The organism is Mesorhizobium sp. DxT (genome assembly GCF_058448885.1).
On record NZ_JBZFLJ010000001.1, the window covers coordinates 450703 to 566045 of the forward strand.

The window sequence follows — 115343 nt, forward strand, 5'->3', positions numbered from 1 at the left end:
TTTTCTGAAGCCCAGAACTGCGGAGCAGAACATGACTGACCTTTGGAGTATGGAACAACGTTTATGGACCGACGGCGTCGCGGCATTTGCAGAACTCATGGCTAAGGATTGCGTCATGGTCTTTGGCCCAATGGGCATTATGAGGAGGGGTGATGTCGTTGAAAGCTTAAGACAGGCGCCTCGCTGGTCGACTGTCAGCATGTCGTCAAGGTTCGAAAAGACCTATGGTCAGGCAACAGTTGTCCTCGCCTATCAAGCCCGCGCGCAGAAGGAAGACGGCGACACTTATGAAGCTTTCTGCACCTCGACCTACATTGATGAAAATGGGCGCTGGCGAATAGCGCAACATCAGCAGACGCCAGTCTGAAGGCTCCGGCGTGTCTGCTAACACGATCAATCCGCGTTGGCCGCGTGCGAGCTGTCGGCCAAACAGTGTCTTGCTTGGCTTTTGGCCAGAACCAGATAGGCAGAAAGCAGCCCCACCCCGTTTAGAAACAGCTTGCTTATGCCGCCAGACGCCGGGAGAATAATCGGAGCCTGTAGCGTATTTCCGGCAGGTGTGGGGATCGACGGTAGCAGTCCTAAGACTCAATTGCCTAACGCTGTATCTCATACGCTGGAACGCGCCAGAGCGACATCATCCTCCTCACCCATAGATCGGCTTCACAGCCGCCTGAAAGCAAATTCTGCCCATTCATGCGTTGGGCCTTGAACTACGATCTTCGGATCGAAAGGAAATTCTAGGGTGGCGCCGCTTCAGCGGTACGACGAGAGAACCGGCGCGACAGGGCTGGAATTCATTGATGAGAGTTCGCGATTTCCAACGCGAGCTCACGCGTCTTTTGCCGGAGTTCCGGCGGAGCGACGATTTCGAAATTGGCGCCAAACCACAGGAAGAGCTCGGCGGCATTGTCGATGCTTTCGATCGGCACTTCGGCGGTCCGCCAGCCATCGTCATCGGGTTCGGCCGCCCGCACGGCATCCTCAATGGCACTGCCGAGCATGTCGAGACGGCGCATTCCGCTCGGCGCGACGCGGATCGTGGCCGAGAGCTTGTTCAGACTGCGCTCGAACGCCTCGCGATTGGCGTTCCAGAAATCGGCCAGCACGAAGCCGGCCGGCCTTTGCACCGGTTCCTCGAGAGCCATAGCCTCCGAAATGCCCGAAACACGATAGGTGCGCGAATGGCCGTTTACCCCGGCCACCAGATACCAGACGCCCGCCTTGAGAACGAGGCCGAGCGGATCGACGGTGCGTGTCACATCGCTCTTCCAGCTTTCGTAGCGGATCCGCAGCCTTTCCCCATCGAGCATGGCCTTCGCCACCGTGTCGAGGTGACGAGGCCGCGGCGGCTGCCGGTACCAGACGGTCGGATCCAGATGAATCCGGTCGGCGAGACCGTGGACCGGCTCACGCGAAGCGGCGGCTGCCTGAAGCTTCAGCTTGGCCATGGTCGCCACTTCGCCCAGGCCCGCAAGATCGGTCGCCTGCGGAAAGCCGGCCAGAAAGAGCGCCTGGGCCTCCTCGGACGTCAGCCCCGTCAGTCCGGCCCGATAGCCTTTCAAAAGCGAGAAACCGCCACCCGGCCCGCTGTCCCCGTAGATCGGAATGCCGGCGGCACTGAGTTCGTCGACATCGCGATAGATCGTGCGGACCGAAACCTCGAACTCGTCGGCCAGCGCCTGGGCGCTCAGGCGTCCGCGCACCTGCAGCAGGAGGAGAATGGAGAGGAGACGATGCGCCCGCATAAAAAGAAGGTTAGCAGAAAATCCCTGACAAAGGATGTCAGGGTGAAGCTGTTATCGAAGGCCTCTCGAAAACGATGGAGGCAATCGAAATGACGCATGATCAGGTTCGCGCCGATCCGACCGATTGGGATTGGCTTGTCGGCCGCTGGACGGTTCGCCACCGTAAGCTCAAGGAACGGCTTTCGGGCAGCACGGAGTGGCTGACTTTCGAGGGAAGCTGCGTCAACTGGCCATTGCTCGATGGGCGCGGCAATGTCGACGACAATGTTTTCCACGCTCCCGACGGCACATATCGCGGCGTCGGGCTGCGCGCGCTCGATCCCGAGACGGGCCTGTGGTCGATCTGGTGGCTGGACTCGCGGGCGCCTGATCAGCTCGATGTGCCGGTGCGCGGCGGCTTCAGGGATGGCGTCGGCATTTTCCAGTGCGAGGACCAATGGAACGGCACGTCGGTGATCGTCCGCTTTCGCTGGTCGAAGATCGAAAAGAACTCCGCGATCTGGGACCAGGCTTTCTCGACGGATGGCGGCGACACTTGGGAAAGCAACTGGGTGATGGAGTTCACCCGCGCAGAAGGCTGACGCTGCTCAGGACGGCGGACGATACAGAAAACCGGCCGGGTGTCGGATGGCGCACCGGCCAGACGTCTTGCAAGCGGAGCCTGGGAATGAACCGGCAGGAGGAAATCGCCATGGACAGACGAACGTTTCTCGCAACCACAGCCATCATGGCCGCAACACCGGCGGTGGCCGGGGCCGAGACGACCGGCCAAACGGACGGCGGCGCCAATCCGAAACCGGAGATCGGCTATCTCGAGGTCAACGGTCTGCGCATGTATTACGAAAGCCACGGCAGCGGCGGCGTGCCGCTGGTGCTGCTGCATGGGGCGTTCTCGTCGATCCACAACTCTTTCGGCTCCATCCTGCCGGCGCTCAGCGCCGGGCGGCGCGTGATCGGGTTCGACTTCCAGGCGCATGGACGAACCGCCGACATCGAGCGGCCGTTGCGCCTGGACAGTCTCGCCGACGACATCGTTGCGGCCATGGATGCGCTGGGGATCGAGGAATTCGATCTGCTCGGATATTCGACCGGTGCTGCGGTGGCGCTGCTGATCGCCGTTCATCATCCGCGGCGGGTGCGCAAACTGATCCCCATGTCGGCCACCTACCGACTCGACGGCGTGCGCGCCGGGCTTATGGAGGGGCTGGGCGAAATGCAGCCATCGATGATGTACGGCACGCCCTGGCACACCAGCTACATGGAGCTCAACCCCGCACCGGACTTCGACGCCCTGTTCCGCAAGAAGACCAAGATGGACAAGAACATCGAGGATCTGTCGGACGAGCAGATCGCCGAGCTTGGTCAACCGGTGCTGTTGATCGCGGGCGATTCCGACCTGCCGGCGCTCGAACACATGATCCGCTTCTTCCGTCTGGTCGGCGGGGACGTTTTCGGCGATCTGCCGGCCGGCCTGCCGCGCTCGCAACTGGCGATCCTGCCGGGCGCTTCCCACGTCACCACGCCGTTTCAGACCGAGGTTCTGTCCGTCATCGTGCCGGCATTTCTCGATAAGCCGATGGACAGCGCCGATTAGCCATCGATCGCCAACCTTCCCTTGTGCAGACACGATCGCCGTGCTTGCCGCCTTTCACAGGATCAGCCGATGGCCGAACGAATAAAGATCGCCGAGACACCGGCGGAGATCGCCGCCTGCTTTCCCGTCATCCAGGAACTGCGCCCGCATCTCGATGCCGAAGCATTCGAGGAGCACATCGGTCGCCTTCGTGACCGTCACGGGTTCCGGCTGGCCTATTTGGAGGATGACGGGGTCGTCTGCGTGGCCGGCCTGCGCGTCGGCGAGTGGCTTCACCAGGGGCGCTATCTGGAGATCGAGGATTTCGTCTCCAAAGGCGGGAAACGGTCGGCAGGATATGGCGGCAGGCTGTTCGACTGGATCGTCGACCATGCGCGATCGCAGGAGTGCAATCACATCCGCCTCGTCTCCGCCCTGACCAGGGACAGAGCCCACCGCTTCTACGAGCGCAAGGGCATGCAGCGCTTCGCCTACTATTTCACCATGGACCTGTAGAGGCTCGCCGGCGCATTCCGGGCGGGATCTACACTCAGAAGGGGAACAAATGAACGGGCATATCAGCGAACACGCATCACATACCGTCTCTCGGTTATCTTTAGAGAACATCGAGAAGGCTGCGGGGCAGATCGATGCGGCATTCCGCAACTCGCCGCAGTTTCTCGCCGAATCTCTTTCAAGCCGGCTCGGCTGCAAGCTCATCGTCAAAGTGGAGACCGTCAATCCGATCCGTTCCTTCAAGGCGCGCGGCGCGCAGGCATTCGTCGCGCAGCAGGCCGATGTGTCTCATTTCGCCTGTGTCACGGCAGGCAATTTCGGTCAGGGCATGGCCTATGCGGCGCGCGCGCGAGGCGTGCGGCTCACAGCCTTTGCAAGATCGGACGCCAACGCAAACAAGCTCGCCCGCATTCGCGATTTCGGGGCTGAGGTTCAGCTCATCGACGGAGATCTCGATGAGGTCCACGCGGCCGCGCGAGAGTTTGCCGCCCGGTCCGGTGCTCTGCTGGTGCAGGACGGGCGGGAACCAGCCATAGCGGAAGGTGCAGGAACGATCGGCCTTGAGCTCCTGGACTGGAAAGAACCACTCGATGCGGTGGTGGCCCCGGTGGGCGATGGCGCGTTGCTCGGCGGTGTCGCCACCTGCTTCAAGGAGCGCAGCCCCGGGACGCGCATGATCGGCGTTTGTGCGACAGGTGCGCCGGCGATGGAACGCTCCTGGCGCAGCAGCAAAGTGCAGGCTTGCCACCCCGAAACCATCGCCGACGGCATCGCGATCCAGACGCCCTTTGCCGAACCGCTCGCCGAACTTCGCCGGCTGGCCGACGATTTCCTCCTCGTCGAGGATCAGGCGATCGCGGCGGCCGTGAAGACGGCGCACCGAGAGCTCGGGCTTCTGCTCGAGCCTGCCGGCGCGGCCGGACTGGCGGCAATCTTCGCTCACAAGACAGCGTTTCAGGGCAAGACGGTCGCCACCATTCTTACGGGCGGAAACCTCTCCGAAACCCAGTTCCGGACTTTGATCGGATGAGCGGCCTCAATCGCTTGACCCTGCAAACCGACTAAGGAGCAAGAGAATGACAACCCAAATTCTGTTCGGTGTCGCCGGCGGGGTAGCCACGTTATGGCTCGTCGTGCACCTGTTTCTCGGTGGCAAGGAGGTCGAGCGTCCATTGCGTGCCGCATCGCACGGGCTCGCCCCGGTCGTCCGGGATACGCTGCACCTGTGCTGGCACTGCGTGACGGTGACGGTCGCCACCATGGCGGTGCTGTTCCTTCTCGCCGCCGTCACCTCACGGCCGGATTTCGCCACGGCCGGAACAATTCTCGCCTGGGGATACACTCTGGTCGGGATCGGCCTGGTGCCGGCCATAGGCGCCCGCTTTCGCGACCTGCCGCAGGGCTGGCTGTTTCTGCCCATCGCGTTGCTAGGCACGGCAGGGTTGGTGTTCTAGAATTGCTTCGGCCCACTCTGGATCATGTCCGGCATTTCTCGCAGTACGGCGTTCTGCCGCGCCGTCTTCGCACGTCTTTGAGCTGACACGACGCAGAAGGATGATCGATGAAGATATTCGTTCCACATGTTCTGAAGGAACAACCGTGGGTCATTCCTCGTGACATGGAAGATCACGAGCGCTTGTTTGCCCTGGAGGGTCAGCGGCAGGACAATTGGCGGCCGATCGCCATGACAGACCTCCTGTATGACGACGATGGCGTGCGGCGCGGATATTCGGACATGCCCTGGTACAACGCGCATGTGCTGATGTTGCGGCAGAAGGCGGTACACGCGCTTGGGCCGATTCTGACGCGATATGGCGAGCTTCTCCCCTTGGTCAGCGAACAGCCCCTGAGCCTATTCAACATCACATTCCCTCTCTGCGCACTCAACGAGGACGAGTCCGATATCGTCAGGTTCGACGATGGAGACGTCCTGACGATCGAGCGGCCGGTGTTTCGAGCGGACATCATCGGTTCCGCGCATATGTTCAGGCTGAGGCTGCATTCCGGCAACTGCCGGGCACCAGAGATTTATCTGCAGGAAACGATGATCGACCTCATCAGAGGTTCCGGCATCAAAGGCTTTGGATTCAAGCTGGTTTGGTCTGATGAGTCCGCGATCGACGAGGAAACGATCATCAGGTTTTAAGCGGGAGAATTGGTGATCGGCCCATGAGCAGCGCGCGTTGGCCACCAAGACCCGGACGCAGGCGCGCGAACGGTTCCGACTTTCTCTCGCTTCAATAGCCCGCAACGGCGGCGATTGCGCAAACACTGCGGAAGGACATCGTGGGAGCTTTTTTGATTTCGGTGGATGAAGGAACATGGAAGTGAACCCCAAATCGGCAGCTGCCAAAGTATGGCGGGCTTTCGCAACATCCGACCGTGATCGAATTCGCAGCGTTCTGACGGGGGACGCCGAATGGATCGCGCCCAGGGAAAACGCGACCGCCGCCGCCCTGGGCGTGACCGACCACATGGTCGGCCAGGACGCCATCGTCGACTTCCTCCTGAACGATCTGCCCAAATTGTTCTGCAACGGGATGGAGATCGAGGTGATTTCGATCACCGCCGAGGGCTCTACCGTCGTCTATGAGCAAATCCAGAAGGCGACGCTCGCCAATGGGCGCTATTACGAGAACGGCTACGTCTTCATCCTCGAGATGCGGGAGGACCGGGTTTGCCCGATACGGGAGTATATGGACACGCGGAAGGGGTACCGGATGGTGTTCGCCGATGATCCTCCCGGTAAGATCGTGCGATGAGATCTTTGCGCCGCCACAGCGTGGTTCGCAACGCCGAACCCGACCCGATCAGCGCGGACTTGTCCCTCGCCCCGTGCCGGGAGCTTTGCTTTTCGCATCTGACGCGCGAGCGCAAGACGCGTCGCGTTCGAGGGCACTTTCATAGGCTTCATTAAGTCTGCCGAACGCAGATTTTCCATCCGGCCGGGCGATGTGCTTGCCGTGCAGGTGGATCTGGCGAAGTTCCTGCATCATCTCACCCAACAGATGCGGGCCGCCCTGTTCCATCAGTTCGGCGCGCACGGAAAGCGCCTCGGTTGCCGGCAGATGACGCCTGCCCCAGGCGCCGAGTGAGGCGAGCACAGGCACCAGCTGGATCGACGCCTCAGTCAGGGAGTAGATGGCTTTCTGCTTGTGCGCGGTGTCGCCGGAGCGACTGAGCAGACCCTGGGCGACAAGCCGCTGCAGCTTGGTGTGCAAGACATTCGACGCGATCCCCTCATCCGACTGTGCGAGGATCTCGCGGAAATGCCGCGCCTTGCCGAACATGATGTCGCGCAAGATCACCAGGGTCCATTGGTCTCCGAGCACTTCCACGGCAAGATTGATCGGGCAGCCCGAGCGCGTTTTCGTATCCATGCCGGCATAGTACACGAAACCGGTTGCGATGTAAGATCGGTTATGGTAGAAAACCGATCTCATTTATGAATCAGTTTTGGAGGATTGTCATGCTGCTTTCAGGCAAGAACGCCGTCATCTACGGTGGTGGCGGAAGTATCGGTCGACGTGTCGCCCACGCCTTTGCCCGCGAAGGAGCCAAGGTCCATTTGTGCGGCCGCGGCGCGGGTCCGATCGAAGCGGTTGTGGAAGACATCAGGAGCGAAGGAGGTGTGGCGTCGGCATCCATTGTCGACGCAACGGATGCCGAAGCGGTCAAGGGCCATCTGGATCGGGTGGAGAACGAACACGGCGACATCGACATCTCGTTCAATCTGATCGGCGTCCAAGACAATCAGGGCATACCATTGATGGAAATGTCTCTGGAGGCCTACCTGGAACCCATCTCCGTCGGAACACGGACGCATTTCGTAACTGCGACGGAAAGTACCCGGCGCATGGTGCGAAACGGCACCGGCGTGATACTGTCGTTGACCGCCACCCCGTCCCGTCTGGCCCTGCCCCTGGTCGGCGGCTTCGGGACATATTGCTCGGCGATCGAAGGGTTCTATCGCACGCTCGCTGCTGAAGTCGGCGAAAAGGGCGTGCGGGTTCGTTGGCTCCGCTCGGCGGGATCTCCCGAGACGTTCGGCCCCGACGTTGCGGCAAGCGCCAGTGGCGAAGCCGCCGGCCTTGCCGACGACGGATACCTCGAAAGTCTGCGACGTGCGACTTTGCTGCAGCGGTTTCCGAAAGCAGAAGAAGTTGCCGAGGCCGCAGCGCTACTCGCGTCCGACCGCTTGAGCGCGGTGACCGCCGCCGCTCTCAATGTAACCTGTGGTCAGATTGCAGATTGAGTCAATCGATAACATTATGTGAGGCTCCCGCGCGAGAACGCCCCAATCGGGAGATAACTGCGCTGTTAGCATTGAATGCGTTTAGCGATGTTCTCTAAAGCCGGCTTGGCCACTGATCTGCACCCGCGAGATGGCCACCACCTAAAACGTGTCTCAACAGCCGGACTTTCTGCTGTAGGAACATGGTAGGTTCGGTGGGGTGCAATATACAGATACAAATGGGCAGACCGTTTCAGCACCCACCTAACGTCAGCTTCTTGCTCTTCCTGTCCTGTATCCGTCGCGAAAGCGGTCCGCTTTCCATAGATCGATTGCCAGGACTCGGCATTCGGCGGGCGGCCTCAAACTGGTCAGGCGGACAGCATGACTATGCTGCCAGACGCCGAGAGAACAATCGGAGCCTGTAGCGTATATCCGGTAGGTGTGGGGATTGGCGGTAGCGGTCCTCCGCTACCATCAATCCCCACACCCGTTTGACCCCATTGGGATAGGCTCGTCAGGCTTGGCTATCTTAACCCACGCTATGTGAAGGGCGGCCGTTTCGTCTTGTTCGATATGAGCGGCACAGCAGTCAGGATCGATGACGACGATCCGAAAACTTGCCTGATCGTTCCCGATCTAGATACCGAACGGGACAAACATCACGCCGGCCCTGCGCGGCGTCGATTTGCTCAGCAATCGTACTGCATGCATCACGCCATCGCATACGGGCCTCGAGCTGACAGCGTCAGATACGGACATCGTCAAGGTCGACACGCCGGTAGATCGCTTCGGCAAACGAGTATGCCGCGAAGGCAATGAGGCCGACACCCATCAGGGAGAGCAACAGCCAGCCCAGCGGAAGCGCCTGCACGAACTCAAGCGCAGCTTTCGAGCTCGCCTGTTCCCCACCGCGCACCGAGCGTGTTGCGAGGAGGAAGGACAGCACCAGGAAGATGATCCCCCGCGCGATCAAACCTGTCCTGGCGATCGGGTGTAGGACACGCATCGTTTCGTCATCGGCGTTTATGTATCGGGCGTAGCGCTTGCCGACCGCCTTGATGAGATGAGCCACACCCACGCCCGCTAGCGCTATGGCCAGGGCGGCAGCAACCCAGCGTGCGCCCACGAAGCCGGCAAGGGTGTCGGCCCAGCCGCCCTCACCTTCTCCGCTCCCGAGGCCTCCAACACCCGCGAGTGACAGACTGTAGGAGGCAAGGACGCCGTAGGTGATACCGCTGACCAGCAGTCCGCCACGGATTGCAAGGCCCTTGGCTCCTGTGCCGTGGTTGTCGGTGTCGAATCCAGCCTGAATGAAGCGCCAGAGGGAATAGAAGATCAAACCGGCGACCAACAGATAGGCAATGACACTCCCGCCGATGCCGGAAAAAAGCACCGACAGCGCGTCGCGTGAGCCCATGGTTCTGCCGCTCCCGACGGCAGCCAACGCGGCGAAGAAACCAATTACCGCGTAGATCAGTCCTCTAGCTGCATAACCCGCGCGAGCGAGCGGTCGGAACCAGTTCTTCACCTCATTGGCCACGACGCTCTCCTGCTGGCGCGCGTTTCAATGGGAGATGAATGCTCCAAGGGATCAGTCGTTCCGCGGCACCAGGGCTTGCCGGGGACGACACGGAATCTGCAGTGTCTTTACGGAAAACGCTGGCGGCGCTCACACCCGTGGCCGCCGATTTCGATGTTTGGGGATGCCGGTCGAATGGCTCGAGAAGTCGGCAAAGTCTGGGGAAGCCAAGAAAGAAACATCCACCCCTCGTAAACCCAGCGGGATGATTGGCTTGGATTCACCGCAAGCGCTTCGTGGCGAGCCACACGAGGTGCCTCGCACCACCAGCGCGCACGCGCACCTCCTCGACCTCCAGACCGGCTTGCCGCAGACGTTTTGCAAACCGTTGATCGGGGGCGGCGGACCAAATGGCCAGAACACCGCCGGGATTGAGCGCCGCCTGCGCGGCAGCCAGTCCCGTTGCGTCATAGAGCTGGTCGTTCTCCGAGCGGGACAGCCCATCCGGGCCATTGTCGACATCGAGCAATATGGCGTCGAACGGCCCGTTGTGGCGGATCACCGGCGCAACGTCGCCTTCGTGAAGGATGACACGCGGATACGTCAGACTTGCGCCATGAACGCCGGCGAGCGGACCCTTCGCCCAGGCAATGACGCTCGGCACCAGTTCGGCGACAATGATCTCACACTGCTCGGAAAAATGCGCGAGCGCTGCCCGTAGCGTAAAGCCCATGCCAAGACCGCCGATCAGGATCCGGGTCCCGTCACGCCTACCGATCCGCTTTGCCGCCAGGATCGCCAGCTGCTCTTCAGAGCGGCCCCGGCGGCTGTTCATCAACTCGATCGTGCCCGACATGATGGAAAACTCGTCGCCCCGTTGCATGAGCCTGAGTTCGCTCCCGCCAGGGACAGGGGCTCGATCCACTTGCTTCCACGCCAGCATGCTATGTCTTCATCTGTAAGGAAAACCAGGTTGTGCTTAAGGGCAGTCACGCTCATGTCTCCATGAACGAGGCGCGCCCATAGGCCGTTCAGCCGGGGCGCTTCGGTTTTCCCTTGTTCTTCCGGGCATTGCCGGAATCGGCACCGGCCGCCTTGCCACGGTGCGCAGGCTTCTTCCGCGTTGTTGCGTCCTTGCGGGCCTTCGGGTTGGCCTGCCACGCTCTCTCGCGCACCTCACCAGCCGGCGCGATGACGATACCGCGTTCGGTGCTACCAGGACGATTGATCTGCTCCGCAAACGCGGCAGCCTTGTCGGCGGCGATCTCGAACCGGGTTTGCGCATCCTCGATCCTGATCGCGCCGACGTCGCGTTTGGTCACGCCGCCCGCCTTGCAGATCATCGGCAGCAGCCACTTCGGGTCGGCGCGCTGCTTGCGGCCGAGCGATAGCGTGAACCAGACGCCACCCTCCATGTCTGGCCCCCGGGGCTCTCGCGCAGCGGCTGGGCCGCGCTCTTGCCCGTTCTTTTTGTCATACTTGGACTTTTTCGCGTGAAGCTCGGCCGCTGGCAGAGGGGTGAGGTCTTCCGGCACAGGGCGCGATGCGAGCTGCAGGCGCAGGAAGGCCGCGGCGATGCGCTCCGGAGCGACCTTCGCAAGCAGGTCCGCCACGAACGCGGCTTCTGCTTCGTCCGGCTCGGCAGTGGCAAGCGCGGCGTCGGTTATGTCTCTGCGATACCGCGCCTCGATTTCGGCGATACCGGGCGCGGTGCGTTCGACAGCCGTCAATTTGGCCAGCGCAAGAACGCGCTGCGCCGCGCCGCGCCTGTGTTGCGGCACGATGAGGACACACACGCCCTTGCGACCTGCACGTCCCGTCCGGCCGGAGCGGTGGAGAAGCGTTGCGGGATTGCTCGGCACGTCCGCATGGATGACGAGGTCCAGATTCGGCAGGTCGATGCCTCGGGCCGCGACGTCGGTTGCCACGCAAACATGTGCCCTGCCGTCTCGCATTGCCTGCAACGCGTTGGACCGCTCCGACTGGGCCATTTCGCCCGAAAGCGAAACCACGGAGAACCCACGGTTGGAAAGGCGTGCGGTCAGGTGGCGCACTGCCTCGCGTGTGTGGCAGAACACGAGCGCGCTCGTGCTGTCGGAGTTGAGCAACGTGTTGATGACGGCGTGTTCGCGCTCGTCACGCCGTACGAGCATCAATTGATATTCGATGTCGGCGTGTTGTTCAGTCGAGGCGGTCACCGCGACGCGTTGCGCATCCTTCTGAAAGGTTTTCGCCAGGTCCGCGATGCCACGCGGCACAGTTGCCGAGAACATCAGCGTCCGGCGTTCCACCGGCGCCGCGCCGAGGATGTATTCGAGATCTTCGCGGAAGCCGAGATCGAGCATTTCATCGGCCTCGTCGAGCACCACGACGTGCAGCCCCCCAAGGTCCAGCGCGCCTTTTGCGATGTGATCGCGCAGGCGCCCGGGCGTGCCGACGACTAGATGCGCGCCGCGCTCAAGCGCCCGGCGTTCCTTGCGCATGTCCATGCCACCGACGCAGGTCGCAGTGTGCATGTGCGCCGCCCCATAGAGCCAGTCGAGTTCCCGCTGCACCTGAAGCGCCAGCTCGCGAGTCGGCGCGATAACGAGACCCAACGGCCGCTCCGCGGGACCGAAATGGTCAGTGCTCCCCAGCAGGCTTGAGGCAATGGCGATGCCGAAGGCAACCGTCTTGCCTGAACCGGTTTGAGCCGAAACCAGCAGATCGGCTTCAATATAGCGTTGGCTCGCCATCTCCAGCTGGACCGGCGTGAGATTTTTGTAGCCCTTCGCCTCGAGCGCTGAAGCAAGGGATGGATGGATAGATGGCGGAGAGGAATGGACGTTGTGGGCTGCGGTCATCTTGGGGGAACCTCTGTGAGCGCGCCGCATACCATAGCCGGCGTGCGGACGCCTAAGGATTCCTGAAATATTCGACCTTGATGATTGCTCGCGCCAGCTTTGCATCCGGCAGGCGGCACAGTCGTGGCGCTAGTGCGAGGGCATGGCGTCGTGAAGGGATCGGCACCTAGCATAGATTCCGCCGCCGACGAGTTCTGCCACTTCACCGGTTTCCCAGATCAGCAGCGCATCGGCCGGACTGCGGTCGACGGGCGACAGGGGCTGCCCAAGGGCCTTCGCCGCGTTTTGCATGACGAGCGGCAGCCGGTCACCCAAAGGCGGCGGAAGGTGAGCGGCCAGGACGCCCATGGAGATCGTGCGTTTTGGATCGTGGATGCCCACCGGGCAGAAAGCATCCTGGACGTTGTCGGTACCGAACGCCACGTTGACGCCAGCAGCTAGAAGCTCGGAGACGGCCGTCAGCCCACGCTCGCGCGGAATCGTTCTGTCCCGATCCTGCAGATAGAGATTGCTCGACGGCAGCGCGACCACAGAAAGGCCAGCGCGCGCCGTCAGCTCGATCCGCTGCTTCCGCACATCCTGCTCGATGACGGTAAGATTGCAGGCGTGGCCGCACAGCACCGGCTCGGCATGAGCGGTCCTGACAGCTTCGCGGGCGATGAGTTCGAGTCCGTCGAGCTCCGGCGAAAGGCCTTCGTCGACATGAAAGTCGAGCGCGAGGCCATGCCTGGCCGCAACGCTGAACATGTTGTGGATACCGGCAGCTCTTTCAGGCTGATCGAAGACGAAGGCGCCCAAGGCACCTCCGGATTGAGCGATTGCCCGGCCAACGGCCTGCGAATAGCCGGCATCTGCCATTGATGCGATGGGCAGCAACGCGGCACGCTGGATAATGATCCGGTCGCGCCATTCCTCAGCAAGATCCCCGATCACACGCCACGCCAACGGCAGGCGGTCAGGGTCACGCATATCGACCTCCCAGTCGACATGGGTGCGCACCATGCGCGTACCCGCGGCAACCATCTCTCGGATACCGCGCTCCGCGCGTCCGCGCAGGTCGCCATATGTCCAGTTCGCCTTGTCCGCCGATTGCGCCGTGATGGCGTCGAGCAGGCTCCCACCGGCGAAATCGAGGCGTTCGATCGTGAAGCACTTGTCTAGATGGCAATGCGGCTCGACGAAAGGCGTTGTCACGAGACGCCCCCCGAGATCGGTATCGACCGGGCCATCCTGCGACATGCCGGCGACCGATCCACCGCGGACGACCAGATTGCCGGCGAAACAATCGCGGTCGCGCCGGCCTCCGAAACGCTGCGCGTCGGCGACAAGCGACGCCGGCACCCGCGCATTGCCCAGCACCGCATCCAGCCGCGCCGTCATCAGGCGACCCGCTGCCCCTTGGGTGCCGCCGAAGCCGCCGCTGACCACCGTTTGAACGAAGCACCCACGGTGCCGTCTGAAATCTCCTGCGTGGCCGGAGTATAGCCGGCAGCAATCATCTTGCGGCCCAGCATGTGGTCGGCGGGCTGGTTGACGCTGTCGATGGCAATCAGTCTTCCCTGTCGGAAATGGTAGACAGCGAAAGCGCCCTCGCCCGGATCGCCGGCAACCACATGATCGTCCGCGTCCATGGAGAGCCCGACCATCTGCAGCTTCATGTCGGCGATGTCGGACCAGAACCACGGCACCGCCGTGTAAGGCTCCTCATGCTTGCCCGCGATCAAGCCGGCCAAATGCCTTGCCTGGTCCGTGGCGTTCTGCACCGATTCGAGCCTCATGGACCGGCCAAGCTGCCAGTGCGGGAAACGCGCGCAATCGCCGATCGCAAAGATGCCTTCAGTCGAAGTGCGCATCTGTGGATCGACGACAATGCCGCCATCGATGGCGAGGCCGGCATCAACGGCAAGCGCGACATCCGGATCGGCACCGATGCCGACCACCACAATGTCGGCCGAAATTTCGTCGCCGGATTGCGTCCGGACGGCATTCACGGCGCCTTCGCCAAGGAATTCGGCAGCCGCAGTACCGAACCGGACATCCACCCCCGCCCCCGCCAGCCGCGCGAGAACGTGTGTCGAGATCACCGGCGAGACTGCCCGCGCAAGCAATCTCTCGCCGATTTCGAGGACGGTCACGCCTTTGCCGGCAGCCGCCATCGTGGCCGCGATCTCGAGACCGATGAAACCGCCACCGACGATGACGACATTGCGCGCCGTCGCCATGGCCGCCTTGATGCGGCGAGCGTCGGTTGCCGTGCGCAGCGCAAAGACGCCATCGAGGTCACATCCCTTCACCGCCGGGCGGCGCGGGACTGCCCCCATTGCCAGGACGAGCTTGTCGAACGCAATCGCCTCCCCATCCACGATGCAGAAGCGAGCCGCGGCGTCGATCCGCTCCACACGCCTGCCGGGGCGGTAGTCGATCGCATTGTTGACGTAGATCGCTTCGCCGCGAAGCGGCTGGAGACTGTCTTCGGTTCCCTTGAGAAACGCCTTCGAGAGCGGTGGCCGGTGATAGGGATACTCAGGCTCGTCACCGATCAGCACAATCGGATTTTCGTAGCCCTCCTGGCGCAACGAGACGGCAAGCTGCGATCCGCCATGCCCGGCCCCGACGATGACGACGCCCGCCATCACGAAGCCTTTCGCACCGGCTGGTGAGGCGGCAGAGCCTCGATCTCGTCGGGCGTCAGATGCTTAACCTCATCCCAGAAGCGCGACTTCGGCGAATTGAGCAGGCCGTGCGGGTCGAGCCGCTTCTTCCAAGCCAGATGGCGGAAGTCTGGTTTCATCGACCCGCCCTCGACATAGGGCACGTGCGGATTGGATGTCGGGCAGCCATGCTCGTCGTAAACGCGCGCGAGCTCGAACAGTCGCTCGTCGCTCGTGTAGCGCACCACTGGCAGGTCGAAGGCGACGAGCTCGCCGTTGAGCAGCGCGAACTCGTGATGCATGAGCACCTCGTCGCCGAAAATCCGCCGGAGCGGATCGATCTTCGCACTGTCGAGCGGCGCGCGGAACGTGACTTGCAGGTTAGTCACAGAGCGATCCTGCTTCAGCACCTGCAGTGTCGTATGGTTGTAGGAGAATTCGGACAGGGCCGGCAGGCCGGAGGCCTTCATCGCCGCATCGTCCAGTTCGAGTTCTTTCATCCCGCCATGCTCTTCGATCAGGCGCAGGGCGTCCGGAAGATGCTCGTCGGCGACCATCACCAGAAGGAGGTCGCGCCCACGGCTGGAGATGTCACCGAGTTGCTTGATCGACGAGGCGATACGTCCGTCGACAGTGGTCAGGAGCTTCAGGTTCAGTTCCCGCGCCGAACCCAGCGCAATGCCGGCCTCGAAAGCCTGCTTGTAGGTGTCGAACGACGCGATCACGTTGATCCAGCGCGGCGACGGCACAGTGCGCAGGACCAGATCGGTGATGATGCCGTTCAGCCCCCACGCGTGGTGGATCGCGGAGATATCCTTGCCAGAGAACACATGGCGCCGCGGCTCCTTCTCGATCGACAGGACGCCGATACTTTCCACATTGCCGCCGTCGCGCAGCATGCCGTGGCGGATCGAGCCGATGCCGCCGGAACCGCCGGCGATGAAGCCGCCAATGGTGGCAATCGCCTCGGTCGACGGGAACAGGGGCAGTTCGCGCCCATGCAAGCCGAGCGCTTCGTTGATCGCGCCGATCTTCGCGCCGGCCTCGACATGCACGGTGGTCGGTTCGATCTCAAGGACCTGGCCGACGCCGGTCATGTCGATGATAAGGCCACCCTCCATGGGCACGGCCTGCCCGTAATTGCCGGTGCCGCCGCCACGAACGACCATCGGCACATTCCATTCGACAGCCACGGCGATGCAGCGTTTGAGCTCCTCGACCGACTTCGGCACTGCGACCAGATCGCCGAAGCAGGAGGCGAGTTCCCGGTTGAGGATCGGGCTGTACCAGAAGAAGTCGCGCGAACGCTTCTTCACGATGGACGGCGTGTCGAACGTTTCCACATCGCCCAGCGCCGATGCAAAGGCGCTCCAGTCGATGTCGTTCCTGCCTGAAATGGACATGTGTTTCCTCCGGCGTTCTTCTTCAGCGGGCGCGGTTTTGCCGGCCCTGCTGATCACAGAACCGGTCGAATTCGGAGAGGAACGCAGCGAAGTTGCGCGCGGCGGTCGCAAGCAGCTCCTCGCCCAGTTCGGCAGTCGCCGCTGAGGCATCGCCGCAGGCGCCAGCTTCGCTCAGGTCCTCGATGGTCCACGCGGGCCGGGCGCGGCCGGGGATGAGCCCGATGTGGCGGAACTCCTGCTGCCAGCCTTCGGCCGCGTTGCCGAAATCGGCTGCGGCATCCATGGCGACCAGATCCGGCTTCAGCGCCAGCATGGCGCTGGTCTCGACCAGGCCGGCGTGGATGCCAAAGGAACGCTCACGGGCATCGCCATGCCGGTCGGCCTCGTTGAAGTTGTACCAGTTGCAGGTCGCGACATGCAGGCCGTGCGCGATCTTGAGGTCGCGCGCGGCGATGTCCAGCACCGGCGCGTTGCCGCCATGGGCGTTGAGCAGCACCAGCCGGCGAAAGCCGGTCCGCGCGAGGCTCGCCGCGATGTCCGACAAGAGCCGCAGCATCGTTTCGACGGAGAGGCTTATCGTCCCCGGTATCGCGCCATGCTCATTGCTTTTGCCATAGGCAAAGCCCGGCATCGCCAGCACCGGCAGCTCTGCCGGCAGATGCGCGAGCGAGCGCTCCAGCACCGCTTCGGCAAGATCGCGGTCGACCGAAACCGGCAGATGCGGGCCATGCTGCTCGATGGCGCCAACCGGCAGCACAGCAATCGTGCGGCTTCGATCGATGGCTGCGAACTGCGCGCGTGAAAGATCGGCCCATCGGGCGAGATGACGCGTCATGACGGCATGCTCCCATAGATTGATGGCAAGGTGCGGCTGAAGCGCGAGAAGCGTCGCCGATCGATTCGATGGTGGGGGATATTCATGAGGCTTTTCCGAACATCTCGCTTTTCTGCTGATCGCCATGCGACCGGTCGAATTGCGGCTCGTTCCGTAAAAGCCCTGTGCCATGGGGTAGCGCAATGTCATCGAAGGCGACGGCACTGTCAAGCGCCTGATACCCGTGCCCGCCACGGGAGAAACGGTTCCGCAACAGGCACTTCTGTCCTACAGACTTGAGCAGCATCAAAGAACCCGGCAGGGAGATTCGACATTGCCCAAATCCGTCAACGCAGGCGACATAGCTGCCCCCTTCTCCAACTACAGTCACGGCATGCTGGTGTCGGCGGAAAGCGACGTGCTGTTCTGTTCCGGCCAGCTTGGCAACGCGCCCGATGGCAGCGTTCCGGAAGGTTGTGCCGCGCAGGCGGAGCAGTGCTTCGCCAATGCCGAAGCGATCCTGCGCGCGGCCGGTATGGGGCTTTCGGATGTCGTGCGCATCAACGCCTATGTCACCGCGCGCGAGCATATGGCTCCCTATATGGAGGTCCGCAACCGGCTCTTTGCCGAGCCATATCCCGCATCCACCCTCGTGATCGTATCCGGCTTCTCGCGACCCGAATTCGTGGTCGAGGTCGAGGTGGTCGCCGCGCGCCAGCCCTGACGCCGCCTACTGGTAAGATGCGCCTGGAATGAACGGATATTTCTCGATCACCGTCTCGTCTATCTCGACCCCGAGCCCCGGCGCATCCGGCGCGAGAATGGTCCCGTCGACGATTTCGAACGGGGTGCCGAGCTCATCGCGGAACGCGTTGATGGCGGACACATCCGCCTCGTAGATAAAGGCATTGGGCGCCACCGAAAGCACATGGGTGGAAGCAGCCGTGCTCAGCACCGAAGCACTGGTGTGCGGCGCGAACTGAAGGTGCCATGCGCCTGCCAGGGCAGCAATTTTCAGGATCTCGGTGATACCGCCCGTCTTGCAGCAATCCGCCTGCACGAACTGGATGACCTCCTCGCTGATGAGCGTCCGCAACTCGTGCCGTGTGAAATGGTTCTCGCCGGCCGCCAGCGGCGTCGCCGTCAGGTCGCGCAGACGCCGGTAGCCGGGCAGGTTGTCCGGCGTAAACGGCTCCTCCAGCCAGGCAAGGCGACCTGCCTCGCAGACCTCAGCAATGCGGGCGACGTCGGCTGTGCGGTAGCGGGTGCCGGCGTCCGCCGCAAGCGTGATCTCGGGACCGAATGCCGCCCTGACTGCGCTCACGCGCTCGAGGTCCTTCTCAAGCGTATCGCCGACGCGCAGCTTCATGAAGTCGTACCCGCGCGCGATGAACCCCTCGATCTCACGCTTGAGATCGTCCACCGGCTGGAAGCCAAGGCTGATGCCGCCGGCATAGGCGCGGATCGGCCTCCTCTTGCCGCCGAGCAGCCGATAGACCGGCTGGCCGAGGTCCTTTCCCTTGATGTCCCACAGTGCAAGGTCAACCCCGCTCAGCCCGATCACCGCGGCGGCTCCCGGTCCGTGGGTCGCTATGTAATGCCTGTAGGACTTGTCCCAGATCGCTTCGGTCTCGTGCGCGTCCATGCCGATGAGCGATGGGCCGAGCGCATCGTTGATGAATGCGGCAATCGTGCTCGGCGTCTGCGCATGGTGCGCCTCGCCGTAGCCGACGATGCCGCACTCGGTCTCGATCCGCACCAGCACCATGTCGCGCTTGGCGGACCGGCCGACGGCGAAAACCGCTCCGCCCGGCGTCGGGCAGGACAATGCGAAGGCCTGGATACGCTTGATCTTTGTCATGTGCTTTAGCCCTTCACCGCGCCGCCGCCGACACCGGAAACCAGATGCTTCTGCAGGAAGAAGAAGACGAGCAAGATCGGCGCCGAGGTGATGACGCCACCGGCCATCAGCATTCCCCAGTCTGTGGTGTACTGACCGATCAGACCCGATAGGCCGAGCGGCAGCGTGCGGTTCTTGTCCGAGAGGATGAAAGTGCTGGCATACAGGAACTCGTTCCAGGTGTGGATCATCACCCAGGTCGCCACCGCCACGATGCCCGGACGGGCCATCGGCAGGATGACGCGCCAGAACGCCTGCCAGCGCGTGCAGCCGTCAAGCCTGGCCGCATCCTCCAGCGAGTGCGGGACCTGCGAGAAGAACCCGCGCATCAGCCACACGCAGAGCGGCAGCATATAGCTGAGATAGACGGGGATCAGGCCGTAGAGGCTGTCGAGCCAGCCCAGCCAGCGAAGCTGGATGTAGAACGGAATGAGCAGCAGCACCGGCGGGAACATCTGCCCGTAGAGCATGAACAGTGGCAGGGCCACCGATCCCTTGAAGCGGTGCCGCGCCATCGCGTACCCGGCCGTCACCGAGATCGCGACACTGATGATTGTGACGCTGGCCGTCAGGATAAGGCTGTTGAGGGCGAACCGCCAGAATTCGGCGCCGACAAGCAGATCGACATAGCTCTGGAACGTGAACGAATGCGGCACGAGGCTCGGCGGCCGTGCGAAAAGCTCGTCCTTTGCACGCAGCGACGTCGCGATCATCCAGTAGAACGGGAAGACGCACCAGACGAAGGCGACCCAAAGGCCGGCATAGAGGAAGCCGACACGGAGCCATTTCGGCGTCCAGCTCCGGCGCAGCGGCGGTACAGAGACGGTCGTCCCAGCTGGAGTGGCGGTGATGGCGGCGCTGCTCATGGTCACTCGCCCTCCTTTGCCTGGATAAGCTTGAGATAGAGCGTTGTGGCGATCACCAGGCCGACGAAGAGCATGGTCGCAACAGCCGAGGCCATGCCGAGGTCGTAGCGCTGGAAGCCGTATTTGTAGGCGAGCGTGAACAGGATTTCGGACGAGTTCAGCGGTCCGCCTTCGGTCATCAGCCAGATGGCATTGAAGTTGTTGACCGTCAGGATGAAGGTCAGCACCGCCGCGATCGCGAACGAGACCCGGATTTGCGGCAGGATCACATGCCACAATTTGCGCCAGCCGGACGCGCCGTCCATCGACGCGGCCTCCAGGATCGAGCGCGGAACGAGCTGCAGGGCCGCCAGCAGCAGCAGCATGACGAAGGGCGTTCCCTTCCAGATGCTCTCCACGGTGACGGCGTAGAGCGAGGTTGCCGTATCGCCAAGCCACGGATGGTAATCGTCGATGATGCCCCAGCGAACGAGAAGTTCGTTCACGATGCCGACGCTGGGGTCGTACATCCAGCGCCAGGTGAGCACGGCGACCACGCTGGGAACCACCCACGGAACCAGGATGCCCGACCGGAAGAAGCCGATCCCGGGGATTGCCCGGTGGAGCAGCAACGCCAGGCCAAGGCCGAGGGAAAGCTGCACGACGACGTTCAGTACCACCCAGACAAGGGTGTTGAACGACGCAATGCCGAAGCTCGGATCGGCAAAGACGCGCTCGAAGTTGCGCAGGCCAACGAACGCCATGTCGCCGCTGTTGAGCGTGCGCAAGGTGACGTCGTAAAAGGCCGACATAACGCCGGACACAAGGGGATAGACCACCACGCCTACCACGATGATGATGGCGGGAAGCACCATGAGATAGGGATAGATGCGCGCGCCCGTGCCCGTCTCGAAGACGGACGACCAGGTTCGCCGCAGCTGCTGGTTTCTCGGAGCGCGCGCATTCATGGCGTTACTGACCCAGTATCTGTCTGATCTGCGTTGCAGCCCGCGTCATCACCTCGTCGATGGGCTCGCCGCGCAGTGCCGAATCCCAGACCGTGCCGAACACGTCGGAATGGATCTGGCTCCATTGCGCAACCACTGGACGGGCGTGGCCGGCACTTGCCTGCATCATGAACGGCTGCAGCTCTTCAGGCAGCTTGGCGATAGCCTCGTCGGTTGCAGCCGCCGCCTGAGCGGAGAGACGATTGTACTGCGCCATGAGTTCTACGCTGCGCGGACCGGTCAGCCACTCCACCAGCTCCCAGCTCGCATCGGACACACCCGAGTTGGCGTTGATCGCGAGGTTGTAGCCACCGATTACCGTCGCGGCCTCCTTGCCGGCAGGCAGCGGCACGATCGAATAATCGAGATCGGGATTGCCGTTGTTCAGCGCACCGATCGCCCAGTCGCCGCTGATCAGCATGCCAGCGCGTTCCTGGATGAAAGGCGCGTTGACCTCGTCCCACGAATTGGCGGTCAACACCGATGCGGGCATGGCTTGATGCTCGGTATAGAGACCCGAGATGAACTCCACCGCCTCGATGGCTTCCGGAGAATCGACGCCGACCGTGCCGTCGTCAGCAATGATCTCGGCGCCGCTCTGCCAGATGAACGGGTAGAGCTGGAACGCGCCGACGCGGCTTCCGCCGAACGTAAGGCCGAACGTGCCTGCGTCCTTGTCGGTCATGGCGATGGCGGCTGCCTGGAATTCGTCCCAGGTCTTCGGCGCCGCGTCGATGCCCGCTTCCGCCAGCATCTTGTTGTTGACGTAGAGCGCGACGTTATTGGTGTAGAGCGGCATCGCATACTGGCGCTGCTTGAACCGGCCGGCCGACAGAGGTCCGGGCTGATATTGATCGGCGATCGGGTCGCTTTTGTCGGTCACATCGGTAAGCAGGCCGGCATCTGCCAGACCCGCAACCCAGGCGATGTCGAGCGCCATGACGTCCGGTCCAGCACCGCCAGACATGGCGACGAAGAGGTTGCGCTCCATCTCCATGTGCGGAACTGCCTGGATTTCGACCGTGTGGCCGGTCTCGGCCTCAAAGGCCTTCAATTCGGCATAGATCGGCGCATCCGGCGCCGAGGCGAGCGGTGCGTTCACCCACAGCACGACGTTGTCGGCAAAGGCCGGCGTCGCGCCGAGCGTGGCGGCGAGTGCTGCCGCGGCTGTGCTGTATTTCAGAAAATGTCGCATAGGTATTCTCCTCCACTGTGCGCCCTTCGGCGCTGCTGCTGTTATCAAGTTGAGCTGCCTGCCTTGTCTGTTGAGCGTGTCCAGGCAAACCCGGTTCCAAACCAGGCCTCCAGGTCCTCGACCATCGGTAGCGCCGCCGGGCCTCCGGTCGAACTGCCGGCGACGCCGATGGCATCGATCGACCAGCCACCCTCCGGTTCAGGCTGAACCGAATCTCCCGCATCGCCGAAGACAAGCTGAACCGCGCGGCGAGCATCTATGTCGCTGGCCAGCGTCAGCCGCGCGCCCTTGCGTATGAAGATCGGCATTCTATCGAGCGGCACGTCGTGGATGCGCCACGCCAGGCCGGACACGTACTCGCCCGTCAGCACGTCGAACCATTCGCCCTGCGGCAGATAGATCGCGCGCGTATTGCCGTAGAAGGCGACCGGTGCGACCAGAATGTCGTCGCCGAGCATGTACTGCTGATCCCAGTCATTGACGGCCGACCAGTCGATCTCGGGGAAGGCGAGCGGCATCATCCGCATCATCGGCGCCCCGCCCTGCGCAGCTTCCTGTCCGTAGCGCTCGAAGATCGGCCTGAGCGCCAGATGCAGCTTGCCATAGGTCTGATAGACGGCGGCGGATTGCTCATCCATGTCCCAGGGCTCGCGGCAGCCGAGGCCGTGCAGCATCATAAGCGGCGTGAAGCAGGAGAACTGCGTCCAGCGCGCAAAGACCTGCGGCGTCGGCGTGCCGAAATAGCCGCCGAGGTCGCTGCCCACAAAGGACCAGCCGCCGAATGCAGCGCTCTGAACCGCACGCACGGAAGACGGCAGACCGGTCTTGGGGCAGAAATCCGACGTCTGGTCACCCGTCCAGATCGGCGCGCGCACGCGCGGCGAACCGGACCGGCTGATGATGGCGGGCACCTTTCCGTCAAAGGCGGCGATCGTCGCCTCGAGATAATAGCGCACGAAGGCGTTGTGCGCCTTGCCACCTGTCTCCCCGGAATGGAGCACGGCATGTTCGGGCAACTGTTCGCCGAAGTCGGCCTTGAAGCCCTTGATGCCCTGCCGCAGCAGGCCGCGCAGACTGTCCGACCACCATGCGGCAGCTTCCGGGTTCGAGTAGTCTATTAGCGCCGCCACGATGTTGGGGTTGGCACCCGGCCGGCGCGTGATCAGTTCGCCCTGCGCGTCGACGATCGTGTATCCCTTCGCCCGCGCAAACTCGAACGATTTGGTGCCGACGACGACCCAGGGGCAAAGCCAAAGATAGATTTCGGTCCCGTCTTCCGCCATCCGCTGGATCATGGCGTCGGCATCGGGATATTTCTGTGTGTCGAAGGCAAAGGAATGCACTTCGCTCGCCCAGTAAGCGTCGATCAGCTTGACGCCCATCGGCAGGCCGAGCGCGGCGTGGCCATTGATGTCGGCCTGCACGGTCTTCGCGTTTTCGATCCGCCAGTCGCCGGCCTTCCAGAGATCGAAGAAGCTCGCTTCCGGCATAAGCGGCGGACCGATCCTCTCGATCAGCGCAGCGTAGAGGTCGCCGAGGTCCCCGAGATGGATTTCGAGGTCGAGGCGGCCGCCTTCGACCTGGATGCGCAGCATGTTCGGATCGAAAGGTGCCGCGATGTGGAACACCGCCGGCGCTTCTTCAGGCAGATAAAGCCCGTAGCCGAGCGTCGTCGCGATCCAGGGCGACGGAAGATAGGTGCCGTTTCCGAGGCCGAAATTCTCCAGGTAGTAGCGCACCGACTGGCCGCGCAGGTCCAGCGTCTCGAAACGCTCGCCGCCGCCGAAGGCCTGAAACTTGCGCGGCACGGCGAAGGCGATGTCGAGCGCCGCCGCATCGTCCTTTTCGAGCGTGATGAGCAAGCGCCGGCCATCGGCTTCGGCGCTCACCGTCATTCGCACGCCGTCGGCACGGTCCGCCGGCAGATGCGTCCAGGAGCCGCCATCGGCTCTCCAGCCGATGGATACCGGGCGCCATGGCGCATCAAGCGCGACACCATCGAGGGTCGTGACCATCGGCGCGTCAGACATGATCAACCTGCACGCCAAGCTGCCGTCCGAGATGAAGCACGGCGTCGGCCCAGCGCCCATAGATGGCGGTCACGTGATGCTCGTAGCCTTCATCGATGAAGCGGCGAACAAGTTCCTCCGCGCCTGCATCGGCGGGGCGGAAATAGCCCGCCGCGCGATTGGCACGCGACTTCTCTGCCTCGATCTCGCCTTCGCAGACAAAAATGCGCAGCGTGCCGTCGTCGCGCAGCGACAGCCGTATCAGCGTCATCGGGCCGGCCCTGAGCGGGAAGGTTTCCTGCTTCAACGCAGGATCGACCGAGCGCGGGCCGTCGGCAAGGCGCGGGCTGACGCCATAGTGCCACAGCACCAGCCTGTTTCTTGCCCGGTCGAGCCCTGAAATGTCGGTAAGGAACGGCAGCGATGCAGGATCGAACGCGCGCGCCACGAGGGCGGTCGCGGCACCCATCACATCGCCCTCCGGCGCGATCGGCACTGCGCGGTCGGAGAGCTCGCCCAGCGCGCCCCAGGTACCCTTGAAGTTCTCGGCGTAGAGGATTTCCGGCCAGTCGCGGATTGCGATGGCGTCGGCCTCGATCCGGTCAAGTCCCGCGGCAAGCTGTGCATAGGTGCGCCCCAGCGCGAGGCGTCCGGTCTCGTCGTCGCCGCCGTCGAAGGAGGCCTCCGCCCAGCGGCTGGCACCAAGCCGCACGGCATCGTCATCCGCCTTGCAGGCTTCCAGGAAACGGACCAGCGTCGTCTGCTGGATGGTGATGCCGAGACGTTGGCGCAGCATCCAGGGGTCGACGGCAAGGTTCGTGAACCAGTCGGCATGCGAGCCGATCAACGCGATCCGTGCGCCGCGCAGGCGGCTGTGCGCACGCGATGCCGCGGCGAATGCGGTGAGTTCTCCGGCAAGGGTCGGATCTTCCGGGTTACCGAGTAGCAAGGTGAAACCGTGACCGAAGCGGCTCAGTGTCGATGCCCAGAGCTGCGCACCGCAAAGCGAATTGGTGACGATCTCCTCGGCCTCCTCGAGCGCCCAGATCGCAATCGGGATCGGCCGGTCGCCGACGGCGTCGAGCACATCATGCAGGAGTTCGGCCGTGCAGAACGTAGAAAGCTGGACGACCAGCCCGTCAAGCGCATCGAAATCGAGCGAGGAAAGCGCTTCACGGCAGCTCTCGCGGTCGCGGGCGAGCTTGCCTGCCAGCGTGAACCGCCCTTGCAGCCCGCCCTCGCCCATCAGCCGGCCGGTGCGCGTGATCAGCTCAGCCGCGGCGGCTTCCGAAAAGAGCGGCGAAGCCACGAAGAGCACACCGATATGGCGCCCGTCCGTATCGGCCGGCTTGGTTCTGGTCAGCATGTCAGGCAGTCTCCTCCATCGCGCGCGCATCGGAAGCCGCCTCGAGCCCGCCGCCGCTTACAAAACAATAGGCCGCATAGCTGAGCGCGGCCTTTGGGTCGTTCCCGATCGACGGCGCGATGAAGGAGAGCGAAAGCCGCCCTTCGTCATAGCCGCCAAGCAGGCTCTGGTTCAGTCCGTCAAAAATTGCGCTGCGGTCCGACTCGGGCGTCAGCGACGGCCAGCCGCTGATCACGACGGCCGGGACCGGATGCAGGTTGAGCGCGTTCCCCAGCGCCAGACCGAGCAGGAATTGGCGCTCGCGCAGCATCTCGCGCGCAAGATTGTCGACTTCGAGCGCATCGAGGAACCGGTCTCCCCGCGCGAGAATTTCGTTGCCCGGCACGCCGATGATCGTCGAAACCGCGCGCAGGGAGGTGTAGGCCTCAACGCAGCCGCGATGGCCGCAGCGGCATACGAGACCGTCGCGCTCGATCACCATGTGCCCCATCTCGAACGGGGAAAAGGCATCGATGGGCTCGGCCTCGTTGACGATGACACCCGCCACGCCATGGCCAACGAACAGGAACAGGTGATCGCCTTCGACAGCATAGGTGGAAGGCATCGCATATCGGTTGAAGGCGGCCTGAGCGACGACCGAGTTCGTCAGCGCGAGCGGCAGACCCGGCAGCACTTTGCCCAGGAACCCTTCCAGGCGCGCCATGTCCCACGGAAAGATCGGGTTGCCGGCCTCGCGCCCGTAGCCCGGGATGGACATTGCTGCCTGGCGCAGGTCGATGCCGCGGGCATCAACCCACTCGCGCAACGCCACGGCGCTTGCCGAGAACAGCCTTTCGAACTCGTCCTGATCGAGGTTCGGAGACGCCGGCATTCGCTCGACGTAATCGAGCGTACCGCCAAAATTGCCGACACCCAGCGACAAACGACTGTTCGACAGCTCGATACCGAGCACGTTGATATTATTACTTAATGTAACGAGAGCGGTCGGCCCGCCCGCATGAGGAGCAGATTCCTTCCTCTCTTCGACCAGTTTTTCAGTACGCAAATCCGCTACGATGCGTGAAACACTCGCCTCGGTGAGGCTTGTTTCCCGAGCCAAATCAGTACGAAACGCACCTTTCGTGCGCAAAAGGCTTTCGAGAACGGTCGCTCTCGTCTGCTTTCTGCTACGGGGGACAAATCGTCCGGACATCGGCTCTCCGCCATGTTTACACTGTGTAATTATTCTGCTTTATGGGAGCGACTTGTCAACAGGGAGCGAGAACAAAGTGGCAGAGTTGACACTGCGGGCGGTGCAAAAGCAGTTCGGCGGGGTGGAGGCGGTGAAAGCCGTGGACCTCGACGTCGATCATGGCGAATTCATCGTGCTGGTAGGACCCTCCGGCTGCGGCAAGAGCACGCTTCTGCGCATGATCGCCGGTCTGGAAGAGATCACATCGGGCGAGATCAAGCTTGACGGACACAGCCTGAACCAGGTGGCGCCGCGTGATCGCGACATGGCCATGGTGTTCCAGGACTACGCGCTCTACCCGCATATGACGGTCGCTGAAAATCTAGGGTTTGCGCTCAAGATGCGCGCGCTCTCCCCCGAGCAGATCGACGCGAAGGTTTCCGAGGTCGCGAAAATGCTGGAACTCGACGCCTTGCTCGAGCGCAAGCCGCGCGCGTTGTCGGGCGGGCAGCGTCAGCGCGTCGCGCTTGGACGCGCCCTGATCCGCGACCCCAAGGTGTTCCTGTTCGACGAACCGCTTTCCAACCTCGACGCAAAGCTACGCGTCGGCATGCGCATGGAGATACGCAAGCTCCAGAACGCGCTCGGCACGACGAGCATCTATGTTACGCACGACCAGATCGAGGCCATGACCATGGCCGACCGGATCGTTGTTCTGAAGCTGGGCGAGGTGCAGCAGATCGGGACGCCGGGCGACATCTACCAGCGCCCGGTCAACAGTTTCGTCGGCACCTTCATCGGCTCGCCGCCGATGAGCCTCGTGCCCGCCACACTGCGGCGGGATGGCGATGCCTTCCTTCTCGATTTCGGCAAGGATCAGACGATCCGACTGCCGGCCTCGCGCAACGAGAGTATCGAGCGGGCCGACGTCAAAAATGTCGATGTCGGCATGCGTGCGGAACACCTGGCCATCGCAGATGGTCCGCAAGGTTCGGACGAATTCGAATCCGACGTTGTGCTTGTCGAGGAACATGGCGCTGACTCGATTGCCGTGGTCACTCTCGGTCAGCGCGAGGTCATGGCCCGCATCCGCCCCGGCGCCGCCGACACCGGCGACAAGGGAATGCGCTTCCGCGTCGATGGCGAAGCCATTCACCTTTTCCATCCGGATACGGGTGCGCGACTTGTCTGACCGGCGTCGCGGCAAGGTCTTCTGCGTCGGCCTTGCCATCCAGGATACGATTTTCTCGGTCGACGAGATCCCCCGCGAGCCGGTGAAGGTCTACGCGCGGGAACGCCGAGAAGTCGGCGGCGGGCCGGCCGCGACGGCAGCCGTTGCGATCGCCCGGCTTGGCGGGCGCGCGGCGATTGCAGCGCGCATAGGCGCGGACGCCACCGGAAATGCGATTACCGATGAGCTTCGCGGCGAAGGCATCGATACGGCCTGGCTACGCGCATTCGATAACAACCGGTCGCCCGGGGCCGTCATTCTCGTGGATAAAAAAGGCGAGCGGCTGATCGTCGCCTATGTCGATCCCGATACGCCGACCGAAGCCGATTGGTTGCGCCCGGAAACGCTAGGCGGCGCGCTGCTTTGCGATCTGTCGTGGCCGCAAGGCGCGCTTGCCTGTCTGCAGCAGGCGAAACGGGAAGGCATTCCATCGGTGCTGGACGCCGAGATTACACGTCACCCGCGCGAGGTGGTCGAACCCGTCATCGCCGGCTGCGACCATGTCGTGTTCTCCCGACCGGGCCTCGCCCAGTTCACGGAAACGGATTCGATAGAAGAGGGTTTGGGTCGCGCCCGCCGTCCCGGCCACAAAGTCGTTGGCGTCACCGACGGTGCGGACGGCCTCTACTGGCTCGACGGCGGTGCGCTGCGAAATGTCCGTCCGCCGTGTGTCGAGGTTGTCGATACCGTTGGCGCCGGCGACGCCTTTCACGGCGCCTTTGCATTGGCTCTCTCCCACGGGCGGCCGCTCGAAGAGACGATCCGCTTCGCCAACAGCGTTGCCGCCCTCAAATGCACTGTCCCCGGCGGTCGTGCCGGGCTCCCGACACCGCAGGCGCTCCAGCGCTTCGACCCTGAACTCGACTTGAATTGGATTGCTGCACGATGACTGAAGGTTTCACCCCGACCCCGATGGAACGCAACACCAGGCTTGACGAGAAGCTGGCCGCGATCAGGCGCGACCCGTCCGGTTCGAAGGAATTTCTGATCTGCGACGCCAAGGACCCCGACATGGCGCGCGGCATTGCCGCGCTGGGCATGGTCAGCGACGATAATGGCAAGGAACGGCCGCGCAATCGCCGGGAATTCCTCGACATCGTCCGGGCCGTTGTGAAGCAGGACATCGTCGATCTGATGCTGCTCTCCGCTTACAATCTGCATAAGCTGGCGGTGGAGGAGGACCTTTTCGCAAACAGCAACATGGCCCGGGCGGCCCGCGTCAACGACACCAGCGAAATCTGGCTGCCACGCCATGGCAATTATCGCGCTTCCCCATCACAGCCATTCCGAACGGCCGAACTCTCGCGCGTCATGCATGGCGGCCGTCCTTCGTTGCCGAAGGGTGTGGCAGGTGCCGATCTCGGCCTCTACAGCCTGACCTTCACCAACGACGTCGATGCCGACCATCGCACGTTGACCGCCTACAATGCGTTTCGCGCGGAGTGCAACGCGCTCGGCTTCAGGCACTTCCTCGAAGTCTTTAACCCGAATGTCGGCACGCTTGCCGGCGAAGAAGTCGGCCAGTTCGTCAACGACTGCATCGTGCGCTGCCTGGCCGGGGTGGATCGCGAGGCAGCACCCATTTTCCTCAAGGTCGCCTATAACGGGCCGCGCGCGATGGAAGAACTGGTGGCGTATGATGACGAAATGATCGTCGGCGTGCTCGGCGGTGCCGGCGGCACCACCCGCGACACATTCGAACTGCTCGCTCAGTCGAAGCGACATGGAGCGCGGCTTGCGCTCTTCGGACGCAAGATCAATCAGGCGGAATCGCCGCTCGACCTGATCGAAATTCTTCGCCGCGTTGCCGATGATGAGTTGACACCCGCCGACGGCGTGTCGCTCTATCACGACCGGCTGACAAAAGGACGCATTCCGGCGCGCATCGCGCTGGACGAGGATCAGCTTGTCAGCCAGCCGGTCCTCAAGGCAGCGTAAGGAGCATTTATCAGTGACACGGACGACGCCAAATTACCCATCGACACAGCTCTTCATCGACGGTGAATGGCGACCCGGAAGAGAAGGCAAGACGATCGACGTGGTCGATCCGGCAACCGGCGAGGCGATCGGCACGGTCGCCCACGCAACGCGCGTGGATCTCGACGCGGCCCTGGAAGCGGCCGAGCGTGGCTTTGCCACCTGGAGCGCGACCTCGCCATTCGAGCGCTACAAGCTGATGCGCAAGGCTGCCGACATACTCAGGCAGCGCGCCGACGAGATCGCACAGGCGATGACGCTGGAACAAGGCAAGCCCGTGGGCGAAGCGCGCATGGAAACCCTTGCAGGCGCCGACATCATCGACTGGTTCGCCGAGGAGGCCCGCCGCACCTACGGACAGGTCGTGCCGGCACGCGCACCGGGCGTTACCCAGATGATCGTCAAGCTGCCGGTCGGTCCGGTCGCCGCTTTCACGCCCTGGAACTTCCCCATCAACCAGGTCGTGCGCAAGCTTTCTGCTGCGCTTGCCGCGGGCTGTTCGATCATCGTCAAGGCTCCGGAAGAAACCCCCGCAGCACCGGCGGCACTGGTGCGTGCCTTTGCCGATGCCGGCATCCCGGCTGGCGTGATCGGGCTGGTCTACGGCGTTCCCGCCGAGATTTCGGAATACCTCATCCCGCACCCAACGATCCGCAAGATCTCCTTCACCGGATCGACTCCGGTCGGCAAGCATCTGGCGGCCCTTGCCGGGCAGCACATGAAGCTCGCCACGATGGAGCTCGGCGGCCATGCTCCGGCGATCGTCTTCGACGACGCGGATATCGACAAAGCGGTGAAGGTTCTGTCGGCGTCCAAATACCGCAATGCCGGCCAGGTTTGCGTGTCCCCGACACGCTTCCTCGTCCAGGAAAAGTCGTTCGACGGTTTCGTGGACGCCTTCACGGCGGCCGCGAAGGCAGTAAAGGTCGGTAACGGCTTCGAGGAAGGTACCGCCATGGGGCCGCTCGCCAACGAGCGGCGCATCCCCGTGCTCGAATCCCTGATTGCCGATGCCGTTGAGCAGGGTGGCGAGTTGCGAACCGGCGGCCGTCGCATCGGCAACAAGGGCAACTTCTTCGAGCCGACCGTGCTGGCCAATGTGCCAACGGACGCGCGCATCATGAACGAGGAGCCGTTCGGGCCTGTGGCCATCATCAACCGCTTCGCCACCACCGAGGACGCGATCGCGGAAGCAAACCGCCTGCCCTACGGCCTTGCAAGCTATGCGTTCACGCGCTCGACCGAGACGGCGGATCAACTCGGCAAGCGCATCGTGGCAGGCATGACCTCGATCAACCACAATGGCCTCGCCCTTCCGGAAATCCACTTCGGCGGTGTGCGGGATTCCGGATATGGCAGCGAAGGTGGGTCGGAAGCGATCAACGCCTATCTCGTGCCGAAACTGGTGACCCTCGCCGCCTGAGGCGACGCAGCTTAAACAACCTGACGGCCGCCATCGCACCCGCAATGGCGGCCGTTTTCATTGCCACGCTTCGGCCTTTAAGGTCTTCTTTATCAGCGGTGAAGGTGTTGCACGCCGAGAGCCGTCTCGTTCAGGCCGGCCACCTCCGCCAACAATGCCGACACGAGCGGCGTGTGCGGTTCGCGCCGCGCTGCCACGAGCCCGACCATATGGCTTACAGCCGGCGCGACGATAGGAATGCGGCGTATGGGCTCGGCGAAATCGAGAGCCGCCGCAAGGTTGAGCGGCATGATCGACGACCATTCGCCCGTGCGCACATGCGAGAACAGGACGACCATCGAATTGGACTCCAGCGTCGGCCGCACGGTTGCGCCGGCAGCGGCCAGATGCCGGTCGATGATCCGCCGGTTCTGCATGTCAGGCGTCAGCAGGCAGAGCGGCACCTGCGCGACCTCCGTCCACGTCACTTCCTCGCGGTCGGAGAATGGCCCGCCCGCACCGACGATCAAATGGTAGCGCTCGCTGTAGAGCGGCACGGCGGTGACGTTTCCCAAGGGTTCATGATCGAGATAGGTAATGCCGACATCGATGTCGAAATTGCCGAGCATCGACAGGATCTCAACCGAGGTACGCGACAGAACGGAGAAACCGACGCCGGGATGCCGCTCGCGAAAAGGTGTGGTGATGCCGGCGACCATGGCCAGTGCGGTAGGAATGGCCGCGATGCGTATGCGGCCCGAGAGGCCGAGTCGCGCGGCGCGCATCTCCTCGCGCATCGTGCGGGTGTCGGAGACGATGCGGCGCGCCCAGGTCAGCACCTGCCGGCCCTCCGGCGTGAGACCGCGAAAACGCGAGCCCCGCTCCACCAGCATCACCCCCAGCATGGTCTCGAGCTGCTTGATGGCCGAAGACAAGGTTGGCTGCGTCACGCCGCATTCCTCGGCGGCGCGGCCGAAATGGCCTTCCTTGGCCAACACGATGAAGAGTTCGAGCCGTTCGATCAGCATGACACGCAACCCCCAGAGCAGTGCGTGACCGTCGCATGGTCCCCGGCGCGCGAACCGCGCCGGGGATGATACACGTGTTGATCAGCCGAAGAGTGCGGCCGTCTTTTCGAGCGTCACCCAGATGCCCCAGAGGATCGGAACACCGACAGCCGTCCAGGCGATGACTGCCTTGGCGTCGAGGCCACCCTTGCCGATGCCGAACGAGCCGGTCTGCTCGGTCTGGGAAGCGGCCGTCTTGGCCTGCAGGCTGGCAACCTCCGCGTCGGACATGAACCATTTGTCCGCGAGGGGCCGCACGAAGAAGTTGGCCACGACCCCCAGCGCCAGCATTCCGGCGAGGATATACATCGTGAAGTCGTAGACCTGCGCCCGCGGAATGCCGGCTGCAAGCTGGAACTCGCGGATGTAATTGACCACCACCGGCCCGACGATGCCCGCCGTCGACCATGCGGTCAGCAGCCGGCCGTGGATCGCGCCGACGAACTGGGTGCCGAAGATGTCAGCGAGATAGGCGGGGATCGTTGCGAAGCCGCCGCCATACATCGACAGGATGATGCCGAACATCAGCACGAACAGAAGCTGACTGCCCATATGCGCCGCAGTAGGCGCGAGCGCGTAGAGCACGATGCCGAGCAGCAGGAACGTGTAGTAGGTGTTCTTGCGGCCGATATAGTCGGAAAGCGACGCCCAGAAGAAGCGCCCCACGATATTGAACAGCGACAGGAGCCCCGCGAAGCCTGCGGCAATGCCGGCGATGGCGGTCTTCTGGCTGGCGTCGAGTTCGTTGAAGGAAAGATCGGGCAGCCCGATCAGATCACCGGCGAAGATTTCCTGCAGCATCGGCGAGGCCATGCCGATGACGCCGATGCCGGCTGAGACGTTGAGCATGAGCACAGCCCAGATCAGCCAGAACTGGGTCGTCTTGTGGGCGTCGCGCAGGTGGACATGCCGGGTCGTGATCATCGCCTTGTTGGTGTTTGCCGGCGGGGTCCAGCCTTCCGGCCGCCAGCCCGATGGCGGAATGCGGTAACCGAACGCACCGAGCGTCATGGCAACGGCATAAAGCAGCGCCATCACGACGAAGGTCTGCCACACACCGACGGAATCTTCCGTGCGGAAGGTGTTCATCAGGAAATTGGCCAGAGGCGCGCCGATCATAGCACCGCCCCCGAAGCCCATGATCGCCATGCCGGTGGCCATGCCGCGCCGGTCGGGGAACCATTTGATGAGCGTGGAAACCGGCGAGATGTAGCCGAGCCCGAGGCCGATACCGCCGATGACGCCGGCGCCCAGCCACATCAGCCACAACTGATGGGTGATGATGCCGATCGCAGCGATGATCATGCCACCGCACCAGCAGACCATGGACGCCAGGCCCGCCTTGCGGGGACCCGCGCGCTCGAGCCAGCCACCCCAGATGGCAGCCGCCGAACCGAGGAAGACGAAGAACAGCGTGTACATCCAGCCGAGATCGGAGACGCGCCAGTCGCAGGTGGTGGTGAAGAGTGCCGTGAACACGTTGAGATCAGCGCAGACGACCGGCTGATCGATGCCGATGGCGCGCGAGAGCGGCAGCCAGAACACGCTGAAGCCGTACGCCATGCCGATGCAGAGATGGATGGCGAGGGCTGCCGGCGGCACGAGCCAGCGGTTGAAGCCCGGCCGCGCGATGATGCGCTCCTTGTCGAGTATGCCGACACCGACACTGCCGCCCGTGTAGGTTTCACTTGCTGTGGACATGAATTCTCCTCCGCCCGCCGAAGTGCATCCGCGCGGGTCGTCCTGCTGGTTACGTCTGATGATTGTCGGCTGCCGCGCCGTCCTCCGTGGCAGCGGCCGCCCGAACGTCTATGGCTTGCGGCGTCCCCGCCTCATCCGCACTCCTCCCGTTTGGTTGCCTTTAACCATAAGCAACGGGTGTGCCAGTTGCGCGGCTCAACGATTTCAGAGACTTATCGAGCAAGAGAAAAGCTCTATGGACATTTTGTCCGGAGAGCATGGACAAAATGTCCGAAGGTCTCAGACAGCTTCAGGCAACCAGATCGTGAAGGTGGTGCCCCTACCCTCTTCGCTCTCGACCGCGATCCGCCCACCCTGGCGCTTTATCAGGGTCTGGCTGATGGAAAGACCGAGCCCCGTGCCCTCGCTGCGCTTGGTGGTAAAGAACGGGTCGAAGACCTTGCGGATCAGTTCATCGCTCATGCCCACGCCGGTATCGGCGATGACGATTGCCAAGCCCGGCCGCCCGTCGACATCCTCGTCGCGTGTAACGAAGGTGAGCTTTCCGCCGTCCGGCATCGCATGGATGGCATTGACGATAAGGTTGACAAGCACCTGCTGCAGTTCCGTGCGGTTCATCAGCAGGAGGCGCTTTGCGCTCTTCTCGCGGACGATGTCGATCTCGGCCTTGTTGAGCAGATGCTGCACCAGCGGCAGGCAGTCGTCGATCACGTTGTCCGGGGCATGCCGCTCGACATAGCCGGCATACTCTTCGGGCTTGGCGAATTGCAGCAGCTTGGTGACGATCTGGCTGATGCGATGGATCTGCTCGTCGAGGAGGCGGAATTCGGTCTTCGCCTCGTCCGCCCTGTCGCCCATGACTGCCCGCACGACTTCGAGATTGCCCTGCATCACGGCGATCGGGTTGTTGATCTCATGCGCCACGCCCGCCGTGATCTCGCCGATCGCTGCGAGCTTCTCGGACATGATGAGCTGCTTGGTCGTTGCCTCGAGCTGTCGGTTGGCAAGCTGCAGTTCGCGCGTCCGCTCCTCGACCCGGTCGTTCAGCTCTTCGTTCCACTCGCGCAATTGCCGGTCGCGCTCCTGCAACTGGTCCAGCAGGTGATCGAGGTGTACGGCGACGCGACCGATCTCGTCGCGAGCCTCGGCCACGTCCGTTCGCGCACCGAGATCACCGCTCTCGACCCTGGCGATGGTCCCGGTCATGCGCTCCAGCGGCAGGAAGATCGACCCCGCCCAGCGCAGGAAGATTGGTACGCTGACCATTGCGATGGCCAGGAAAGCCAGCAGGATCGTCAGCAATGTCTCGCGCTTGGCTTCCGTGAAGGGTGCTTCGAGAAAACCGACATAGAGCATGCCGACCCGCTTGCCGTAGCTGTCGATGACCGGTTCGTAGGCGGAGACGTACCAGTCGTTGACCACGAAAGCGCTGTCGAGCCAGGTCCGGCCCTTGTCGAGCACGGCGGAGCGCACGATCGCCGAAACGCGGGTCCCCAGCGCACGCCGTCCTTCGAACAGGCGCACATTCGTGCTGATGCGAACGTCGTCGACGAACAGCGTGGCGGTTCCCTGGCTCCCTTCCGGCAGGCTTGCTTCGCGATAGACCAGGTCGTTGATGGTGTCGATGAATTCGAGGTTGCGGTTGAGCAGCACACCGCCAACGAGCGCGCCTGTCTCGCCGTTTCCGAGTGCGGCGGGGCTGGCCGAATGAACCACCATCCCGCGCGTCTCCTCGCTGCGGTCGGTCGGCACGGCGTTAGTTGTCGGCACGAGCTCGATGCGCGCCTGCGCGGCAAGGTCGGGCGAGATCGCGGCAAGATCCTCGCCGCTGAAAATGTCGATGGCCGTCGCCGGACTTCCCGCAAGAGCGGATACGACGATCGGCCAGTCGGTCCGTCTTCGTCCGTCAGTCAGCGAGCGCGCCGACGCAACCACATCGCCTGCCTCGTCGGTCAGGTACAGAAAGTCGAACGCAAGCGCGCGGCGGGTTTCCTCCAGAAGCTGCTCGAGCGAGTCCGGCGCGGTCCGTTGCAATTCGACGGTGTCGCGATAGCGGGCGGAAGCGCCCAGCGCCGCGATCTGCTCGCCGGTGTTTTCAAGGATGCGCGCCAGATATTGGTGGGCGATGGTGAGGTCGCCATTGACTTTGGAAATCAGCGTTGCATCAAACTTGGCATTCCAGCGAAAGACGGTGACACCCAGCAATAGCGGCAGAAGCACGAGTGTCGGCAGAAGCGCAATGGCGAGCAGCCTAAAGCGGACCGAGCGGCCGCGTTCCCTCGTCTTTGCAGTTGCATCGGCCGTCGTCTCAGACATTCCATGCCGCGCATTTGCGGTCGATCGTCTTGCGCGAGACGCCCAGCCGCCGGGCGGCCTCCTCCCGGTTGCCGCCGCTGTCCCTCAGCACGGCGAGGATGTGGCGGCGTTCGAGGTCGGCAAGACTGCCGTCACTCTCGTCAGTCCCGCGCTGCGGTGAGCGGCTCGCACCGAGCTGCTCCAGCGGGAAGCGCCCAAGGATCAGGGTACGCTCGATGACGTTGCGCAGTTCGCGCACATTGCCCGGCCAGTCGTACCGCGCCAGCGCGGCCCGCGCTTCGTCCTCAAGCTGCACCGGCGGCATGCCGAGCTGCTGGGAGAGCTTGCGCATGAACAGGTCGGCGAGTTCCTGCACATCGTCGTCGCGTCCGTTGAGCGGCGGAAGATGGATCTGCATCACATTGATGCGGAAGTAGAGATCGGCCCGAAACCGCCCCTCCTCGACAGCGCGCGCAAGATCGGCATTGGTCGCAAAGACGAAACGCAGATCGACCGGGACCTCGCGCTCCGATCCGACGGGCCGCACCCGACGGTCTTCCAGCACCCGCAGAAGCTTGCCCTGCAGGGCAAGCGGCAGATCGCCCATCTCGTCGAGGAACAGCGTGCCGCCCTGCGCGTGCATGAAAATGCCTTCGCGCGATCCTTCGGCACCTGTGAAAGCGCCTTTGACATGACCGAAAAGTTCGCTCTCGATCATGTCGGGCGGGATCGCCGCGCAGTTGACGGGCACGAAGGGTTTGTCGACACGCTCGGACAGCGAATGCAGCGATCGCGCCGCCACCTCCTTGCCCGTTCCCGATTCGCCGGTGAGCAGCACCGACGTGGGAAGCGGCGCAACGCGGGCGATGGTTTCGCGAACCTGGCGGATGGCATCCGACTCCCCGATCAGCCGGTCTCGAAGCAACATGTGGTCCGAGGCCGCGCGCAGTTCGTAGCGCAGCACGTAGTTCTCACGCTGCAGGCGCACCCGGTCGAGACACCGCGCCACCGCGTTGAGGATCTGGTTGGACCGGAACGGCTTGAGCACGAAATCCGCGGCCCCTGCCCGCAGCGCCTGGATCGCGGTTTCAAGGTCGGCGAATGCGGTGATAAGGATGGCGTCGGCAAAGAGTCCGATCGCGCGCTGCTCGGCCAGCCAGTCGACGCCGTTCTTTCCCGGCATGATGTTGTCGAGAATGACGACGTCGAAGTGATGCTCGTCGAGCTTGCGGGTCGCCTCGTCCGTATCGGCGGCCTCCTCTATGCGCTTGCAGCGCGGGCCGAGCGTGCGCATCAGGAAATTGCGCATGCCCGGCTCGTCATCGATGATCAGGATCGATGCCTGCGCCAGCCAAGGGCCGAATTCCGGATCGCCGACCGGCTCCCGCAGCTTGCGTGCCGCCTGCACCGCCATCGCATGTCCTCCCCCATGCTTATCGAATGGGAACGTTAGCCGCAGGCGCGCGCGAACGCAAAGCCGTTGATGCTAACGGCCGACGGCGTAGGCCTGCATCAAACGGGGCGTTGCGGCGGCACGCAGCATCCCGTCCTCGTCGCGCGCGGCAGCAACCATGCGGCCGATCGACCACTCCGGCGTCACGTCGACGCGATGCCCGCGCGCCTTGAGCGCCTCGATAGTCTCCGTGCCGAATGTTTCCTCGATGGCGAGGTTCCCGGGCTTGCGATCACGCGGATAGAACGAGTTCGGGAAGTGCGCCGTATGCGACATCGGCAGATCGATCGCTTCCTGCAGGTTCATGCCGTGATGGACATGGCGCAGGAAGAACTGGAGCTGCCATTGCTCCTGCTGGTCGCCGCCCGGCGTACCGAACACCATGTAGGGGCGGCCGTCCTTCTCGGCGAGGCTTGGCGTCAGCGTCGTGCGCGGTCGCTTGCCGGGCGCCAGGCTCGCCGGCAGCCCCTCCTCCAGCCAGAACATCTGGGCGCGCGTGTTGAGCATGAAGCCGAGCTCGGGAATGTAGGGCGAGGATTGCAGCCAGCCGCCGGAAGGCATCGCCGCGACCATGTTGCCGTCCCTGTCGATGGCGTCGATGTGAACGGTATCGCCGCGTCGCACGGAGCGCATATCGGCCATGGTGGGCTCGGCCGACGCCGCGTCGGGGTTGGCCACCAGCGACAGGCGCTCGAGGGCGGCATCCATGCGCGCAATCTGCTCCTCGTAACCGGCAATCCGGCCCGGCCGCAGCTCAAGCGACGCTGTCTCGGCGATCAGCTTACGCCGCTCGTCGCTATAGGCATCTGACAGCAGCGTCTCGATCGGAACGTCGATGAAATTCGGATCGCTGTAGTAGTATTCGCGGTCGGCGAAGGCGAGCTTCATCGCCTCGGTCAGCGTGTGGACGAAATCCGGTCCTCGCTTATCCATGGCGCCGATGTCAAAACCCTTCAGCAGCGCCAGCGTCTGCAGGAACACCGGCCCCTGTCCCCACGGACCGATCTTGTTCAGGCGATAGCCATGATAGTCATAGGTCAGAGGCTTTTCGTAGGTCGCCTGCCAGCCGGCCATGTCGTCGGCGGTGATCACGCCGCGATGGCGGGAGCCGCTTTCGTCCATCACCTCGTTCTCGCGCGCGAACCGGTCGATCGCCTCGGCAACGAAGCCGCGATAGAACGCGTCGCGCGCGCGCTCGATCTGCTTTTCGCGGCTGCCGCCGCCCGCCTGCGATTCCGAGATGACGCGCTTCCAGGTATTCGCCAGCGCTTCGTTGCGGAACAGTTTCTTCGCTTCCGGCAACCGTCCGCCGGGCGTGAAGAAGGCCGCCGAGGTCTGCCACTCGCGGGTGAAGAAGTCCTTCAGGCCGGCGATGGTGTTGGCAACGCGCGGCAGCATCGGATGACCGTTCTCGGCATAGTGGACCGCAGGCGCCATCACGTCGGCCAGCGGCAGCGAGCCATGATCGCGCAGAAGCTGCATCCAGGCGTCGAAAGCACCCGGGATCACGGTCGCCAGCAGCCCGTTGCCGGGGATCAGCGTCAGCCCCTGCGATTTATAGTGTTCCATCGTCGCGCCCGCCGGCGTCGTGCCCTGCCCGCACAGCACCTCGGTCTTTCCGGTTCTTGCCGAGTGGAAGACGATAGGCACCTCGCCGCCGGGGCCGACGAGGTGCGGCTCGACCACCTGCAGCACGAATCCGGCCGCCACCGCGGCGTCGAAGGCGTTGCCGCCGCGCTCCAGCATCGCCATGCCGGATTGCGAGGCGAGCCAATGGGTGGTGGTGACGACGCCGAACGTGCCGAGGATCTCGGGCCTTGTAGTGAACATGGATGCTGCTCCGTGGTCTGGTCAGTTGTCGCGTGGGTCGAGCGCATCGCGCAGCCCGTCGCCGAGAAGGTTGAAGCCGAGCACGACCAGGAAGATCGCGCCACCGGGGAAGATTGACATCCAGGGGGCCTGGGTCATGAAGTTCTTGGCGGTGTTAAGCATCGAGCCCCAGGACGGGTTCGGCGGCTGCTGCCCGAGGCCGAGGAAGGAGAGGCTCGCCTCCGCGATGATCGCGGTCGCGATCGTGATCGTTGCCTGCACCACGATCGGCGGCAGCACGTTCGGGAAGATGTAGCGGATCATGATGAGCACGTTCGGCAGGCCGATGGCGCGCGCGCCCTCGACATAATCCTCCGTCTTGACCGCGAGCGTCTGGCCGCGCGTGAGGCGCACGAAGATCGGCGTCGCCGAGAGACCGATGGCGATCATCGCATTGGTGAGGCTCGGGCCTAGGAAAGCGGCAAGCGCGATGGCCAGGATCAGGAACGGGATCGCCAGCAGCGCTTCGGTAACGCGCGAGATGGTGGCATCCACCCAGCCGCCATAATAACCCGCAAGCAGACCGAACGGCACGCCGACGGCAACTGCAATGGCAACCGATACCACGCCCGCCATCAGTGATGCGCGCGCGCCGTAGAGCATGCGCGTGTAGATGTCGCGGCCGAGCTCGTCGGTGCCCAGCCAGAACTCGGCCGAAGGTGGCTTGCGGATCGACGTGAACGAGGTCGCGAACGGATCGTAGCCGGCAAGCAGCGGCGCGAACAACGCGAGCAAGATGAAGGTTGCAACGAGCACCCCGCCGAATACGGCGCTGCGGTTGGAGAGGAACTTGGTCGCCGTGCGCCCGAGCTTGCGGCGCGGCGCGATGGCTTCTGCCTGGACGCTCATTGCGGATGCCTCAGACGCGGATTGATGAGGATGTAGAGGACGTCGGCAATCAGGTTCATGAAGATGAAGCCGACGGCCGTGCACAAGACGACGCCCTGCACCACGGCATAGTCGCGGGTAAACACGGCGTCCACGATGAGCTTGCCGAAACCGGGAATGGTGAAGACCTGTTCGGTCAGCACGGCGCCGGCCAGCAACTCGCCGAACAGCAGCGTCGACAGGGTCACAATGGGCATCAGCGCATTGCGCAGCGCATGTTTGAGGATAACCGTCTTCGGCAGCAGGCCCTTCGCCCGCGCGGTCCTGATGTAATCGGAGGTCAGCACGCCTAGCATTGCAGAGCGCGTATGCCGCATCAGATATGCAGCCAGCGCCGTACCAAGCACGAAGGATGGCATCAGCATCGTGCGTAGCGACTGCAGCGGGTCTTCCGTCAGCGGTACGTATCCGGACGCGGGCAGCAGGCGCCACTGCACGGAGACGATCATGATGAGGATGATGCCGAGCCAGAAATTCGGAATGGACATGCCCGACAACGCGACGGCGTTGGCGGCATAGTCCGTCACCGTCCCCTTCCGCACCGCCGCGATGATGCCGGCTGGAATGCCGATCAGCATCGCCATGATGATCGCCATAACCGCAAGCTGCAGCGTCACCGGCAGCTTCTGCGCGATCAGCGTCGAAACCGGGACGCCGGTGCGCAGCGAATTGCCGAAATCGCCGGTGAGGACGTTACCGAGCCAGGCGAGGTACTGGACGTGGAACGGATCGTCGAGGCGATACTTTTCGCGCAGGAAGGCAAGCACCTGGGGGTCCCGCTCCTCGCCTGCCATGGTCAGCAGCGGATCGCCCGGCAGTATCTTCTGAAGCCCGAACACGATCAGTGTCACGAGCACCAGCGTGGGGATCGCAACGAAAACGCGCCTGGCGATGATCTTCAGCATCCGGTTTGGCTCACGCAATGCAGGGGCGACGGCGCACGGGTACGCCGTCGCCTGGTTTCGACTATTCGGCCAGCATCACGCCCTTGAGGCGCAACATACCGTCCGGATAAGGCTGGAAGCCCTCGACGTTCGAGGCGAGCACGAACGGCCAGGGCTGGTGGTAGACATAGATGATCGGCAGATCGTCCTGCAGGATCGCCTGCGCCTGGTTGTAAAGCGGCAGGCGCGCCTCCGGGTCCGGCGTTTCGCGCGCTTCGTTGAGAAGGCGATCGACCTCCTCGTTGCAGTAGTTGGAATCGTTGAGGGTTCCCTCGCAGGTGACGAACTGATGCAGGTTGCCGTCCGGGTCGACGCGACCGGACCAGCCGATCTGCGCCGCCTGATAGTTGCCGGCCTGCATTTCCTGCTGCATGGCGGCGAACTCGGTCGGTTGAAGGCTGATGTCGAAACCGGCTTCGGTCGCCATGGCCTGGATCAGCTCATTGATCGCCGTGGCTGTCGTGTTGTTGCCGAAGCTGAGCGTGAAGGCGACGCGCTCATGGCCGGCCTCGGCAAGCAGCGCCTTGGCCGCCTCGACGTCGCGGGTGACGACCGGATAGTCGTCGCTGTTGTAGGGGCTCGCCGGCGGGAACGGCTGCTGCGCGGGCTCGAACAGCCCGTTGCCCACCACGTCGTTGATGATGTCGCGGCCGATTGCGAGCTGAAGCGCCTGGCGTACGCGCTTGTCCGTGCCGAGCGGATTGTCGCCGTCACCCTCGCCGCTGGTGTTGATGGTGATGCCCTGATAGCCAAGCCCGGCGATGGGCATGAACTGCAGGTTCGCGTCATCTCTGACGGCCGCAGCATCAGAAGGGTTCAGCCGCTCCAGCATATCGAGGTCGCCGGCACGCAGATTGGCCAGCCGCACGGTCGAATCCGGGATCGGCTGGAAGACAAGCCGCTCGAAATGATAGTCGTCTGCATCCGGATGATCGGCGAATTTTTCCAGCACGATGCGATCGTTCTGAACGCGGCTGACGAACTTGTATGGGCCGGAGCAAACCGGGTTCGTGCCGATATCGCTCTCGAAAGTGGCCGGAGACAGAAGCATGCCGGCACGATCCGAAAGCTGCGCGAGCAGCGTCGCGTCGGGCTGCGCCAGCGTCAGCAATACGGTCGTGGCATCGGGCGCCTCGACACCCGTTACCGAAGTGAGCTCGCTCTTGCGCAGGCTGTCCGGCAGCGTCCGCGCCCGTTCGAGATTTGCAACCACGGCAGCAGCGTCCAGCTTCGTGCCGTCATGGAAGGTCATGTCGTCGCGGATGGTGAAGGTGAGCTTGGTATTGTCTTCGTTCCAGCTCCAGTCGGTGGCGACGCGCGGAACAAATTTCAGCTCGGCATCGACATCGATCAGCTTGTCGCAAAGCGATGCGTAGACGAGGCGGCCGACGAAAGTGCGCGACTTGTGCGGGTCGAGCACGTCGGGGTCTTCCTGAAGCCCGATGCGGAATTCCTGCGCCGAGGCAGCACCCGCGGCCAGCAGCACCGTTGTCGTCAGCAAGGATGATAGTAGCAGTTTCATGATGACGTTCCCCTGTTGTGTGTTTTTTTGTCAGAAGTTCGGGGAGCCGGCGGGGCCGGCTCCCAAAGAGGCCTATTCGGCCATGGTGACGCCAGCGAGCCGGATCATCCCGTCGGGATATGCGGTGAAGCCCTCGATCGAAGCCTGGTGCACGAACGGCCAGGGCAGATAGAAGAGGTAGATGATCGGCATCTCGTCACGCAGGATTTCCTGCGCCTGATCGTAGAGCGCCTTGCGTTCCGCCTCGCCGGTCACCGTACGCGCTTCGTTAAGCAGCCGGTCGACCTCCTCGTTGCAGTATTTTGCATCGTTGAGGCTGCCCTCGCAGGTGACATACTGGTGAATGTTGCCGTCCGGATCGACGCGGCCGGACCAGCCCGACTGACCAACCTCGAAGTCGCCGGCCTTGAGCGCGGACTGAAGTGCCGCGAACTCGGTCGGGCGCAGCGTGATGTCGAAACCGGCTTCCGCACCCATGGCCTGCACCAGTTCGAAGACCTGCTGCATGACGGTGTTGTTGCCGAAGGTCAGCTCGAAGGCGACACGCTCGTGTCCCGCCTCGGCAAGCAGTTCCTTGGCCCGCTCGACATTGCGGCCGTCACCGCCAGTCTCGGGGTTGTAGGCAAAGCTTGCCGGCGGGAATGCCTGATAGGCCGGCTGATAGGTGCCGGCGCCGACGACCTCGTTGATCACGTTGCGGTCGATGGCAAGGTCGAGGGCCTGACGGACACGCTTGTCCTGACCGAGCGGATTATCGGCCCGGTCGCCATTGGCCATGTTGACCTCGATCGCCTGGAAGCCGAGACCGGTGACGGAGGCGAGCTTGATGCTGTCGTCGCCTTCCACGGTTGCGAGATCCGACGGTGCGACGCGCTCGATGATGTCGACGTCGCCCGAGCGCAGATTGGCAAGGCGAACTGTCGTGTCCGGAATCGGCACGAAGGTGACCTTGTCGAAGGCATAGGCATCCGCGTTCCAGTGCTCGGCGAACTTCTCCAGCACGATGCGATCGTTCTGCACCCGCTCTACGAACTTGTAGGGGCCGGAGCAGACCGGGTTCTGGCCGGGATCGTTTTCGAACGAAGCGGGCGACATCAGCATGCCGGCGCGGTCGGTCAACTGCGCAAGGAAGCCGGCGTCCGGCTGCGAAAGCGTGATCTGGACGGTCTGAGCGTCGACCACCGCGATGTCCGCGATGGACGCGACCTCGCTCTTGCGCAGGCTCTCCTCATCCGTACGGGCGCGGTCCAGATTGGCCTTCACGGCCTCTGCGTCGATCGGCGCACCATCGTGGAAGGTGGCCCCCTCGCGCAGCGACATGGTCAGCACGGTGCTGTCGTCGTTCCACGACCATTCGGTCGCGATCTGCGGCACGATGGCGAGCTTCTCGTCGATGTCGACCAGCTTGTCGCAAAGCGAGGTGAAGACGATGCGGCCAACGAAAGTGCGCGCGCGATGCGGATCGAGCACGTCCGGATCGTCCTGCAGCGCGATCCGCAGATCGGCCGCCGATGCGGCGCTCGCCATCAGCATCGCGCCCAGTGTCAGTGTCAGCAGTCTTTTCATGTCTGGCCTCCTTGTTGGTTGATGTCCGGTGTCGACGGCTCCGCCTCGCGGCGAGCCTGGAATGTGCGATAAACTTCGAGGCGACGGCTGAGCGCGGTGTCCGCGCTGTCGTCGGCCCCGATGCCGGGTTCAGCCTCGCCGATCTCGCGCCAGAAATGGCAGGCGACCAGCCGCCCGCCTCCAGCGTCCTCGAGCGCCGGGTGCTCCTGCGCGCAGCGCGGCTGCGCATGCGGACAACGCGTGTGGAAGCGGCAGCCGGTCGGCAAGTCCGTGGGATTGGGCACGTCACCCTGCAGCAATTGCGGCGCGACCCTGTCCTTCGGATCGGGTGCCGGGATGGCCCGAAGCAGCGCCTGCGTATAGGGATGCAGCGGCTTTTCGTAGAGCGGGTCGACGGGCGACATTTCGACGATCTCGCCGAGATACATCACGGCGACGCGATCGCTCATATGGCGGATAACCGCCAGATCGTGCGCGACGATCACCAGTGTAAGGCCGAAGCGTTCCTTCAGATCCTCCAGCAGGTTGATCACCTGCGCCTGGATAGAGACATCGAGCGCCGAGACCGGCTCGTCGCCAATGATGAGCTTCGGCTCGCCCGCCAGTGCGCGGGCAATCCCGATCCGCTGCCGCTGACCGCCGGAGAATTCATGCGGATAGCGATCGGCATATTCGGGCCGCAGTCCTACGATGCCCAGAAGCTCGGAAACGCGGGCACGCACTGCGCCGCCGCGCGCCAGCCCGTGCAGGCGGATCGGTTCGGCGATAATGTCGCCGACCGTCATCCGCGGATTGAGCGATGCGAACGGGTCCTGAAAGATGATCTGCAGGTCGCGCCGCAGGCGCCGCATGTCCCGTGAGATCAGCGACGTGATCGACTGCCCCTCGTAAAGGACGTCACCCTCGCTGGGCTCGATCAGCCGCAGAAGAAGGCGGCCGAGTGTCGATTTTCCGCAGCCGGATTCGCCGACGATGGCGAAGGTCTCGCCACGCCGTATCTGCAGCGAGACATCGTTCACGGCATGCACTGTCGGCGAGGATTCGAACAGCCCGCGCCGCCCGCCGAAGCGCTTGACGAGGCCACGCGCCTCGAGGATCGGCGCTTCCGCAGTCGCAGCGCTCATTGCCGCGCCTCCATTGCCTGCTCGATGGGCGCATACCAGCAGGCCGCGCTATGCCCGTCGCCGAACGGCACGGTCGGCGGGACCTCATCGTGGCAGCGGCTGTCGGCAAGGGGGCAACGCGGTGCGAAGCGGCAACCTTTCGGCATAAGGTCCAAAGGCGGCACGGCTCCCTTGATGGTTGCGAGCCTGCCCTGTCTGCGCCCGAGCGACGGCACCGAACCGAAAAGCCCGATCGTGTAGGGATGCTGGGGATCGCCGAAGATCGCCTCGACCGGGCCGCTTTCGACGATGCGCCCGGCATACATGACAGCCACATCGTCAGCCACCTCCGCGACAACGCCAAGGTCGTGGGTGATGAGGATCATCGCCGTGCCGGTCTCTTCCTGGATCTGGCGCACGAGAGCGAGGATCTGCGCCTGGATCGTCACGTCCAGTGCCGTCGTCGGCTCGTCGGCGATCAGCAATTTCGGCCGGTTGGCGAGCGCCATCGCGATCATGACCCGCTGCCGCATGCCACCGGAAAGCTGGTGCGGGTAGGCATCGAGCCGCTTCTCGGGCGCCGGGATGCGCACCCATTCGAGCATCTTCAGTGCCTCGGCTCGCGCTTCTGCCTTCGAGACGTCGCGATGGCGCATGATGCCCTCGGCGATCTGCTGCCCGACAGTAAACGCCGGATTGAGTGACGTCATCGGCTCCTGGAAAATCATCGCCATTTCGTTGCCGCGCAGGTCCGCGCGGGCCCGCTCCGGCATGGCGAACAGGTTCCGGCCGTTGAACTCCGCCGTTCCCGAGACGATACGTGCCGGCGGAGACGGCAGCAGCCCCATCAGCGCCAGCGAGGTCACGCTCTTGCCGCAACCGGACTCCCCGACGATGCAGAGCGTCTTGCCAGGTGACACGGAAAAGGAAACGCTTTCGACAAGATTGGTCTCGGCGCCCGCCTTGAAGGTCAACGAGAAATCCTTGACCGCAAGAACAGGCTCCGCAGTTGCAGGCGTTAACCGGGCCACACCGCCCTGCACGGCTTGAGCCCGGCTCATGCTCTCGTCCTCACATCAAGTTCCTCGACCTCTTCGATCATGGAGTCCATCCGCCCTTCTTCGTCGTCACCCAGCGCTATCGACTGAAGGTTGGCGTTGATGGCGTTGAGATGGCGCCGCATCGCACGCTCGGAGGCCGGAGCATCCCGGTCGGCGATCGCTTCGACGATCATCAGATGCTCGCGGAAGGAGCTGTCGCGGCGCTCGTCGTTGCGCGCCCGTGCACGCAGGGCCCGCCAATCCGGCTCGCGACGGATGGTCTGCACGACATCGAACAGCGACAGCAGCAGGCCGTTGCGGGCGCATTCTGCGATGCGTCGGTGGAAAGCGCTGTCCCACAGCTCCCAGCCGTCATCGTCGAGCGCGGACGATGTTTTCTGCGCGAGGCGGCGCAGTGCGTCGATGTCTTCCGCAGAGCATCGGATCGCCGCCATACGCGCGAGCGCCGGTTCGATCTGAAGCCTTGCTTCCATCACTTCAAGCGGATTGGTTCGGTCAGCGAGATTGCCGACGAGCAATGGCTGGATGGCGGGACGGCGTCCGATGAAGGTTCCCTTGCCTTGCCGCCGCCAGACGATTCCTTCGGCCTCGAGCACTTCCATCGCCCGGCGAACGGCCCGGCGCCCGAGCCCCATGGACGATGCGAGGTCGCGCTCCGGCGGCAGCCGCCACTCCACATCGTCGCGATGCTCGCGCACGAGCTGGCGCAGCTTCTCCAGCGCGATAGACGAATTCGATGTCGGCCGTTCAGCCTGCAATCCCACCCCTCCGAGAGGAACCATTTCATGAATTGGTTCCCTTCGTTTATTTTGCCGATCCGGCGGAGTGTCAAGTGAAAGCGGTCAGATGCCCACGTAATCGTTCACAAATGCGTGCGATCCCGTGGACAGGACCGGACGAAGGCAATTGAAATGTTGGTGGAAGTTGTCATTAGCCGCGACGGATCGCGGCAACGAGATTGCGCAGTTCGTCCGGTGCAACGGGCCGCTTGTAGAGCGTGCTGCCGACAATGAAACCGGGCGTACCCACCAAAGACAGCGCTCGCGCCTGCGCGTGATTGCGTTCGAGCAACGCGTCTATGGCGGGCAGGTGCACATCGAGCGCATCCCGGACCGCGCCGACATCCACGCCCGCATCGCGCATCGCATCGTCTATACGGCGCAACGTCAGGCGCCCCTTGAGCGCCATAACCGCATCATGCGCTTGCGCATAGACGCCGATCGCATTGGCGGCGAGCACCATCCTGGCAGGATAGAGAACCTCGCCGCCATTGATCGGCCAGTCTTTCATGATCAGGCGAATGCCCCCATCTTCCGCGACGACACGTTTGAGATGCGGGTGAAGCGCCTTGCACGTCGGACACGCATAGTCGAAGAACTCCGCCACCGTGACATCGCCGTCCGGATTGCCAAGCACCGGCAACATCGGATCGAACAGGATATCCGACAGCCTGGGAACCGGCTGCGCAGGAGAGGCACCGGCGGCCATGCACGTTACGCCAGCCACGAGCAGCGTTCTTCTCGTGATCGTCATGGCAACTCCTCTACCGGCAGCGAGAGAACAGCTCGGAGGCCGTGCGGCTCCCGGTTCTCCAGAGACAGATCGCCTCCCATTCGCGAGACCGCCTCCTTCGCGATCGCCAGGCCGAGCCCGCTGCCTTCCGATGAACGATGCCGTCCGCGAAAAAACCGATCAGTCGCGCGAGACAACTCGTCTGCGGCAATGCCGGGCCCTTCGTCTTCGACGCAAAGATCCAGACGCCCCTTGCGCGCAGAAAGCCGGACGACGATTTTTGCCCCCTGAGGCGAATAGACGATCGCGTTTTCGATCAGGTTTCGAAGTGCCAGGGTCGCCAGCACAGGGTCGATCCGCACCGGCCTGTCGGCATCCAGACCATCGTAGACGACCTCCATCGGAGGCGCTGACGGCAACGACAGACTGCCGGCGATGCGCGCCACCAGTTCGCTCGCCCGGACGGCCACTGCGGATGATCGTTCGGCATCACCCTCCACCGCAGCAAGATCGAGCAACTGGCGAACCAGTCGCGACGTGCGGTCGACCCCGGCCGAAATTTGCCGGAGCGCATGGGCATGGACCTCGCCGTCTCCGCTTGCAAGAGCGATCTGCGCCTGCGTCTTGAGCCCGGCGAGCGGGGTCTTCAACTCGTGTGCCGCGAAGGCAGTGAAACTCTTCTCGCGGTCCCGCGCATCCGCAACACGTCTGAAAAGACCGTTCAGCGCCTCGACCGCCGGCGCGATCTCCTTCGGCAGTCGCGCTTCGGGCAGGGGACGCAAGTCGTTGGCATCGCGCCCGGCCAGTGCATGCTCCATATCTTTCAGGGGCGACATGCCGCGCCTAACGCTGAACCAGATCGCGCCGCCGAGAAAAGGCAGAACCAGTGCTGCCGGCGCGACCAGTCCCTTGATGACCTCGCTGACAAGCCGGTCGCGGATGCGGATGCTGTCGCCGACCATCACCCGTACGCCCAGCGCTTCGTTCTCGATCGCGAATACCCGCCAGGTCTCGCCGCCGACGTCTGTTTCGGAAAAGCCCTGCTTCACATCCGTCAGGCGTCCTTGCGGAGCGTGTTCGGACTGACCGACCAGCGTGCCGTCGAGCGACCATATCTGGCAAGAAAGCTGCCTTTCGTATGATTGCGGCTCAACCGCAAGCGATTGCGGGCCGCTGGTGCCGCTGCCATCGATGCTGGCCAACGCCAGATCCACGCGGCGATCGGTCAACAGCGAATCGACCATGCGCGCAGCCTCCATCAGGCGGGCATCCAGTACCCGCTCAAGCTCCGCCTGCGTGCTGAAATAGATCCAGACGACGGCAAGAAACCAGACGAGCCCGGTCGACCCCAGAAGAACGACCAGCAGCCGGGCACGGATCGATCTCATGCGCCCTCCTCCGCCAGACGGTAGCCAAGGCCACGCACGGTGCGGATGAAACCGGCGCCAAGCTTGGCGCGCAGATGGTGCACATGCACCTCGACTGCGTTGCTTTCGACTTCCTCCTGCCAGCCGTAAAGGGCTTCCTCGAGCGTATGTTTGGAAACCGTCATGCCTGGGTGTTCCATCAGCGCGCGCAGAACGCCGAACTCGCGGCGCGTGAGCGTCAACGGCTCGCCATTAAGCGACGCGGTCTGACGTGCGGTATCAAGCGTGACGCCGCACCATTCGAGCTTCGCAGCCGCTCGGCCCTGCCCGCGACGCGCGACGGCTCGAACCCGTGCCGACAATTCGTCTAGATCGAACGGCTTGCCGACATAGTCGTCGGCACCCGCATCCAGGCCGGTGATCCGGTCTGATATTTGGTCGCGCGCGGTCAGAAGCAGCACCGGTGTGATGTTGCCGCCGCCGCGCATCGAGGCGAGAATGTCGAGGCCGGAGCCGTCGGGCAGCATCAGGTCGAGCACGACGGCATCGTAGGGCTGGGCTGACAGCGCCGCGTCGGCATCTTCGCAGGTCGCGACGGCGTCGACCGTGAAGCCCGCGAGACCAAGCCCCACCGAAAGACCGTCGAGCAGCAGCGCATCATCCTCCACGACGAGAACTCTCAAGATATCGTCTCCAGGGCTTCCCTTATGCCGCACCGCTGCCCGCCGATCCGGTCAGCCGACCAGCAAATGCTTCATGGAGGGGTCGGGTATCACGACAATCGGGCTTCCGTCCCTCACTTCTGCGTGCAGATGGATGATGTCCTGATTGACGAGCCGGATGCACCCCGAAGACACAGCCTTGCCGATGCTCCAGGCCTCGGGCGAACCGTGGACGCGATAGAGCGTATCCTTGCCGCCCTGGTGAATATAAAGCGCCCGCGCTCCCAGCGGGTTTTTCAGACCCGGGTCCATGCCGCCATTGGCGATGCTGTAGGGTTCAAGCGCCGGCTGACGCGCGACCATTTCGTCCGGCGGGGTCCAGCGCGGCCACTCCCGCTTGTAGGCAACGATCGCCGCGCCGGCCCACGAAAAACCCTGCCTGCCGACGCCCACACCGTAGCGCGTGGCCCTGCCTCCCTGCTTGACGTGATAGAGATAGCGGTTCGGCGTATCGACGACGATCGTGCCCGGCCGGTGCCGCGTCGCATAGTCGACATCGGTTCGCCAATAGCGCCGGTCCATCTTGCTGACATCGACGGCGGGAAGCGGAAACCGTTCCTCCGTCATGGCGAAATACATGGGTGGAACAGCGGGCACCGGCGGGGATGCAGGTGCGATCGGCGCCGCCGGCACCGTCGGGCGGGCCGCCACGCATCCCGACGCCAGCAACGCACTCATCCCTGCCAGCACGGCCCTGCGCCCCATCCGCACGGTGGCCAGCGCAATCTTCTGTTCGTCGCCGGAAGATCCAAAATTCCGCGTCATCCGCATACCTCGTCAAGTTCATCGAGGTCGCGCTCAACAACGCCAAGCTTAAGGCTGCCTTAAGGACACGGTTGACGTCGAGAAATGAGGTCGGACCAACCTAGGTTGCGCAGCGATGAGTTCGCCTCATCGCCTCATGACGAATACTCGTTGGAGGTGCCCTCCCGAACCGCGCTATCGTTCAGGTGGCGGAATGGGAATATGCAGCGACAGTGTCCCGCAGCAGCCAGCGCCATGAGAGCGGCTTCGATGAAAGGATGTCGCAATGTTCAGATGGTGGAAGAAGATAAGCACCGCGACGAGCCCGCAGACGGCGTTCAACCGGCGCAGGCTCGCCAACACGATGCCCGGCGAAACGGGAGCGCTCGCCGCCAACCGGCTAGGTTGGTTCATCGGTTGACGCTTGCGGCGGCAAATCCGGAGCATCCTGCGGGATCGGATTTGCCTCTATGTCCGCGATCAGGCGATACATCTCGTCGATCTCGCGAACCTGCGCCTCGATGATGCCGTCGGCGAGTTCGCGCACGCGCGGATCGCGTATATGGGCTCTTTCGCTGGTCATGATCGCGATGGAGTGGTGCGGGATCATCGCCCGCATGTAGGACACGTCCGAAACGGTCTCCTGGCTCCTGACGAGCCATAGCGAGCCCGCGAAGACGACGACGCTGGCACCGATGATGAGGGCGTTGGCCGTCCTGTTGCGATACATCGACCACATGAAGACCAACATGATGATCGCCATCGTAGCGCCCATCAGCAGCGCCATCCATGTTTGGGTCTGGCTAAAGGCAACGTGATCCAGGGCATAGGTATTCAGGTACATCAGCCCGAACATCACCACCGTCGACGTTGCGATCATTGCGGCAAAGCGAGCGTATGACATGGCAGCGGCTCCATTTGGTTGCTTGTCCGACAAGCAACCAACAGCTCAGTGCCGGATAGGTTTCACCGCCCGCTGCGCGCTCGCAGGGAACGCACTGCGTCAGGCAAACAGTCGCCAGAAGAAGATCGCGCTCATGGCCGCGCCGACGACGATGACCACCGCGCGGACAACCGACCGGGGCAGCGCGCGGGCCAGCGGCGCACCGGCGTAGCCGCCCGCCGTGGCAGCCACCATCATCACGAGGGCTTGCGGCCAGGCAACGAGACCCGCCAGCGCGAAGGTCGCTACCGAAATTGCGGATAAAACGAAGGACAGGCCGTTCTTCAAGCCGTTCATGAGGTTGATGTCGCGCATGCCCCACAACGAGAACAGCGCAAGCAGCACGATGCCGAGCCCGCCGTTGAAATAGCCGCCGTAGATGGAGACCAGCACGGTGCCCACCGGCCCTTCCGCGGAGCCGAAGCTGTGCCGTTGCGCCCAGTCCCTGATCTTGTCTCCGAACGCGAAGGCAAGGGTAGCGAGCGCAAGCAGAAAGGGCACGACCGCGGAGAAGGCTTCGTTGGAGGAAAACAGCAAGAGGACCGACCCGATCAATCCGCCAATGGCGGTCGCCACCACGATCTTCACCAACCTGACCCGATCGAACGTCGCGATCTCCCGCCGGAAACCGGCCGCACCCGCGAGGTAGCCTGGAAATACCGCGACCGCGCTCGTCGCGTTCGCGGCAACGACCGGCACGCCCGTATAGACGAGAGCGGGAAAGGTCAGAAATGTGCCCCCGCCCGCCACCGTATTGAGCATGCCTGCGAAAAATGCCGCCGCGGCCAGCACCAGATAGTCTGTCATGGATTTCCTCTCCGCCGACTCGCGGCGGCAAAGCCTATGCCGCAGAAGGGCCGGGATCGTCAAAACCTTCTGGCCCCACCGGAGCGGGCTGACGCACCGCTCCTCCAGCGGAATGGACGAGCCGCAGCACGGGCTTGCGCGTCGCGGGTCGCGAAAGCCCGCTCATCGCTTCCTTCTCGCGCCGGACAGCCTCGGGCTGGTAAAGGACCTGTTCCAGCATCACCCGGCGCTCCACCCGGTCGGGGTCGGTGAAGCAGAATTCCTGTCCCTCGATCAGGCCGAGCAGCGCCAGTCCGCGCGGATTGCTGATTGGCAGAAAGAGGCCGACCGGAGCGGACATGTTTCCGTCCGAGATAACCCGCGTGTCCCGCTCACCGCCGTTGACGCTGAAATTGACGCGGCTGCTGAGCGTAGCGACGTTTGCGGGCACATCGTCGCGAAAGACGACAAGGGCGGAATCGAGCTTTCTTTTCAGAAGCAGCGTAAGCGGGTCCTCGCGCCCAAGACATCGGTCGCGCATCACCTCGAGAATGGTGAAGTCCTTGGTTGTTAGAATGCAGCTCTCGGCCGACATCGCAGTTCTCCATCGCTCCGCCAGAAGGCGGCAAAATTGAAACGAGAGTGGAGAATCCCCTGGCCGCTGACGCGGCACAGGGGCTACGATCCTGCGATGAGGCAGCCTCCGAAGAGCTTGAGGCGGGAGAGAAGCGGAACCCGGTTCATGCCAACGCTAGTTTTCGCTCACGGCATCGACACCAGCCGTGGCAGCCGCTTCGCCAACGCTCTCGACGGTCAGCCGGTGGCTGCGCCCGTCCCGCGATGCCCAATCAATGGATTGCCCGGCCGACAGTCCGATCAGCGCCGCGCCGATCGGCGTCAGGATCGAGATTTTCCCCGCGGCGATGTCCGCCTCACCGGGGAAGACGAGCGTGACGGTACGATCCTCGCCCGCATCCGTCGTGAAGCGGAGGGTCGAGCCCATGCGCACGATGTTGTCGCCAAGCCGGCCGTCCGCGACCAGGCGCGCGCGGTCCAGTTCGGCGAAGAGCTGTTCGGCGACGGCGGGGTTGCGCTCGGCGAACGATTCCGCGAGCAGCGACAGCCGCTCATGGTCGGAACGCGTCATGGAGATCGCGGGCTTGCGGTGTTTCTTGTTGTCTGCGGCCATTGCTGGACATCCTGTTGACCGTGTGGCCGCGCTTGCATCGGCAAGGGCCTGCGGTCCGTTTAGAAATTGCTGATTTTTTGTCGCGTATCCAGCCTACCGCCCATCAGGCGAAAGCCGATGCCCCGCGGCCGGGGCGCGACGCGACCGAGCCGCGGGTCAGTGTCCCGCGATAGGACACACCCGGTAACGGATGGAAATGCGATGCTCGGTCTTGCTCATACTGGCAGAGGTGGGCGATCGCCTGGCGAATGTCAAGCCGCACCAGTTGGATGACGAGCGCCGGACATGCCGGGCCGCCTTGCTGGCCAAGCTATTCAGGCCTTTTACCTCCGGTGTGACAAAGCGCGCGAACCACCTGTTGCCAGTTCGATTTTCCGTTGCGTTTGCCGATTGACAAGGCGCCGGCTCCCGCTTAGCGTTGCAAATGTGACCGGGTGTTCACATTTAGTCCGGCAGCTCAAAATGTCTCGCGAGATGGCGCAGAAGGGGTAGTCCTTGACGATCGGCATCGCTTCCTTTGGCACCCGTTCAGGGGCGGCTGTTTTCAATGCCGTGCTCGCTGCCGAATTGCTTGGCCGGGGCGCCATTGGCGGCTTTGCCGTCTTCGCGATCCTCGGCGCCGACGGCAAAGTGCATCACCGCTGGACGCAGGATGGAGGCGTCGGCACGCTCGACATTCCAGCTTCATGGCATGACGCGGGTATCGCAGCGTGTATTTCGAGCGGCCCGAACCGCCCCGAACCGCTGATCCAGTTCCTGCCCGGCGCAAACGGATGCGGACTGGTGACCGGCCATCGCCTGCCGCACGCGCCCAATACCAGCGACGTTCCGATCAATGATGCCGTGCTTGCGCGCCTGAATGCCGGCGAAACACCGCAGGCGGCAATCGACACTGAACTTGCGTCGTGCCCCGAGATCGATGCAGGCCTGATCGCGATCACTGCCGACGGCAGGCTTGGCTGGGCGAACTCGGCGCGAGCAAAGCGCCGCAGCGACCTGGGATTGGCGCACCGCAGCGCGGCCGATTGCGGCTTTGCCCTGCTTCACAATTCGATCTTCGTTGCCGACGGTCCCTGCCAGAATCTCGCGGATGCGTTGTCCGACATTGCCTGGCAGGCGCTCACCGGCACCCCTGCCCCGCACTCCTTCCTGAAGCTTGACCGTCCGATCGCGTTTCGCCTCGCTGAACGGGACCGAATTCTTGTCAGCGAGACCGGTGACATCATCGGACTGGAGACGGCGAACCCGGCCCTTCTAACCGCGGACCGTGTCGGCACGGCAGGCTATCTCTCGGCGGAAATCTGGCAGGCCGAGCGCAGGATCGGCATCGCGGTCACCGAGCTTTTCGCGCGCATGGCCGGTGGCACCGCCCATCCGCAGGACGAGGCGGGCTCCCGAAACTTGATGATTGCGAGGCTTTCCGATGTCGCGGCGTGAACGAACCGAACGCGCGATCCTCCAGGCACTGGAGGACCAGATTCGCGAGACCGGCATGGCCGGCGTCGGGGTCAATTCCGTGGCCAAGCGGGCCGGCGTCAGCAAGGAGCTGATCTACCGCTATTTCGACGGCATGCCGGGCTTGATGATGGCCTGGATGCAGGAGCAGGACTTCTGGACGAAGCGCGCCAACGTCGTGAAAAACGACGAGTCGAGCGAGCAGACACCCGCGGCCCTGATCCTCGCGATGCTGCGCGAGCAGATGGACGGCCTGGCAAACAACCAGGCCCTTTGCGAGGTCCGCCGCTGGGAGTTGATCGAACGCAACGAGGTAAGCGCCAAGCTGGCCGATCGCCGTGAAAGTGCCGCCCGCGCCTTCATCGATCGTGTCGACGGACTAACCGACGACGTCGACGTGCCGGCCGTCGTCAGCATCATGCTGGCCGGCATTCTCTACCTGATGCTCCGCTCCAAGACCGAGGAATACTTCCTCGGCGTCTCGCTGCGCACGCCCGAAGGCTGGGACCGGCTATGGAAGGCCACCCAGCACCTGACGGGCGCATTGCCGCCAGACCTCAAGGAACAGTCGCTGCGCTCGCTCGAGATGCGCCGCACGCCGAAGGAAACCGATCAATGACGCGCGCGGCCGACCTGCTGGTGAATGCACTGGTCGCACATGGCGTCGACCGGCTCTTCTGCGTGCCAGGTGAAAGCTATCTCAGCGTGCTGGACGCGCTGACGGCACGCGATGAAATCGACGTCGTCACCACGCGGCATGAAAGCGGCGCGGGCTTCATGGCGCTCGCCGATGCCCGCCTTGCCGGGCGTCCCGGTGTGGCCTTCGTCAGCCGCGGCCCGGGCGCGATGAATGCGGCCATCGCCGTGCATTCGTCGCAACAGGACGCAGTGCCGCTGGTGCTGTTTATCGGCCAGGTGGAACGCGCCCATCGCAACATGGGAGCATTCCAGGAAATCGATTACGGCCGCGTGTTCGGCCCGATGGTGAAGTGGGTCGCCGAGGTGAACGACGCTTCACGGCTGGCCGACACGGTGGCAACCGCGTTCCATGCGGCGGCGAGCGGAACGCCCGGCCCTGCGGTCGTCGTGCTACCCGAGGACATGCTCGAAGACGACGTGACCGGCGCGCCCGTGACGGTCAATCGAGTGGCCCGTGCCGCAGCACCTCACGATGACATCGAACGGCTCAGGACGTTGATCGACGAGGCAAAGCGGCCACTAATTGTCGCTGGCGGCATCCTGAAGGCAAATGGTGGCGAGGCAGCGCTGCGATCGGTGGCCGAAGAGTTCGGCATCCCCGTTGCGGCGGCGGTCCGTCATGCCGACCTCATGCCCGGCGACCACCCAAACTATGCGGGTCACATGACCTATGGCGCGCCGGCCGAACTGCTGCGCGGCCTCAAACAGGCGGACCTCGTGATCGCCGTGGGCACGCGGCTGGGAGACGTCACCACCCAGGGCTATGCCTTTCCAGCGGCACCCGCACCCGAACAACGCGTGGTACATGTCTGGCCGGATGCAGCCGCGGTCGGCAGTGTTCGCAGCCTCGACATGGGCATCGCCGCCGATCCGCTCCTGTTCCTCGACCAGCTACGCGCCGTCGCGCCTGAGACGCCGAGCGAGGAGCACATCAGATGGTGCGCCGAACTTCACGCCACCGCGACTGCCCTGCGCCAGTGGAGCGGAACGGCAGAGGCGCCGGACGGCATCGTCTTCGGCGCGTTCGTGGAGGCCTTCGACCGGCTGCTTGGCGACGAGGCGATCATCGCTCTCGATGCCGGCAATTTCGGCGGCTGGGTGCAAAAGCACATGCGCTTCGGCGGCGGCCGCGCGATGCTGGCGCCGGCGTCCGGCGCAATGGGCTATGGCGTGCCGGCAGCCGTCGCCGCCAGTCTGCGCCACCGGGATCGCAAGGTCGTCTGTTTCGTCGGCGATGGCGGTTTCCTGATGACGGGAAGCGAGCTTGCGACTGCCATGCAAAGCGGTGCGGCGCCCATCCTCGTCGTCTCGGACAACGGCTCCTACGGCACCATCAGGATGCATCAGGAAAAGCACTTCCCGGGACGCGTCGGCATGACCGCCCTGACGAACCCGGACTTTGCCGCCATGGCAACCGCCTACGGTGCGCTTGGACTGCGGGTCGAGACTGCCGGCGAGATCGAAGAAGCGATTACGACCGCGCTTTCGGCTGACCGCCCGGTCGTGATCTCGGTCAAAACCAGCCTCCAACACATATCGGCAGCGGCGACCATCGACTCGCTGCGCACGGCAAACAGGTAGCAGGGCTTATGCGCATCGCCGTCATAGGAGCGGGCATTATCGGCATGACCACGGCGTATTTCCTGCGCCGCGAAGGCTATGCCGTAACGGTTATCGACCGGCAGAGCGAACCCGGCACCGAAACGAGCAAGGCCAACGGCGCGCAGTTGAGCTACAGCTTCGTCGCGCCGCTGGCCGATCCGGGCGTTCTGCCGAAACTGCCTTCCTGGCTCACCGACAAGGACGCTCCGCTGCATTTCCGTCTCCGCGCCGACCCGCAGCAATGGCGCTGGGGGCTGTCCTTCCTGCGCGCGTGCCAGCGCGCCACGGCACGCCGCGTCACGATGGAGCTGCTAGAACTCGGCATCTCAAGCCGCGAGTTGCTGCGCAAGATGGTGGCGGACGAGGGTTTCGACTTCGACTTTTCACCGTCCGGCAAGCTGCTCGTCTACGAAGACGACGCGACATACGCGAAAGCCCGTGCACAGATGGCGTTTCAGGATGGCTCCGGTGGCGAGCACAGCGTGCTGACCACGCAGGCCTGCCTCGATATGGAGCCGACTTTGGCGCAAAGCGGGCGCGGCATCGTCGGCGGCATCTTCCTGCCGGAGGAGGATGCAGGCGACTGCCTGAAGCTCTGCGCCCAGCTTCACCGCAAGCTCGCGCATCCCGCGTCGGGCGTCGACTTCCATTTCGACACCGAGGTACGCGGTCTGAAGCTGGAGGGCGGTCGCGTGGCCGCGCTCGATACGAGCGCCGGCTCTCTGCAGGCAGACGGATACGTGATCGCCAACGGGCTTGGGGCACAGCGGCTTTCCACGCAAGCAGGTTTCAACCCGCTGATCTATCCGCTCAAGGGCTACAGCCTCACCTACCAGTTGACGCCGGAAAGCCAGGCGCCCCGGCTGAGCGTGAGCGACATCAGGACCAAGGTTGTCTATGCGCGGCTAGGCGACCGGCTTCGCGTGGCCGGAATGGTGGACATAGGCGACGGCGACGCGGGCATCCGCAACCGCCGCATCGAGTTGCTGAAAACACAGGTCCACGATTTCCTGCCGCAGCTCGCACCGGCGGCGGAACCCGAGCCTTGGGCTGGCCTGAGGCCGGCGCGTCCGGACAGCACACCGCTGATCGGGGCCACGCCCTACACGAACCTCTGGATCAATGCCGGGCACGGAAGCCTGGGCTTCACGCTGGCGGCGGGAAGCGCCGGCCTGCTGCGGGACAGGATTGCGCACCGTCCCACAGCCATCAGGGAGGGCAAATTCGCGCTTCACTAGCAGAGAGCATCAATCCGCCAAAGGGGCAGGAACGTCCCGGCAACCAACGAGAAGGGGAATATCATGATGCAGACATATGGACGATTTTTCAGGCATGCCCGCGCGCTGCTATGCGCGGCAGCGGTGATGGTACCAATGGCAGGCCATTCGGTGGCGCAGGCCGAAACCCTGCGAGCCGTGATGCAGTCTGGCCTTCGGGTCATGGACCCGGTGCTGAGCACCGCCTTCCTCACGCGCAACCATGGCTACATGATCTACGATACGCTGCTCGGCGTGGACTCCGACTTCAAGGTGCAGCCGCAGATGGCGAACTGGACCGTCTCCGAAGACGGCAAGCTCTACACGTTCACGCTGCGCGACGGCCTCAAGTGGCATGACGGCGAGCCGGTTACCGCCGAGGACGCCGTCGTCTCACTGAAGCGCTGGGCCGAGGTGGACACCACCGGCCAGGCGCTCATGACCATGGTCGAAGGCATCGACGCCGTCGACGAAAAGTCGTTCGAGATCAAGCTCAGCCAGCCGACGACGCTGGTCCTCTCCGGCCTCTCCAAGCTCAGCTCGCGGCCGGCCTTCATCATGCCGAAACGCATCGCCGAGACGCCCTCCTCCGAACCGATCACGGAATTCGTAGGCTCGGGTCCGTTCAAGTTCGTCGAGGCCGAATTCCAGCCGGGCATCTCCGTCGTCTATGAGAAGAACGAGGACTACGTGCCCCGCGACGAGCCGTCGAGCTGGACCGCTGGCGGCAAGGTCGTCAATGTCGATCGCGTGGAATGGGTGACGATGCCCGACCAGATGACGGCTATCAACGCGCTGCAGAACGGCGAAGTCGACTTCATCCAGGAAGTGCCGTTCGACCTGCTGCCGCTGGTGGAAGCCGCCGACGGCATCAAGGCCGAGGTCATGGACGAGCTCGGTGCCTGGACCTACTTCCGCATGAACCACCTGTACCCGCCCTTCGACAACAAGCTTGTGCGGCAGGCGGCGATGGCGGCCGTCGGGCAGGAAGACGTGCTCAAGCTGCTGGTTGGTAATCCTGATTTTTACCAGACCTGCGGCGCTGTCATGGGCTGCGGCAATCCGAACGGCGATGAGTATGGCGCCGAGTGGGTCGTCAATTCCGACATCGAGCGCGCGCAGTCCCTGCTGAAGGAAGCCGGCTACGATGGCACGCCCGTCGTGCTTCTCCAGCCGACCGACATCGCCATGCTGGCCGCCCAGCCGATCGTACTCGGCGACGCGCTGCGCAAGGCCGGATTCACCGTCGAGATGAAGACGATGGACTGGCAGACGGTCGTGACCCAGCAGGGCAATCAGAACCCACCTTCGGAAGGCGGCTGGAACATCTTTTCGACCTACAGCATCCTTGCGACCAGCGGCGATCCGTTCGGCAACACCACCCTGTCGACGGCCGGACGCTCTTCATGGGCCGGTTGGCCCGACGTGCCGGAGATCGAGGCGCTGAGGCTCGACTATGCGCGCGCCGCAACGCCGGAGGAGCAGAAGGAGATCGCGGTGAAGATCCAGAAGCTCGCGATCGACGAAGGCGTCGTGGGGCCGCTGGGCCAGTTCCGCATCCCGGCCGCCTACAGCACCGAGTGGACGGGCTTCCCGAAGGCTCCGGTCACCCTGTTCTGGAACGTCCAGAAAACGGCTGAGTGAGGAAACGATGTTCCCTTATGTCATCAAGCGGGTACTGGCGACGATACCGGTGATGACGATGGTCGCGGTCGTGGTCTTCGCCATGCTTCGGCTGACGCCTGGCGACCCGGCCGCGATCCTTGCCGGCGATGATGCTTCGGGCGCGCAGCTCGAGCAGATTCGCCGGACGATGGGACTGGATCAGCCGATCCTGACCCAGCTCTTCGTGTGGCTGAAGCAGTTGCTTCAGGGCGATCTTGGAGTGTCCCTCATTTCGGGCACTCCGGTCGTCAGCATGATCGGTTCGCGCGTTGCTCCGACCATCTCGCTCGCGCTCGCCACCATCGTACTGACGATCATCGTCGCCGTGCCGATGGGCGTTGTGGCGGCGCGGCGCCCGGGCAAGCTGCTCGACCGCACCGTCATGACCTTTTCGGTCATGGGATTTTCAATCCCGACCTTCGTCATCGGCTATCTCCTGATCTACCTGCTGTCGCTCAAGCTGGGCTGGTTCCCGGTGCAGGGCTACAGCCCGATCGAAAAGGGCATAGGCCCGTTCCTGCATCGCCTCGTGCTGCCCACCATCGCGCTCAGCGGAATCTATGTCGCGCTGGTCGCCCGCATCACCCGCAGTAGCGTGATCGACGTGATGGGCGAAGACTACATCCGCACCGCCCGCGCCAAGGGCGCGCGCGAAAGCACGGTCCTGCTGCGTCATGCGCTGCGCAACGCCGCCGTGCCGATCGTCACCGTCATCGGCATCGGCGTAGCGTCTCTGATAACCGGCGTCGTCGTCACGGAATCCGTATTCAACCTGCCGGGCCTGGGACGGCTCGTGGTGGAAGCCGTGCTTGCCCGGGACTACCCCGTCATCCAGGGGCTCATACTCCTGTTCTCGTTCACATACGTGCTGATCAACCTCACGGTCGACATTCTCTACACCGTGTTTGATCCGCGGATCCGTTACTGAGGCCGCGATGATGAAGACCATCCAGAATCCGGCCGTCGCAGAACTGCCGCCAGTAGGCGCCGGCATCGACCGGAAGAACTCGACCTTCAATCAGCTCCTGCTTTCGCTGAAGAGCATCCCGGTCCTCGTGGCCCTTGTCGTGCTCGTCACGGTCGTGGTGCTGGCGGCTTTCGCGCCGGTGCTCGGCACCGTCGATCCGATAGCCATCAATCCAGGTGGGCGCTTCAGTCCCATCTCCGAAGCCTACTGGCTGGGGAGCGACGCCTATGGCCGAGACCTCTATTCGCGCCTGCTCTACGGCGCGCGTATTTCGCTCATCGTCGGCCTTGGCGCGGCAGCGGCCAGCATCGCGGCCGGGCTCGTCATCGGCGTGGTGGCCGGCTATCTGAAGGTGCTCGACGCCATCATCATGCGCGTGATGGACGGTGTCATGGCGATCCCAAGCATATTGCTGGCCATCGCGCTCGTCTCGCTGACCGGCGCATCGCTGATGACCGTGCTGGTCGCCATTACAGTGCCCGAGATACCGCGCGTCGTCAGGCTGGTGCGCAGCATCATCCTCAACGTCCGGTCGGAGGCCTATGTAGAGGCGGCCGTATCGCTCGGCACGCCGACGCTGCGTATCCTGACGCGCCATATGGTGCCAAACACGATCGCGCCGCTGATCGTCCAGGGGACCTTCATCTTTGCCTCGGCCATCCTGACGGAGGCGACGCTCAGCTTCCTCGGTGCCGGCCTTCCAACCGAAATCCCGTCATGGGGCAACATGATGGCCGATGGCCGCATGTACTTCCAGCTCTATCCCGGCCTCGTGCTCTACCCCGGCATCGTGCTGGCGCTTACGCTTTTGAGCGTCAATATCCTGGGCGACGTATTGCGCGACGTGCTCGACCCGAAAATGGCGAAACGCACATGACCAACCCGAAAAAAGACGGCGGCAACGCAAAAGGTCAGCCGGTCCTCGACGTTCGTAACCTCGACGTCAGCCTTGTGGGCGCGGGTCAGACCAGGGTCATGCGCGACGTCAGCCTCACCGTGAATCCGGGCGAGACGGTCTGCGTCGTCGGCGAGTCGGGATCGGGCAAGTCCGTAACCGCCTTCTCGATCATGGGGCTGCTTTCGAGCGAGGCGCTCCGTTGCACCAGCGGAAGCATACTTCTGCAGGGCGAGAACGTGCTCGAGGCCAGCGCCGAACGCCTGCGCGACCTGCGCGCCACGACGATGGCGATGGTGTTCCAGGAGCCGATGACGGCGCTGAACCCCGTCGAGACGGTCGGCGATCAGATCGACGAGGTCCTGCGCATTCATCGCAAGGAGCTCGGCAAGCGCGAGCGCCGGCAGCGGGTCATGGCGATGCTGGAATCCGTGCACCTGCCGGACCCCGAACGCATCTACAGCTCCTACCCGCACCAGCTTTCCGGCGGCCAGCGTCAGCGGGTGGTGATCTGCATCGCTCTGATCCTGGAACCCAAACTGCTGATCGCCGACGAGCCGACGACGGCGCTCGACGTCACCACCCAGCGGCAAATCCTGCTGCTGATCCGCGAATTGCAGGAAAAGCACAACACGGCCGTTTTGTTCATCACCCACGATTTCGGCGTGGTGGCCGACATCGCCGACCGCGTGGTGGTGATGAACCGCGGTGAGATTGTCGAGATGGGCCCGCGCGACCAGATTCTGGCAGAACCGGCGGAGGACTACACCCGCATGCTGGTGTCGTCGGTGCCGAGCCTTGTGCCTGATACGCGCGCCGAAAACCGCAACGAGATCGTGCTGTCGGTCAAGGAACTCGGCAAGACCTATTCGGAAAAGGGCTTCCTGAAACGGCGCCGCGACGTGGCTGCGGCGGTCGACATCAACCTGACCCTGCGTCGTGGCGAAATCCTCGGTGTCGTTGGTGAATCAGGTTCTGGAAAGTCGACGCTCGCCCGCTGCGTCGTACGTCTGCAGGACCCCACCAGCGGCGAAGTCGTCATCTGCGGCGAAAACATCGCAGCGTTGCGCGGCCAGCCGTTGCAGGCGATGCGCAAGCGCGTCCAGATGGTTTTCCAGGACCCGTACCGGTCACTGAACCCGCGATTGACGGTGGGCGATTCCATCACCGAGGGTCTGACCAATTTCGGCGTCAGCCGCGATGCAGCCCTTGCCAGGGCACGCGAACTGATGACGCTGGTGGGCCTGTCGCCGGACGTGCTGCAACGCTTCCCGCACCAATTCTCGGGCGGCCAGCGCCAGCGCCTGTGCATAGCGCGTGCTCTTGCGCTAGAGCCGGACGTGCTGGTCGCGGATGAGGCCGTCTCGGCGCTCGACGTATCCGTGCAGGCACAGGTTCTGGCGCTGCTCGACGATATTCGCGAGAAGACCGGCGTCGGCGTGCTGTTCATCACCCATGACCTGCGGGTCGCCGCGCAGATCTGCGATACGATCATGGTGATGCAGAACGGGCGCATGGTCGAGTTCGGTGCCGCAGCCGATGTCCTGACTGCCCCCCGTGAGGCCTATACACGCGCCCTGCTCGACGCAGCGCCCGGCCGCCATTGGGACTTCCAGCATTTCCGCCCTCTTTGAGAGACAACGCCATGCAGCAGACCTTCGACATCCTCATCCGCAACGCGACGATCATCGACGGCACCGGCGCCGAGCGCTTCGCCGGAGACATCGGCATCGTCGGCGACCGCATCACGCGGATGGGCGACCTTCGCGATGCCAGGGGCGAGCGCGAGATCGACGCCAATGGCCGCGTGGCCGCGCCGGGCTTCATCGACGCGCACACGCATGACGACCGCATCCTGCTGTCGGCCGGTGATATGACCGCCAAGGTCAGCCAGGGCGTGACGACGGTCGTGGGCGGCAATTGCGGCATCTCGCTCGCGCCGATGCCCCGCCCGGTCAAGCGCCCGGTCACGCCGCCGCTCGACCTGCTCGACGACAGCGGCGACTGGTACCGCTACCGCACCTTCGGCGACTACCTCGAAGCGCTGCGGCAGCAGCCGGCAGCTACCAATTGCGCGATGCTGGTCGGTCACACGACGCTGCGCGCCATCACGATGGACGACCTGAGCCGCACGGCGACCGCCGCCGAGATCACCGCCATGCAGGAGCATGTCGTCGAGGCGATGGAAGCCGGCGCGATCGGCGTCTCCACGGGCCTCGCCTATCCACCGGCCAAGGCCGCGACCACCGAGGAAGTCATCGAGGTCTGCAGGCCGATGGCAAAGTATCGCGGGCTCTATTGCACACACATGCGCGACGAAGGCGACCATTCGATCGACTCCCTGGACGAGTCGTTCCGCATTACCCGCGAAGTCGGCGTGCAGCTTCTCATCTCGCACCACAAGCTCGCCGGCGAGAAGAACCATGGCCGCTCGGTCGAGACGCTGAAGCACATCGAGGCGCATATGGCACACCAGCATGTCTGTCTCGACTGCTATCCCTATGCGGCATCGTCGACGATCCTGACCGCCGATCACGCCAAGAGCTCTCCCAAGACCATCGTCACGTGGTCGAAGGCGATGCCGCAGCACGCCGGCAAGGAACTCTCCGACATCATGACCGAGATGGACTGCGATCTCGACACGGCAGTCGAGCGGCTCCTGCCGGCGGGCGCGGTCTATTTCCGGATGAACGAGGAGGACGTGAAGCGCATCCTCAAATTCGATCCGACGATGATCGGCTCCGACGGCCTGCCGCATGACGAGCAGCCGCACCCGCGTCTGTGGGGCACTTTCCCCCGCGTACTCGGCCATTACAGCCGCGACCTCGGCCTGTTCCCGCTCGAAACGGCGGTGCACAAGATGACCGGGCTGACCGCTATGGAATTTGGTCTCAAGGATCGTGGCGTGCTGCGCGAGGGTGCCTTCGCCGATGTAACGCTGTTCGATCCGGAGACGGTGATCGATCGCGCCACCTTCGAAAAGCCCATCGCCCTGTCGGCGGGCATCGACACGGTGCTGGTCAACGGCAATATCGTCTGGCGCGAAGGCAAATCGACCGGCGCGCGACCGGGCCGGGTGCTGAGACGCGAAGCAGATTAGGCTTCGCGGCAACGCTTTGGCTCGCAGGGGAATTGGGAGGGACTTTTCCAATGTTTGCACGAAATATCGTTACCTGCGTCGACCACCATCATGGCCAAGCGTCGCGAACAATTCTCTCCGGCTATCCGGCCATTCGCGGCACAACCATGCGCGAGAAGGCGGACTACTACATCGCGAACATGTCCTGGCTGCATGAATCGATGCTGCGTGAACCGCGCGGCCACCGCAACATGCTGGGCGCCGTGCTCACCGATCCGGTCAGCGACAATGCAGCCTATGGGGTCATCTTCCTGCATCCATCGGGCATGTTCGACGGGTGCGGCGACAGCACGTTCGCCACCGCCGCGGCCTTAATCGAACTGGGCATGGTTCCCGCAACCGAGCCGGTAACACGGTTTTCGCTCGATACGGTCCTGGGGCCGCTCGAGATCCAGGCCGACGTGACAGACGGCATTGTTCGCCAAGTGCGTTTCCGCAACGTCCCATCCTACCATGTCGGCGACTTCGAGGTCGCACTGCCCGACGGCCGCACCATCGGTATCGAAATGGCCTTTGGCGGGCTGTTCTACGGCTTCGTCGACGCTGCATCGGCCGGCATCGAGCTTTCCCAGAAGGCCGAGCGGGAGATCGTCAGCACCGCGCAGGCGCTGTGGGAAGCGATCGGCGAAACGACCGCTCTGGCAGACCCCGCCAACGGCAAGCCGGTGCCTGTGGACCTGTTCACTTTCGTGCAGCGGCAGGAGGCCGATCGCGGCAGTAGCTATCTGGCCGCAAACGTCTACCGGCCAGGCCGGATGGGCCGCACGCCGTCCGGCACCGGCAGCAGCGCCCATTTGGCGCTCCGCGTCGCCAAGGGCATTCACGACCCGAACGAGCCTTTCGTGCAGCACAGCCTGCTGGGCACACACTTCACCGGCACGGCCACACGCTCGACGCTGCCAAACGGCCACCCCTGCGTCGTCCCGAGCATCGGCACCAAATCCTTCATGATGGGCATGAACCAGTTCGTGATCGATCCGGCGGACCCCTTCGCCCACGGTTTCATCGTCGAGTCCTGACGCCGACTTCATTGTCGGAGGCGTATCTCCATTCCCATGCATGGTTCGCCCATGTGTCATCTCAGCGTTTGGTCGATGAAAATCGGCCAGACGGCCTGAGGCCGTAAATTTCAATCGGCCCCCGATTGCTTTCGCGCAAGAACCATGTCGATATATTCACGTAGAAATAACGGAGGGTTTCATGCTTCGCGAATTTCGTGTTCGACTTGCCGGCAGCCTGTTGCTGGCTATTGGCCTGTTCTCCACAATTGCCAGCGCTCAGGAAGATGCCCCCGTGGTCGCGGCAGCGGCAAACCTCCAGTTCGCCATCGGAGAGATCGCGAAAAGCTTTGCAGCCGATACGGGCAAGGAAGTGCGCCTTTCGATAGGGTCCACTGGTAATATCGCTCGCCAGATTCGTCAGGGCGCTCCATTCGAACTTTTCCTTGCAGCCGACGAGAAGACGCTGCTGGATCTGGCAGCAGACGGCCTGACGCGTGACGAGGGGACGGTATATGCCGTCGGACGCATCGTTGCGATCACGCCGAATGGATCCAAGCTGGCTGCGGATGGTAGCCTCGGCTCGCTGAAGCAGGCACTGGCGGGCGGTACGCTGGGACGCTTCGCTATCGCCAATCCCGAGCATGCGCCCTTTGGCGTTGCCGCGCGCGAAGCCTTGGCCCACGAAGCTTTGTGGGATGCCATCCAGCCGCACATCGTGCTCGGCGAGAATGTCAGCCAGGCCACGCAGTTTGCGCTGTCGGGCAACACAGACGGCGGCATCATTGCGTATTCGCTTGCGCTCGCACCAAGCAACAGGGAGCGCGGCACCTTCGAACTTGTTCCGGAGGAATGGCATGAGCCCTTGCGCCAGCGCATGGCCTTGCTCAAGAATGCAGGTCCGGTAGCGGAGGCATTCTACGAATATATGGACCAACCGACTGCACGCGAAATCCTGGAACGCTACGGCTTCGCGCCGCCCAAGGGCCAGTAGCCAGTGGACTGGACAGCGCTTTGGCTGTCGCTTCGCCTAGCTGGCTGGACGGTCCTGATCCTGTTGCCGCTGTCGATCCTGCTGGGGCGATTGCTGGCCTATCGGAGATTTCGCGGCAAAGGCCTCGCGGAAGCTCTGATCATGCTGCCGCTGGTGATGCCGCCGACGGTATTCGGCTTCTATCTGCTCGTCGCGTTCGGGGCGAACAGCCCGGTCGGCGGGATATGGCAATCGCTGGTCGGCCGACAACTGGTCTTTTCCTTCGAGGGGCTGGTGCTGGCGTCAGTCGTGCTCAATCTCCCCTTTGCTATCCAGCCGGCCCAGCGCGGTTTCGAGGCAATTCCAACGGAAGTGCGGGAGGCGGCGCAGTGCTGCGGCCTTTCTCCGCTTCGATCCCTGTGGAAGGTCGAGCTTCCGCTTGCCTGGCCTGGCCTGCTGACGGCCATGGTGCTGACCTTCGCGCACACGCTCGGCGAATTCGGCGTCGTGCTTATGGTCGGCGGCTCCATTCCTGGCGAAACCAAGACGATCGCGATCGCCATTTACGACCGGGTCCAGGCCTTCGACGATCAGTCTGCCGCCATCATGTCGGCAGTGCTGCTGGCGATTTCGCTCGCCACCATCTCACTCACCTTCTGGCTTTCGGCGCGCGTCGGGCGGAGGCTCGGCTGATGGCGCTGGACATGTCAGCGAAGGCGGCAGGGCCGATCCCTCTGGATGTTTCCTTTCGCGTGGCACCCGGCGAACTGATGGCGCTTGTCGGCCATTCAGGGTCCGGCAAGACCACGATCCTGCGCTCGATCGCAGGTTTGTGGGCGCCCACGCATGCGAACATCTCGGTCAGCGGCGAGCCATGGCTGGACACGGAAACCGGCGTCGATCTTCCTGCACATCGCAGGCGCGTCGGCATCGTCTTCCAGTCCTATGCGCTCTTTCCGCACATGAGCGCCCTGGCAAACGTGATGACGGCGATGGTCCATGTCCCGCGGCGGGATAAGGTTGACAAGGCAATGGAACTGCTGTCGCTGGTAAACCTTCCCGGCCTGGAGCATCGCAAGCCGGCCGCGCTGTCGGGCGGCCAGCAACAACGCGTGGCGCTTGCCCGCGCGCTGGCGCGCGAACCGGCGGCGCTGCTGCTCGACGAGCCGTTTTCGGCCGTCGACCGCGCGACACGCCAGGTTCTCTACCGGGAACTGCGCGCGCTGCGCTCGCATCTCAGGATGCCGACCGTGCTCGTGACGCACGACCTGGAAGAGGCCCGCGAACTCGCCGACCGTATCGTCGTGATCGAGCATGGCCGCCTGGTACGCGCCGGAACAACGGCGCAGATCATGTTCGACCCGGCGGCATTGCGCGCGATGGGCCTGCGCGATCTCGTTTCCGTGCTGCCCGCGGCAGTGGAGGCGCATGAGGATGACGGCCTGACGCGGCTTTCCACGCCGGCAGGCCAGATCTGGCTGCCCGGGCTGGATGCAAGTCCCGGCGCGCGTGTTCAGGTTCGCATCCACGCGCACGAAGTCATCGTTGCGCGCCAGCGCCCGCAGGAAATCTCGGCGCTCAATGTGTTGCCTGCTGTCGTGAAGGGGCTGGCCGAGGGCGACGGTCCAGGGGCAGTGGTGCGGCTCGACCTTGCCGGCCACGAGCTGCTGGCGCGCATTACGGCCCGGTCGGTCCATGCACTGTCGCTCGAAGAAGGAGCGCCCTGCTTCGCCATCCTGAAATCGATGGCGGTGGCGCGCGACGACGTGCAGCGCGATGCTTCGTAGGGGACGGCAGAGACTTCAGAAAGTCTGATTGTACGGTCCGACCTGGGGATGGCGGCGCAGGACCATATCGACAGCGTCGAACATGGCCCGCCTGCGCTCGCCAGAGACGGGGCTTTCCACAACCACGACGATCTCCGGCTTGTTGGACGAAGCCCGGACAAGCCCCCAGGTGCCATCGTCGAGCACGATGCGAATGCCGTTGACGGTGATCAGTTCGCGCACCGAGCCGCCGCCGATCATCTCGCCGTTGCGCGCAGCATCTCCGACCTGCCGACTGACGGCGCTGACGACGTCGTATTTCTCGCCGTCGTCGCAATGCGCAGACATGGTCGGCGTGCCGTAGGTGACGGGCAACTCGTCATAGAGGCGAGAAAGGCTTGGCGCGCCCTCGCGGTCAAGCATCCGGCAGACGGCAATCGCGGTCATAAGCCCGTCGTCGTACCCGCGACCGATCGGCTCCCCGAAGAAGAAGTGACCGGACTTCTCGAAGGCGGCGATGGCACCCGTTTCACTCATCCGCCGCTTGATATGCGAATGGCCGGTCTTCCAGTATTCAGTCGCGGCGCGGTTCTCGCGCAACAGCGGATCCTCCTTGAACAGGCCCGTGGACTTCACATCGACGACAAAGCGCGAGCCGGGATGCTGCACGGCGATGTCGCGCGCAATCATCAGGCCGATCTTGTCGGCGAATATCTCCCGCCCCGTATCGTCGACCACGCCGCAACGGTCTCCGTCACCGTCGAAGCCGAACCCGAGATCCGCACCGGTGCGCAGCACCTCGTCGCGGATGGCATGCAGCATCCTCATGTCTTCGGGATTCGGGTTGTAGCGCGGGAAACTGTGGTCGAGCTCGACATCGAGGGGAACGACCTCGCAGCCGATACGCTCAAGAAGCTCCGGGGCAAAGGCGCCCGCGGTACCGTTGCCGCATGCCGCGACCACCTTGAGGCGCCGCTTAAGCGCTATCCGTCTGGCGAGATCGTCGAGGTAGCGCTCCCGCATGCCCGATACAGCCACGTATGCGCCTCCGGGCGCCGGCTCTCCCGCGCCCGAAAGCACGATGCCGCGCAATGCGGACATCTCGTCGACGCCGAACGTCAGCGGCGGCTCGACGCCCATCTTGACGCCTGTCCAGCCATTCTCGTTGTGCGATGCGGTCACCATCGCCACCGACGGCACGCCAAGCGCGAACTGCGCGAAATACGCCATCGGGGAAAGCGCCAGCCCGATGTCGTGCACGCGTATGCCAGCCGTGATCAGACCCAGCGTCAGCGCCTGCTTTACGGACTGTGAGTAGGAGCGGAAGTCGTGCCCGGTGACGATCTCGGGCGGCTTGCCCATGCGGCGCATGAGGGTGCCGAGACCGAGGCCCAGCGCCTGCAAGCCTGGCAGGTTTATCTCCGGCTCGACATCCGAGCCCGGATAGCCGAACCACCAGCGCGCATCGTATTCGCGAAAGCCGGACGGCTTGACGAGGGGCATGGTCTCGAACGCGACGCTGTTGCGCTCCAGCCGCTCTGCGGGCTTGCCGAACATGAGACCCTCCCGGCTGCCAGCCGCTAGAAGACTACGGTTGCCTTGCGCATGTGAAACGCTTCCGCGTAGCGTTCGGGAGCACGACACTCCATTCCCCGCAGCCGCGCAAGTCCGCGAAACGTCTCCTCGTCGAACCAGTCTTTCGAGCGCTGGGTGGCGAAGTAGCAGGACAGGAGGTCGATCTTGCGATCCATCGCGTCCTTGCTGAGCGGCACATAGACATTGGGCCGCCCCACGTCCCCATCCCACTTCGGTATCTCGTATTCGAGGATGAACTGGTCGCGGAACACATTCCAGGTCAGCAGGCTAACCTCGCGGTGATCCTGGTGCGCGTCGTCTCGCGTGTGGGTGAAGATCACATCGGGCACGACCCGATCGCGGATCTCGGTCATCCACTGCTTGATCGATATGCTCTGCGACGGAAAGTAGCTGTCCTCGAAGTTGCCGAAACTCGTATGGCGCTCCACCTGCGGCCCCAGCAGCGCGTTGGCTGACGCCTCGGCTTCATCCGCACGAATACCGTTGGCGCTGCACACGCACCAGAAAACCCGCAAGGGCCGATCGGCTGCGACCATGGTGATCAGCGTGCCGCCCAGCCCGATCTCGATGTCGTCGGAATGCGCACCGAGGCACAAGACGGTCAGCGGCTCGTTGCCGCGCGCGAGTTCCAGCGACCTCATGGCAGCGCGAGCTCGAGCTTTTTCGAGGCAGCCGGCGCCATCGTATGGCGCTTCCAGGGCATCTCGCCGCGCTCTACCATCTCTTCCAGCGCCTGCCAGTCGCGCAGCGTGTCCATCGACCTCCAGAACCCCTCATGCTTGTAGGCCATGAGCTTGTTCTCCCGGATCAGCCGCTCGAACGGTTCCAGCACGAGTTCCTCGCCCTCGCGCATGTAGTCGAATATCTCGCGGCGGAAGAGGAAGTATCCGCCATTGATCCAGATGTCGGACCGATCGGAAGTCCTGAATTCGACCACCCGGCCGTCTTCCGCAATATCGGCCAAGTGATAGGTCAGCGGCGGGCGAACGGCCAGGAAACAGGCAAGCTTGTCGCTGGCCTTGAAACGCCGGACCATGTCGTCGAGATCGACGTCGCACAGTCCGTCACTGTAATTGGCAAGGAACATGTCATCGGTTTCGACCATCTCGCGCACCGCCCACAGACGCTCGCCGATCTTGCGCCAGATGCCGGTGTCGATCAGCGCGATACGCCAGTCGGTGGGGATATCGCCGAGATATTCCACCTGGCGTCCGCCAGCCGACACCACGCAGTCGGCAAAGGACTGCGGCCTCAAGTTGAGGAAGAAATCCTTGATGACATTCGCCTTGTAGCCGAGACACAGGACGAAATCCTGGTGCCCGTAATCGGAATAGTACTGCATGACGTGATGGAGGATCGGCTGGTGACCCAGCGGGATCATCGGCTTGGGCACGCCTTCCTTGTACTCGCGGATGCGGGTGCCGAGGCCTCCGCAGAAAAGAACGACTTTCATCTTGCGAACTCCGTAGGCGACGCAATGCGGACGTTGGGGATCGGCACGACGAGCTTGGCGCCCCATCCGGCGACATAGCTGAGCTGCTGCGCGATCTCGTGCTTCAGGTTCCACGGCAGGATCAGGATGTAGTCCGGCCGCGCCTCTTCGATCGCCTCGACCGGCAGGATCGGGATGTGCATGCCGGGCGTATAGCGACCATGCTTGTAGGGGTTGCGATCGACCGTGAAGCGCAGCAGGTCGGGACCGATGCCGCAATAGTTGAGCAAAGTGTTACCCTTGCCGGGCGCGCCATAGCCGCAGACGACCTTGCCTTCGCTCTGTGCCGTCAGCAGGAACGAAAGGATGTCCCGCTTGGCCCGCTGCGCGCTGGCCGCGAACGAGGTGTAGGTCTCCATCCGGTCGAAACCGAGTTCGCGCTCTCGCGCCTCAAGTTCACCGACGGCTGGACCGACGTCGTGCGCCGAGTCGGCATGCGCGAGATAGACGCGCAGCGAACCGCCATGGGTCGGCAGCTTCTCGACGTCGAACACTTTCAACCGGTGGCGTCGCGCCATCTCCTGGATGGTCAGCAGCGAGAAGTAGGAAAAGTGCTCGTGATAGATCGTGTCGAACTGGTTTTCGGCGATAAGTCGTTCGAGGTGCGGAAACTCGAGCGTGACCGCACCCTCCGGATTCAGCAGCAGCTTGATGCCGGCGACGAAATCATTGAGGTCGGGCACCTGCGCCAGCACATTGTTGCCGATGATGAGATCTGCACCGATGCCTTCCGCGATCAACTCTCGGGCGAGCCGCACGCCGAAGAAATCGACGCGGCTCGGAATGCCCTTGTCGATCGCGACCTGCGCCACGTTGGCGGCGGGCTCGATACCCAGCACAGGAACGCCGAGTGCCGCGAAGTGCTGGAGCAGATATCCATCGTTGCTGGCCAGCTCGACGGCGAGGTGATTGCCACAAAGCCCGAGCCTGTCGGTGATGCTTTCGCAATAGGCCTTGGCATGCGCGACCCAGCTCGTCGAATAGGACGAGAAATAGGCGTATTCGGTGAAGATCGCGTCCGGGCTGACATACTCCTTGAGCTGAACGAGGAAGCATGTGTCGCACACCTGCACGTGCAGCGGATAATAGACTTCCGGTTCGTCGAGCTGCTCCGCCGTCCGGAAATCCTCGCAGGGAGGCGACATGCCGAGATCGACGAACGTTGCCGACAAAGGCGAGCCGCAGAGCCTGCAACTGGCGGCCGGATGAACCGACGAAACTCGATACGTGGTCTCCACCGCCTGATAATTCATCGCGTCTCTCCAGCTATCGACTCTGCGGTTTCGGGAAAAGCGGATGACATCAGGTTGCATGTCCCCGCCAAGCCTGGATTGAACGATACGAGCCGGCCTCCGCGAAGCCGAGACCGCAGAATGGGCAAACGCATCCCCCAATGGAGTAGGCGGGCTAAGGTTGAGGCCGAACCTGGCCTGCCCTTGGCTGTGCGAGATGCCGCGATACCCCGTTCGTAGAACCGACACGACCGACATCAGCCGAAAGCGTGTTTTGCATCACGCGCCCGCACACCCGATCATCGCCGCATAAGAACAGCGTGGGCGAGATCATGAAATTCATCGAAACGCAGTTTAATGGGGCCTGGATCGTCGAACCAGAACCGTTCCGGGATGACCGGGGCACCTTTACGCGCACATTTTGCTCAAAAGCGTTTGAGAGCCGTGGGCTCGAACATCGCTTCGTACAGCACAACCACTCCTACTCGGTAAAGAAGGGGACACTCCGCGGCCTGCACTTCCAGCGGGAGCCGCATGCCGAAACGAAGCTCGTCTCGTGCATCAACGGCGCCGTGCTTGATGTAATCGTCGACATGCGTCCCGGATCCAGCACCAGATGGCAATGGCTGGCGGTCGAGCTTTCGGCCGTCAACCGCCGGCTCCTCTATGTGCCGAAGGGCTTCGCGCAGGGCTTCATCACGCTCGCAGACCATTGTCTGGTCAACTACCTGATGTCGACCTACTACGTGCCGGATGCGGCGTGTGGCCTTCGGTTCGACGATCCCGTCCTCGGCATCGAATGGCCTGCCCGGCCGAAGACCCTTTCGGACCGGGACCGCGCATGGCCTCTCCTCGAAATGACGGAAGCCTGACGGGTAACTAGCCCGGCCGCAGTAGATCGTGCTCGCGCAACCTGCGCGCTGCTTCGATGATCTGCGAAAAGGGCAGACCCGAGCGCTCGGCCATGTCGATCAGCGAGTGCCGACCATCCGCCAGGTTCAGAACCCACAATATCGGCATGGTGGAATGGCCGCCCGAGGAGGGGCCGCCAACCGACGCGTAGAGCCCCCGGCGCCCCAGTTGCGGCTCGCCCTTCGGGTTGAGGCTGACCGGAACCCAATCCTCTTCCAGAATGTCGATTGCATCAGTGACGATGCGATAGGAGCGCGCAAGGTGCTCGGGACGGATGAAATCCAGATTGTCCGCCGACGTGTGGTACTCCGGAAAGGTACCGAAAGTACTGTTCTGGAAGAGGCCGAACGGCATGTCGAAGCCCGGTGAACAGAACTGGCGCTCATCATATCCATAAGGCGAGAATGGCACGGATCGCGCCTGCTCGCCCTCCCCGGTCAGTATATGCGTCATGACGCGATCGATGACCGCATTGTCGCGCCGGCTGCGCTTGTAGGTCGGGCCTCCCCCGTCACCCACGCAGGACACTGCCATGCCGTGCTTGACCCTACCGACCCGGTCCTCGTTCGCCGACAGCCAGGCCAGCGGGCCGAGTGTGCCGGGCGCGAACAGAAAGCGGTAGGTGTAGCGCGTGTCGCGGCCGCGCATTGCGTTCGCCAACATCGCCAGCAGCGCCAAGCCCGAACAATTGTCGTTGGCAAGCGACGGATGGCATATATGCGTCGTCAGGAGGATCTCATCCTCGGTGCGGCCGCGATGAATATATTCGCCATAGTCGAGCTGGCCGTCCTTGAGCTCGGAATCGATGCAGACCTCATAAACGGCATCCGGAAGGGACATGAGCTTGGTGTGGCTCATGCAGAAGCCCCATGTTCGACCGTAATAGGACGTCCGGTAAGGGACCAGGTCGGGCTGATCGGGTAGCGTGAAGACATGGCGTTTCAGCTCAGCTAGATCGATCAGGCGGCGGATCGGCATGCTATAGCCGACCACATGCAGATTGGACGCGGCGAAGTCCAGGACGCGTTTTCCATCCGGCGCCTTGATGAAGGCATCCCTGATGGTCCATTCCGGAGGCACGACCCAATCGAAGAGCGGCGTGCCGGTCGCCACGACATGCCTCTGCAGTTCGACGGTTTGCGCCAGAACATCAAGCGTATCTCGCACCCCCTGCCCGGTCAGACTGCGGCAGATGGGAAAGAGACTGCTGGCAAGCTCGTACATGGCTTGACCGACGTCGGTCTCGCCGGCGCCGGTCATATTTGAATCGAGGACACGAACTTCCATCGCTTGCGGCGATCAATCGACAAGTGACAGTGTCTTGCCGACCCTGGCTTTTTCCGTGTGACGCAATTCGCTGTCGATGACACCATCGCGCATGAGCTGTTTTATGTGGGCAATGCGCTGGAAGCGCGGCCCCTCGAAATCGTCGCGCGACACGCCGGACTGCGAGAAGGCGGCGTAGAGTTCCTTCGCACCGGCTTCGGCATCCCATTGCGGCCGCGCCGCCGGCAAGACCGTGGCGAGCTTCTCGAAACTGACACGATAGGAACGCGTATCCGGACCGGCACCTTCGGCATAGTCCACCCGGCAACCTGGAACCACGCTCGCGACAATTTCGGCGATCTCGCTGATGCGGTAGTTATGGGCCGTGGTGCCGACATTGAATGCCTGGGCGTGGACCTTTTCCGTCGGCGCCGTCAGCCCGGCCGCGAATGCACGGGCAATGTCCTGTGCATGAACGATCGGTCGCCATGGCGTGCCATCGGATTTCAGGAAGATGCTGCCGTCGGCGACAGCGCCGGCCACGAGATTGTTGAGCACGATGTCGAAGCGAATGCGTGGCGACATGCCATATGCCGTCGCCGGCCGGAAGAAGACAGGACAGAAGTCGGCATCGGCCAGCTTGGTGATGTCGCGCTCGGCGAGGACCTTCGACCAGCCATAGGGCGTCACCGGGCGCAGCGCACCAGTCTCGTCAATCAGCTCTGCAGTCGACTGGCCGTAATTGCTGCAGGACGACGCAAACAGGAAGCGGCGCACACCCGCTTCCTTGGCCATGCGCGCCACATGCACGCTGCCGCGATGATTGATGTCGTAGGTCACGTTGGGATTGAGGTTGCTCAGCGGATCGTTGGACAACGCGGCCAGATGAATGATCGCGTCCTGCCCCTCGAAATCTTCCGGCACGGCATCGCGGACATCCTTGCGGATATGCGGCACTGCCGCCTGCGTGCCGCCTCTGTCGTAGGTGCATCTCTCGTACAGGTCGGAATCGAGACCGGTAACCGTGTGCCCCGCCTCAAGCAGGTGCGGCACCATCACGGATCCGAGATAGCCTTTGTGGCCGGTAACAAGCACGCGCATCGCATATATCCGTTTTCAGCGTTTCGGTTGATGCAAGGCTAGCCTCTTCGCCCGCCACGCAACGAGGTCGCCGAAAGGATGAATGCGGCGGGTGATGGTGGCCTGGCATCACCCGTTGGGAGGTATACTGACCGTTCGTTGGCGGTCGGCTTCCATGCCAAGGATGATTTCGCCACTTCGACAGCGTCTTCGACCTGTGCGTATCGTCATGAGACATTTCTCCTGGACATATGACGATGACAGCGCAGCCGCCGCTCAACCTGCAACGGAAGTTCTGGGACAGTTGGGCCACCATCTCGGGCGACAAGGGATACGACGAAATATCGGCGCGTCAGGCCAGAATCGTTTGCGACTGGCTCACATCGGTAGACGTTCCGAACATGAAGCTGCTGGAGGTCGGCTGCGGCACCGGTTGGTTTTGCCCGCGGCTTGCAGCATTCGGCAGCGTCACGGCGACCGATCTCTCGCCGACGCAGATCGAAACCGCACGCGCCCTGTTTCCCCAGGTCCGGTTCCTCGCCGGAGACTTCATGACCCTGGAACTGGAGCCGGGACAGTTCGACGTTGTCGTCACTCTGGAAGTGCTTGCGCACGTTGCCGACCAGCAGGCTTTTGTCGAACGTATCGCCAAGCTGCTCAAGCCCAGCGGCTTGTTGATGCTCGCCACGCAGAACCGTCGTGTACTGGAGCGTTTCAACCGTATCGAACCACCGGGGCCGGGGCAGATCAGACGGTGGGTCGACGCCCGCGAATTGACCGCCCTGCTCTCCCGCTCCTTCCGGATACTTGAATTGAAGTCGGTGACGCCGAGAGCCAATCGAGGTGTCATGCGCCTGCTGAACTCGCGCAAGATCAACCATCCGATCAGGAGTCTCTTCGGCGACAGGTTCGAAAATCTCAAGGAACGCCTGGGACTTGGCTGGACTCTTGTGGCGCTTGCGCGGAAGGTTTCGCCTTAGAGCTATTCTCTAGCTGAAACGAGCAGCACCCAATCTGCGAAGCCTGCCCGGTTTTGCTGTGCGGGTGGCGCTACAGTGACAGGCTTTCCCTGCTCTGCCGAAACCTCGAGCGGCGGCGCCATGATCCCGGCCGAGGGGTCGTACCAGCGTATGCTCAGCCGGCCAGTGCCGAGCGCAACGGGATCGATCTCAACGGCCGTTGGCGCCACCAGATAGGAAATCGACCAGCTTCGGTCCCCGGCGACCGCCGTCATCAGCCGACCTCCCTCTGCCCGGACCGGTCCATCAACAGAGGCCGGCGCCAGCGTCCACCACTCGATCCCGTCGAACAGCGTTTTCAGGTGGGTCATGCTCTGCGCACCACGGCTCGCGAGCGCCTCGCGCCACGTCTCTTCGACGGAGTAGATACCGGGTCCGCTGAAATGCCATATGGGGTTGTTGCCGAACACCTGTCCCGCCGCGCCGCCGAGAAGAGCGCCATAAGCGATTTCGCGCAGCGATTGCTCCGTCGACTCGTGCTCCCCTTCGTAGAACCCCTCCAGCAGCAGTAGAGGCCGGCCCAGTTCCATCTGGTATCGTTCGAGGACTTGGCGATGGACATCGGAGTAGGAATAGATCGTCTCGATATCCATCCAGTCGGCTTTCGGCCAGACCTGTGCCGGGATCGAGTCGGGTCCTGCGTGGGCGGCCGCCAGAGCTGTATCGCCGCCGGCGCGCAGGCCATCGATCACAGCCTCCACAATTGACGTGTCGATCGGGTCGTAGTCGCCGCCGTGCAGCCATATGATGTTGTCGAGCCCACGAAAGTGCTCGGCCAGATATCGGCCGTAAGCCTTGAGCTTCTGCGTGCCGGCAGCCTGCATCTGCGCATACCAGCCTTCCTCGCCGCCCCCGAAGCCGAGATAGGCTGGCGTCAGCAGCACGACGAACCCCTCCTCCCGCGCACGTGACAAGACCCATCGCGCATGATCGAAATACGCATCGTTCGGCTCGAAGGGCCGTCCCTCGGCGAACGGGCGCACGCGATACGCGTTGGCGGGAGCGTTGCTGGCGAATTTGTGCTCGATGAGCGACACGACGAGCGTATTGAAGCCGCGCGAGCGACGGTCGGCGAGATAGACGTCGACCTCATCCTTCGTCAGTTCGGCGATCAGCGACCAGGCGGTATCGCCGTGCGGAAGGAAAGGACGATTATCGGCATCGACGAGATAATTCCTTTCATCGCTGATCCGAAGCGGGAAAGCTGTCGCATAGGCGGTCGAAGCTGTCGTGAGCAACAAGAGCGCCATGAGAACTGTACGGAGGGTCGCCAGCATCCCGTTATACGGCGGCGGCCAGTTGCTTTGGCTCCGCTGTCGCACCACCGTTGAACGCTCTGAAAACCACCTGCGACGGCCGACCGACAAGGTGGCGCTCGACGCCATCCTCAAGAGCCCGCGCGTAGATCTCCAAAGCGGCATCGACGGCTGACACGGTCTCGTCGATTTCCGCATCGCCGTGCGTGTAGCTGACCACGAAGGATGGGGCCAGCACGCCGCGGCGGATGATTTCCTGGAGGAACAGGGTGCGAAAGGCCTGGGAGGGCCGGCCCGATCGGTCAAGCGTGCTGAATGCCAGGCAACAGTCGCGTCCCACGGCGGAAAAGTGATCCGCCACCCCATGTTTCTTCGCTGCCTGTGTCACCCCCTCCCGCAGCCGCCTGCCCTGGCGGTAGAGATGTTCGACGACCGGCTCTTCCTCATAAGCCTTCATGGTCGCGATCGCCGCGGCCAGCGCATGCGTCTCTGCGCCGTGGGTGGTCGAAAGCAGGAACACCCGTGGCCGGTCGACATGGTCTAGCCCGCCCAGCCGCATGATCTCGCGCCTGCCCGCAAGCGCTGAAATGGAAAAGCCGTTGCCGAGCGCCTTGCCGAAACACGAAAGGTCCGGAACGATACCGTACAGCGTCTGCGCGCCGCCTTCGTGCCAGCGGAACCCCGTGATCATCTCGTCGAGGATCAGCAGCGCGCCGTTGTCCCGGCAGACACGCTGCACCTCATGCAGATAACCGGCCGGCGGGTCATCCCCGCGCGAGGGCTCCATGATCACCGCCGCGATCCGGCCGGGATAGAGCGCAAACAGGGCCTCGACGCTTGAGGCATCGCCGTAACGGAAAGTCACGGTCAGACGTCTGACGGCTTCGGGAATGCCGGCGTTCATCGGCGTGGTGCCGATGAACCAGTCGTCGGTGGAGAAGAACGGATGATCGGCACAGCACGCGACCATGTCACGCCCGGTGTAGGCTCTGGCCAGCCGCACAGCCGCGGAAGTGGCATCGGACCCGTCCTTGCAGAACTTGACCATCTCCGCGCCCTTGACCGTGTCCAGGAACGACTGGGCACATTCAGCTTCGAGCCGGTGCGGCCTCGTGAAATTCGCTCCGTCGCGCATCGCCCGAGCGGCAGCATCGATGACCGGACCGTAGGCGTGACCGAGACCCACGGAACGGTTGCCCATGCCGTACTCGATGTAGCGGTTGCCATCCACATCCCAGACATGACAGCCTTCGCCACGGGCGATGAAACCGGGCGACAGCACGGGATACTGGTCGTCTCCCTTGGCATAGGTGTGGGCACCGCCGGGAATGAGTTCCGCGGCACGGCTGCGAAGCGCGTCGGATCGCGTGAAGTCGGTGATCATCTAGGCTGCATCCCTCGACGGATTTCGGTACCAACGTTCGCGCGCGACCCGCAGCCAGTTTTTCACTGGCGCGGGCAAGTAGGTTCGCAGGCCGGCCCGAAGGCCCAGCGGCGTCGCCCATTCGTCCATCGGCAGAGGCAGCGCGATCGTGGGGCGCTGGTGCACCATGTCTGCGATGAGACGTGCATAGCTTCCAGCCATGCGCTTGAGCCCGAATTTCTCCTCCACGCGGTGCCGCGCATCGACAGACATCGCCGCGAGCCGCTCCGGATTGCGCGCAAGCTCGTCGATGCTGCGCGCCGCTGCGCGCCAGTCGCCGATGGGAAACAAAATGCCCGACACGTCGTTTTCCACGATCGTATCGGTGACACCGGAAATATCGGACACAACCGGCACGCAGCCTGCCGCCATGGCCTCCAGCAACGTCAGGCCGAAGCCCTCGAAGCGCGACGGCATCAGCAGCACATCATGCGAAGCGAGCGTTTCGGGAACCTGGTCCGGCGACACCGCACCGAGGAAAGTGGTGCTGGCGGCATGGGGTTCGAGACGCTTCTTCAGCGCTTCGAGGTCCGGCCCGTCGCCGGCCACCGTCAGTGTCACCGGTTCGGTCAAGGTCGCCATAATCTCGGGAAGCCAGAAGACCCCCTTGGATGCGTCTTCCACACGCCCGAGATAGAGAACCTTAAGCGGCGCTCCGGGCTCACGATGGCGGTTTGCGGCCGGAAGCGCCTCGACCTCCATCGCGTTTGGAATCGCGAAAGTGCGCGAGACAGGAAAACCGTGGCGGACAATCAGGTCGCGTCGGCAACGCTGCGAAACACCGACCGTGGCATGGACATGGTCGCGCAGCGCGCGGGCTGCCGCATATGTGCCAGGCGTGATGTTGTGTACGATCATGATGCGCAGCATGTGCGCAGGCAGGTAGCGCGCGAGGTTCATCTGCACGCGATCGGCCAGCACATTGACGAAGACACCGTCGAAGCCGCGTTCGTGCAAGGCGGCCATCATGGCCTCGGCCTGCTGCTTCTCGCTGCTGCAGCTTTCGGTGTGGAGGAGCACGCCGTTTTCCGACGTATCCGTCCAGGCGGTGGCTTCGCGCGCATCATGCGACAGGCCCACCCATTGGACGTCGATGCCATGGGCCAGCAGGCCCTTCCGAAGTTGCCGGAAGACAGTGTAGGTGCCGCCCAGGTGCGGCTTGACGAAATAGGCGAGTTTCACGAAATCACCGTCGGGTTTCCATCACCGGGGGAGCTGGCAATGTTGCCTGAATCCCTCGCATGCTAGGCGAAACGCCCCGGCTCGATAGTCGGGCATTGGTGCAAGCTGGCCCTACACCTTTGTGGTGAGTGCGTGTGCGTGCGGATTAGGCATGGTGCATTGGAGTGGCAGGCCAGCATCCCTGTGTCTGGCGTTTGGTGAACCACCCTCGAAATGCCAACTGTCCTTCGGCAGCCCGCCCGACACTATGGCAGGCATTAATCCACGAGGGGTGGGCATGAAAATCGTGTTGTTCGGGCAGTTCGGCTGCGGAAACACCGGCAACGACGGATCCCTGAAGGCAATGGCGGACCTGCTGCGCGATGAGCGGCCGGACGCCGAGATTGTCTGCGCTTGCCCGAACCCGGCCAACGTGGAGTCAGACCTTGGCATCCCGTCCATGGCGACATCCCGTGCCGTCATGACCGGCAGGGTCGCGGCATTTCTCAACCGAGCACTGCTGAGGTTTCCCGGGCGCCTGGTTCACTTGCTGGATCCGTTCAGGCTGTTAAAGGGAGCGGATTTAGTGATCGTTCCCGGAACCGGGTTTCTCGACGACTTCCAGGAAGTTCCGCGCGGCTGGCCGCTAATGATACTGCGCTGGTGCCTGGCGGCGCGTCTGATGGGTGCGCGCCTTGCGTTTGTGAGCATCGGAGCCGGTCCCATCCGACATCCGATGAGCCGCTTTTTTCTCACTACCGCCGCGCGCCTGTGCCACTACCGTTCCTACAGGGACACACAATCACGGGATTTCATGATAGAGCTAGGGATCGGTCGCGACAGCGATCAGGTCTGCCCCGACCTCGCATTCGCACTCGTACCCCCTCCTACCAAACCCAGGCCGGTCCGGCAAACGATGGCGGTCGGCGTGGGCGTCATGTCCTATTCCGGTTGGGTCAACCGTGGACCCGACTCCGAAGAGATCTACGATCTCTACATGGGCAAGATCGTAGCATTCATCGGATGGCTCCTGGAAAAGGGGCACGATGTCCGCCTACTCACGGGCGACATCATGGATCAGCGCGCTGTGTGGCACGCGCTGGAACGCCTGCAGGCAACGCTGTCTCCCGAACTTACGTCCGCGCTGATCGTGGAGCCCACCACTACGCTCTTCGAGTTAATGCGCCAGATAGCGCTGACAGACATTGTGGTGGCCAGCAGGTTTCACAACGTCGTTTGCGCAATCAAATTGAAGCGACCGCTGATCTCCCTCGGCTATGCCGAGAAGAACGAAGCTCTACTGCGGCAGATCGGGCTGCACGGCTTCTCCCAGCATATCGAGCATTTCGATCCTGAACTGTTGAAACAGCAGTTCCTGCGCGCATCGGCCGAGCGTGTCGAGGTCGCCGACAGGACTGCTGTGGCCACCGCCAACTACATGCAACGGCTGATCGGCCAGAGGGATGCGGTATTGCAACTGTTGCCAGCACAAAACGAACGCAACAGCGAACTGGCCTCCAACGTCTCTTCTCCCCGCTGAGTATATCTCCGATCAACTGCCCGCAGATTGAGTTCGACGCCCTCCGAGAGACCTAAGTGTCGCAACGATCCGGTCCATCGAATCCGCTCTTGTGAACAGGCTGCCGATTGGTGGCAGGATCGCAAGTGAGGGACGCCGGCTGAGCGCGAAGCGGAGCAGCTCAGCCACCCCCGGCTCGTGTCGCAGGAAGTGAGACCAAGCGCACCAATACGCACGCACCGCAAGGCTCTTCGTAGCCATTCGCTTGAGCCGCTGCGCCTCGACCAACGTCCCTCCGGACCCCGCGAAGAATGCCCCAAAGGCCCGCTCCATCTCAACGTTCCACATGTGCACGTCGCGGACTGAGGACGATTTGTTTTCCCCGTGGATGCGGGAGATGACCTGCGTGGCATCGACCCGCGCGACATCGCCAATAGCGGCGAAACGCATCCACAACTCGACGTCATCGGTATGGGAGAGCTCGGCGCGATAGTGCCCGACACGCTTTTGCGTGCTTGTCCGCACGACCACGGCCGGCCCGGCAACCGGATTGCGACCGGTTCGACAGAACTCTTCAAGGAAGTCGCCGCCTGCCATCACCTGATAGCCTTCTGCGGCTCCATCCGTCGATGCGAGAGTGGCTTGGTCGTCGCCCATGACGAACCGCGTGGGCCCGTAAACGAGATTCACATTGCGGTGTCGCTCCATGATCGCGACTGCGCGCGCCAGAGCCCCGGGCGTAAACAAATCGTCCGCGCATAGAACAGCGAAATAGTCCGAACCCGCCCAGTCTATGCCTTCATTGAAAGAGGAGGTCGATCCGAGATTTTGGGTGCGGGCTCGCACCTCGATCCTCGAATCCTCGGATGCATGTCGGCGAGCGATCGCGACACTGCCGTCGGTCGACGCATTGTCGATAACCAGCACCCGCATGTCAGATCCACAATACGACCGGATGCTGTGAAGGCACTCGTCCAGGTAGCGCGCGTAATTGTAGTTGGGTACGAGAATATCGACGCTAGCCATCTTGTCGCTCACGCCTGCCCGGTGCCGTGAAGGGCACCCTGTTCACCCGGCCCGTCCGCGGACTGATTGCGCGTTTGACCGACCCATTGTCGCAGCCGCAGGAGATTGAACATCTCGGTCAGTACCGGATGGCGGGTCAAAATCACCGCTGCAAACCAGCCGCAGAATGCAAGGGCAAGAATAATCGCGAATTCGACGAGGTCGAAGTCGAGATCGGGTTCCATCCACCAAGCTACGCCCAAAGGGCCAGCCATTGCCGCAACGGTTACGGCGGCACTGCTTCCGATCGCGCCGGCAAGGTCGCGCCATGCGAACCAAACGGCCTTCCGCGCGTAATGAAGCGCAATGATCATCTGCAGCGGCAGTGCCAGGAACTGGCTCCAGGCCATGGCCTCTAGCCCGAACACGCTCGCGCTGCACAGGATCGCGGCGGCAGTTATCTTGGCTACGAAGTTGGAGACGAATGCCGTCTTGTTCTTGCGCGTGGCCATCAGCAGTGGGTGGGTGAGTATGACCGGAAAGAAGAAGATGCCTGCAACCGCAACAATCCGGACAAGCGGCACCACCTCGCTCCAGGCAGGCCCGAGGATAAGATTGACGACCGGTCGAGCGAGCAATGCCATCAAGAGCAGGGCGGGCCAGTAGATGACGCAGATGAGTCTCAATGCATGGAGATAGGCGCTCTTGACGTCTCGTCCGTTGCGCACGCCGTCGGCAAGGGCCGGAAAGGCGATCGAGAATATTGACGACAGCAGCATCTTGTCGGGTATGCCCGAGATGGCGTTCATGCGGCTGTAAAGGCCGACGTCGGACATCGGCATAAAACGGCCGAGGACGAGTTGCGGGATCGCCTCGTAAATCTTGTCGACGATGCCTGCCGCCCCGCGAAACCGGCCGAAATCCAGCACGACCCGCCAGGTGGAAACCGTCGGCTTCGTCGGCAGTGCTTCCGGATGGATGAAGCCTGTCATCAGCACCGTTGCGCACGCGGCAACGAGATTGCCCCATGCATAGCTCATGTACCCGAAGCCCATGGCGGCGAGGCTGATGGTCGTAATGGCCATCGCCACGATCGAGGCCACGCGTATCCTTGCCGTGTTGCCGAAATCGAGCTCGCGGTGCAGCAGCGCTATGGCCGGATAGGAAATGGTGTCAATCACGGTTGCGAGAACCATGACAGCGAGAAAGAGCTGCAGCCCTTCCTCACCGTAGAATCGCGACAACATAGGTGAGGCCACCATCAGACCGGCACCCAATAGCATGCAGGCGCAGATCAGTATGGTGCCGGAGCTCTGCACCTCCGCCGCAATCACGGCTGGCCGCTGTACGAGGAATTCTGCGGTGAAGAACTCGCGCAAAGAGAAGGTTATGACACACACGCCAAGGCCGACGACCGCGATGCCGATTTCGGCGGGACTCAGGAGACGCGACAGGGTTGCTACAAGCACGAAATTGACGATCAGCGACAGATATTGCTCAACTGAAGCCATCACGAAGGCACGTCGAACGCGATTCATTGCCCCTCCTGCCCGGCCGACGACAGCCGACTTTCACCATGCATTCCAGCGCGTGCTACCCTGGGCTGTCGAGGAAGGAGAGCCGGTCATGCCTGAGACGCATCGCATCCACTATTCGACCGGCTTCCATCCATTGCGATTGATTTGCGGCAGCGCCGCTCTGGCGCAACGCGTTTGCGGCGTCTTTTAGCAAACCCTGCACGCCCTCATGATCGACCTTGCCCGTCTCTTCCAACTCAAGCAGCAGCGACTGGCAGATGTACAGGGCGGCCAGGCTTAATGATCGCGTCTCGGAACTGCTTATGACCACATCCATGACGGTCGTACTCCACACGAGCTCCCGGTACCGATCCCACTACCAAAAGCAAATGACCGATGACCCGCCCATGCCCATGCTGGCATCGAGCGCACATGAAATCGCTTTGAACGATTTGTCCTTTTGCGGCATCCCAATGACACCGGGTTAAGCCTTTGGTCGCATCGAAAGAGCGAGGGGACGGGGCAATTTGCCTGGATATGGCCAGAAACCCCGATCCGACGGATCAGGGAGGTCGGGGGTCAGGGCAGGCGCTGCGTGCTGCAAACCCGCACCCTCCACCAGAGGATGACGCAGCTAGTTCTTTTGGGTCCAGCGGTTCCCTGAATGTCCAGATAGAGCGGAACAGCGTTCAAGCTAGCATCGGACCATGTTCGGATCGCGCAAGTGATACCGATCCAATGGTTGGGAAGGGCTTGGAGGCGGGGTTTGCCAAATCTCTACGCACATCTTCTGAACGCGATCCTGACGACCGTATTGCTTATCGAAGTCATGCGGCGCTTTGCGCCCGGCTTGCGGCTCGTCGATCTTCCAGATTTGCGAAAGCAGCATGAAGGCGCGGTGCCACTCTGCGGCGGACTCGCGATATTCGCCGCGTTCCTGATAACTGCCCTGGGTTTTGACGGACATCACGAGGTGCCTTGGTATATGGCCTTGGGCATCGGCATCCTCGTCCTGACGGGTGCCGCAGATGATCGCTGGGGTCTGCGCGCAGGTACGCGCCTGGTCGTTCAGCTTGCCGCCGCCCTGCTGTTGGTCGTTCCGGGGCTGACGTTGTCCCTTCACCTTGGCAATGTCGGCGGGCTGCCCGTGCTGCTGCCACCTCTGCTCGGCGGTGCACTTGCCCTCGTTTTCCTCGTAGGCAGCGTCAACGCGATCAATATGCTCGACGGCATCGACGGTCTCGCCGGTGCAAGCGTCGCTGCCGCGCTTTTCTGGGTCGCGCTCATAGCCGCCCATGTGGGCGACACCGACGTGGTATTGCAGGCGCTCGTGCTGCTGGCAGCGACGATCGGTTTCCTCGTCTTCAACATGCGCCATCCTTGGCGGTCAACGGCCAGCGTCTTCCTCGGAGATGCCGGCAGCGCCATGCTTGGTGCGTTCCTGGCCTACTTCGTCGTTCGGCTTTCGACCGGCAGCAGCGTCGCTTTTGTCAGTGCACTGTGGATCCTAGTGATCCCGATCATGGATACGCTGAGCCTTATCATGCGCCGCATCGCGGCGAGGCGTAGCCCCTTTTCGCCAGATCGGATGCATCTGCACCATCTGCTGGTCGACCGCGGCATGCCGCACGCGCAGGCTGCCGTTCTGATCGCAGGTGTCAGCGCGCTGTGCGGCGCAATTGGCTATTTCGGCATTCTGTTCGGCGTACCGGATATTCTGATGGCGCTCGGCCTTGCGATCCCGGTTGCCGCGCACGTCGCAGCGGTGACTGCACTCACCGGAGCCGGGCGGAGCTCCAATGTCCAGCCTGCTGGCAATGCCGGCTTCGTCAGGCGTGACACACCGCCAGTCATGGGAGGTGGGCAATGACCACTGTTCTGGCCGACAGGAAGTCGGGAGCAGCTTCGGGAGCAGGCCGTACTCGGACCGGCGTGTCGGTGCTCATCATGACCTTCAACGAGGAGCAGAACCTGCCGGCTTGCCTTGCCTCGGTCGATTGGAGCGACGATGTGGTGGTGCTGGATTCCTTCAGCACGGACCGCACAGTCGAGATCGCACGGGCCGCAGGCGCACGTGTGGTGCAGCACCACTACACCACCGAAAACGGCCAGCGCATGTTCGGGCTCACCCAGATACCGTTCCTGAACGAGTGGGTCTATACGCCCGACGCCGATGAAATCACACCTGACGAACTGCGCGACGAAATGCTGACGATCGCCGCCGATCCGGGCCGGCCGGAAGCGTTTTTCAAGGCGCGTTACAAGAACATGTTCATGGGGCGCTGGATCAAGCACGCGAGCCTGTATCCCACCTGGATCACACGGCTTGTAAGGCCCGCCAAGGTCCGCTTCGACCGCGAGGTCCATTCCGTCTGCGCTTCGGATCAACCGGGTGGCCTGCTGAAAGCACATTTCATCCACTACAGCTTCAACAACGGTCTTCGCGCCTGGTTCGACAAACACAACCGCTATTCGAGCGTGGAGGCTGAACTCGCGATCGAGAATCCGCCGCCGCCGCTGCGCTGGACTTCGTTGTTCAGCCGGCGCGCCGACCAGCGACGCGGCGCGCTGAAGGCGATGGCGGCGAGGCTGCCATTCCGCCCCACCCTGCGCTTTCTTTACATGTACGTGCTGCGCGGCGGCTTCCTGGACGGCTGGCCAGGCTACGCCTATTGCCGGCTCATTTCCGGCTATGAGTTCATGATCGGGCTCAAGACGGAAGAGCTCCGTCGCAGGCGGCAAGGGTTGCGAATCTGACGCCCGCGATGTCGTTCATGAACGCCCTCATCACAACGGGTATCGGGAGAGCAAGTATGCTTGCCGCGGCCGCCTTGGCGGCAATTGCGGTTTTCGTGCTCTATCTCTGTCTTGTCGCCTTGGCCGAGCCGCTGCTGACGGTGAGGGACGCATTCGCAAGGACCGATGTCATTGTAGTGCTTGGGGGAGACGGACCACCGCGCGCTGCAAAAGCGGCAGAGCTGTGGCTGGCCGGTCTGGCGCCCAGGATCCTCGTATCGGGCGATGGCGACTGTCTGTACATACGCGAAGCCATGATTGCCGCTGGCGTGTCCAGAGTTGCCATAATCACGGAATGCAAATCCGGCAGCACGCGCGAGAACGCGGAGCTTTCCGTGCCCATACTTGCCCAGGCCCACGTCACGTCTGCGACGCTTGTGACAAGCTGGTTCCACTCGCGCCGCGCCCTGGCGAGCTTCGAGAGAGCCTGCCCGCGCATTGTCTGGCGTTCATACCCGACGGAATCGCCGCGCAGCTCTTTGACTGCCGCCTTCAGCCATCACGGCCCGGCGATAGCTCAGGAATATGCCAAGTCCGTTGTCTACGCGCTCGGCGACCTTGCGCGAGACTTCCAGGGCACCGGCAAACCAACCGGCTGGTGTGCGGGAGAGCCGGCATGAATTGGGCGCTGACCTTGATTTTCATCGGCATCGTTGCCTGGTTCCTTGCCGGCGGCTTTGCCTCGCCCCGGCGGGTCTACGAGTTTCCGTTTCTTGCAGGGATGATGGCGTTCGCTTTCCTGCTGCCGCAAATTCCGCCAGTCATCAGCGATATGACGCTGCCCGAGGGCGCCTATACTGCGGCGATGGGCGTCGCTGTATTTTGTATGGCGATGATCCGTGTTGGCTGGCGGGAGAATGCCGCGCCGCTTCCATTTTTCGCCCAGAGCTTTTCCGAAGCGAGGCTTCTGAAAGTCGCAATAGTCATGTCGCTCGTGGGAGCGCTGTTCTACTTCCAGCTCAGCCGCATGCCCTCGGAACTGACCGTCGGCGTCCAGATGTCCGGCATCAGCGTGGTTTACCTGTTCTTCGGCCGGCTGCTGATTTACGGCCTCGCCATCGCCGCCCTCTGTTTCGCACGGCGACCGAGTTGGCTGGCCGGCGCTGTCATCGCCTTCGACCTGTTATTTTGCCTCGATCGGATTCTGGTTACCGGCAAGCGCGCCGAGACTCTGGAGATCGTCCTGATTCTGGCGCTCGCCTATTGGTTCCATCGCGGCTGGACACCGCCACGGCTAGCTGCGATCGCTGGCGTGGTCGGCATCACGCTCGTCATGGGCAGCCTCGCCGATTACCGTCACATCAATCGCGAAAGCGGTGGCTTCGACGCCCAGCAGATCATGGAAATCGATGTCGTCGACAACTTCAAGGAAAGCCTTGCCAATGGCGGGCTCGAGTTCCGCAACGCCGTTCAGCGCATAGGGCAGATCGACCGCAGCGGCGAATTCGACTACGGCGCCGTCCACTGGAACCGTCTCGTCTTCAATTTCGTCCCCGCGCAGATCCTGGGTGCTGCGACGAAACAGGCCTTGATGATACCGACCCCAGAACCCTCGCGCGACTACCTACCACCAACGGGCACGACCGAGACCGGCTTTGTCGATGCTTTCCTGTCGTTCTGGTATTTCGGAGCGGTCAAGTTTCTCATCCTCTCCTATCTCATGTCCCGCATCTGGGCCTCGGCCATGAGCGGATCCACAACGGGGCAGATCGTCTACATGCTCAGCATCGTGCCTGCCATTCATTCGATCTCGCACGTGACCGACTGGGTGTTGCAGGTCTGGGTGCATATGATCTTTTTCCTGGCGCCGGCGCTGTTGCTGGCATCGCTGCACCAGGTCAAAAGCCGACACCGACTGGTGCCGGCAACGGTGGGGTGACTCATGGCCCGTTACAGCGAGACAGTAGAACCCAGGGGCCGCGCGCACGGACGGTCTCCGTTGCTTGGCGGGGCGACATTCGAACTGCGCCATCGTGCGGCACGGGTGGCATGGTCAATTTGCTGGATTATGTTCGCGAGATGGACGCCGCCGCAATTGCAACCGTTGCGCCGGCTGGTTCTGCGCGCCTTCGGAGCCGACATCCACCCGACGGCCATGGTGCGCAGCAGCGTGAAAATCTGGTGGCCCGGCAATTTGAAGATGGGTGAGCGTGCGTCGATGGGTCCGGGAGCAATCTGCTACAACGTCGCCCCGGTGACGATCGAGGATTTCGCAATCGTCTCGCAACGGGCACATCTGTGTACGGGCACCCACGACATCGACGACCCAGACTTCCCGCTGCGTGCTCGGCCGATCAAGGTCGGGCGAAACGCATGGGTGGCGGCCGAGGCCTTCGTCGGCCCGGGGGTACATATCGGCGAAGGCACGGTTCTCGGAGCCCGCGCGGTGACCTTCCGCAACCTTGAAGACTGGACAGTCTATGGCGGCAATCACGCCAAGCCGCTCAGAAGTCGCAAAAAGATAGTCTGAAACAGACCATCAAACTCAAGCAGCGACGCGGATGTTCGGTTTTCTCGTCAACGCGTAGGCATCGAGCGTCATGTCGGCGATCACCGGCCAGGTGAAGCGCTTCCTGACGAGCGCGCGGCCGGCAGCGCTCATTGCCTCGGCTGTCTCGGCGTCGGCCAGGATAGCCGAAAGTGCGGATGCAACAGCCTCCGCATTCAGATCGACGACCATGCCGGCGCCCACCGCCGCAACCTCGGGAAAATGGCACTCCTTCGAGATGACGACGGGTGCGCCGCAGGCGAGCGCCTCCGTGATCGCCACGCTGAACCCTTCCTGCCGACTGGGGAGGCAGAAGCAGGCCGCATCGCACAGCGCCTCGAGCTTCTCCCGGCCGTAGAGCCCGCCGACAAGGTGCACACGCTTTCCAAGCCCATGGGTGGCAATGGCGCTGCGTAGGGACGCTTCGGCCCCGTCGTCCGGGCCGGCAATCACCAGATCGACGTCCGGCCACTGCGGCGCGAGCCGTGCATAGGCATCGACCAGATAATCGAGCCCCTTCTTGGTGTGCAGCCGCGACAGGAACAATACGAAGCGCCGTCCCGCCAGCGCCGAATGCTGGTTTGAAAAGCTGCCTTTTGGCGGCAATGGTTCGATCTCGTCGAGAAAGATGCCGTTGGGGATCGTTCGTGTTGGCGCGCGTAGGTTCAAAGGCGCCAGCAGTCGTGCCTCGTCATCGTTCAGCACATGGATGAACGCGGCCTCGTCGAGCATCCGTCGATAGCCCAGCGCGAGCGCGATCCGCTTCTTCCAGTATTTCTGCTGCAGGCTCCAGGGATCGAGCATTCCCGCCAGACGAACGCAGTATGGAATGCCGGCCGACCGCGCGACGTTCGCCGCCTGCCGCAGGATCGGTTCCCATACTCCGTGAAGATGAACGGCATCGGCGCCAGCGATGATTTCGGTGAGAGGTCGGCGTGTCGCCAGCGCCAGTATGCGTTCGCTGCGGCCCGGTTCGGGCAGCAGGTGCCGTTCGACATCGAGGATCCCGGGCACGTCCAGCAGCGCCCTTCGAATGCGCGGCTCCGCTTCCGCATCCGCGTAGCTGACGATGTGCACATTGTGCCCTTTGGCAGCCTGGGCTGCGGCTATGCGCATCACGACTCCGGGAGGACCGCCGAAGGCCGGGTCGATCGAGCCAATGACGTGGACGACCTTCATGACGCGTACTCCCTTGCAGGCGCGGTGCGGGCGGTTCGGCGCAGATAGTGGCCGAGCACGCAGCAGGCGAAAGCGCGTGACCATGCCGGACTTTCCGGCTCAGCGACGAAGGTCGACCACAAGGCCTCGAGGCCTTCCGCCTCGACCAGCCCGGACGCGCGAAGATGTTCGAATCCGCTTCGGCAGCTCTCGGCCAGCGGGCCGAGCATCCAGCGCCGTATCGGCAGCGTGAAGCCGTGCTTGGGCTGGTTGAGGAGTTCGGGACGAAGCAGGTCCGGCATTGCCGCGCGAAGCATATGTTTGTCGGCGCGCCCGTTGGGAAGGCGAACGCGTCCCGGCAGGCCGAAAGCAAGATCGACAAGCCGTCGATCAAGCAGCGGTACGCGAATTTCCAGCGAGTGCGCCATGCCGTCGGCATCCCCATCCCGCAGCAGCATGTTGCCCATGTAGAGGCGGCTCTCGAGCAGGCCGACACTCCATATCGGGTCTCGAGGATTGACGGGCATCGCCTCCATTTCCTCGGGGTCGAGGAAGTTTTCATCCAGTCCCAGCCATCGCGCATCGAGACCGAGCGCATTCATCTGCGCAGGAGCCATCAGCCGCCGCCGATGAGTGTAGAGGCTGGTCAGGTCCGCGCCGGATTCGGCCAGAGCGGCAGCCTTGGCCCGGAACGCTGCCGGCTTGCCCGCGCTGAGGAGTTCCGCCAGCCGTCGCCGCTTCGGTGCCGGCAGCCAGGATGCATGTCTGAGCATCCGGTAAAGCCGCGGCACATCTACAAAGCTCGAATATCCGCCGAAAAGCTCGTCTCCGCCCTGCCCTGACAGGGCGACGGTTATGCCGTGTTCGCGCACTGCCTTTGAAATCACATAGACGTTGAGCCCGTCGATCGACGGCATATCGATCGCGCCCAGCCATGCTTCGGTCGTTGCAATCGCATCCGCGCTTTCGATGCGTATTTCCGTATGGTCGAGGCCGAAGCGGCGCGCCGTGTCGCCGGCCAGTTCCAGTTCGCTGAGATCGGGGTTCTCGGCAAAGCCGACTGTGAAGCTTCGCAGCTTCGAGGCGTGTCGCGCGGCAAGCCCGGCAACGATGGTGCTGTCGAGGCCGGAAGACAGGAACACGCCTACCGGCACATCGCTCACCAGATGATCGCGCACCGATGCTTCGAGCGTTGAACGCACGGCGTCGACGGCTTCCGATCGGCTCAGATGCGATTCGGGCCGCGGTGGCGACCAGTAGTGCACCGGCGGCTCTTCTTCGCCCCTGGCCGTCAGCATCTGCCACGCGCCGGCCGGAAACGACCGGATGTTGCGGAACATCGTATAGGGATGCTGGCATGCGCCGTAGGAGAATAGCCCTGCGATGCCGCGCGGATCGATCTGCTGCTCGAGCAGACCCGAGGCGAGAATGGCGCGCACCTCGCTGGCAAAGACGAATGTACGCCCGCGCCGCCCGACATAGAGCGGCTTGATCCCCAGGGGATCGCGCGCAAGCATCATCTCCCCGGTAGCGACCCGGTAGAATGCGAACGCGAACATGCCCTGCAAGCGCGACAGCGCACGCGGCCCCCACTCGACGAGCGCGTGCAGCAGCACCTCGGAATCGCTATCGCTCAGAAAGACGGTGCCGCCGGCGCTCAGCTCCTCCTTGAGATCGCGATAATTGTATATCTCGCCATTGTAGACGAGCACGTCGCCGGTATGCGGATGAACCATCGGCTGCGCGCCCTGGGCCGACAGATCGATGATTGAGAGCCGCCGATGGCCCAGTCCGAGGGTCGCATCGCCCATCGTCAGATAATGCTCGCCGCCGCCGTCGGGGCCGCGATGACGTTGCGCGTCAACCATCGCCGGCAACGCCAGCCGCGCAATCCCGCCATCCTGGCAAATGACACCTGCTATACCGCACATGGCAGTTTTTCCAGTTCGGCCGATACGGAAGGATCGAAGGCGGACCACAGCCGCCGGCCATAAGCAGCCACATCGAACTCGGCCGCCCGCGCACGCGCATTGCGTCCCATCCACACGACGAGATCGGGATCTGCGGAGAGCCGCGAAATCCTGTCACACAGGGCGTCGACATCGCCCGCAGCGCAAACGAAACCATCGACGCCATCGCGAACCACGCTGCCCGCATTCGGCGTCGTCACGACCGGCAGCCCGGCTGCGAGTGCCTCGTAGATCACCGTTGCCGACCCCTCGCAGATCGACGGCAGGAAGAATATGTCGGCCCAGTCGTATTGTGCCGGAATTTCGGAGCGGGGCACCTGCCCCGTCACGGTGAGGGCGTCGGCCAGCTCGCGCTGGCGCGCCGCCGGCAGTTGCTCGACCGGCCCGACGAAGCGGAATGATGCCTCCTTGCTCAGACGCAGTGCTGAAGCCATGACGTCGGGCGTGCCCTTTCTGAGGCAGGCGGCCCCAACAGTCAGCACCCGCAGCCGGCCCGGCAAACGAGGCTTTGAAAAGTTTCGTACGACCGTGGCGTCGACTCCGTAAGGCACAACCACGCAACGCTCGACCGGCCCTCCAGCCGCAGCGATACCGTCGCGCACGAAGTCGGACGCGCATATGACGAGGTCGGCCGCCTCCCATTCGTCTTTTTCGCGTTGTGCGTACTCGCCAGCCAGCTGCACCTCGTCCGGCGCAGGCTCCCAGCCCGGATGGCGCTCGGTTTCGAGGGCCACCAGACGGTCGGCGACCGAGCGCGGCGCGATGACCTGCTCCACGGCGCTCCAGAGGCCTTGCTTTCGCGCCGCCTGCAGTTGCTCGAGGCATTCGCCGCTCATGCCGTAGAAGGCGCGGGCTTCCCCGAAGCCTTCCGCCACCACCGCGCGCGAGAATGCGCGCCCCGCTTCCAGCGCGACCTGCGTATCGACAGCGATGGTCGGCGTCATCATGCGACGGATGACGGACTGAAGCCCAATCGTCTCGAAGCAGCGTATCTTGTGGGGTGGTATGCCTTGCGGAACCCTACCGGCGAGGCGTCTTAGCGAGGCCGGCAGCGCGCGGCGCGGCATCATGCCGAGCGCGCGCGGCCAGCCGCGTACGGCGCAAATGTCGGTATTGAGCCGCTCGAGGCGGCCAAGGTTTTCGAAGATGCGAGGCACCGCATAGTGCATGCGCGCGCCAAGCTGACTGACGACGACTGTTCCCTTCATGCGGTTGCTGCGCCTCCGCGCGTCTCGACAGGAATGCCGCTCTGGGGCGCGAGCTTCAACACCGCGCGAAGCCATGCATTGACGCCGATGCCAATCGAATATTCGTTTTCGAACAGCCGCCTTGCGTTCTCGCCCAACATACGAAGGCGCTCTTCGTCATCGCGCAGGGCGAGGATCTGGGCAGCCAAGCCTTTCACGTCTCCGATCTCGAATGCACTTCCGCAATCGTAATCGCGCGCGACGCGGGCGACTTCTCCCCCAAGCGAACCGACGAAAAGCGTCGGGCGGCCTGCGGCCAACACGCCGTAAAACTTGCTGGGAATGATGCAGTGCTCCAGCTCCGGCAACAGCGACACCAGATGCGCATCCGCGACGCAGAGGCTTTGCGAAAGCACGTCGATCGGCTGTAGCGGCTTGAAGGTCACGTTTTCGAGCCGGCGGCGCTTCACCTCCGCCTCGACCGTCTTGCGCTGCTGTCCGTCACCGATCATCAGAAAATGGATGTCGATCTGGTGGCGCAACCGGTCCGCTGCTTCAAGCAGCGTCGAGAAATCATGCGCACGTCCGAAGTTTCCGGAATATCCGACCACAAACTTGTCCCGCAGGCCCCACTGGGCGCGCAACTCGTTCTTTTCCCGTTCAATCGGCCGTATCTCGCCGCCGTCGGACCAATGATGAACGACCGAGATCGGCGTCGTTGTAGTCGCTGCCAAATGGCGCGCCATGGTGCCTGTCGGACAGACGATCAACGAGGCGCGCCGATCCGACCAGTTCCGCAGGCGCAGCGCGAGCGCTGCAAGCCTTGGATGCCGGTCCAGCATGCCAAGTTCGATCGCGGTTTCCGGAAAAAGGTCCATGACCCAGCTCACCAGCGCCGCGCCGCGAAGGCGGATCGGCAAGGCCGTGGCGACCGAAAGCAGCGGCGGGTCGGTGCAGTTGACGCACAGATCGCCCCGGCGGGCATTCACAAGCATCCACCACGCGGCAAGAACGTGGAATGAAAGATAGTCTACCGCACGGCCGGGCAGGCTCCCCCTGCCAAACGCAGAGGTAGCCAGCCTCGTGACCTCGACCCCCTGGATCGTTTCGCGGGCCGGAAGGACCGCATCGTTGTCGTTGTGGAATTGCCGGCTTGTCACCACGGCCACCGAATAGCCCCGTTTTGCAAGCGCGAAGGCCAGCCCGGAGACCATTCGGCTCGTTGCAGACTGGTCGGGATGGAAGTAGCGGTTGACGAGTACGATCCGCATGCGAGCGCCTGTGTTCGTTTTGGTGCATCGCAGGCTGTGACTTCACAACCGGAACCGCAATTTCAGCGAAAGGTGGAGCCGGAGCGGTATTCGAACCCGCCTACCCCTTATGGCTGCGGAAGGCCGCTCCGATTGCGGCAGAACGTGCCACCCGCCTCCGGGCTACACCTTTAGGGCTGTGCCGCTTCGCCCCGCCATGCACCTATTTGGCAAGTTCCGCGCCCGCGCGAGACCGGCAAAGCTGCGGTCTGATCTTGCCAACGTAAAAGGGGGCGCAATTGCCGAAACAGCGAGCACTCATCATCGGCGTCACGGGACAGGATGGCTCCTATCTCGCGGAGCTTCTGCTGTCGAAGGGCTACGAGGTCCACGGTCTGAAGCGGCGTTCGTCCTCCTTCAACACCGCGCGCATCGATCACCTCTACCAGGACCCGCACGACGAAGATATTCGTTTCATCCTGCACTACGGCGACCTGACCGACGCGACAAATCTCTGCCGCGTGATCCAGAAGGTGAAGCCGCACGAGATCTACAATCTCGGCGCCCAGAGCCATGTTCAGGTAAGCTTCGAAACGCCGGAATACACGGCAAACGCGGACGCGCTCGGAACCTTGAGGCTGCTGGAAGCGATCCGCATCCTCGGTTTGGAGAAGGAGTGCCGTTTCTACCAGGCCTCGACATCCGAGCTCTTCGGCAAGACCGCACCGACGGCGCAGAACGAAATGACGCCGTTCGTGCCGCAGAGCCCCTACGCGACAGCCAAGCTGTTTTCATATTGGACCACGGTCAACTATCGCGATGCCTACGGCATGCACGCCTCGAACGGCATTCTCTTCAACCATGAAAGCCCCGTGCGCGGCGAAACCTTCGTGACCCGCAAGATCACCCGTGGCGTCGCCGCCATCGAACGCGGGCTGCAGAAGCGTCTCATGCTCGGCAATCTCGACGCCAAGCGCGACTGGGGCCACGCTCGCGACTACGTGGAAGGCATGTGGCGCATCGTTCAGCAGGACGTCCCTGACGACTACGTGCTGGCAACGGGCGAAACACACACGGTCCGGGAGTTTGTCGAGAAAGCCTTCTCGGTTGTGGACTGCCCGATCGAATGGGCGGGAAACGGCGTCGAGGAAATCGGCATCGACACGCGCAACGGCAACACGATCATCGAGATCGATCCCCGCTACTTCCGACCGAACGAGGTGGACTTTCTGCTGGGTGACGCGTCGAAGGCGCGCGAAAAGCTCGGATGGTCGCACAGCTGCTCCTTCGACGATCTTGTTACCGAGATGGTCAGCTCGGATATGAGAACCATAGCGCTCGAGGCTGGTCGCAATGACTTCCATGGCATGTGAGCAGACGTTCGACCTGCGCGACAAACGTGTCTGGATCGCCGGACACACTGGCCTCGTGGGCTCGGCCCTGCACAGGCGCCTGTCGCAGGAGCCGTGCGAATTGCTGCTGGCCGGCCATGACGAACTCGACCTTATCCGCCAGGATTCGACCGAGGCATGGATGCGCCGCGAGCGACCTCAGGTTGTGGTTGTCGCCGCGGCACGAGTGGGCGGCATCATGGCCAATTCCCGCTACCCGGCCGACTTCCTCTACGACAATCTGATGATTGCGGCGAATGTGCTGAGGACCGCGCACGAGATCGGGGTAGAACGGCTAGTCTGGCTTGGTTCGAGCTGCATCTATCCGCGCGAGGCCGAACAGCCAATCCAGGAGGACTCGCTCCTGACGGGACCGCTGGAGGCAACCAACGAAGCCTATGCGATCGCCAAAATCGCCGGGCTCAAGCTGGCAGAGTCCTACCACCGACAGCATGGCCAACAGTTCTTCACGGTGATGCCGTGCAACCTCTACGGACCGAACGACAATTTCGATCCGCAGAACTCGCACGTTATCCCCGCGCTCATGCGCAGGATGCACGAAGCGAAGGAAGCTGGGGCGCAAACCGTGGAACTATGGGGCACGGGAACGCCGCTTCGCGAGTTCCTGCACGTCGACGATCTGGCGGACGCTGTGGTGTTGCTGCTCAGGCGCCACGTAAGCGGCGAACCGGTCAACGTCGGGTCGAGCCTGGAGATTTCCATTGCCGACCTCGCGCATGTGGTCGCCCGCGTCGTCGGTTATCGCGGCCGGATCGTCTTCGATCCGACCAAGCCCGACGGAACGCCGCGAAAGGTTCTGGGATCGCAGCGCGTCAAGTCGCTCGGATGGCGACCGTCCATTTCCCTCGAAGACGGTCTTGGTGAAATGTATCGCGCCTGGCGTGCCCGCAACGCTGTGGCGCAACCGCCGTTGGGCCGCGCCGTGGAGCAGGTTATCGGATGAGAGAGGAAGCGGCGCCGACGGCATGAAGCCGCCGGAAGCTTCAGTTCGTGTTGGCGCTCGTAGCGACCGGTCGAGCCATCTCGGCTCTCAGGATATCCCCCGGCTTGATCTGTTCGCGTTCGCCGACGGGCGTTTCCTCATAGTCGCCCTCGGCCGTTCGGCGCAGGATGCGATAGGACAATGTCACGCCAGCTTGCAATCGCGCGCTCGAATCCGCCGTCATGGCGACTTCCACCATGGAGGCCAGAAGCGCTTCCTCACGTTTGGCCTTGCGCTCCAGCTCCAGTTCGACTTCCTGCAGCTTTGCGGCCGCCTCGTTGCGGCGCTGTTCCTTGAGCCCGTCGCGCCTTTGCTGGACTGCAAGCAGGTTCTGCCGCGCGCGCGCAAGATAGGAGTTGAGTTCCAGCGCGTCGCGCCGCGTGGCGGAAAGCCGGCGCTCGGATTCGCGCAGGTTTGATTTGGACGTCAGGCCGCGCTCGACGAGCTGCGACGTGGCAGCCACATCCTCTCCCAGCAGCCTTATTTCGTCTTCATGCAGTTCGATGCTTCGGGTGATGCTTGCGATCTCGTCGACGAAGCTTTGCTCCTGGGCCAGAAGTGCTTTCCCCTCAGCCTCCAGATTGGCATTGCGGATCGTCAGCAGATCCCGTTCACGTTCGTTGACCTTCCGCTGGAAGGCCAGGAGCGCCGGCTCGTTCTTGCGTGGCTCCGGCGGAATGAAATCGCCGTCGTCCAGTTCGGCACGAAGTCGCGCACGGGCAGCTTCCAGGCCCATGATCTGCAACTCGTTGTCATTCAGTTCCTGGCGCATTCCCAGAAGCTGGAGCCCGCTGCCGCTGGCCAGGGGCGTTTCCGCACGTCGAAGACCGCCACCCAGAGCAAAGAGTTCGAGCGTGATCATCCCCGGCCGATAGTCGTAGCGGCCAGGGGTCTGCACATCGCCAAGCACAAAAACCGGCGCGTAGCGGCTCACCGCTGCCGCTACCGACAAGCCCGGCACGAATTCCGCGAGTTCTCGGGAAAGCGCATCGGCGACATCCGCCGTGGATTTACCCGCTACTGTGACCTGGCCAAGAAGCGGGTAAGCGATCGCACCATCATTGATCGCGTATTCGCCGGACAGGCCCTCCTCGCCGAAGACCGTGATCGCGAGCACGTCACCGTTTCCGAGAAGGTATGGCTCGTTCGCAGCCTGACCGAAAGCAGTGGATACCGTGACAGCCAGCAAGGCGCTGCCGGCGACTGTAGCGAACAGGCGTTGGGTAACCCGGCTTTGCCGGGCTCTTTTGGCAATGGTGATTTTCATCGCGCTATCCTTATGATCGACCCTTGGCCGGATGTCTGGTCACCAGGTTGCCGCCTCAGTGACCAGGACGTGGTTTCCGGTGAAAGCTCCGGCTCCAGCGTCACATCCTTGGTAGCCCGGTTGAGGATGATCCCATCCGGCGCCGATCCGATCGCCGTCATGCGACGAAGTGCATCAAGCACATGTTCCGCGCGATCCTTTTCGCAGTCGACGACGAACAACGAGCAGTCGGCAAGCCCGGCAATCACGACGGCATCATTGGCGCGATCGAGATCGGGCGCGTCGAGCACAACAAGTTCGAAGGTATCCCTAAGGCGTGCAATGAACTGGCCAAACGCCGAGCTCTGCAGGAAAAGCTCCGGTGCGACCTTGCGAGATCGCGCGGGCACTATGCACGCTTGCGATTGAGGGTCGCGGTGGATGACCGCGTCACTCGCGAGTTCACTGTCCAATATGCCATCCAGCCATTCGTCGGGCTTCAGCCCCGCCGTCTCGGCGAGCTTCGGGTTTCTGAGGTCCGCCTCCACGACCACCGCCTTCAGCCCTGCCGCCGCCGCCGAACGGACCAGCCCAAGGGCCAAGCTTGTCTTGCCGCGTCCGCTTCTGGAGGACGTAACCGCTACGACCTTGTTACCCCGGGCCCGAAGACTGAGGCGGATGCCAGACAGCGCCAGGCCTAGCGGCGTAGCCTGATCCGCAACCGTCTCGAACCTGCCGCCGCGGCGAACCGGAAGGGGCGGCACCGCACCGATGACCGGTATGCCGGTCGTCTCCAAATCCCGCAGGATGCGCAGACGCCTGTCCGTCATCTCGCGCCACGTGATACCCAAAGCAGCAAGGCAACCGGCAAGCCCGATACCGAGAAGCAGCCAGTTGGACGGCCGCGGGCTGGCCCGCGCCGACGCCGGCTGCGCCTGCGAGATAAGTTGCGCTTCGGGCATTTCGAAACCGTCCTGCTCGATAGTCTGTTTGTATCGGACAAGATAGCTTTCGTAGATCGCCCGGTTGGCCGTCGCCTCGCGCTGCAACTGCGCGGCAGTCAGCTCGGCGTTGTTGGCCTCCGAAAGTTCCGCCTGGGCAGCCTGCAACGACTGACCGAGCGCTTCGAGATTCTCCCGCGCAATCGCGGCCTCATTAGCCAGACTCTGGATGAGCCGGTCCACCTCGACGCTGATCTGCCTGGCAAGAGCGTCCTTTTCAGCCGTCAACAGGTCGATCTGCCTGCTGCGAATGGCGCCACTCTTCTGCAGCGTATCCAGCTCCCGCTCGACCCGCGAATGCTCGGCGTGCAGAGACTGGATAGCTGTCGAGCCAAGAAACTCCGCAAGTGCCGGCACGTCCTGTTCGCCTGCCAGGCGTTTGACGACTTCGAGACGCGCCTCGGCTGTTGCGATTGTGCCTTTCACCCTGGCGGTTTCGGTGTTCGCCGCCGCGACAGCCATCGACTGCAGAGATACGCCGTTTGTCTGGATCAACCCGGCGCTCTGGCGGAAATGTTCCAGCGCCTGCTCCGATTGCTCGAGCTGCGCGCGAAGTCCGATCAGCGTCTCGCCAAGCCAGTCGCTGACCCTGCGGTTGGCTGTCTTCTGTATCTCGATCTGATGAGCCAGATAAGAACGCGCGAACGCGTTCGCGACACTTGCGGAGATTTCGGGTTTGGCCGACGCGTAGGATATAAAGATCGTGTACGAGCGGCCATCGTTGCTGACCCTTAAGTTTGACAATAACAGGTCGATCAACAGCTCATCGGAACGGGTCGTGGGTTGCGGCGCTAGTTCCATCGCTGCCGATGAATCGGAATTAGCCGGAGCAACAAACTCCACGACCGAGCGCAGGAGAGACACCGGGCTCCAGTCGACGAGCCGATGTTCCTCCACATTGATGCCTTCGCGCTTGAGTCGTTCGACCACGTCGACGGCAAGCGTGCGCGAGCCGATGATGTCGAGCTGTGTCCGCAGCACCGGACTATCCTGCGGCAGCGGCGATACGACGGATTCATTCGGGATCGCCTGAACCCGTCGCACGTCGAGAACGATGACCGCCTGCGAAACATAGCTGGGCGGTGCATTGACATAGCCGAACCACGCGGCCGACATCCCCAGGGCGCTTGCGACGGCGATAGTCACGCGTCGCCGTCGCAAGGTAAGCCAAGGGTTCCAGGACTGGCGGAGCTTTACGCTTCCGCCCGAACGCCGTACATCATCAACAATCATCTGAAACGCCCCCGCGTTAGAACTAACTGGCCAAACGCGTCAGCGATCAGGCCTGGAAGTTCGCGTGTTCCGGGAACATTTCATTGATCTTGAAAGCAACCTCGGTCCTGTTGGTTGCCTTGAGCTTCCGCATGATGTTGCGGATGTGAACCTTCACGGTGCTTTCGCGAAGATTGAGTTCGTAGGCGATAATCTTGTTGGCCTTCCCGCGACAAAGAGCGTTGACGACCTCTTCCTGCCTCTGCGTGAACATGCCCGACATCGGTCGGTTCACGTCGTTGCCGGCCTCGATCGCCCTGCGCATTGCCAAGACGCTGCTGGCCGGGAGGAATATTCCGCCTGCCAGCGCAAGATTGATTGCCTCGATGCATACATCGATCTGGACCGAAGTCGGGATGTACCCTTTGGCGCCGAGCTCGAGAGCCTTCAGCACATGGGCCAGCTCGTCGTTGTCGGCGAGCACGATAACGGGACATGCATACTCGGCCACCAGCTTGGTGATCGTCGACCCGACCGCGGCGTCCGCGGGACGCTGCCGCCCGATACATAGGAGTACTGCGGAAAGAGGCGGATGCTGGTTCTTCATCTGCCGCCATTCGGCGATTGTCCCGCACGCAACGACATCGAAGGGCATCTGCTTGGCGCGAAGTCCTTGAGCCAGGCAATCGCGATCGAGGACACGGGTGTCGAAGATAAGCAACGTACCCCTATCTTCTTGACGGTCGACCCCGTCACGGGCCCGCTCATTGAGATTGTCTTCACTTACGAGGAAAATTGAACGCTCTGGTCTTTCTTCATGGATACTGCGCATGACTAGTTGCTCCCCTTTACTACCTACATCAAGTTTCCGCGCCGCATCCAACCGCTTGCCACTTCGTTGGCGTTTGCCAATCATTAAGCTTAATAAGCGGTATACAATCCATTATTAGACCCAATCGATCAGGCTCACATTGATTAGGATTAAGTGAATTGCACAATTTCATTCTCAAAATCAGCAAAAATGAACATTCTTCGCAATAAATTGGATAGATAAGGAGAATCTTTGTTCGCATTTGATAGCTGACAAAGATTGACTCTCCGCCAACGCGATGAATTTACTGAACGACAACTGGTCAATCCTCACCCATGATGATAGCCAGACCATCACCTTTCGGAGGATACTTCACACCCGAAGGTATCGGTGATCGAAATCCGCAAGTTCGATCAACCGGTCTGGATTGAGGAACTCGACGGTTCCCTGCCGGAAAGAGAGCAATTCGTCTTCCCGCAATTCCCGCAGTTTGCGGTTGAGGTGGATCGGCGTAAGGCCAACCGCGTCCGCCAGATCGTTCTGCGTGAGAGGGCAGGCATACTGGCCTATTTCCGAGGGCCTTTTTCCTGTGACGCGACAACCAAGCTCCAGAACGATGTGCGATATCCGCCCCAGAACACTGCGGCGACCGAGGTTGACCATGTGTTCGCACATAATGGCGAGCCGGCGACCGGCCGAATTCAGCAGCACGCGATCGACAGGCGAGTTGGCGTCCAAACGCTCCATCGCAAAGCCTGGCCTGGACTCGAAAACGATGACGTCCGTGATCGCCGTGACCGAGAACCCCGCCATTCGGTTGTCCCCCGCCAGGCCTATGATGTCGCCCTTGATAGGAAAATCGATGATCTGTCGCTCGCCTTCGCCGACGAACTTTTCGATCCGACACCACCCGGAATGTACGATCCGGACGCGATGTCTTTCCTCGCCTAGCGGCGCGATCGTCGAATGCGCGGCATAACGCTTTGGCATGAAGCCAAAAGGTTCGAGATCCTTCAGCCCCTGCTGGCTGATCGTGAATCCGGCAAAAGCCGGATTCTCCAGCAAGGCGGCATGGATGTCGGCAGTCGACATACGAGATACGCCCCTTCCACCCTGGCGTGAATAATACATAATAGCCTCGTCAGGACAAAGTTCCCCATAGCGAAAGTTCGCTGGAAAATATTTGCTTCGGATCAAATGTCGTGACATCGTCTTCTGTCGCGAACATTCCAGAATAAACAGAAGCTAATTTAGGACTTCCCAGCACGGCCAAGCAATTCGAAGACGTGCATTTCCAAACCGATGGATTTTTGATCATGGCAAAAACCTCCATAACGCTTGGATACATGCCAAGACCACCGCTCACATCCCCCGATTAGGGTATGCATCTACGGCGCGATCGTTAGTGTTCAGGCTTTAATCCAAGTTCCCCACGCGCTCGCGAAAACGCAGTTTCATTGTCTTGCAAGCGCGGAGGGGCTGACAATGGACAATGCTACACCGGCGGGCGCAGACACGACCGTCGCACCCGGATTGGATACAGCCAGGCTGGATCGCCGTTCGCGTCGGCCGCTCGGCAAACATTCGGCCGCCCCCTCTGACGCGGTCGTTGCATGTGTGCTTTGCGGCGGCAGCGGTTCTCGCCTGTGGCCGCTATCGCGCCGTGACCGCCCCAAACAATTTCAGACGCTGACCGGCGGAAAGTCGATGCTCGCCAAGACGCTCGACAGGATGCGCGCCGGCAGGGAGGCGGATACTACCATCGTCGTTATCGGCGCCGCCGAGCATGAAAAGGCGCTTCTGGAGGCCGTCGAACCGCATGAGCCGTCGACTTGCCAGGTCATTCTGGAACCCATGCCGAAAAACACCGCAGCCTCCGTGGCGATAGCCGCCAGGCATGCGCTTGCCGACGGCGACGGCGATCCGTTGATGCTCGTGGTTCCGGCGGATCACGAGATCGGGCCAGACAACCTTTTCTGGGAGACCGTCGCCGACGGCATGGACGCGGCCCGCGACGGCAAACTCGTCGTATTCGGTGTCAGGCCGACACGTCCTGAAACCGGCTACGGCTACATTCAGATAGAAAGAAAAGCCGACCAACAATCCCCCAATTTCCTGCGTTTCGTGGAAAAGCCGGATGAAGCAAAGGCGGCGGCTTTTGTGGCCGACGGCAACTATCTCTGGAACGCTGGCATTATCCTTTGCAGGGCGTCTGCCATTCGGGATGCCTTCGAGAGGTTGCAGCCCGCGATATGGAAACGGGTTGGCAAGGCGTATGAGACCGCTGCGAAGCGGGGCCGGTCAACATTGCTGCCGCAAAACGTGTTCGCGACCATTCCACCCATTTCGGTCGATCACGGAGTGCTCGAGCATTTTGCCGACATAGCGGTCGTGGAGGCACGCTTCCAGTGGAGCGACGTCGGATCATGGGAAGCGCTCTTCACGCTCGGCGATGCGGATGCCAACGGCAATGTGGTGATGGGCGATGTCGTCTCACATGATTGCCACAGCGCATATATTCGCAGCGATGGTCGTCTGGTTGCGACCATCGGCCTTGAAGGCATCACCGTGGTCTCGACGGCAGATGCCACGCTCGTGGCCAAAACGTCGCGCGTCCAGGACGTTCGGCTTATCGCCGAGCGCCTCGAGCAGCAGGCTCGCGCAGAGTTGCGTTCCCCTCCGCAGATCGGACTGGAGCCTGCGTCTCCACGAATGCGGCTGCGGTGTCGGCGCTGGTTGACGGACGAGGCACTTCCATTCTGGGGTCGTCATGGCGTCGACCACGTTCACGGCGGGTTCCATGAAGCAGTCGGCCTCGATGGTGCCCCCATCATAAAGCCCAAGCGGATGCGCACGATGGCGCGGCAGGTCTATTCCTTCGCCGTCGCTGCCAGGCGCGAATGGTATCCCGATGCCCGGGAGCTCGTCGCACACGGGCTCGACTTCCTGCGCAGCCATGGACGGCGGACGGACGGCGGCTGGGTCAAGCTTCTCGATCCCGCGGGCGCGGTCCTCGACGGCGCGGGCGATGCCTATGACCAGGCATGCATGCTCCTTGCCCTCGCACATGCCCATCGCAGCGGATTTGCCGAAGCCAGGGACCTTGCCGACGAAACGATGGCATATGTCGATGGCGTGCTCGCCGACCGCCGGTCCGGCGGCTTCCGCGAGGATGATGCGGGTACCCTGCCGCGACGGGCGAACCCCCATATGCACCTGCTGGAGGCGTTTCTCGCCTGGCACAAGGCGACCGGTGAGACCTGCTGGCTGGAACGGGCGTCGGCGATCGGCGATCTCTTCACCCGCCACTTCTTCGACAGCGAAACCTGGACCGTCGGGGAATATTACGACGCTGCATGGCGCCCGATGCCGGGGCAGCAGGGAGACTGGACCGAGCCGGGCCATCATTTCGAGTGGTCTGCGCTGCTTTGCGAACTTGCAGCATGCTCGGATTGGAAGGACCAATCACGTGCTGCGTACAAGATTTACTGCTCCGCGCTCGCAAGCGGAACCAATCGGCTCACCGGCCTCGCTTTCGGCGCAGTGAGCCGCAATGGCAAGGCGTTAGACCGCATTTCAAGGAGCTGGCCACAGGCTGAGGCTGTCAAGGCGGCAATAGCTCTCGACCAGGCGGACGAATTGCAGCTCGCCCGGGAGGTGGAGGAGCGAATGGAACGCATCTTCCGCACTCACCTCTCGCCCGCAAAATCAGGTCTGTGGCTCGATCGCATTGCCGAAGACGGTACGCCGGTAGCAACCGACGTCCCCGCAAGCATTCTCTACCATCTCGTCACGGCCTTTAACCGCTACCTTGATTACCGATCGACAGAAGCAGACACCAACCGTCCTGCAAGCGCATGACACCGGAACTTTATCCACGTCTAACGCAACCAGCGCAGTGAAAAATTCTTGCAAAGGCAAAGGGCCGATGTTTCAATTCCTGTGGGATTGGAGGCGGGGTGTCCATCCTTAAACTGACCCGGAAGCAGATGAACTGGGGTTAATCCCGGCAAGCTATGCTTGTGCGAGATTGTTTAAGGGAAGCTGGAAATGCCGCATTTCTACTTCGATACGCGGAGCGGCGATGAAGTGCTCCTGGACGAGTCGGGGCACGAATTCGCCAGCGTTGAAGATGCGAGGCAGACGGCAGTCATCGCATTGCTCGACATGGCGCGTGAAAAAGCCACCAACCCTGATCGATTGGATCTCGCGATCGATGTAAGGGGGGACGCGACCGTGCTGTTCCGGACACGCATCTCGCTGGAAGTCAGCCAAGAGACTTAGGCGAGCGGACAAACCGCCAAGCTTTTCGGCATGCTTTGCCTCACAGCATCAGATGACGGCGCACATCTGGATCGTCGAGCCCTGACGCGCCACCCGAATACACGATCTGGCCCCGATCCATGATCGCGACGCGGTCGGCGAGCTCCCGGCAAAAGTCGAGATATTGCTCGACAAGCAGGATCGTCAGTCCAACCGTGTCCCGTAGATAGGTGATAGCCCGCCCGATATCCTTGATGATGGACGGCTGTATCCCCTCCGTCGGCTCGTCCAGCACCAATAGCTTGGGTCGCATCACCAGCGCGCGACCAATGGCAAGCTGCTGCTGCTGGCCACCCGACAGGTCGCCGCCCCGCCGTCCGAGCATTTCCTTCAACACCGGGAAAAGTTCGAAGACATGGTCGGGAATGCTGCGCTCACCGCGCTTCAGCGGTGCGAAGCCTGTTTCGAGATTTTCGCGCACCGTCAGAAGCGGGAATATTTCGCGCCCCTGCGGTACGAAAGCGATACCCGACCGGGCGCGATCGTACGCCGCGCTCCGGCCGAGCATCTTCCCCTCTAAGGAAATCGAACCGCTGCTGAGCGGATGGTGGCCGACGATGGCCCTAAGAAGACTGGTCTTGCCAACGCCATTGCGTCCCAGCACGCAGGTGATCCTGCCCTGTTCAACGTCGAGCGATACGCCCCGCAGCGCCTGCGCGGCGCCGTAGCGGAGGGTGGCATCCTGGACGGCAAGCATGCTCATCTCCCCAGATAGACCTCGACCACGCGCTCGTCGGACGAAACAAAATCGAGCGAACCTTCCGACAGCACGGAGCCCTCGTGCAGGCAGGTGACCTTGACGTCTAGCTCGCGCACGAAATGCATGTCGTGCTCGACGACGACGACGGAATGTGTACGCGCGATCTCCCGGAGCAAACGGGCGGTCTCAGCAGTCTCGGCATCGGTCATGCCGGCAACGGGCTCATCAACCAGAAGCAGCTTCGGGTCCTGTGCGAGCAGCATGCCGATCTCGAGCCATTGCTTCTGGCCGTGCGAAAGGTTCTCGGCGAAATCCTGGCGGCGGCCCTCTAGGCGGATCGTGGCGAGGATCTCGCCGATGCGCTCTTCTTCCTCGCTCGACTTGCGATGAAACAGCGTGGGGAAAATACCGCGCTGGCCCTTGAGGGCAAGCAGCAGATTGTCCTCGACGGTATGGCTCTCGAAGACGGTGGGTTTCTGGAATTTCCGTCCGATCCCCATCGTCGCGATGTCGGCCTCGTCATGCCGGGTCAGGTCGATGCTGCCGTTGAAGAAGACTTCGCCCGTATCCGGCTTCGTCTTGCCGGTGATGATGTCCATCATCGTCGTCTTGCCGGCGCCGTTGGGCCCGATGATCGCGCGCATCTCGCCCTTGTCGAGCACCAGCGAAAGGTTGTTGATCGCCTTGAAACCGTCGAAAGCGACCGACACACCGTCGAGATAGAGGATCGTGTCCGTGCGTGGCATGGTTCACTCCGCCGGCTGTGGTTTTGCCGGGCCCAGGTCGGGCGACGGGGCTTTCGGGCGGGCGCGAACGATCTCGTCCGCCACTACGGGTTTCGCCTCCGGCGCCTCCGGCGGTGTGCCACCCTCAGCGCGTGCGCTGCGGCTGCGCCAATACTGACGCAATTGCCCGATGGCACCGACGATGCCGCGCGGCAGGAAGAGTGTGACCGCGACGAACAGACCGCCAAGCGCGAACAGCCAAAGTTCCGGATAGGCAGCCGTGAACCACGACTTTGCGTAGTTGACGAGGACGGCGCCAATGATCGGGCCGAAAAGCGTGCCGCGCCCGCCGATCGCCGTCCAGACCACGACCTCGATCGAATTGGCCGGCGCGAATTCGCCGGGATTGATGATGCCGACCTGCGGCACGTAGAGCGCGCCGGCAATACCGGCGATGACGGCCGAGACAACGAAGGCGAACAGTTTCACGTATTCTGGCCGGTAGCCGATGAAGCGGGTCCGGCTTTCCGCATCGCGGACCGCCACCATAACCTTGCCGAGCTTGGAGCGGGTGATTGCCGAACAGATCAGGAGCGAAGCGGCAAGCGCCAGCGCAGTGATCGCAAAAAGTGTTGCCCGCGTGCCTGTGGCCTGAATCGGATAGCCGAGGATGTCCTTGAAATCCGTAAGCCCGTTATTGCCGCCGAAACCCATGTCATTGCGGAAAAAGGACAGCATGAGCGCATAGGTCATCGCCTGCGTTATGATGGAAAGATAAACGCCGGTCACCCGCGAGCGGAACGCGAACCAGCCAAACACGAAGGCGAGCAGCCCCGGCACCAGCATCACCATCAGCATCGCAAACCAGGCCTGGTCGAAGCCCCACCAGTACCAGGGCAGCTCCTGCCAGTTGAGAAAGACCATGAAGTCGGGCAGGTCGGGATTGGCGTAGACGCCCCGGTCGCCGATCTGGCGCATGAGGTACATGCCCATCGCGTAGCCGCCCAGCGCGAAGAACGCCCCGTGGCCGAGCGACAGGATGCCGACATAGCCCCACACCAGATCGAGCGCGAGCGCGAGCATCGCGTAGGTGAGATACTTGCCCAGCAGCGCCACCATGTAGTTGGGAACCCGCAGCGGATGACCGACTGGCAGCAGCAGGTTCGATGCCGGTACGAGGATGGCGACGGCGATCAGGATGGCCGCCACCCACAGGATCTTGCCGCCAAGCGCGTTGAGGAGGCGTTGCGTGATCATGCTTCCACCGCCCTCCCCTTCAGCGCGAACAGGCCGCGCGGACGCTTCTGGATGAACAGGATGATGAAGACGAGTACGAGTATCTTGGCCAGAACCGCGCCCGCGTATGGCTCGAGGAACTTGTTGACGACGCCGAGCGTCAGCGCGCCCACCAGCGTGCCCCAGAGATTGCCGACGCCGCCGAACACGACCACCATGAACGAGTCGATGATGTAGCCCTGCCCGAGATTGGGCGAGACGTTGTCGATCTGCGAAAGCGCTACACCCGCGAGCCCGGCGATGCCGGAGCCGAGACCGAAGGTCAGCGCGTCGACCCAAGGGGTGCGGATGCCCATGGAAGACGCCATGCGCCGGTTCTGGGTAACGGCGCGCATCTGAAGACCGAGCGCCGTGCGTTTCATGACCACGAGCAGGATCGCGAAGACCGCCAGCGCGAAAACCACGATCCAGAAGCGGTTCCACGTCATGGCAATGCCGTAGAAATCGAACGATCCCGACATCCACGTTGGGTTGCCGACTTCACGGTTCGATGCGCCGAAGATGCTCCGCACGGCCTGCTGGATGATCAGCGAAAGGCCCCAGGTGGCCAGCAACGTCTCCAGCGGGCGGCCATACAGCCACCGTATGATGCCCCGCTCGATAGCGATGCCGATGAGCGCGGTGACGAGAAAGGCAACTGGAAGCGCGAAGGCCAGCGTCCATTCGAACAGTCCGGGAAACGACGTGCGCACGATGTTCTGGACGACGAAGGTGGTATAGGCGCCGATCATCACCATTTCGCCATGGGCCATGTTGATGACGCCCATGACGCCGAATGTGATGGCAAGACCGATCGCCGCCAGCAGCAGGACCGAGCCGAGCGAGATGCCGTACCAGACGTTCTGGCCGACATCGAGCAGGGCCAGATGCCGTTCTATGGCCTTGATGCCTTCCTCGATCGCAGGCCTGACATCGTCCCCGGCCTGCCCGAGAATCGCCGTCAGGATGCCGAGCGCGGCACGGTCACCGCGTGCGCTGATCGTTTCCACGGCCTCGGCGATCTGTTCAGCCGAGGCATCGGTTTTCAGGATCGAAGCGGCTCGTGCCTGCTCCATCGCCCGACGCACGCCAGCATTTTCCTCCTGGGCCAATGCTTCGTCGAGCAAGGCCAGATTGTCCGGTTCGGCAGCGGCAAACATTGCCTCGGCAGCACTTCGGCGCGTTGCAGCACTGTCGCTCATCAGCGTGAGCTGGCCGATGGCGGCACGCACAGCCCGACGCAGGCTGTTGTTGACGCGAATGCGCTCGACCGCGCCTTTGGACGCTTCGCCGGCCTCCTCTGTCGTCAGCGCGTCGCTCAGCCGAACTGTGTCTCCCGAAGGAGCGGTGGTCACAACCTGACCGGTTTCTTCGACAACGTTGAGTTCGCCGGCTGCGAGCGCCTCAAGCAGCGGAACAAGCCGCACGTCTCCGGTCGCGGCAAGCTGGGCGACAACCTTGCCCCGATCCGAATAGCTTCCTTCGGGAAGCTGGCGCACCAATTCCTCAATGGATTGCGCTTGCGCCGCGAGCCCTGAAAACACGACCGCAAGTACGGCAATCGCAAGGAAAGCGATCCTTGATTGGACGATGCCGGGAATGCTCCGGATAGTTGGCGTGACCATGCGCTTCATCGCTTCTTCCTGCGAAAGGCCGGGTGAAGGCGCTGCACGTCGCCTTCACCCACGACCGTCATGAGGCTACATCGAACCGCCGCAGCTCTTGGTCTCGGTGTTGTAGTTGCCGCAGTTGACCGGGTCGGTCCAATCGGCTTCCAGCACCGCGGATTCGGGCAGGTAGTCGGACCAGGCATCGCCCGGCACCAGACCCTCAGTCTCCCATACGACGTCGAACTGGCCGTCATCCTGGATCTCGCCGATCAGCACGGGCTTGGTGATATGGTGGTTGGGCAGCATGACGGCCGTACCGCCGGTGAGGTTCGGAACCTCCACGCCGACGATCGCATCGATCACTGCATCAGCCTCGGTCGACTGAGCCTTTTCGACCGCGGCCGCCCACATGTTGAACCCGATGTAGTGCGCTTCCATCGGGTCGTTTGTCACACGCTCCTCATTGCCGATGAAGGCATGCCAGGTCTCGATGAACGAGGCGTTCTCGGGCGTGCCGACCGACATGAAGTAGTTCCACGCTGCCAGGTGGCCGACGAGAGGGGCCGTATCGAGGCCGGCAAGCTCTTCCTCGCCGACGGAGAACGCGACCACCGGAATGTCTTCCGCCGCGATGCCCTGATTGCCGAGCTCACGGTAAAACGGAACGTTGGCGTCGCCGTTGATGGTCGACACGACAGCGGTCTTCTTGCCGGACGAGCCGAAGTTCTTGATGTCGGAAACGATGGTCTGCCAATCGGAATGACCGAACGGCGTGTAGTTGATCATGATGTCTTCGGCGGCCACACCCTTGTCCTTGAGGTAGGCCTCGAGGATCTTGTTGGTGGTCTGCGGATAGACGTAGTCGGTGCCGGCCAGCACCCAGCGCTCCACGCCTTCCTCGTTCATCAGGTAGTCGACGGCGGGAATGGCCTGCTGGTTGGGCGATGCGCCGGTGTAGAAGACGTTGCGCTGGCTTTCCTCGCCCTCATACTGCACCGGATAGAACAGCAGCGAGTTCAACTCCTCGAAGACCGGCAGCACGGACTTGCGGCACACTGAGGTCCAGCATCCGAAGACGGCATCGACCTTGTTGACCTCGATGAGCTCGCGCGCCTTCTCGGCGGCGAGCGGCCAGTCGGAAGCGATGTCGACGACAACCGGTTCGAGCTGCTTGCCGAGCAGGCCGCCCTTCTTGTTCTGCTCTTCGACCAGCATCAGCATGACGTCTTTGAGCGTCGTCTCGGAGATCGCCATCGTGCCTGACAGCGAATGCAGTATGCCGACCTTGATTGTTTCGTCCTGCGCGGCAGCCGGTCCGGCCTGGGCGAGCATCGCGGCGAGAGCCGCGGCCCCAAGCAACCGGCGGGTAGATCCCATTTTCTCGATCATGGCGCCTTCCCCTTTCGTAATTTTTGCACCGCAATACGAAAAGCAGAATGCGTGCCAGATGACTTGCTCGTCAGGCGAGTCTTAAGAAATCAGTAATTTAGCAGTCAGTCGCTTTGCTGCGGCCGAGGTGCCAGACGCTTTGAATATGAAGCAACTGCCTAAAAATGTGCACGTGCACAATAATTATGCTCTTGGCCGGGATGGGTCTTATCCGGCTTCGTCATTGAGGCGTCATCTGCCATGGCTATCGCGTCGAAACCGCGCCGTGCGGCGATACGCCGGCAATCAGAAGCAATGAGAGCAGGCGCATGCAGGACAAAGAGATAGTTGCGCGTCTGGAACTGGCTCAAGCGGTCGCGCGCGAGGCAGGCGGCATGGCCATGTCCTATTTCGCCAGACGCGACGAGCTTGCCATCGAGACCAAGGCCAATCCCCAGGATGTCTTTTCGATAGCCGACCGCAATGTCGAGACCCGGATCAGCAAGATGGTCGCCAGCACCTTCCCCGCCGACGGGTTCCTGGGCGAAGAGTTCGGCGTGACCGAAGGCTCCAGCGGCTTCATCTGGGTTGTCGATCCGATCGACGGGACCAGCCCCTTCATCTTCGGCCTTCCCACCTGGTGCGTTTCGATCTCGCTTCTGCGCGAGGGCCGCACGGTGGCGGGCGTCATCTACGCACCGCCAACTGACGAGATGTTTGCCTGCATGAAGGGTGCGGGGGCGACCCTAAACGGCCGACCGATGAAGCTGGATGCCGAAACCACGCTGAGTACCGGGCTGACGGGGCTTGGCGCCAATTTCCGGGTCCCGCGCGAAACCATCTTGAATTTCGTCGATGGGCTGATGGCGATCGGCGGTGTCTTCATCCGCAACGGCTCCGGCGCGCTCATGCTGGCGCACGTAGCCGCCGGCAGGCTGGTCGCCTACTACGAACCGCACATGAATTCATGGGACTGTCTCGCAGGCATGCTCATGGTGCGGGAGGCAGGCGGCTGGGCTGGAGAATTTCCGGATGGCGACAGGCTGCTCAACGGCGGGCCAGTTCTCGTGGCCAGCCCCGGGGCGAAAGATCAGTTGCAGGAACTCGTGGCCGCCACGACGACCCCGGCCTAGCCGGCACCGGCCACAAACATCAACCATTCATGAAACGTTGACCATCCTCGCAAACCCTTGGTTTCTAGATCGCTGATAGAAGCGACGCAGGGACACGGACAGGAAACGTCTGGAGGGGTTGCATTTGCTGTCTAAATTTTCCAGCGGTCGCCAGAAGAAGCTCTACGTATTTCTTCTTGCCTTTGCTCTGGCCTGTTTGTTCCCGATTATCACCGTCACCGGCATAGGTGTCTGGAAAACCGGCGAGGCCTACAGGCAGACAGCGACCGCGCGGCTTGACGACACCTCGAAAACGCTTGCACGAGCGGTCGAGGCCGACCTGGATGGACGCTTTGCATTGCTTCGACTGCTTGCCTCCGTTGCAATGAAAGTCGACGGAGCCGAGACGTCCGGGCTTGTTTCCGGTTCCTTGATCGATGATGTCGTTGTCGAGGGCGACGTCCGGCTTTTCGGCCCGTCAGAGGACAAGGATATGGTGGGGGCTGCCGGATTGGCCAGCAGCCTGGCAAGGCAGGCGATAGCAAGCGGCTATCGTACCGTTTCCAACCTTGCAATGGAAGAAGGCCCCGCCGATGGACGCGTGTCGCTCGCCATGCCCTTCGACAGCGGGCCGAACGAGCGAAGCGCAATTGTTTTGAGCGTAAGGCCGCAGGACCTGGTAAAA

Annotated in this window: 103 protein-coding genes (1 of these 103 running past the window's edge); 42 read left to right on the forward strand and 61 right to left on the reverse strand. The window is 62.9% G+C overall.

The window, feature by feature from the left end; translation table 11 throughout:
- The first annotated feature begins 31 nt into the window (after positions 1–31).
- Positions 32–367: a DUF4440 domain-containing protein gene (locus tag ACVJNE_RS02160; RefSeq protein WP_499562554.1), complete on the forward strand. Its 336-nt coding sequence runs from the start codon at positions 32–34 to the stop codon at positions 365–367.
- Between the two features lie 430 nt (positions 368–797).
- On the opposite strand, the gene ACVJNE_RS02165 is transcribed toward ACVJNE_RS02160, so the two are convergent.
- The gene (locus ACVJNE_RS02165) at positions 798–1748 is read right to left on the reverse strand and encodes a helix-turn-helix transcriptional regulator (protein WP_499562556.1); all 951 of its coding nucleotides are present in this window, start codon (positions 1746–1748) and stop codon (positions 798–800) included.
- An 89-nt stretch (positions 1749–1837) separates the two neighbouring features.
- Between ACVJNE_RS02165 and ACVJNE_RS02170 the strand changes: the two genes are divergently transcribed.
- From ACVJNE_RS02170 to ACVJNE_RS02200, 7 genes are all read left to right on the forward strand, one after another.
- Positions 1838–2329: a DUF1579 domain-containing protein gene (locus ACVJNE_RS02170; RefSeq protein ID WP_499562558.1), complete on the forward strand. Its 492-nt coding sequence runs from the start codon at positions 1838–1840 to the stop codon at positions 2327–2329.
- Between the two features lie 110 nt (positions 2330–2439).
- Positions 2440–3342 (forward strand): alpha/beta fold hydrolase, encoded by a 903-nt coding sequence (locus ACVJNE_RS02175; RefSeq protein WP_499562560.1) that lies wholly within the window; start codon positions 2440–2442, stop codon positions 3340–3342.
- 69 nt (positions 3343–3411) lie between these two features.
- A complete protein-coding gene (locus ACVJNE_RS02180) occupies positions 3412–3837 on the forward strand; it encodes a GNAT family N-acetyltransferase (RefSeq protein ID WP_499562562.1) in 426 nt (141 codons plus the stop codon).
- 49 nt (positions 3838–3886) lie between these two features.
- Positions 3887–4867, forward strand: coding sequence for a threonine ammonia-lyase (locus tag ACVJNE_RS02185; RefSeq protein WP_499562564.1), 981 nt, complete (start codon positions 3887–3889; stop codon positions 4865–4867).
- A gap of 46 nt (positions 4868–4913) precedes the next feature.
- Positions 4914–5291 (forward strand): hypothetical protein, encoded by a 378-nt coding sequence (locus tag ACVJNE_RS02190; protein ID WP_499562566.1) that lies wholly within the window; start codon positions 4914–4916, stop codon positions 5289–5291.
- A gap of 107 nt (positions 5292–5398) precedes the next feature.
- Complete coding sequence (locus ACVJNE_RS02195) at positions 5399–5983, forward strand: imm11 family protein (RefSeq protein ID WP_499562568.1); 585 nt, start codon at positions 5399–5401, stop codon at positions 5981–5983.
- A 175-nt stretch (positions 5984–6158) separates the two neighbouring features.
- The gene (locus ACVJNE_RS02200) at positions 6159–6599 is read left to right on the forward strand and encodes a nuclear transport factor 2 family protein (RefSeq protein WP_499562569.1); all 441 of its coding nucleotides are present in this window, start codon (positions 6159–6161) and stop codon (positions 6597–6599) included.
- Positions 6600–6647: 48 nt separating this feature from the next.
- Here ACVJNE_RS02200 and ACVJNE_RS02205 read toward each other — a convergent pair whose 3' ends face one another.
- Positions 6648–7217 carry a winged helix-turn-helix transcriptional regulator gene (locus tag ACVJNE_RS02205; RefSeq protein ID WP_499562570.1) on the reverse strand — a complete coding sequence of 190 codons (570 nt, stop codon included), beginning with the start codon at positions 7215–7217 and terminating at the stop codon, positions 6648–6650.
- A 23-nt stretch (positions 7218–7240) separates the two neighbouring features.
- On the opposite strand from ACVJNE_RS02205, the gene ACVJNE_RS02210 reads away from it, so the two are divergent.
- Positions 7241–8092 (forward strand): SDR family NAD(P)-dependent oxidoreductase, encoded by an 852-nt coding sequence (locus ACVJNE_RS02210; RefSeq protein ID WP_499562572.1) that lies wholly within the window; start codon positions 7241–7243, stop codon positions 8090–8092.
- 727 nt (positions 8093–8819) lie between these two features.
- Here ACVJNE_RS02210 and ACVJNE_RS02215 read toward each other — a convergent pair.
- From ACVJNE_RS02215 to ACVJNE_RS02245, 7 genes are all read right to left on the reverse strand, one after another.
- Positions 8820–9614 carry a DUF1206 domain-containing protein gene (locus ACVJNE_RS02215; protein WP_499562574.1) on the reverse strand — a complete coding sequence of 265 codons (795 nt, stop codon included), beginning with the start codon at positions 9612–9614 and terminating at the stop codon, positions 8820–8822.
- 259 nt (positions 9615–9873) lie between these two features.
- The gene (locus tag ACVJNE_RS02220; protein ID WP_499562576.1) at positions 9874–10536 is read right to left on the reverse strand and encodes a polyamine aminopropyltransferase; all 663 of its coding nucleotides are present in this window, start codon (positions 10534–10536) and stop codon (positions 9874–9876) included.
- Positions 10537–10624: 88 nt separating this feature from the next.
- Positions 10625–12436 (reverse strand): DEAD/DEAH box helicase, encoded by a 1812-nt coding sequence (locus tag ACVJNE_RS02225; protein WP_499562578.1) that lies wholly within the window; start codon positions 12434–12436, stop codon positions 10625–10627.
- A 129-nt stretch (positions 12437–12565) separates the two neighbouring features.
- Positions 12566–13816 (reverse strand): amidohydrolase family protein, encoded by a 1251-nt coding sequence (locus tag ACVJNE_RS02230; RefSeq protein WP_499562580.1) that lies wholly within the window; start codon positions 13814–13816, stop codon positions 12566–12568.
- Positions 13816–15072, reverse strand: a complete 1257-nt coding sequence (locus ACVJNE_RS02235) for an NAD(P)/FAD-dependent oxidoreductase (protein ID WP_499562582.1) — start codon at positions 15070–15072, stop codon at positions 13816–13818. The genes ACVJNE_RS02230 and ACVJNE_RS02235 overlap by 1 nt, the downstream gene beginning before the upstream one ends.
- Positions 15069–16490 carry an FAD-binding oxidoreductase gene (locus ACVJNE_RS02240; protein WP_499562584.1) on the reverse strand — a complete coding sequence of 474 codons (1422 nt, stop codon included), beginning with the start codon at positions 16488–16490 and terminating at the stop codon, positions 15069–15071. Before ACVJNE_RS02240 ends, ACVJNE_RS02235 begins: the two co-directional genes overlap by 4 nt.
- 22 nt (positions 16491–16512) lie before the next feature.
- Complete coding sequence (locus ACVJNE_RS02245) at positions 16513–17325, reverse strand: creatininase family protein (protein WP_499562586.1); 813 nt, start codon at positions 17323–17325, stop codon at positions 16513–16515.
- 313 nt (positions 17326–17638) lie between these two features.
- Here ACVJNE_RS02245 and ACVJNE_RS02250 point away from each other — a divergent pair, with 313 nt between their 5' ends.
- Positions 17639–18028, forward strand: coding sequence for a RidA family protein (locus tag ACVJNE_RS02250; RefSeq protein ID WP_368804020.1), 390 nt, complete (start codon positions 17639–17641; stop codon positions 18026–18028).
- A 6-nt stretch (positions 18029–18034) separates the two neighbouring features.
- Here the strand turns inward: ACVJNE_RS02250 and ACVJNE_RS02255 are convergent, their stop codons facing one another.
- Genes ACVJNE_RS02255 through ACVJNE_RS02285 form a run of 7 tightly spaced genes read right to left on the reverse strand, consistent with a single transcriptional unit; the run spans position 18035 to position 26578 of the window.
- Positions 18035–19165, reverse strand: a complete 1131-nt coding sequence (locus ACVJNE_RS02255) for a mandelate racemase/muconate lactonizing enzyme family protein (protein ID WP_421926402.1) — start codon at positions 19163–19165, stop codon at positions 18035–18037.
- 5 nt (positions 19166–19170) lie between these two features.
- Entirely contained in the window at positions 19171–20070 is a 900-nt protein-coding gene (locus ACVJNE_RS02260) for a carbohydrate ABC transporter permease (RefSeq protein ID WP_499562588.1), read from the reverse strand.
- 2 nt (positions 20071–20072) lie between these two features.
- Positions 20073–21017, reverse strand: a complete 945-nt coding sequence (locus ACVJNE_RS02265) for a carbohydrate ABC transporter permease (protein ID WP_444727960.1) — start codon at positions 21015–21017, stop codon at positions 20073–20075.
- Between the two features lie 4 nt (positions 21018–21021).
- Positions 21022–22251: an ABC transporter substrate-binding protein gene (locus ACVJNE_RS02270; protein WP_499562591.1), complete on the reverse strand. Its 1230-nt coding sequence runs from the start codon at positions 22249–22251 to the stop codon at positions 21022–21024.
- 44 nt (positions 22252–22295) lie between these two features.
- Positions 22296–24281 (reverse strand): TIM-barrel domain-containing protein, encoded by a 1986-nt coding sequence (locus tag ACVJNE_RS02275; protein WP_499562593.1) that lies wholly within the window; start codon positions 24279–24281, stop codon positions 22296–22298.
- Positions 24274–25626 carry a hypothetical protein gene (locus ACVJNE_RS02280; RefSeq protein WP_499562595.1) on the reverse strand — a complete coding sequence of 451 codons (1353 nt, stop codon included), beginning with the start codon at positions 25624–25626 and terminating at the stop codon, positions 24274–24276. The genes ACVJNE_RS02275 and ACVJNE_RS02280 overlap by 8 nt, the downstream gene beginning before the upstream one ends.
- 1 nt (position 25627) lies before the next feature.
- The gene (locus ACVJNE_RS02285) at positions 25628–26578 is read right to left on the reverse strand and encodes an ROK family protein (RefSeq protein WP_499562597.1); all 951 of its coding nucleotides are present in this window, start codon (positions 26576–26578) and stop codon (positions 25628–25630) included.
- Between the two features lie 316 nt (positions 26579–26894).
- Here ACVJNE_RS02285 and ACVJNE_RS02290 point away from each other — a divergent pair, with 316 nt between their 5' ends.
- The 4 genes from ACVJNE_RS02290 to ACVJNE_RS02305 are packed head-to-tail and all read left to right on the forward strand — an operon-like array spanning position 26895 to position 31428.
- Positions 26895–27989, forward strand: coding sequence for an ABC transporter ATP-binding protein (locus tag ACVJNE_RS02290; RefSeq protein ID WP_499562599.1), 1095 nt, complete (start codon positions 26895–26897; stop codon positions 27987–27989).
- Entirely contained in the window at positions 27982–28917 is a 936-nt protein-coding gene (locus ACVJNE_RS02295; protein WP_499562601.1) for a PfkB family carbohydrate kinase, read from the forward strand. The genes ACVJNE_RS02290 and ACVJNE_RS02295 overlap by 8 nt, the downstream gene beginning before the upstream one ends.
- Positions 28914–29966 (forward strand): hypothetical protein, encoded by a 1053-nt coding sequence (locus ACVJNE_RS02300; protein ID WP_499562603.1) that lies wholly within the window; start codon positions 28914–28916, stop codon positions 29964–29966. The genes ACVJNE_RS02295 and ACVJNE_RS02300 overlap by 4 nt, the downstream gene beginning before the upstream one ends.
- A 13-nt stretch (positions 29967–29979) precedes the next feature.
- Positions 29980–31428, forward strand: coding sequence for an NAD-dependent succinate-semialdehyde dehydrogenase (locus tag ACVJNE_RS02305; protein WP_499562605.1), 1449 nt, complete (start codon positions 29980–29982; stop codon positions 31426–31428).
- A gap of 92 nt (positions 31429–31520) precedes the next feature.
- Here the strand turns inward: ACVJNE_RS02305 and ACVJNE_RS02310 are convergent, their stop codons facing one another.
- The 16 genes from ACVJNE_RS02310 to ACVJNE_RS02385 form a co-directional block, all read right to left on the reverse strand.
- Entirely contained in the window at positions 31521–32432 is a 912-nt protein-coding gene (locus ACVJNE_RS02310) for a LysR family transcriptional regulator (protein WP_499563186.1), read from the reverse strand.
- Between the two features lie 84 nt (positions 32433–32516).
- Positions 32517–34175: an OFA family MFS transporter gene (locus tag ACVJNE_RS02315; RefSeq protein WP_499562607.1), complete on the reverse strand. Its 1659-nt coding sequence runs from the start codon at positions 34173–34175 to the stop codon at positions 32517–32519.
- A 279-nt stretch (positions 34176–34454) separates the two neighbouring features.
- A complete protein-coding gene (locus tag ACVJNE_RS02320; RefSeq protein ID WP_499562609.1) occupies positions 34455–36491 on the reverse strand; it encodes a sensor histidine kinase in 2037 nt (678 codons plus the stop codon).
- Positions 36484–37884: a sigma-54-dependent transcriptional regulator gene (locus ACVJNE_RS02325; RefSeq protein WP_499562611.1), complete on the reverse strand. Its 1401-nt coding sequence runs from the start codon at positions 37882–37884 to the stop codon at positions 36484–36486. The genes ACVJNE_RS02320 and ACVJNE_RS02325 overlap by 8 nt, the downstream gene beginning before the upstream one ends.
- A gap of 72 nt (positions 37885–37956) precedes the next feature.
- Positions 37957–39753: a gamma-glutamyltransferase family protein gene (locus ACVJNE_RS02330; protein ID WP_499562613.1), complete on the reverse strand. Its 1797-nt coding sequence runs from the start codon at positions 39751–39753 to the stop codon at positions 37957–37959.
- Positions 39754–39774: 21 nt separating this feature from the next.
- Complete coding sequence (locus tag ACVJNE_RS02335; protein ID WP_499562615.1) at positions 39775–40641, reverse strand: ABC transporter permease; 867 nt, start codon at positions 40639–40641, stop codon at positions 39775–39777.
- Positions 40638–41585, reverse strand: coding sequence for an ABC transporter permease (locus ACVJNE_RS02340; protein WP_173192893.1), 948 nt, complete (start codon positions 41583–41585; stop codon positions 40638–40640). The genes ACVJNE_RS02335 and ACVJNE_RS02340 overlap by 4 nt, the downstream gene beginning before the upstream one ends.
- Before the next feature lie 61 nt (positions 41586–41646).
- Positions 41647–43146, reverse strand: a complete 1500-nt coding sequence (locus ACVJNE_RS02345; protein ID WP_499562617.1) for an ABC transporter substrate-binding protein — start codon at positions 43144–43146, stop codon at positions 41647–41649.
- A gap of 72 nt (positions 43147–43218) precedes the next feature.
- Positions 43219–44712: an ABC transporter substrate-binding protein gene (locus ACVJNE_RS02350; protein WP_499562619.1), complete on the reverse strand. Its 1494-nt coding sequence runs from the start codon at positions 44710–44712 to the stop codon at positions 43219–43221.
- Positions 44709–45836, reverse strand: coding sequence for an ABC transporter ATP-binding protein (locus ACVJNE_RS02355; protein ID WP_499562621.1), 1128 nt, complete (start codon positions 45834–45836; stop codon positions 44709–44711). Before ACVJNE_RS02355 ends, ACVJNE_RS02350 begins: the two co-directional genes overlap by 4 nt.
- Positions 45833–46876: an ABC transporter ATP-binding protein gene (locus ACVJNE_RS02360; protein WP_499562623.1), complete on the reverse strand. Its 1044-nt coding sequence runs from the start codon at positions 46874–46876 to the stop codon at positions 45833–45835. Before ACVJNE_RS02360 ends, ACVJNE_RS02355 begins: the two co-directional genes overlap by 4 nt.
- The gene (locus tag ACVJNE_RS02365; protein ID WP_499562625.1) at positions 46873–47634 is read right to left on the reverse strand and encodes a FadR/GntR family transcriptional regulator; all 762 of its coding nucleotides are present in this window, start codon (positions 47632–47634) and stop codon (positions 46873–46875) included. The genes ACVJNE_RS02360 and ACVJNE_RS02365 overlap by 4 nt, the downstream gene beginning before the upstream one ends.
- 172 nt (positions 47635–47806) lie before the next feature.
- A complete protein-coding gene (locus tag ACVJNE_RS02370; protein WP_499562627.1) occupies positions 47807–48409 on the reverse strand; it encodes a DsbA family protein in 603 nt (200 codons plus the stop codon).
- The gene (locus ACVJNE_RS02375) at positions 48406–49776 is read right to left on the reverse strand and encodes an ATP-binding protein (RefSeq protein WP_499562629.1); all 1371 of its coding nucleotides are present in this window, start codon (positions 49774–49776) and stop codon (positions 48406–48408) included. Before ACVJNE_RS02375 ends, ACVJNE_RS02370 begins: the two co-directional genes overlap by 4 nt.
- Entirely contained in the window at positions 49773–50438 is a 666-nt protein-coding gene (locus ACVJNE_RS02380) for a response regulator (protein ID WP_499562631.1), read from the reverse strand. Before ACVJNE_RS02380 ends, ACVJNE_RS02375 begins: the two co-directional genes overlap by 4 nt.
- Before the next feature lie 51 nt (positions 50439–50489).
- Positions 50490–51242, reverse strand: coding sequence for a L,D-transpeptidase (locus ACVJNE_RS02385; RefSeq protein WP_499562633.1), 753 nt, complete (start codon positions 51240–51242; stop codon positions 50490–50492).
- A 265-nt stretch (positions 51243–51507) separates the two neighbouring features.
- Between ACVJNE_RS02385 and ACVJNE_RS02390 the strand changes: the two genes are divergently transcribed.
- Positions 51508–51642, forward strand: coding sequence for a hypothetical protein (locus ACVJNE_RS02390; protein WP_368803998.1), 135 nt, complete (start codon positions 51508–51510; stop codon positions 51640–51642).
- Here the strand turns inward: ACVJNE_RS02390 and ACVJNE_RS02395 are convergent.
- The 4 genes from ACVJNE_RS02395 to rnk form a co-directional block, all read right to left on the reverse strand.
- Complete coding sequence (locus tag ACVJNE_RS02395) at positions 51622–52125, reverse strand: DUF305 domain-containing protein (RefSeq protein ID WP_499562635.1); 504 nt, start codon at positions 52123–52125, stop codon at positions 51622–51624. The two genes, ACVJNE_RS02390 and ACVJNE_RS02395, sit on opposite strands and share 21 nt — an antisense overlap.
- A 99-nt stretch (positions 52126–52224) precedes the next feature.
- A complete protein-coding gene (locus tag ACVJNE_RS02400) occupies positions 52225–52971 on the reverse strand; it encodes a sulfite exporter TauE/SafE family protein (RefSeq protein WP_499562637.1) in 747 nt (248 codons plus the stop codon).
- Positions 52972–53005: 34 nt separating this feature from the next.
- Positions 53006–53545 (reverse strand): GreA/GreB family elongation factor, encoded by a 540-nt coding sequence (locus ACVJNE_RS02405; protein ID WP_499562639.1) that lies wholly within the window; start codon positions 53543–53545, stop codon positions 53006–53008.
- Between the two features lie 156 nt (positions 53546–53701).
- Positions 53702–54139: a nucleoside diphosphate kinase regulator gene (rnk, locus tag ACVJNE_RS02410; protein ID WP_499562641.1), complete on the reverse strand. Its 438-nt coding sequence runs from the start codon at positions 54137–54139 to the stop codon at positions 53702–53704.
- 495 nt (positions 54140–54634) lie between these two features.
- Between rnk and ACVJNE_RS02415 the strand changes: the two genes are divergently transcribed.
- The 13 genes from ACVJNE_RS02415 to modC all read left to right on the forward strand — a co-directional run bounded on the left by ACVJNE_RS02415 (position 54635) and on the right by modC (position 69575).
- A complete protein-coding gene (locus tag ACVJNE_RS02415; protein WP_499562643.1) occupies positions 54635–55576 on the forward strand; it encodes a DUF6963 family protein in 942 nt (313 codons plus the stop codon).
- Positions 55563–56213 carry a TetR/AcrR family transcriptional regulator gene (locus ACVJNE_RS02420; RefSeq protein WP_499562645.1) on the forward strand — a complete coding sequence of 217 codons (651 nt, stop codon included), beginning with the start codon at positions 55563–55565 and terminating at the stop codon, positions 56211–56213. Before ACVJNE_RS02415 ends, ACVJNE_RS02420 begins: the two co-directional genes overlap by 14 nt.
- On the forward strand, positions 56210–57874 hold the full coding sequence (locus ACVJNE_RS02425; protein ID WP_499562647.1) for a thiamine pyrophosphate-dependent enzyme: 1665 nt from the start codon (positions 56210–56212) through the stop codon (positions 57872–57874). The genes ACVJNE_RS02420 and ACVJNE_RS02425 overlap by 4 nt, the downstream gene beginning before the upstream one ends.
- An 8-nt stretch (positions 57875–57882) precedes the next feature.
- Positions 57883–59133, forward strand: coding sequence for a D-amino acid dehydrogenase (locus ACVJNE_RS02430; RefSeq protein ID WP_499562649.1), 1251 nt, complete (start codon positions 57883–57885; stop codon positions 59131–59133).
- Positions 59134–59199: 66 nt separating this feature from the next.
- Positions 59200–60795, forward strand: coding sequence for an ABC transporter substrate-binding protein (locus ACVJNE_RS02435; RefSeq protein ID WP_499563188.1), 1596 nt, complete (start codon positions 59200–59202; stop codon positions 60793–60795).
- Positions 60796–60802: 7 nt separating this feature from the next.
- Positions 60803–61744: an ABC transporter permease gene (locus tag ACVJNE_RS02440; protein ID WP_173192935.1), complete on the forward strand. Its 942-nt coding sequence runs from the start codon at positions 60803–60805 to the stop codon at positions 61742–61744.
- A gap of 7 nt (positions 61745–61751) precedes the next feature.
- Entirely contained in the window at positions 61752–62660 is a 909-nt protein-coding gene (locus ACVJNE_RS02445) for an ABC transporter permease (protein WP_499562651.1), read from the forward strand.
- Positions 62657–64312, forward strand: coding sequence for an ABC transporter ATP-binding protein (locus tag ACVJNE_RS02450; protein ID WP_499562653.1), 1656 nt, complete (start codon positions 62657–62659; stop codon positions 64310–64312). Before ACVJNE_RS02445 ends, ACVJNE_RS02450 begins: the two co-directional genes overlap by 4 nt.
- 11 nt (positions 64313–64323) lie before the next feature.
- A complete protein-coding gene (locus ACVJNE_RS02455) occupies positions 64324–65778 on the forward strand; it encodes an N-acyl-D-amino-acid deacylase family protein (protein WP_499562655.1) in 1455 nt (484 codons plus the stop codon).
- Between the two features lie 50 nt (positions 65779–65828).
- Positions 65829–66836, forward strand: a complete 1008-nt coding sequence (locus ACVJNE_RS02460; RefSeq protein ID WP_499562657.1) for a proline racemase family protein — start codon at positions 65829–65831, stop codon at positions 66834–66836.
- 181 nt (positions 66837–67017) lie between these two features.
- A complete protein-coding gene (modA, locus tag ACVJNE_RS02465; RefSeq protein WP_499562659.1) occupies positions 67018–67809 on the forward strand; it encodes a molybdate ABC transporter substrate-binding protein in 792 nt (263 codons plus the stop codon).
- Positions 67810–67812: 3 nt separating this feature from the next.
- Positions 67813–68481 carry a molybdate ABC transporter permease subunit gene (gene modB, locus ACVJNE_RS02470; RefSeq protein ID WP_444728550.1) on the forward strand — a complete coding sequence of 223 codons (669 nt, stop codon included), beginning with the start codon at positions 67813–67815 and terminating at the stop codon, positions 68479–68481.
- Positions 68481–69575: a molybdenum ABC transporter ATP-binding protein gene (gene modC / locus ACVJNE_RS02475; RefSeq protein WP_499562661.1), complete on the forward strand. Its 1095-nt coding sequence runs from the start codon at positions 68481–68483 to the stop codon at positions 69573–69575. Before modB ends, modC begins: the two co-directional genes overlap by 1 nt.
- Before the next feature lie 15 nt (positions 69576–69590).
- Here modC and ACVJNE_RS02480 read toward each other — a convergent pair whose 3' ends face one another.
- The 4 genes from ACVJNE_RS02480 to ACVJNE_RS02495 are packed head-to-tail and all read right to left on the reverse strand — an operon-like array spanning position 69591 to position 73895.
- Positions 69591–71111, reverse strand: coding sequence for a phosphomannomutase/phosphoglucomutase (locus ACVJNE_RS02480; RefSeq protein ID WP_499562663.1), 1521 nt, complete (start codon positions 71109–71111; stop codon positions 69591–69593).
- Positions 71112–71134: 23 nt separating this feature from the next.
- On the reverse strand, positions 71135–71791 hold the full coding sequence (locus tag ACVJNE_RS02485; protein WP_499562665.1) for a PIG-L deacetylase family protein: 657 nt from the start codon (positions 71789–71791) through the stop codon (positions 71135–71137).
- Positions 71788–72603, reverse strand: a complete 816-nt coding sequence (locus ACVJNE_RS02490; protein ID WP_499562667.1) for a sugar phosphate nucleotidyltransferase — start codon at positions 72601–72603, stop codon at positions 71788–71790. The genes ACVJNE_RS02485 and ACVJNE_RS02490 overlap by 4 nt, the downstream gene beginning before the upstream one ends.
- Positions 72600–73895, reverse strand: a complete 1296-nt coding sequence (locus tag ACVJNE_RS02495; RefSeq protein ID WP_499562669.1) for a methyltransferase domain-containing protein — start codon at positions 73893–73895, stop codon at positions 72600–72602. Before ACVJNE_RS02495 ends, ACVJNE_RS02490 begins: the two co-directional genes overlap by 4 nt.
- A 311-nt stretch (positions 73896–74206) precedes the next feature.
- On the opposite strand from ACVJNE_RS02495, the gene rfbC reads away from it, so the two are divergent.
- On the forward strand, positions 74207–74746 hold the full coding sequence (gene rfbC, locus ACVJNE_RS02500) for a dTDP-4-dehydrorhamnose 3,5-epimerase (protein WP_499562671.1): 540 nt from the start codon (positions 74207–74209) through the stop codon (positions 74744–74746).
- A 7-nt stretch (positions 74747–74753) separates the two neighbouring features.
- Here rfbC and ACVJNE_RS02505 read toward each other — a convergent pair whose 3' ends face one another.
- Together ACVJNE_RS02505 and ACVJNE_RS02510 are read right to left on the reverse strand one after the other, a co-directional pair.
- A complete protein-coding gene (locus ACVJNE_RS02505; protein WP_499562673.1) occupies positions 74754–76046 on the reverse strand; it encodes a DUF4910 domain-containing protein in 1293 nt (430 codons plus the stop codon).
- Between the two features lie 39 nt (positions 76047–76085).
- The gene (locus tag ACVJNE_RS02510; protein ID WP_499562675.1) at positions 76086–77153 is read right to left on the reverse strand and encodes an NAD-dependent epimerase/dehydratase family protein; all 1068 of its coding nucleotides are present in this window, start codon (positions 77151–77153) and stop codon (positions 76086–76088) included.
- A gap of 236 nt (positions 77154–77389) precedes the next feature.
- Between ACVJNE_RS02510 and ACVJNE_RS02515 the strand changes: the two genes are divergently transcribed.
- The gene (locus tag ACVJNE_RS02515; protein ID WP_499562677.1) at positions 77390–78112 is read left to right on the forward strand and encodes a class I SAM-dependent methyltransferase; all 723 of its coding nucleotides are present in this window, start codon (positions 77390–77392) and stop codon (positions 78110–78112) included.
- A 2-nt stretch (positions 78113–78114) separates the two neighbouring features.
- Here ACVJNE_RS02515 and ACVJNE_RS02520 read toward each other — a convergent pair whose 3' ends face one another.
- The 3 genes from ACVJNE_RS02520 to ACVJNE_RS02530 are packed head-to-tail and all read right to left on the reverse strand — an operon-like array spanning position 78115 to position 82012.
- On the reverse strand, positions 78115–79389 hold the full coding sequence (locus ACVJNE_RS02520) for a glycoside hydrolase family 140 protein (protein WP_499562679.1): 1275 nt from the start codon (positions 79387–79389) through the stop codon (positions 78115–78117).
- 43 nt (positions 79390–79432) lie between these two features.
- Positions 79433–80791: a glutamate-1-semialdehyde 2,1-aminomutase gene (locus ACVJNE_RS02525; protein ID WP_499562680.1), complete on the reverse strand. Its 1359-nt coding sequence runs from the start codon at positions 80789–80791 to the stop codon at positions 79433–79435.
- Positions 80792–82012, reverse strand: a complete 1221-nt coding sequence (locus tag ACVJNE_RS02530) for a glycosyltransferase family 4 protein (RefSeq protein WP_499562682.1) — start codon at positions 82010–82012, stop codon at positions 80792–80794.
- Between the two features lie 277 nt (positions 82013–82289).
- Here ACVJNE_RS02530 and ACVJNE_RS02535 point away from each other — a divergent pair, with 277 nt between their 5' ends.
- The gene (locus tag ACVJNE_RS02535; RefSeq protein WP_499562684.1) at positions 82290–83531 is read left to right on the forward strand and encodes a polysaccharide pyruvyl transferase family protein; all 1242 of its coding nucleotides are present in this window, start codon (positions 82290–82292) and stop codon (positions 83529–83531) included.
- Between the two features lie 12 nt (positions 83532–83543).
- Here the strand turns inward: ACVJNE_RS02535 and ACVJNE_RS02540 are convergent, their stop codons facing one another.
- Genes ACVJNE_RS02540 through ACVJNE_RS02550 form a run of 3 tightly spaced genes read right to left on the reverse strand, consistent with a single transcriptional unit; the run spans position 83544 to position 86369 of the window.
- Complete coding sequence (locus tag ACVJNE_RS02540; protein ID WP_499562686.1) at positions 83544–84548, reverse strand: glycosyltransferase family A protein; 1005 nt, start codon at positions 84546–84548, stop codon at positions 83544–83546.
- A complete protein-coding gene (locus ACVJNE_RS02545; protein ID WP_499562688.1) occupies positions 84545–86053 on the reverse strand; it encodes an oligosaccharide flippase family protein in 1509 nt (502 codons plus the stop codon). Before ACVJNE_RS02545 ends, ACVJNE_RS02540 begins: the two co-directional genes overlap by 4 nt.
- Positions 86054–86108: 55 nt before the next feature.
- Positions 86109–86369 (reverse strand): hypothetical protein, encoded by a 261-nt coding sequence (locus ACVJNE_RS02550; protein WP_499562690.1) that lies wholly within the window; start codon positions 86367–86369, stop codon positions 86109–86111.
- A 429-nt stretch (positions 86370–86798) separates the two neighbouring features.
- Between ACVJNE_RS02550 and ACVJNE_RS02555 the strand changes: the two genes are divergently transcribed.
- The 5 genes from ACVJNE_RS02555 to ACVJNE_RS02575 all read left to right on the forward strand — a co-directional run bounded on the left by ACVJNE_RS02555 (position 86799) and on the right by ACVJNE_RS02575 (position 91298).
- Positions 86799–87902 (forward strand): MraY family glycosyltransferase, encoded by a 1104-nt coding sequence (locus tag ACVJNE_RS02555; protein ID WP_499562692.1) that lies wholly within the window; start codon positions 86799–86801, stop codon positions 87900–87902.
- 77 nt (positions 87903–87979) lie between these two features.
- Positions 87980–88789 (forward strand): glycosyltransferase family 2 protein, encoded by an 810-nt coding sequence (locus ACVJNE_RS02560; protein WP_499563190.1) that lies wholly within the window; start codon positions 87980–87982, stop codon positions 88787–88789.
- A gap of 56 nt (positions 88790–88845) precedes the next feature.
- Positions 88846–89448, forward strand: coding sequence for a YdcF family protein (locus tag ACVJNE_RS02565; protein ID WP_499562694.1), 603 nt, complete (start codon positions 88846–88848; stop codon positions 89446–89448).
- Entirely contained in the window at positions 89445–90707 is a 1263-nt protein-coding gene (locus tag ACVJNE_RS02570) for a hypothetical protein (RefSeq protein WP_499562696.1), read from the forward strand. The genes ACVJNE_RS02565 and ACVJNE_RS02570 overlap by 4 nt, the downstream gene beginning before the upstream one ends.
- Before the next feature lie 3 nt (positions 90708–90710).
- Positions 90711–91298: an LbetaH domain-containing protein gene (locus tag ACVJNE_RS02575; RefSeq protein ID WP_499562698.1), complete on the forward strand. Its 588-nt coding sequence runs from the start codon at positions 90711–90713 to the stop codon at positions 91296–91298.
- Positions 91299–91313: 15 nt separating this feature from the next.
- On the opposite strand, the gene ACVJNE_RS02580 is transcribed toward ACVJNE_RS02575, so the two are convergent.
- From ACVJNE_RS02580 to ACVJNE_RS02595, 4 genes are read right to left on the reverse strand one after another with little or no spacing between them, the layout of a single operon-like run.
- Positions 91314–92495, reverse strand: a complete 1182-nt coding sequence (locus tag ACVJNE_RS02580; protein WP_499562700.1) for a glycosyltransferase — start codon at positions 92493–92495, stop codon at positions 91314–91316.
- Positions 92492–94405: an asparagine synthase (glutamine-hydrolyzing) gene (asnB, locus tag ACVJNE_RS02585; RefSeq protein WP_499562702.1), complete on the reverse strand. Its 1914-nt coding sequence runs from the start codon at positions 94403–94405 to the stop codon at positions 92492–92494. Before asnB ends, ACVJNE_RS02580 begins: the two co-directional genes overlap by 4 nt.
- The gene (locus tag ACVJNE_RS02590; RefSeq protein WP_499562704.1) at positions 94393–95652 is read right to left on the reverse strand and encodes a glycosyltransferase family 4 protein; all 1260 of its coding nucleotides are present in this window, start codon (positions 95650–95652) and stop codon (positions 94393–94395) included. The genes asnB and ACVJNE_RS02590 overlap by 13 nt, the downstream gene beginning before the upstream one ends.
- The gene (locus tag ACVJNE_RS02595) at positions 95649–96902 is read right to left on the reverse strand and encodes a glycosyltransferase family 4 protein (protein ID WP_499562706.1); all 1254 of its coding nucleotides are present in this window, start codon (positions 96900–96902) and stop codon (positions 95649–95651) included. The genes ACVJNE_RS02590 and ACVJNE_RS02595 overlap by 4 nt, the downstream gene beginning before the upstream one ends.
- Before the next feature lie 278 nt (positions 96903–97180).
- Here ACVJNE_RS02595 and gmd point away from each other — a divergent pair, with 278 nt between their 5' ends.
- Together gmd and ACVJNE_RS02605 are read left to right on the forward strand one after the other, a co-directional pair.
- Positions 97181–98254, forward strand: coding sequence for a GDP-mannose 4,6-dehydratase (gene gmd, locus ACVJNE_RS02600; protein WP_499562708.1), 1074 nt, complete (start codon positions 97181–97183; stop codon positions 98252–98254).
- Positions 98226–99236, forward strand: coding sequence for a GDP-L-fucose synthase family protein (locus tag ACVJNE_RS02605; RefSeq protein ID WP_499563192.1), 1011 nt, complete (start codon positions 98226–98228; stop codon positions 99234–99236). The genes gmd and ACVJNE_RS02605 overlap by 29 nt, the downstream gene beginning before the upstream one ends.
- 40 nt (positions 99237–99276) lie before the next feature.
- On the opposite strand, the gene ACVJNE_RS02610 is transcribed toward ACVJNE_RS02605, so the two are convergent.
- The 4 genes from ACVJNE_RS02610 to ACVJNE_RS02625 all read right to left on the reverse strand — a co-directional run bounded on the left by ACVJNE_RS02610 (position 99277) and on the right by ACVJNE_RS02625 (position 104637).
- Positions 99277–100542, reverse strand: coding sequence for a polysaccharide biosynthesis/export family protein (locus tag ACVJNE_RS02610; protein ID WP_499562710.1), 1266 nt, complete (start codon positions 100540–100542; stop codon positions 99277–99279).
- Positions 100539–102668, reverse strand: a complete 2130-nt coding sequence (locus ACVJNE_RS02615; RefSeq protein ID WP_499562712.1) for a GumC family protein — start codon at positions 102666–102668, stop codon at positions 100539–100541. The genes ACVJNE_RS02610 and ACVJNE_RS02615 overlap by 4 nt, the downstream gene beginning before the upstream one ends.
- A gap of 133 nt (positions 102669–102801) precedes the next feature.
- On the reverse strand, positions 102802–103566 hold the full coding sequence (locus ACVJNE_RS02620; RefSeq protein ID WP_499562714.1) for a LuxR C-terminal-related transcriptional regulator: 765 nt from the start codon (positions 103564–103566) through the stop codon (positions 102802–102804).
- 351 nt (positions 103567–103917) lie between these two features.
- On the reverse strand, positions 103918–104637 hold the full coding sequence (locus tag ACVJNE_RS02625) for a Crp/Fnr family transcriptional regulator (RefSeq protein WP_499562715.1): 720 nt from the start codon (positions 104635–104637) through the stop codon (positions 103918–103920).
- Positions 104638–105162: 525 nt separating this feature from the next.
- Here ACVJNE_RS02625 and ACVJNE_RS02630 point away from each other — a divergent pair.
- Both ACVJNE_RS02630 and ACVJNE_RS02635 read left to right on the forward strand, forming a co-directional pair.
- Positions 105163–107406, forward strand: a complete 2244-nt coding sequence (locus ACVJNE_RS02630) for an AGE family epimerase/isomerase (protein ID WP_499563194.1) — start codon at positions 105163–105165, stop codon at positions 107404–107406.
- A gap of 189 nt (positions 107407–107595) precedes the next feature.
- Positions 107596–107829, forward strand: coding sequence for a DUF6894 family protein (locus ACVJNE_RS02635; RefSeq protein WP_039711332.1), 234 nt, complete (start codon positions 107596–107598; stop codon positions 107827–107829).
- A 40-nt stretch (positions 107830–107869) separates the two neighbouring features.
- Here ACVJNE_RS02635 and urtE read toward each other — a convergent pair whose 3' ends face one another.
- The 5 genes from urtE to urtA all read right to left on the reverse strand — a co-directional run bounded on the left by urtE (position 107870) and on the right by urtA (position 113555).
- Positions 107870–108565: an urea ABC transporter ATP-binding subunit UrtE gene (gene urtE / locus ACVJNE_RS02640; protein WP_499562717.1), complete on the reverse strand. Its 696-nt coding sequence runs from the start codon at positions 108563–108565 to the stop codon at positions 107870–107872.
- 2 nt (positions 108566–108567) lie between these two features.
- Positions 108568–109314 carry an urea ABC transporter ATP-binding protein UrtD gene (gene urtD / locus ACVJNE_RS02645; protein ID WP_499562718.1) on the reverse strand — a complete coding sequence of 249 codons (747 nt, stop codon included), beginning with the start codon at positions 109312–109314 and terminating at the stop codon, positions 108568–108570.
- A 3-nt stretch (positions 109315–109317) separates the two neighbouring features.
- Positions 109318–110550, reverse strand: coding sequence for an urea ABC transporter permease subunit UrtC (urtC, locus tag ACVJNE_RS02650; RefSeq protein WP_499562720.1), 1233 nt, complete (start codon positions 110548–110550; stop codon positions 109318–109320).
- Positions 110547–112193, reverse strand: coding sequence for an urea ABC transporter permease subunit UrtB (gene urtB / locus ACVJNE_RS02655; protein WP_499563196.1), 1647 nt, complete (start codon positions 112191–112193; stop codon positions 110547–110549). Before urtB ends, urtC begins: the two co-directional genes overlap by 4 nt.
- Before the next feature lie 75 nt (positions 112194–112268).
- Positions 112269–113555 carry an urea ABC transporter substrate-binding protein gene (urtA, locus tag ACVJNE_RS02660; protein ID WP_499563198.1) on the reverse strand — a complete coding sequence of 429 codons (1287 nt, stop codon included), beginning with the start codon at positions 113553–113555 and terminating at the stop codon, positions 112269–112271.
- A gap of 320 nt (positions 113556–113875) precedes the next feature.
- On the opposite strand from urtA, the gene ACVJNE_RS02665 reads away from it, so the two are divergent.
- Positions 113876–114679: an inositol monophosphatase family protein gene (locus tag ACVJNE_RS02665; protein ID WP_499562722.1), complete on the forward strand. Its 804-nt coding sequence runs from the start codon at positions 113876–113878 to the stop codon at positions 114677–114679.
- 124 nt (positions 114680–114803) lie between these two features.
- Positions 114804–115343, forward strand: partial view of a diguanylate cyclase domain-containing protein gene (locus ACVJNE_RS02670; RefSeq protein WP_499562724.1) — the 5' portion only. Its footprint extends 1464 nt past the window's final position; only the first 540 of its 2004 coding nucleotides appear in the window; the start codon lies at positions 114804–114806; the stop codon falls past the right edge of the window.

Excerpts from the sequence above, each read along its gene's own strand:
- ACVJNE_RS02460 (WP_499562657.1), top strand. The coding sequence starts at position 65,829 with ATGTTTGCACGAAATATCGTTACCTGCGTCGACCACCATCATGGCCAA.
- rnk (WP_499562641.1), bottom strand. The coding sequence starts at position 54,139 with ATGGCCGCAGACAACAAGAAACACCGCAAGCCCGCGATCTCCATGACG.
- ACVJNE_RS02275 (WP_499562593.1), bottom strand. The coding sequence starts at position 24,281 with ATGTCTGACGCGCCGATGGTCACGACCCTCGATGGTGTCGCGCTTGAT.
- ACVJNE_RS02610 (WP_499562710.1), bottom strand. The coding sequence starts at position 100,542 with ATGAAAATCACCATTGCCAAAAGAGCCCGGCAAAGCCGGGTTACCCAA.
- ACVJNE_RS02390 (WP_368803998.1), top strand. The coding sequence starts at position 51,508 with ATGTTCAGATGGTGGAAGAAGATAAGCACCGCGACGAGCCCGCAGACG.
- ACVJNE_RS02345 (WP_499562617.1), bottom strand. The coding sequence starts at position 43,146 with ATGAAACTGCTACTATCATCCTTGCTGACGACAACGGTGCTGCTGGCC.
- modC (WP_499562661.1), top strand. The coding sequence starts at position 68,481 with ATGGCGCTGGACATGTCAGCGAAGGCGGCAGGGCCGATCCCTCTGGAT.
- ACVJNE_RS02170 (WP_499562558.1), top strand. The coding sequence starts at position 1,838 with ATGACGCATGATCAGGTTCGCGCCGATCCGACCGATTGGGATTGGCTT.
- ACVJNE_RS02405 (WP_499562639.1), bottom strand. The coding sequence starts at position 53,545 with ATGTCGGCCGAGAGCTGCATTCTAACAACCAAGGACTTCACCATTCTC.
- ACVJNE_RS02195 (WP_499562568.1), top strand. The coding sequence starts at position 5,399 with ATGAAGATATTCGTTCCACATGTTCTGAAGGAACAACCGTGGGTCATT.
- ACVJNE_RS02515 (WP_499562677.1), top strand. The coding sequence starts at position 77,390 with ATGACAGCGCAGCCGCCGCTCAACCTGCAACGGAAGTTCTGGGACAGT.
- ACVJNE_RS02455 (WP_499562655.1), top strand. The coding sequence starts at position 64,324 with ATGCAGCAGACCTTCGACATCCTCATCCGCAACGCGACGATCATCGAC.
- ACVJNE_RS02450 (WP_499562653.1), top strand. The coding sequence starts at position 62,657 with ATGACCAACCCGAAAAAAGACGGCGGCAACGCAAAAGGTCAGCCGGTC.
- ACVJNE_RS02370 (WP_499562627.1), bottom strand. The coding sequence starts at position 48,409 with ATGACGATCACGAGAAGAACGCTGCTCGTGGCTGGCGTAACGTGCATG.
- ACVJNE_RS02590 (WP_499562704.1), bottom strand. The coding sequence starts at position 95,652 with ATGAAGGGAACAGTCGTCGTCAGTCAGCTTGGCGCGCGCATGCACTAT.
- asnB (WP_499562702.1), bottom strand. The coding sequence starts at position 94,405 with ATGTGCGGTATAGCAGGTGTCATTTGCCAGGATGGCGGGATTGCGCGG.
- ACVJNE_RS02665 (WP_499562722.1), top strand. The coding sequence starts at position 113,876 with ATGCAGGACAAAGAGATAGTTGCGCGTCTGGAACTGGCTCAAGCGGTC.
- ACVJNE_RS02575 (WP_499562698.1), top strand. The coding sequence starts at position 90,711 with ATGGCCCGTTACAGCGAGACAGTAGAACCCAGGGGCCGCGCGCACGGA.
- ACVJNE_RS02580 (WP_499562700.1), bottom strand. The coding sequence starts at position 92,495 with ATGAAGGTCGTCCACGTCATTGGCTCGATCGACCCGGCCTTCGGCGGT.
- ACVJNE_RS02165 (WP_499562556.1), bottom strand. The coding sequence starts at position 1,748 with ATGCGGGCGCATCGTCTCCTCTCCATTCTCCTCCTGCTGCAGGTGCGC.
- ACVJNE_RS02445 (WP_499562651.1), top strand. The coding sequence starts at position 61,752 with ATGATGAAGACCATCCAGAATCCGGCCGTCGCAGAACTGCCGCCAGTA.
- ACVJNE_RS02160 (WP_499562554.1), top strand. The coding sequence starts at position 32 with ATGACTGACCTTTGGAGTATGGAACAACGTTTATGGACCGACGGCGTC.
- ACVJNE_RS02565 (WP_499562694.1), top strand. The coding sequence starts at position 88,846 with ATGCTTGCCGCGGCCGCCTTGGCGGCAATTGCGGTTTTCGTGCTCTAT.
- ACVJNE_RS02545 (WP_499562688.1), bottom strand. The coding sequence starts at position 86,053 with ATGAATCGCGTTCGACGTGCCTTCGTGATGGCTTCAGTTGAGCAATAT.
- ACVJNE_RS02300 (WP_499562603.1), top strand. The coding sequence starts at position 28,914 with ATGACTGAAGGTTTCACCCCGACCCCGATGGAACGCAACACCAGGCTT.
- ACVJNE_RS02320 (WP_499562609.1), bottom strand. The coding sequence starts at position 36,491 with ATGTCTGAGACGACGGCCGATGCAACTGCAAAGACGAGGGAACGCGGC.
- ACVJNE_RS02505 (WP_499562673.1), bottom strand. The coding sequence starts at position 76,046 with ATGACCGGCGCCGGCGAGACCGACGTCGGTCAAGCCATGTACGAGCTT.
- ACVJNE_RS02485 (WP_499562665.1), bottom strand. The coding sequence starts at position 71,791 with ATGAGGTCGCTGGAACTCGCGCGCGGCAACGAGCCGCTGACCGTCTTG.
- ACVJNE_RS02265 (WP_444727960.1), bottom strand. The coding sequence starts at position 21,017 with ATGAATGCGCGCGCTCCGAGAAACCAGCAGCTGCGGCGAACCTGGTCG.
- ACVJNE_RS02245 (WP_499562586.1), bottom strand. The coding sequence starts at position 17,325 with ATGACGCGTCATCTCGCCCGATGGGCCGATCTTTCACGCGCGCAGTTC.
- ACVJNE_RS02240 (WP_499562584.1), bottom strand. The coding sequence starts at position 16,490 with ATGTCCATTTCAGGCAGGAACGACATCGACTGGAGCGCCTTTGCATCG.
- ACVJNE_RS02550 (WP_499562690.1), bottom strand. The coding sequence starts at position 86,369 with ATGGATGTGGTCATAAGCAGTTCCGAGACGCGATCATTAAGCCTGGCC.
- urtC (WP_499562720.1), bottom strand. The coding sequence starts at position 110,550 with ATGATCACGCAACGCCTCCTCAACGCGCTTGGCGGCAAGATCCTGTGG.
- urtB (WP_499563196.1), bottom strand. The coding sequence starts at position 112,193 with ATGGTCACGCCAACTATCCGGAGCATTCCCGGCATCGTCCAATCAAGG.
- ACVJNE_RS02635 (WP_039711332.1), top strand. The coding sequence starts at position 107,596 with ATGCCGCATTTCTACTTCGATACGCGGAGCGGCGATGAAGTGCTCCTG.
- ACVJNE_RS02175 (WP_499562560.1), top strand. The coding sequence starts at position 2,440 with ATGGACAGACGAACGTTTCTCGCAACCACAGCCATCATGGCCGCAACA.
- ACVJNE_RS02330 (WP_499562613.1), bottom strand. The coding sequence starts at position 39,753 with ATGTTCACTACAAGGCCCGAGATCCTCGGCACGTTCGGCGTCGTCACC.
- ACVJNE_RS02620 (WP_499562714.1), bottom strand. The coding sequence starts at position 103,566 with ATGCGCAGTATCCATGAAGAAAGACCAGAGCGTTCAATTTTCCTCGTA.
- ACVJNE_RS02435 (WP_499563188.1), top strand. The coding sequence starts at position 59,200 with ATGCAGACATATGGACGATTTTTCAGGCATGCCCGCGCGCTGCTATGC.
- ACVJNE_RS02340 (WP_173192893.1), bottom strand. The coding sequence starts at position 41,585 with ATGCTGAAGATCATCGCCAGGCGCGTTTTCGTTGCGATCCCCACGCTG.
- ACVJNE_RS02350 (WP_499562619.1), bottom strand. The coding sequence starts at position 44,712 with ATGAAAAGACTGCTGACACTGACACTGGGCGCGATGCTGATGGCGAGC.
- ACVJNE_RS02440 (WP_173192935.1), top strand. The coding sequence starts at position 60,803 with ATGTTCCCTTATGTCATCAAGCGGGTACTGGCGACGATACCGGTGATG.
- ACVJNE_RS02315 (WP_499562607.1), bottom strand. The coding sequence starts at position 34,175 with ATGTCCACAGCAAGTGAAACCTACACGGGCGGCAGTGTCGGTGTCGGC.
- ACVJNE_RS02280 (WP_499562595.1), bottom strand. The coding sequence starts at position 25,626 with ATGCTGACCAGAACCAAGCCGGCCGATACGGACGGGCGCCATATCGGT.
- ACVJNE_RS02420 (WP_499562645.1), top strand. The coding sequence starts at position 55,563 with ATGTCGCGGCGTGAACGAACCGAACGCGCGATCCTCCAGGCACTGGAG.
- ACVJNE_RS02225 (WP_499562578.1), bottom strand. The coding sequence starts at position 12,436 with ATGACCGCAGCCCACAACGTCCATTCCTCTCCGCCATCTATCCATCCA.
- ACVJNE_RS02355 (WP_499562621.1), bottom strand. The coding sequence starts at position 45,836 with ATGAGCGCTGCGACTGCGGAAGCGCCGATCCTCGAGGCGCGTGGCCTC.
- ACVJNE_RS02220 (WP_499562576.1), bottom strand. The coding sequence starts at position 10,536 with ATGCTGGCGTGGAAGCAAGTGGATCGAGCCCCTGTCCCTGGCGGGAGC.
- ACVJNE_RS02430 (WP_499562649.1), top strand. The coding sequence starts at position 57,883 with ATGCGCATCGCCGTCATAGGAGCGGGCATTATCGGCATGACCACGGCG.
- ACVJNE_RS02425 (WP_499562647.1), top strand. The coding sequence starts at position 56,210 with ATGACGCGCGCGGCCGACCTGCTGGTGAATGCACTGGTCGCACATGGC.
- urtE (WP_499562717.1), bottom strand. The coding sequence starts at position 108,565 with ATGCTTGCCGTCCAGGATGCCACCCTCCGCTACGGCGCCGCGCAGGCG.
- ACVJNE_RS02375 (WP_499562629.1), bottom strand. The coding sequence starts at position 49,776 with ATGAGATCGATCCGTGCCCGGCTGCTGGTCGTTCTTCTGGGGTCGACC.
- ACVJNE_RS02595 (WP_499562706.1), bottom strand. The coding sequence starts at position 96,902 with ATGCGGATCGTACTCGTCAACCGCTACTTCCATCCCGACCAGTCTGCA.
- ACVJNE_RS02255 (WP_421926402.1), bottom strand. The coding sequence starts at position 19,165 with ATGACAAAGATCAAGCGTATCCAGGCCTTCGCATTGTCCTGCCCGACG.
- ACVJNE_RS02525 (WP_499562680.1), bottom strand. The coding sequence starts at position 80,791 with ATGATCACCGACTTCACGCGATCCGACGCGCTTCGCAGCCGTGCCGCG.
- ACVJNE_RS02400 (WP_499562637.1), bottom strand. The coding sequence starts at position 52,971 with ATGACAGACTATCTGGTGCTGGCCGCGGCGGCATTTTTCGCAGGCATG.
- ACVJNE_RS02335 (WP_499562615.1), bottom strand. The coding sequence starts at position 40,641 with ATGAGCGTCCAGGCAGAAGCCATCGCGCCGCGCCGCAAGCTCGGGCGC.
- ACVJNE_RS02260 (WP_499562588.1), bottom strand. The coding sequence starts at position 20,070 with ATGAGCAGCGCCGCCATCACCGCCACTCCAGCTGGGACGACCGTCTCT.
- ACVJNE_RS02510 (WP_499562675.1), bottom strand. The coding sequence starts at position 77,153 with ATGCGCGTGCTTGTTACCGGCCACAAAGGCTATCTCGGATCCGTGATG.
- ACVJNE_RS02180 (WP_499562562.1), top strand. The coding sequence starts at position 3,412 with ATGGCCGAACGAATAAAGATCGCCGAGACACCGGCGGAGATCGCCGCC.
- ACVJNE_RS02535 (WP_499562684.1), top strand. The coding sequence starts at position 82,290 with ATGAAAATCGTGTTGTTCGGGCAGTTCGGCTGCGGAAACACCGGCAAC.
- ACVJNE_RS02360 (WP_499562623.1), bottom strand. The coding sequence starts at position 46,876 with ATGAGCCGGGCTCAAGCCGTGCAGGGCGGTGTGGCCCGGTTAACGCCT.
- ACVJNE_RS02230 (WP_499562580.1), bottom strand. The coding sequence starts at position 13,816 with ATGACGGCGCGGCTGGATGCGGTGCTGGGCAATGCGCGGGTGCCGGCG.
- ACVJNE_RS02385 (WP_499562633.1), bottom strand. The coding sequence starts at position 51,242 with ATGACGCGGAATTTTGGATCTTCCGGCGACGAACAGAAGATTGCGCTG.
- ACVJNE_RS02570 (WP_499562696.1), top strand. The coding sequence starts at position 89,445 with ATGAATTGGGCGCTGACCTTGATTTTCATCGGCATCGTTGCCTGGTTC.
- ACVJNE_RS02480 (WP_499562663.1), bottom strand. The coding sequence starts at position 71,111 with ATGTTCGGCAAGCCCGCAGAGCGGCTGGAGCGCAACAGCGTCGCGTTC.
- ACVJNE_RS02185 (WP_499562564.1), top strand. The coding sequence starts at position 3,887 with ATGAACGGGCATATCAGCGAACACGCATCACATACCGTCTCTCGGTTA.
- ACVJNE_RS02560 (WP_499563190.1), top strand. The coding sequence starts at position 87,980 with ATGACCTTCAACGAGGAGCAGAACCTGCCGGCTTGCCTTGCCTCGGTC.
- ACVJNE_RS02200 (WP_499562569.1), top strand. The coding sequence starts at position 6,159 with ATGGAAGTGAACCCCAAATCGGCAGCTGCCAAAGTATGGCGGGCTTTC.
- ACVJNE_RS02325 (WP_499562611.1), bottom strand. The coding sequence starts at position 37,884 with ATGGCGGTGCAGGCGGCACGCAAGCTGCGGGAGCCGGTCGGCGATCCG.
- ACVJNE_RS02625 (WP_499562715.1), bottom strand. The coding sequence starts at position 104,637 with ATGTCGACTGCCGACATCCATGCCGCCTTGCTGGAGAATCCGGCTTTT.
- urtA (WP_499563198.1), bottom strand. The coding sequence starts at position 113,555 with ATGGGATCTACCCGCCGGTTGCTTGGGGCCGCGGCTCTCGCCGCGATG.
- ACVJNE_RS02270 (WP_499562591.1), bottom strand. The coding sequence starts at position 22,251 with ATGCGACATTTTCTGAAATACAGCACAGCCGCGGCAGCACTCGCCGCC.
- ACVJNE_RS02495 (WP_499562669.1), bottom strand. The coding sequence starts at position 73,895 with ATGAATTATCAGGCGGTGGAGACCACGTATCGAGTTTCGTCGGTTCAT.
- ACVJNE_RS02190 (WP_499562566.1), top strand. The coding sequence starts at position 4,914 with ATGACAACCCAAATTCTGTTCGGTGTCGCCGGCGGGGTAGCCACGTTA.
- rfbC (WP_499562671.1), top strand. The coding sequence starts at position 74,207 with ATGAAATTCATCGAAACGCAGTTTAATGGGGCCTGGATCGTCGAACCA.
- ACVJNE_RS02205 (WP_499562570.1), bottom strand. The coding sequence starts at position 7,217 with ATGGATACGAAAACGCGCTCGGGCTGCCCGATCAATCTTGCCGTGGAA.
- urtD (WP_499562718.1), bottom strand. The coding sequence starts at position 109,314 with ATGCCACGCACGGACACGATCCTCTATCTCGACGGTGTGTCGGTCGCT.
- ACVJNE_RS02395 (WP_499562635.1), bottom strand. The coding sequence starts at position 52,125 with ATGTCATACGCTCGCTTTGCCGCAATGATCGCAACGTCGACGGTGGTG.
- ACVJNE_RS02490 (WP_499562667.1), bottom strand. The coding sequence starts at position 72,603 with ATGAAAGTCGTTCTTTTCTGCGGAGGCCTCGGCACCCGCATCCGCGAG.
- modA (WP_499562659.1), top strand. The coding sequence starts at position 67,018 with ATGCTTCGCGAATTTCGTGTTCGACTTGCCGGCAGCCTGTTGCTGGCT.